Below are 101,619 nucleotides of genomic sequence, written 5' to 3' on the forward strand. Positions count from 1 at the left end.
AGCCGCTTCGCGGCGCGTTCTGGGGCGGCGCAGCCGCCAACAGCAAGAGGAGCACCCGGCGCTGAGCGTGCCCGTGCTCTTCTTGCTGTTCGGGCGGTGACGGGTCAAGGCAGTTGGAGCTGTTCGGGCGGGGGCGGCGGCGCGGGGCGGGTCATCTCCAGGTAGCGGCCCGCCTTGGTGCGGCCGGTGTCGATGAGCACCCCGCGTGCGGCGAGGGTGGGTTGGAGGCGCTTGAGGCGGTCGGAGAGGACCTTTCCGGTCGTCGGCCACCCCTTCGGCAGGGAGCGCAGTTCCTCGCCCGCGTAGAGGCGGCTCAGGCACGCCAGCCACTCCGTGGACGTCATCTGCTGCGCCTGACCGGGCGTCATGCTCTCGGCGTGCTGCAGAACGGTCTGTGCCAACAGGTCGCCTTCGATGACGTCGTCGTTGAGGTCGTCGAGGCTGGCGCGGTAGGCGGCGAGCGCGCCGAGGTGTTCGGCGGCGTCGAGCTGCGCGCAGAGGTGGGCGAAGTCCGCCATGCGCGTTTCGGTGGGGGTCTCTGCCTGGGTGGCGCGGACCTTGACGGTGAGGTCGAGCAGGGAGCCGAGGATGACGGGCAGCACGGGTTCGTACTCCGCCCACAGCTCGGCCTCGGTGCGGCGGACGGCTGGCCGCTCCAGTCGCAGGGGCAGCAGCCGCTCGGCGAGGTCGGGGCGGATGACGCCGACGTCGATGCCGGTCAGCAGCAGCGGCCGGCGGTAGCCGACGCGGAAGACGTCCCCGTCGGTGAACAGGGCCCGCTTCACGTTCTCCGCGCCGGTGACGATGCAGCACATGGCGTCCGACATGTCCGGGGTCATGTGGGAGAGGTTGTCGAGGGCGGTGACCCATCCGGCCGCGACGGCGGCGATCAGGTTCTCCTCGTCCTTCGGCGCCCGGCGCAGGTCGCCGGTCATGCCCTCGACGACCCGCAGCAGCATCCGGCCGGCCGTCGACTTGCCCGCGCCCTGAGGCCCGGTCAGGAACGGCGCAGGGACAGGCACGGACGGGCCGAGGCAGCCGACCAGCCAGGCCATGGCCAGCACCTCGGACCCGGCGCCCGCGAAGTTGCACAGGCGGAACAGGTGGTCGAAGCCCTTGCCGTCGGTGTCCTTCGCGGGGATGGGGAGTTCGCCGGTGAGCTGGGTGCGCCGCCAGCACACCTCCTGCGGGTCCGGGACGCGGACGTCCCAGCCGGTGGGGTGGATGCGCACGGAGAGGCCGTCGGCGCGGCCGAGGTCGAGCCACGTCGCGCCGTCGAAGCCGGGGGCGACGCGGATGTGGACGCGCTGCACCTCCTCGGACAGAGCGAGTGCCTCGATCAGGTCGAGGGCTTCCTTCATGGCGGTGCCGTTGAACACGCCCTTGCCGTCCCGGTACAGCCCGACCAGGAGTTCCTGGCGGTGGCTGCCGGTGGTGCCCTGGGAGCGGATCGGCCGGGCGACGGGGTGGCCGAGCTTCTGCGCGTACACGGCCCCGTCGGCGGTGCGGAAGTACCGGAAGTGTGCCTGCGCGTAGTCGGCGATGACCTCGCGTGCCGGGGTCTTCTCGTCCTCGGACACGGTCACAACCCCAACCGGTCGAGGGCGTTGGCCCACGCGTCGGCGCAGTGCCGGGGGGACTCGCCCTTCGTGCCGGCGGCGGCGAACAGCCGCTGGACGTGCGCGTCGGTCAGGCACCCGCACCGGCCGTGCGTCGAGAGCACCGCCAGGAACGCGGCGAACACGGTCGCGTGGACCGCGCTCGAAGCCGCGGTGATGCGCTGTTCGGCCATGGCGATGCCGCGCTCCAGGAACACCGGGCTCCGGTGCGGGCACCGCCCGCCCCCGGCCGGCACCGCCACGGAGACGCGCACCGGCCGAACCGGCGAGGGATCCCTGACGACCAGGGCCCGGACCGCGTCCGGCAGGGCGGCGAGCGGGCCGGTGCCGGGGCCGAGCCAACGGGCGTAGGACATGAGCGACTTGACGTCCACGCCGGGCCGGACGCCGTTGGCCGAGGCCATGGCACCCCGGTAGATCCAGTGCTCGCCCCGGGTGGTGGCCACGGTCCGGGTGGCCGGCAGCGCCGTGCGGGCCCAGGCGATGGCGTCCGCGTTGTCGAGGTCCACCACCGTCAGACCCGCGCCGCCGGGGTGGTAGGCCACGGCGGCGGCCTGCCGCCAGGCTCGGCCCCAGGCGGGCGAGTGGAGGACGTCGGGGTTGGCGGTGGCGGCGGCCCAGCCGTGGCACGGGGCGGGGCAGGTGCAGGGGCCGGGGGTCTTCATGTTCGGCCGGCCGCCGCACGCGTTGCCGGTGCAGTCGGGGCAGTTGCCGAACGGCACCTTCCCCGCGCGCAGCGGCAGCACGGGCACGCCGGCGGACGCGAGGGCCAGAGCCACGGACAGGTGCTCTCCCCGAACCAGGGTCTGTTGGGTCATGCTGGGTGTCTCCAGTTCTGTTGAGGTTCTGGATCAGCGGCAGCCCCCTCCGGCCAGGAATCGGGGCTGCCGCTGTCGTTCATCGCGGTTTCGGCGCAGACCTTGTGTGCGGGTCTGCGCTGTTCGTCGCGCAGTGGGGTGGGGTGGCCGCACCAGCGGCACGGGAGGGTGCGGGTGCGGTCGTAGTGCCGGGCGTCGTGCCAGTCGAGGGCGGCCAGAGCCCGGGGCCTACACGGCGTGGTTGGGGTGGATGTCGATGAGCATGGCGGTGGCGTTGTCGGCCCGGGTGGGGCCGGCGTGCACGGCGAGGTCGGTGATGCGCTGGGCGGTGGTGCCGAGGGGGCCGGTGAGCAGGGGCGTCAGGGCGCTGAGCCCGGGACGGGAGGAGCCGTTCGGGTGAGGCGGGGGCAGGGTTCCGGCCTCCTCATGGGGCAGGTAGGCACCGTCGGAGGCGAGCAGCAGCCGTCGCGTCCGCCGGCGGGGGCCGAAGTCCACGGTGACGGTGTCGATGACGCCGGTGCTGAAGCACAGGGACGAGGTGAGGCGGTCGTGGGCGTCCGGCTCGGGAGCTCGGCCTTCGCGGCGCTGGCGGGTGGCCTCGTTGTGGTCGCAGGTCAGCAGGCGGGAGCGGCCGTTCTCGGCGTAGTAGGCGCGGCAGTCTCCGGCCCAGGCGATGGCCAGCCTGCCGGTCGGGGTGAGGACGGCGACGACCGCGGCGGCGTCCGCCAGCCAGTCCTCGGGGTGGTCGAGGGCCGGGCGTTCGGCGTGCAGGCGGGGGCGGATCTGCCGGATCGCGGCACCGGGGTCACCGAGGCGTGCGGCGAGCTGGGCGAGGGCGGGGGCGGCCGTGTCGATCCAGGCGGCGGTGTGGTCGTGGTCGCCGATGCCGTCGAGCAGGACCCACGCCCTGTGCCCGGTGGCGGGGTTGTGGTGGTGGGCGGTGGTGTCGCACTGGTGGGTGCGGCTCCCGATGTGCTGGGAGGTGGTCTGACTGGTGGTGAACACCTTGCTCCTCACGGTGGAGGGCCGGACTGTCCGGCCCCCGCACCGCCCAACCACCGCCTGGCGGGCGGGTGTTGGGCGGCACGGCGATCGGCACAGACCGGGCCGGTCAGAACGGCGGCTCGTTGCTGTAGACGGGTTCGGTCCAGCCGAACAAAAGGCGGGCGACCCAGCGCGGCAGGGGCAGGGCGCGTTCGGGGTGGTCGGGGTTCCAGCAGGTGCACCAGTAGGAGTGGGTGCCGGCGTACTCGCCGGTGTAGTCGCCGTAGTCCTCGGCCCAGCCGCCGTCGCCGTGGCAGTCGGGGCAGTTGGGGTCGGGGGTGTCGGTCAGGACCAGCAGGGGCTGGTCGCCGGACCGGTAGCGCAGTCGCAGGCGGGGCATCGGGGGTTCTCCGTTCAGGCCGCGCGGCGGGCGGCGAGCTGGACGACGGGGGCGAGGCGTTCGACCGGGGCGAGGTGCGGGAGGGGCTCGCCGCCGTCGGGCGGGACCGGCACGCCGGTCTCCTGCTGGGTCTGGGCGCGCTCGTGGGCGGAGAGGTCGAGGACGGCGCGGGTGCGGGCGGAGTCGGCGCGGGAGGCGCGCTGGGAGGCGAGGTGGGGGATGAGGGCGAGGGTGCCGGGGCCGAAGAGGACGGCGGCGGTGACCAGGTCGCTGGTGTTCACGGGGTTCCTCCGGTGCGGGCGGCGTGGGCGAGCAGGTCGAGGACGCTGGTGCCCATCTGGGCGGTGCGGTGCTGGATGGCCTGCCAGGAGTCGGGGTCGATGTTCATGAGCGCGGCCAGCGACGCGGCGGGGTCGCGGTTGGCGGCGGCGGTGAGGGCGTCGCGCAGGTGGGCGGCGGCCAGCGGCCGGATCACGGCCGGGGCGGTGGCGGTGGGGGTCATGCGCGGACCTTGCCGATGGCGTCGACCAGCGCGTGGATGAGGTTGTTGACGGGGCCGGCCGCGCCGGTGGAGGCGAGGAGGAAGCCGAACAGGACGGCGACCAGGGCGGATCCGTAGCCGAGGGACTTGGCCTTGAGGAGGAAGGCGAGGGCGATGCCGAACAGCACGACGAGCGAGACGGTCAGGAGCATGACACGGCCTTTCGTTCGACGGCCCGGGGGCCGGAGCGGGCGGTGCGAGGGGTTCAGCGGGTGCCGTTGCGCCAGGTGCGGTGGGCGGCGTTGAAGAGGAGGCGGCCGATGCGGATGCGCTTTCCGGCGCCCTTGCAGCGGCGGCAGGTCCTGCCGCGCTTGGGGTTGCCGTGGCGGTCGGTCTTGAGGGCGAAGCCGAGGCCGGTGCACTTGCGGCAGTTCCCGAACGGGCTCGCCGCACACAGCGCGCTGTAACCGAGGGTGACGAGAAGGGCGGCGGCTATCGCGGGGAGGATCAGGGGGGTCACAGGGGCCTCCAGGGCGGTTTCCGGGGTTTTCGCAGGTGGCGCGCTAGGGGCTAGTCCGCTGGCCAGATATGGTGTGGGCCGCTAGCAGGGGTGCTAGGTCTAGCGGGGACGTCCGCTAGACCTAGCACCCGATCGGGGCTCTCAGGCGGCGCGCTTCTTGTCGCGCTCCGTGACGGACTTGGTGACGTCGTCGCGGGTGATGCCGCGTCGGTTCGCGCCCTTGCCGTCCTCGGTGGTGCCCCAGACCTGGCCGGTGGTGATGCCGTAGGGCTTGAGCGCGGCGACCAGCTGGTCGGCCTTGGCGCGGCCCTCCAACTCGGCCCACGGCCCGTAGACGTCGGGGCGGAGTTCGGCGAGGCGGGCGACGATCGTCTCCGACCAGAGCTTCGGCTCGTCGGGGCCCATGACGGCGAGGACGTCGGCGAGGAGGTCGTGCGAGACGGCCACGGCGGGGGTGGCGTCGGCGGTGCCGGCGGCGAAGCCGGTCAGCAGTCCGGCCCGCTCGCGCGCGGCCCGGCCCCGGGCGGCGATGGCCTCGGCCGCCGGCGCGTCCACAAAGACGCTGCGGACGATCTGGGCGTCGGCGCCCTCGCCGCCGACGTAGTAGGCGATGCCCCGGTCCTCGCGGGAGAACGTCGTGGCCCGCACGCCGCGCTTGTAGGAGGAGGTGCCGAGGACCATGTCGTTCTCGACCTGCCCCATGACCTTGAGGCACAACCTGAGGATCGCGTTCGCGGAGATGCCGGTCGGGAGGGACTTGGCGTCGGGGCGCTGGGTGGCCAGCAGCAGGACGATGCCGGTGGCGGGGCCGCGCTTGACCAGGTCGGTGCAGATCTCCTCGAACTCGGCCCCGTGCTTGGGGTGTTCGAACCACACCTGGCACTCGTCCACGCCGATCACGATCGGGTGCAGGCGCAGGGACTTGTTGTCGGCGAGCTGGCTGGTGACCTTCGACTCGGGGCAGACGTCGCGGGGCAGGGAGCGGATCACCTTGGTGCGGCGCCTGAGTTCCTCGCGGACCTCGCGCATGTCGGCGATGGCGTACTCGATGTCCTCGTCGTCGTCGCCGGCGCGGTGACGGTGGCTCACCTGGTTTCCGACGGGGTCGAGGTCGCCGGTGCCCTTGAGGTCGTAGGTGTGCAGCTCGGCGCGGGGGTCGAGCGCGGAGATCAGCAGCAGCAGCCGTAGGAGGAAGGTCTTGCCCATGCGGGGGACCGCGCCGATGATCCCGGCGATGAACATCAGGGTGACCGTGACCCAGTTGCCGCGCTGGTCGGTGGCGAACGCCACGGGGTCGAACAGGTCGACGGTGCCGGCCTTGGCGAGCGGCCAGGCGGGCTGCTTGGCCTTGGCCATGTCCTGATCGCCGACCCACAGGACCATGCGGCCGGGGTGTTCGCCCTTGGCCTGCTCGGGCCAGACGGTGCCGATCGGGCGGCGCAGACCGGAGGCGAGGCGGCCCCGGCGCTCCATCACGTCGGTGACCTCTACGCCGGGCGGGAGTTCGACGTCGGCGCGCCAGCCGGGGCCGTCGCGGGTGATCGGCGCGGGGAAGGTGATCCCGGAGTTCTTCGACTTGGCGGAGGTGATCGCGCCGATGCCGAGGGACTCCAGCGCGGCGACGACCATGTCGGAGGTGAGCTTGGGGGCCTTGGCCTTCACGACGGCCCGGGTGATGAGCGGCTCGTCCGCCGGCGCACCGGCAGCACCGAGGGCCAGGACCACGGCGGCGGCCAGCGCCATGAGGGTGGCGGTGGACGTCATGACCAGCAGCACGATGACGGCGGCCAGGCCGAACACCGACCCGAGCAGGGTGATGATGCCGCGCAGCCGCACCCGGTTGTCGCGCTGCCGGCACAGCTTCAGGTACAGCTCGGCGTCCTCCCGCCGGGCGGCGGCCGCACGCAGCGGCTGGCCCTCGGCGTCGGCGGCCCACCGGCCCAGGAACGACAGCGTGCGCGCCGCGCCGCGCGGCGAGCGGGCGGCGAGCTTGGCGGCGTAGAGCGGGGAGCGGACCGCGTGGTAGGCCAGCGAGTGGCCGACGTGCCCGGCCGCCCACCTGGTCTGCGCGGCCAGCTCCGACTTCGACAGCAGCCAGGCGGGGAGGATCGGGCGGCGCGCGCCCTCGGGCACCGGCAGCGCCACCGCCAGGGGCTGGTCGACGTAGACGGACTGCCCGTCCGCGCCGTCCGGGTCGGCGTCGCCGGCGGGGGCGGGGCGGCGTTCGGTGCGGGCCTTGTCGAGGTCGAGGACCTCGCCTCGGGCCTCGGCCTCGGCGTCGGCGGCCATCTCCGCCGCCAGCAGCAGGAACAGCTCGTCGTCGCTGCTGCCGCCGGGCTCGGGCTGGCGGTTCTGGTTCACTGGTCTTTCCCTTCTTCGCTGCAAGGTGGTGCGGAAAGGGGGCCCGGGGCGGCCGGTCAGCTTGCCGGCAGAGGCGGCCGCCCCGGGTGTTCGTCGGAGCTGTTCCGGTCAGCCGATGACCTTGCCGTCGGTGCTGACGCGGGAGCCGACGACCGTGCCGCCGGGCACCTCGGCCCGGGCGACGGCCTCGGCCTGGGTCCGGACCTGCGACGCGGACAGGCCGACCGGCCCGGGACCGTCGTTGTAGACGGTCAGGAATCCGCCGTCGGCGGCACGGACGTGGACCTCGGCGCGGTAGTACTGGCTGGACATGGGGGTTCTCCCTCGGGGTGATGTGGTGCGGAAAGGGGGCCCGGGGCGGCCGGTCGGCTTGCCGGCAGAGGCGGCCGCCCCGGAAGTGGTGCCTGTGCCGGTCAGGCGCTGCGGGCGGCGGTCAGGGCGAGGGCGTCGGCCAGGATGGCCCCGTGGTCGAACGCCATGGCCTCCGGCACCGCGGTGAGCGGCGTCCAGCGGGCGCTGGCCGCGTCGTCCCCGGCGACGGCTTCGGTGCTGTCCGGGACCTCGATCCGGTACGCGACGGAGACGGTCCAGCCGCGCGGGTCACGGCCCGGGGTGTCGTAGACGCCGACCATGGTCAGCGCCGTCTCGGGGACGCGGACCCCGGTCTCCTCCCGCAACTCGCGCGCGGCGGCGGCCTGGGAGGTCTCCCCCTCGTCGACGTAGCCGCCCGGCAGCGCGGGCAGCCCCTTGAAGGGGGCGTCGCCGCGCTCGATCAGCAGCACCTCCGGGACGCCGGCGCGGCGGCGCACGCACACGATGTCGACCGTGTAGCCCGGGGTCGCCCAGACGGTCTCCTCGGCGACGGCCACGGTCGGCGTGGCGACGTGCTTGCGGGCCTGCCAGGCGGCGTGACGGGCGGCGAAGTCGTCGTGGATCGGGTCGCCCGCCGCGCACGGCAGGCCGTTCCGGCACGCCTCGCAGGCAGCGGTGTGCTCGGTGGCCGCGCGGAAGGCGTCCATGTAGGCGATGAACTGGGTGTCGGACACGGGAGTCTCCAAACAGGCTCTGGTGCAAGGAAGTTGGGGAAGGGTGGTGCGGGCGCGCTCAAGCGGCGAGGGGCACGATGTCGGCGGCGGCCAGGTCGCGGGCGTTCTCCGCCTCCTGGAAGCGGGCGGCGACCCAGCCGGTGGACCAGCCGGTCAGCTCGGCCACCCGACGCTGCGTCACGCTCGGCGTGTTGATCGCGGCTTCGACGATCTCCCGGGCCTTGGCCTCGGCGAGCTTCTCGGTGGCCGGCGGGCCGGACAGGATCTGATTCCAGTAGTACCGGCGGTCGGCGATCCGCTGCTTCTCACGCTGGCGCTCGGCCTGCTCACGCTCGCGCGCCTCGCGCTCACAGCGCTCCTTGGCGGCCCGCTCCTCGGCTTCCCTGCGTGCCCGCTCGGCACGCTCGGCGGCCTCACGGCGCTCCTGCGCTTCGTGGTTCTCGCGCAGCACCTTCAGTTCGTGCTCACGCTGCTCGCGCTCGTGCTCACGCTTGCGGTCCTCGGCCTCACGGGCCAGGCGTGCGGCGGTCTCGGCCGCTGCTTTCTGCTCGGCCAGGGCCCGCTCCTGGGCCTGCTCGGCACGCTGCCGGCGCTCCTCGCGCTCGGCCCGCTCGGCGGCGTCCCGGGCGGCGACGGCGCGGGCGATCGACCGGCGGTAGGCGAGCGAAGTCTCCGCCGTGACGATCAGCAGCAGCGGCGCGACCGCGTGGACAGCAACCCCCACAGCATCCTTCGCCAGGGCGGATTCGCCCACGTTGAGCAGCACCGTCGCCAGGCCGGTCATCCAGCGCAGCACCACCGGCCACCAACCGCCGTCCCCGCCGAGGCGTGCCAGGATGCCGTCCATCCGCACCACGATCACCACCGCCGCATCCACCGCCAGCGGCAGGATCGGAGCCGTCCACTTCCAACCGTCCGGGGTGTGGCCGGCCATCAACGGCGTCACCGTGAGCATGCTGTACAGCACCGCCCCGAACGTGATCGTCCACGTCCCCAAGCTCAGGATCTTCTCCGCCGAGCGAATCTGCTGCGGCGTCACCAAGGCACTCACCGCCCGCCCCGCTTCCCGCCCGACGAACGGGCGATGAGCACGAACACCCGTTTCGTGAGCACGACCAGACGACGGCGAGCACGACGCTTCAACCCGCTCACGCCGCGACCCCCACACCCGGCACCCGGCCGACCGGCCGGCGGGCGGTGAACAGCGGCACCGGCGCCGCGTCCATCAGCCGCCGCGCGAACCCGGCCAACTCCGGGTCCTCCCGGTCCAGGTCCGCCAGCACCGCCAGCGCCACGTCCATCCGCGCCGCGTACTCCGACGGGCCCTCGCCCGGCACGCCGGCGAACAGCTCGCTGTCCACACCCAGCGCCAGTTCCGCGAACTCCTCCGAGTCCACGGCGACCTGTCCTGCAACAATCGACCTCACGGGTCTCTACCTCTCTGTCAGGTGAGTGGGCCCGTAGGGGCTGGCGCGCAACCGGCCAAGGACAGCGCGCCAGCCCACCCACGGGTCCGACGAAAGACAGCACCGACACAGACGCCGGGCCGTCAGAGGACGGGGAGGGAGTTGCACCCTCACCCCCGAAGGGGCCCACTACGGGCCGTCCGTTGATCAGCACACTTTTGAGTTCTCAAGGAACGCTCGCTTCCTTCGGGGGGCTGTCACCCCACCCCTCCAGGCGCACGTTTACGCAGGTCAAGCACGCATCAGGCATGAGCCATCAACGACATCTTGTCCCCCTTGAGCCACTGGCTCAACTGGTAGGTACAAGCTGCTGAACATGATGCTGCACTCACGCAGAGCGATCGTCAAGCCCATTGGTCCAACATGTAGGAACCAGTTGACCCAGTGGGGCATTATGGGAGGTATGAGTAGCCAGCCGCTGTACCACCGAGTCGCAGACGTGCTCCGGAACGAGATCAACACCGGGGCGTTCCCGCCTGGGGTCCGACTGCCCTCCGAGCGCGATCTGTGCGACCGGTTCGACGCCTCACGGAACACGGTGCGCGCCGGCCTGAAGGTTCTCGTGGCCGAGGGGCTGATCGCGGCCAGCCAAGGGCTCGGCTATGAAGTTCGCTCCCACGAGGTGTTCAACCTGAATGCCTCACGCTTCGAGAACCTCACGTTCCCCCAGAACGGGGACGCCTACAACACTGATGTGACTCACGCCGGCCGAAGGCCTCACCAGGAGTTCCGAGTCGAGATGCAGCCCGCTCCGGCGATCGTGGCGGAGCAACTGCGGGTGCCCGAGGGGGCGACGACCGTACTGCGGTTCTGCCACCGCTACGTCGACGACGTGCCGTGGTCCACGCAGGCCACCAGCTACCCAATGTGGTTGGTCGAGAAGGCTCCGAGGCTGGCAGAGCCGGGCGACATCGCGGAAGGGACCACCCGGTATTTGGCTGGGCTGGGGGTCGAGCAGGTCGGCTACTTCGATGACATCTCCACCCGCATGCCTACGCCGGACGAAGCGCGGCTTCTCCAGGCTGGAGCGGGTGTGCCGGTGCTGGTGTGGGTGCGGACCGGCTATTCGGAGGACAAGCCCATCCGATGCACCGTCACCACGTTCCGCGGCGACCTCAACCACATGAACTACGAGATCGGAAACATCGCGGCGCGGGAGGCGGGAGAGTGATCATCGAACCAGCAACAGCGGCGAATCTGGAGCACCTTCTTGCTTTCCGGCAGGAGGCTGCTGCGTGGCTGAGCGCGCTTGGCAGCGACCAGTGGAGCCGCCCGTACCCGGCAGACAAGCTCCTGGACGCGATTGAGGCCGACACGGTCTTCATGCTTCGGGACGCATCGGAGATCGTGGGCACTATCACGCTCACGCCCGACGCTGAAGACGGGCTCTGGACTGAGGCCGAGCTGAGCGAACCCGCCCGCTACGTCAACAAGCTGACCGTTTCGCGCGCGTACGCCGGCCGGGACATCGGGGGACGCCTGTTGAACTGGGCAGGTACCCGTGCGGCCAGCGAGGGTGCAAAGTGGCTGCGGCTGGACGCCTGGACAGCGAACGAGCGCCTGCAGCAGTACTACGTCGATCACGGGTTCACGCACGTCCGCACCGTTCGTGAGGGCGGGGCGGTGAACGGCGGACCGCGCGTCTCCGGGTGGGTCGCGCAGCGACCTGCGGTGCCCGCAGAGCACGGTTTTGAGGACGCCACCGTGATGGGGTTCACCAGCAGCAATCACTGACGTTGTGACATCACCAGCTGACATCAACGTGCTTGAGCGCCTACGGGCAGTGGATGCCGCAGGTGGATCGATTGCCTTCTGCCCGCTGACGCCGGGGCACGTTGATCGAACTGTTGGTTGAGCTTGTAAAGCGGGGTTCGTCGGTTCGAACCCGACAGGGGGCTCGGTGAACCACCCTGGATAAGCCGCAGGTTGGCCTTCTGGGGGCTTGATCACCGGCCTCGGACTTCTCGTCCGGGGCCGTTTGCGTGAGCGGATGGCCACGGCGTCCGCTTCGTCCAGCCCGCCGACCTCGACCAATACGACATTCACCCCAGCATGCGCCAGTAGATCGGCGACTACCTTGCCGGCGCCTACCCCTACCTGGGCTGAGCCGCCACTGCCGCCTCCACCCGTGCCACCGCCGCGATGATCTCTGGCGACGCTCGACGAATGAACCGACCGACCACACTGTCTGCCCCGTAGCGGCTGACGATCTCCGCCACCCGCGCCTCGGCAGTTGTCGGCTCCCTGTCGGGTGTCGTCGTCATGTCGCACCACACTCATCCGCCTCCAGCAACACGAACGAGTGGTTCGCGACCAACCGCGTCAGCCGCTGGTCGGCCGCCGAACCAGCGGCCGACCGCTTAGTACCGGCACCGCCAGCAGGGCTAGCGCAGGCCGCTACTTGCCGCGGGCGATGTCGATCTGCATCTGCACTTCCCGATCGAGCTCCCTTACGGCCTTCTCAACGAGTTCCTCGAAGGGCTCGAATTCATCCTCAATGGCGGCGTACTCGCGTACCAACTCATGCTTGTCGCCGATGGACTCCAGCCCGTCGATCCGACCTCTCCACTGTTCCATGTCTGCCTTGGAGAACCGGTACTTCTTCCCCCGGACCTGTTCGAGGGTCGGGTTCGCGGCGAGATTCGCCTGGACGAGACGCAAAGCATCGCCACGTACGAGAGGCGGGACCCCAAGGTTGTCCTCGATGAACGTTAGACCGTCGGTGATTTCGTCTAGCCGGGCAGTGAGGTACTGGGCAAGAGCGCTGCGGACCTGGGGCAGGTCGAGGCCCACTTCACGACGGAGCTGCGCAGCGATCCGCTGCGGGATGTCCATCTCCAGGAAGCCGGAGCCGCCCCCGATGAACCGCGAGAGCTCTGGCCCCAGAGGTTTGCCAGTGAAGGCCATCATGCCTGGCTTGTATGCCTCCAGCGCAGTACAGGCAGAGTCGAAGTAGATCAGGGTTGCCGGCTGGAGAACCTCGCGCCGCAGCTTGTCACGGTGATACATCTCATTGCGGTACTTGTGCAGCTTCTCCAAGACGGGGCCAAGTGCAGGGTCAAGCATGTCGCGGCTGACCAAGAACGCTACCTTGGCATCGAAGTTCCGGTCGATTTCCCTCAGCTTCGATGTGGAGATCACCCGGGCTTCGATCAACGGAATCTCTGCCGCCGCCTCCTGGTGCCCGCCAGCGGCGAGATCCTTATACGTCGCCAGCACGCCCGCCAGCATCTCCTGGTCCCACAGTGCAGGCTGCACCGTCCGGTGAAGAATCAGCTCTGTCACGCTATCGAGGAGTATGTACGCCAGCCGCAGGTGAGGCACGCGACCCTTCTCGATCAGCCCCTTCGCCTCTTCGAGTTGTACGACAATCAGTTCCAGGCGCTCCATGCCGGCCCCTCCCTTGCAGTGCCCCACATCATCCCCGCCTCATGGCAGTGGCGACACCCGATATGGGTCAGGTCTACGAGGGCATCCCAGCCGCCGTTCCAGAGCAGCTACCCCGCGGCCTCCCTTGCCCTTGACGTACGCATGTGGTCTCAGTTCTGGTCTCATTCACCATCGTTCAGCGGGGTGCGCCGTCATGCGCAGGACCCGCTCCCACCTGCGGCCGGAACGTCCGCGACCGGCACTGAACGGTGGATCTCAGACCTCGAAAGCGTGTGTGGGGGCAACTCCACCGTGGGTTCGAATCCCACCGCTACCGCTCTTCCGAAGGGCCCCGACCGTCAGGTCGGGGCCCTTCGCGTTTCCCGCCGCCGGGCGGACGGCGGGCTCCCGGACCGGACGCGGCTGCCGCCGGTTTCCCGGCAGGGCCCGCACTGGAGGTCCGTTTCCGGTTGCCGGAGCCGAAGTTGAGGGGATGATGCCCGCATGGGCAGCACGCGGTGGCGCTGGTTGGTGTGGGTCGGGGCCGGGATATCGGTGGTGGGGCTGGCGTTGTTCCTGTGGGGGGAGGGACTGGACCGGGCGAACCAGTGGGCGGGCGTGCTGGGCCTGTTCGTCGGCCTCGCCGGCCTGCTGGCCTCCGTGACGGGCGGCGTGCGCGGCCGCGGCGGCGGCCAGTCCGCGGACGGCGCGGCGGCCGGCGGCTCGGTGCGGATGGTGCGCGGGGTCAAGGGCGACGTGGTGATCGGCCGCGGCTCCGCCGCCCCCGGGCCGGTGCCGGACGCCGCGACGACTCCCGTCGCCGACGCGGCAGGTGACGGCCAGTCGGCGCGGGGCGTGCGGGCCGGCGGGGACGTGGAACTGGTCGACGGCGTGGACGGCTCGGTGCGCTTCGGCGAGCAGCAGCCGTGAGCGGGTTCTGGCGCCGGCTGTTCGGTGCGGAGGACACCGCCGGCGGCGGCCAGTCCGCGGAACGGGCCGCGGTCGGCGGCGACCTGACGATGATCCAGCACGCGCAGAGCGTGCGGATCACGATCGGCCCGGAGCCGCCCCCGCCGGGCGACCTGGACGAGGCCCGCCGCCGCCACGCGGTGCGGCTGCGCGAGCGCTACCACCGCCTCGACCTGGAGGTGCTGACGCCGCTCTCCGAGCAGGACGAGCATCCGGCGGTCCACCTGCGCGAGGTGTTCGTCCCGCAGCTGGTGCGCGCCGACCCGCCGCCCGTGGAGCTGCCCCGGGAGCTGCTGAAGCGGCTCACCGAGACCGGGGAGCTCGACCCGGGCCGGCTGCCGCCCGGCGTCGAGCGGGAGACCGTGCGCCGGGTCCGGGAGGCCTACCGCCGCCGCCCGGCCGTGCCGGTGCTGCCGCTGCTCGCCGGGCCGGACGGGCACCGGGCCGTGCTGCTCGGCGACCCCGGGTCGGGGAAGTCCACGCTGGCCCGGTTCCTCGGCCTGGCGCTGACCGAGCCGCTGGTGCACCCCGGCGCGAACCTCCCGGAGGAGGTCGCGGCGCTGGCCGGCCGGCTGCCGCTGATCGTCGAACTGCGCCGCTACGCCGACCCGGAGTGGCGGGAGCGCACCTTCGAGGACTTCCTCGCCCACCTGCACGGCACCGAGGGCCTGGGCCTGCCCGCCGCGCTGCTGGAGCGCCAGCTGACCGAGCACCCGGCGGCCACCCTGGTGCTGTTCGACGGCCTGGACGAGCTGTTCGACCCGCAGGTGCGGGAGACCGCGAGCCGGCGGATCGCCGCGTTCGCGGCCCGCTACCCGCAGGTGCGGGTGGTGGTGACGTCCCGGGTGATCGGCTACCGGCGGGAGCCGCTGGACGCCGCCGGGTTCGGGCACTACATGCTGCAGGACCTGGACGACCGGCAGATCGACACCTTCGCGGCCCGCTGGTACGCCACCGCCTGCCCGGGCGACCCGGTCGAGGCGCAGCGGCTGCACCGCCGGGTGACGGCCGCCGTGGCGTCCTCCGCGCCGGTGCGGGAACTGGCCGGCAACCCGCTGATCCTGACCATCCTGGCGATCATCGGCCGCCGCCGGGAGCTGCCCCGGGACCGCCGCACCGTGTACGAGCACGCCGTGGCGGTGCTGGTCGAGCACTGGGACCCCAGCAAGTACCTGCAGGACCGGCGGGTGGACGGCGGGATGCCGTACCTGGCGTCCGAGGACCGGCTGGAGCTGCTGCGGCTGGTCGCCCGGCGGATGCAGGAGGGCGGTGACGGCATCGCCGGGAACCACATCCCGGGCCGGGTGCTGCTGGCGTCCTTCGAGGGCTACCTGCGGGACCGCTACGAGCTGCCCGCCGACCGGGCGGCGCCGGTGGCCCGGGCGATGCTCCAGCAGTTCCGGGAGCGGAACTTCATCCTGAGCCGGTTCGGCGGCGAGGTGTACGGCTTCGTGCACCGGGCGTTCCTGGAGTACCTGGCGGCCTCCGACATCGCCTACCGGTTCAACCGGGAGCGGTCGCTGACCGAGGACCAGCTGCTGGACGGGGTGTTCGCGGCCCGCTGGCACGACCCGGCGTGGCGCGAGGTGCTGCTCCTGCTGGCCGGCGAACTGGACGAGCGGTTCGTCGGCGAGGCGGTCTCCCGGCTGCTGGCCGCCGCGCCCGCCCTGCCGGGGGCCGCCGACCCGGTGCCGGAGTGGCTGGTGCTGGCGGTGCGCTGCCTGGGCGAGGTCCGCAAGCTCGGCCTGGTGACGGCGCAGAGCGAGGCCGTCGTGGACGCCCTGGTGGCGCTGTTCGAGGCGTACGCGGCCGAGGGCTCCACCGTCCTGAAGGGCGACACCGTGGAGGCCCTGGACGGCCTGCGGGCGGTGCTGACCGGGCTGGGCCCGCACTGGGTGGGCCGGGAGCGGTTCCTGCGCTGGTACCTGGTGTACGGGCACCACGCCCAGCGGGAGTCGCCGCTGCCGGCCGAGGTGGGTGCGGTGACGGCGCGGCTGGCGTGCGCGCTGCTGCTGAACGATCCGCGCGGCCCGGCGCTGCTGCGCGCCTGGGCGGAGCACGGCTGGTCGCCGGCCCAGCGGGCGGCGGCGTTCGGGGCGCTCGCCGAGGGCTGGGCGGGCGACCGGCGGGTGGGCGCGTTCGTCCGCCGCCGGATCGAGGAGGACGCCGACCCGCTGACCCAGGAGGCGGCGGTGGCGGCGCTCGCCGACGGCTGGGCGGGCGAGGCCGCCAGCGGCGCGTTCCTGCGCGCGCGGGTGGCGGGCGCCCGGGGCGAGAACCGGCTGAACGAGATGCTCGCGCTCGGCAAGGGCTGGTCCGGCGACGGGCCGGCACAGCTGCTGCTGCGGGAGATCGCGGCCGCCGACGGGCAGCCCGAGCTGCGCGGGCTGGCGGTGTTCGCGCTGACCGTGAACGAGCGGGTCGGCGGGGCGCTCGCCGAGTTCCTGCGTGAGCGGGTGCGCCTGGACCGCGATCCGAGGGTGCGCGGCATGGCCCTGCAGGCGATCTGTCTGCAGCCGGCCGAGGATCCGCGCAACGCCCCGTTCCTGCGGCTGCTGGCCGGCTCCGACAAGGACCCGCGGGTGCGGGCGGCGGCGCTCGCCGGCCTGGCCCGGGGCTGGGCCGGCGATCCGGAGGTGGCGGAGTTCCTCAGGCAGCGGGTCGCCCAGGACCCGGACCCGATGGTCCGCCGCCGGACCCTGGCCGTGCTGGCGCACCGCTGGGCGGGCGACCGGCGGGTGGCCGCGCAGCTGCGGGGCTTCGTCGCGGGCGACGGCCTGCCGGAGGCCCGGGCGTTCGCGCTGACCCTGCTGGGCCAGGGCTGGGCGGGCGACCCGGAGGTCGCCGAGTTCCTGTTCGAACGGGCCCGGGCGGCGGACGGCCACGGCCGGGCCCAGGCGACGGGCGAGCTGGCCGCGCACTTCGCGGAGGACCCGGCGCTGGACGAGTTCGTCCGGCACGAGGCCGTGCACTCGCCCGACCCGCTGGTGCGCGGCGCGGTGCTGACCGCGCTCGCGGACCGCCGCTCGCCGAGCGCGCAGGCCCGCGCGCTGTTCCTGGAGCGGGCGGTCGCCGACCCCGACCCGCGCACCCGGGACCTGGCGCTGGAGGCGGTGGTGCGCTGCTTCGACGGCGAGGAGCGGGCCGGGGTGCTGCTGCTGGCCCGGGCGGCGCACCTGCGGGACGCGGCGGTGCGGCTGTCGGCGCTGCGGGCCCTGCTGGCGCACCGGCCGGACGATCCGGCGGTGCGGGCGCTGCTGCGCGAACGGGCGGTCGCCGACTCGTCGGCGCCGATCCGGGCGATCGCCCTGCACGCACTGGCCCGCGACCGGGCCGGTCGGCCGGTGGACCTGTTGCGCGAGCGGGCGGTGGCCGATCCCGATCCGCTGCCGCGGCGGGTGGCGCTGCGGGCCCTGGTCGCCGACCCGGGGGCGGCGGACTTCCTGCGGCTGCGGGCGGTGGCGGACGCCGACGACGAGGCCAGGATCGCGGCGCTGCGGGCCCTGGCGTTCGCCTTCCCGGGGCCGGAGACGGTGGAGCTGCTGGCCGGCCGGGCCCGCTCCGAGCGGGCGCCGGCGGTGGCGGTGGAGGCGGCCCGGCTGGGCGAGGCGCTGCGTGCGGCGGACACCCCGTGGACGGCGAACGGCCCCGCACTCCCGGGCGGTTGACCACCGTGCCTCGGGAGTGCGGAGCCGGGACGAACCTCTCGGTCCGCGGTGGGGGCAGCAGCTCCGGGGGGACGAGCTGCTGCCCCGGGCGGAGGTCCCACAACCGGTGCCGCGTCGGGGGGAAGCCGCGGCGCCCGGTCCCACAGCGGGGACCTCCGGATCGCCGTACCGGGGATTCCTGCCAGATCCTCGGTACATCAACCATCCTGCCGCGCCACCGGGGCGGGCACATCCGGAGAAAGCCCTGTCCGGACGGGACCTTCGTCCTGCCGGGTGAACAAGGCCCTCACCCCTTGCGCCGTCCGGTGGATAAGCTGCGGGTGGCAGGGCCGCGCGGGGAGAGGACGGCGGCCCGACTCAGGGAGGCAGGCCCGTTCGATGGCTCAGGCGAAGAAGGTGGCCATGTGGATCCTGGTCATCTTCGTCATCTACACGATCATCACCTCGCCGGTGCGCGCCGCCGAGCTGGTGCAGTCCGGCTTCGTCGGCATCTCGGACGCGGCGAAGGCGGTCGGCGCTTTCATGACCGGCCTGGTCCGCTAGTACCGTTTGCGGGGTTCGTCCTTCGGGGGCGCCGCCCCGCCGGGGCGTGCCCTCCCTGATCCGCGAGGAGCGGCATCGTGATCCGGCACCTGGTCCTGTTCAAGCTCAACGACGGCGTCGGCAAGGACGACCCGCGGGCCCTGGCGGGCGCGAAGGCGTTCGAGGAGCTCGGCGCGGTGATCCCGGAGCTGCGCGAGTGGGAGTGCGGCTGGAACACCACCGAGCGGGACATCGCGTACGACTTCGCGATCAACAGCCTGGTCGAGGACCGCGACGCGCTGGCCTCCTACCTCGGCCACCCGGCCCATCAGGCCGCCGCCGGGCAGTGGCGTGCGTTCGCCACCTGGGTGATCGCCGACCTGGAGGTCTGACCTCCCGTCGCACACGCACGACCACCGCGACCCCCGGCCCGCTCGGCGGACCGGGGGTCGCGGCGCGCTCCGCCGAATGCTGGACAGTCCGTCAACACGCCTCTGCCGGGTGCTTGCCCGGCCGTGGAGCGACTTGTGATGCTATGACCGGTTTTGCCGGAAATTGGCGAGGTGGTTCACAAGGGAGGGGTGACGTGTCCGTGCGGACGCAGGGCAACAGCGCGCCGGAGGACCGGATCGGCGACCTGCCGGACCCGGTCGAGCTGGCCGCGCGCCGCTCCGGCGGGCGCGGCGCGGTCGACGTCCGGACCCTCACCCGGGTGCTGTTCGAGCGGCTCGCCGAACTCCCGCCCGGCACCCCCGAACGCGCCCGGGTCCGGGCCGCCCTGATCGAGATCAACATTCCGCTGGTCCGCTACGCCGCCACCCGGTTCCGCAGCCGCAGCGAACCGATGGAGGACATCGTCCAGGTCGGCACCATCGGCCTGATCAACGCCATCGACCGCTTCGACCCCACCCGCGGCGTCCAGTTCCCCACCTACGCGCTGCCCACCATCCTCGGCGAGATCAAGCGCTACTTCCGCGACAACGTCCGCACCATGCACGTGCCGCGCCGGCTCCAGGAGCTGTGGGTGCAGGTCAGCGGCGCCATGGAGGAGTTGACGGTCACCCACGGCCGGGCCCCCAAGGTCCCCGAGATCGCCGCCAACCTGCGCATCCCCGAAGAGGACGTGCGCGCCTGCCTGGACGCCGGCCGCGCCTACAACGCCGCCTCCCTGGAGGCCGCCCAGGAGCACGAGGGCGGCCTCGCCCTGCTGGACCGCCTCGGCTACGAGGACTCCGCCCTCACCGACGTCGAACACCGCGACATGGTCCGCCACCTGCTGGTCCAACTCCCGGAACGGGAACGGCGGATCATCATGCTGCGGTTCTTCGCCAACCTCACCCAGTCGCAGATCTCCACCGAACTCGGCATGTCCCAGATGCACGTCTCCCGGCTGCTGTCCCGCATCCTCACCCGGCTGCGCACCGGCAACTCCTGGGAGGAGTGAACCGCCCGCACCGGACCCCGCACGACGACTCGCCGCGATCGGGTTTGCCGGGCCCGGTGATCCGGTATTGAGCAGAAGGACACGTCAGTCGGGAACCGCCGTACGGGTGGAACCCGTTCGACAGGCAGTCGCAAAGGGGTGGGCGCGTGTTCACAGAACAGGGCAGTGCGGTCATCGAATCCGTCGCGGTACCGATCCCGGCCCAGGCCGGACCCGCCGAGGCCCCCGACCGGGCCCTCGACACCCGCACGCTGTCCCGCTCGCTGTTCCACAGACTCGCCGCGCTGCAGCCCGGCAGTGCCGAGCACGGGTACGTCCGCGACACCCTGATCGAGCTCAACCTGCCGCTGGTCCGGTACGCGTCCGCGCGCTTCCGCAGCCGCAACGAGCCGATGGAGGACATCGTCCAGGTCGGCACCATCGGCCTGATCAAGGCCATCGACCGCTTCGACCCCGAACGCGGCGTCGAGTTCCCGACCTTCGCCATGCCCACCGTGGTCGGCGAGATCAAGCGCTTCTTCCGCGACACCAGCTGGTCGGTGCGCGTCCCGCGCCGCCTGCAGGAGCTGCGCCTCGCCCTCACCAAGGCCGGCGACGAGCTCTCCCAGCGGCTCGACCGCTCCCCCACCGTCCCGGAACTCGCCGCCTACCTCGGCGTCTCCGAGGACGACGTGGTCGAGGGCCTAGCCGTCGGCAACGCGTACACCGCGAGCTCCCTCGACTCCACCCCCGCGGAGGACGACAGCGGCGACGGACCGCTCGCCGACCGCCTCGGCTACGAGGACCTCGCCCTCGAAGGCGTCGAGTACCGCGAGTCGTTGAAGCCGCTGCTGGCCAAGCTCCCGCCGCGCGAGCGCCGCATCATCATGCTGCGGTTCTTCGGCAACCTGACGCAGTCCCAGATCGGCGACGAGATCGGCATCTCCCAGATGCACGTCTCCCGGCTGCTCACCAAGACCCTCGCCCACCTCCGCGAGGGCCTGACCGCCGAGTAGCCGTCCCGCGTCCCCCCGGGCCCCGGATCCGCCGTCCTAGACGGTGCAGGCGGCCCGGAGGGCGGCGACGTGGTCGGCCGTCAGGCCGAGGCCGTCGTGCCAGAAGTCCTCGAAGGTGGGCCAGCCGAGGGCCAGTTCCTCGAAGGCCGCGTCGAGGTAAACCGTTTCGGCACGGGCCAGCGGCCGCAGCAGCGGGTCCACCCGGGCGATCCGCGCCGCGGCGCGCTCGTTGGTCAGCAGGTAGTCGGCGACGACGGCCTCGCGGGGCACGCCGAGGGCGGTGAGGAGCAGGGCGGCCGTCCAGCCGGTGCGGTCCTTCCCGGCGGTGCAGTGGAACAGCACCGGCCCGCCGTCCGCCTCGGCGATCAGGCGCAGCACGGTGGCGAAGCGGGAACGGGCCAGCGGGTCGGTGACGAACCAGCGGTACATCGAGGTCATCATCGCGGTGCCCCGCCCCTCGCCGAGGACGGCGTGCATCGCGTCCGGCTCGCCGCTGCCGAGCGCCCGCCGCAGGTCCACGTACAGGTCGAAGTCGGCGGAGAACACCGGCAGGTGGTGCAGCGTCGGGCCGAGCCCGTCCGGGGACGGCACGCTCAGCGTCGCGGCGGCGTCCATCGGCAGCACGGCCGTCGGCAGCCCGGGCACCAGGTCGGCGCCCAGGTGGCGGACCTCGTCCAGGCTGCGCAGGTCGACGACGTGCCGCAGGCCGAGCGCGCCGAGCAGTTCGCGGTCGGCTTCGCCGAGCCGGCTGAGCGCCTCGGTGCGCAGCAGCAGGCCGGGGCGGACCCGGCGGCCGTCCGCGGTGCCGTACCCGCCCAGGTCGCGGGCGTTGACGGCGGAGGCCAGGCCGAGGCTGCGGGCGGTCTCGGTGGACGGCGCGGACACGGGGGCCTCCTGGCGGGCTGCGGCGGTTCCGGCCAGTGTAGGCAGGCCGGCCCGCGGGACCGCCCGGGGTGTCCGGCCGGTCCCGGGCGGGCCCGGTCCGTCCGCTACTTGACGGCCAGCCAGATCACGCCGACCACGACCGCCAGGGCCACGACGGCCCCGATGACGATCAGCGGGGTGCGGCTCGACGAGGAGCTGCTGCCGTAGGTGGTGACGGTGCCCGGGGCCTGCGCGGCCGGGGCCTCGTCGACGAACGCCCGGAACATCTGGGTGGAGCCGGCGGGGTCGTAGTCGTTGTCAGCCATGGAACGGGACTCTAGCCAACCCCGGCGGCCCGCCGACACCCCGGACCCCACTGCGGGCCCACTCTGCACGGAGCCCTCACCTCGGAGGACACCCCGGTGAACAACCGGTCGCAGCGGAATCAAGCAGGACCCGAACGGGTTGTCCCCCTGCATGACGACCAGTGACGCCCCGCGGGTGACCCTCGGCCCCTCCGACCTCTCCGTCTCCCCGCTGTCCCTCGGCGGCAACGTGTTCGGCTGGACGGCCGACGAGGCGCAGTCCTTCGCCGTGCTCGACGCGTACGCCGCGGGCGGCGGCAACTTCGTCGACACCGCCGACGTCTACTCCGCGTGGGCGCCGGGCAACTCCGGCGGCGAGTCCGAGACGGTGATCGGCAACTGGCTGCGCAGCCGCGGCAACCGCGAACAGATCGTGATCGCCACCAAGGCCGGCATGGCGCCCGGCCTGGACAACCTGAAGCGGGACACCGTGCGGCGCGCCGTCGACGGCTCGCTGCGCCGGCTCGGCATCGAGCGGATCGACCTGTTCTACACGCACCGGGACGACCCGGACACCCCGGTCGAGGAGATCGTCACCACGCTGGACGAGCTGGTCCGCGAGGGCAAGGTGCGGGAGGTCGCCGCGTCCAACATCGGCGCGGAACGGCTCGCCGCCTCGCTGGAGTTCGCCGCCCGCGAGGGCCTGGCCCGGTACGTGGCCGTGCAGCCGCACTACAACCTGGTCTCCCGCGACACCTACGAGGGCCCGCTGGCGGAGACGGCCGCCGCGCACGGCCTGTCCGCGGTGCCGTACTACGCGCTCGCCTCCGGCTTCCTGACCGGCAAGTACCGCCCCGGCGCGCAGGTGGACAGCGCCCGCGCCCAGGGCGCGGGACGGTACCTCGACGAGCCCCGCGGGCCGCGGGTGCTGGCCGCGCTGGACGAGGTGGCCGAAGCGCACGGCGTGGAGGTCGCCACCGTCGCGCTGGCCTGGCTGGCGTCCCGGCCCACCGTGGCGGCGCCGCTGGCCAGCGCCCGCACCGTCGAGCAGCTGCCGCCGCTGCTGGCGGCCCTGTCGCTGCGGCTGACCGAGGCCGAGCTGAAGCTGCTCGACGGCGCGTCCGCCTGACGCGGCGTCACCACGCCCCGGCGCCCCGCCCGCTGCTGCGGACGGGGCGCCGTCGCCGTTTCCGGGCCGGTCAGGGGCGGCCGAAGAAGTCCGGGTAGTACCCGCTGCTCAGCCGGGAGACCCGGACGTTCTTGCCGGGCCGCGGGGCCTCCACGTACGTCCCGTCGCCGAGGTAGATCGCGACGTGGTGGATGCCGGAGACCCGGCCGTTGCCGGACCAGAAGACCAGGTCGCCGCGCTGGAGCTGCTTCGAGGTGATCGGGGTGGTCGCCCGGTACTGGTCGTCGGCGACCCGCGGGGTGGAGACCCCGGCCCGCCGGAAGGCCTGCTGGACCAGGCCCGAGCAGTCGAAGCCGTTCGGCCCGTTGCCGCCCCACACGTAGGGCTTGCCGACCTGCGCCAGCGCGTACGACACCGCCGCCTCGACGCCGCTCGCCGCGGGGGCGGCGGGCTTCGGCTGCTGGGCGGTGGAACCGCCGCCGGTGCGCGAGACGTACACGTCGTAGTGGCTGGTGTACCGCCACTCGCCGGCCGCGTTCCTGAACCAGTAGACGCGGCCGTCCCAGCCCTGCCTGATCCCGCCGCCCCCGGCCTGCGAGGAGCCGGAACCCTGCTGCTGCGACTGGCTCCCGGCGCCGCCGGTGCGCTCCAGGTAGACGCTCTGCCACTTGGTGTAGCGCCACTCGCCGGCCGCGTTCTTGAACCAGTAGACGTGACCGTCCCAGCCGGGGCCGGAGGGCGCGGGCACGGCGTGCGCGGTGCTCGCGCCCAGGCCCAGGCCGACCGCTCCCGCGCCGGCCAGGACGGTGGTGGCCAGACAGGTCGAGCGCACGGCGCGATGAATGCGCCCCGCCCGCTCGGCCGCTCCGGACCCGGCGGTGCGGGCGGCCGGACGGGCGCACCCGGGGCACCGGCAGGTCGGCGCACCGTCGGATTCGGCGAAGCCCAGCAGCGGGCCGTCCGACCGGTCGGGCAGATCGGTGGGGTCGGTGGATATCGAGGCGAGCGCTGGCTTCACGCGGGCTTCCCTTCCTTGCGGTTCGGCCGGGCGGCCGGGCCGGGCACCGAGGCGGTGACCCCGGCCGGGGCGACGAATGCGACCAGCAGCTGCTCCATCAGGGCGCTGCGCGCGCTGTCGTCCAACTCGTGGGCGGTGGCGCGCTCCAGGCGGCGCACCGCGAGCGCGGCGGCCTCCACCGCGTCGTCCACCAGGACGGTCCGCAGGCCCGCGTCGAGGTCGGCCAGTCGGCGGCGGCGCATCGACTCGGCGACCTCCGGGGCGTAGTCCAGGGCCAGCGGCTGCACCGAGTACACCTCGATGCCCGCCGGGGCGGTCTCCGCGGCGAGCGACCGGGTCAACTCGTCGGCGAACCAGTGGCCGTCGCGCAGCGCGGGCCCGGGCGCGGAGTTGGAGTCGCACGGCAGCGTCGAGGCGGTTCGGGTGAGGACGGCCTGCACCTGCTCGCGCAGATACGTTTCGTGCTCGGCGATGCCCAGGGTGACGCGGGCGGTGTCCTTGACCCGCCACACGATCAGCACCCGCACCAGCAGCGGGGTTCCGGTCCGGTCGGTGACCTGCACCGGTTCGCTGCGCCAGTGCCGCAGCCGAACGTCCACCCGGCGGCGGCGCACCAGCGGGTTCACCCAGAGCAGGCCGGTGCGGCGGACCGTGCCCCGGTAGCGGCCCCAGCGGGTCAGCACCCGGGTCTCGCCGCCCGGGTTGGACAGCAGCCCCGCCAGCGCGACCAGCATCGCCAGCCCGATCGCGCCGACGGAGACGACGGTGCGGTCGGCGACCTGCGGCCCGTCGGCCTTCGCGGCCGCGTCGCGCAGGTCCGGCAGGCCGGACAGGTGCGGAATCACGCCGGCCCGGGCCAGCACCAGCACCACCCCGGCGGCGCCGAGCAGCAGCACCAGCAGCGGCACCCAGCCCGGCAGGGCGAACGCCGGGCGCTCGCGCAGCGACTGGTCGGCGCGCGGCGGCCGCCGGTGCGCGGAGCCGTCCGCCACCGTCGGGTGGGCCCCGGTCTCGGACCGGTCGCGGTCCCTGCCCGCGGCGCCCAGCGGCCGCAGCCCGTTGCCGGCGAAGGGTTCGGGCGTGGCCCGCGGGCCGGGCGGGATCGCGGCCGGCTCGTCCGCGCCGACCGGCACCAGCGCCGGTTCGACGGCGGGGAGCTGCGCGGTCGGCTCGCCCCGGTCGGGGTGCTCCCCGTCCGGTGCCGCGGTCCTGATCAGCGGGTTGCCGACCGCTGTGGCGACGGCCTTGGTCAGTTGGGTCGCGCCGACGGGGTCGGCAGGAGGCTCGGTGGCCGAGGGCCAGGAGTTGGGTCGCGGCGACGAGTCGCGGGTGACGTCCATGCACGTGTCCTAAGGGTCAGAGTGTCGCGCACCGGGCGGCCCGGATCTGACGGGCAGTGCCAGGCTCAGGCTAGGCTGATCAATCATCAAATGCGACATTTGCCAAGCGGTGTGTCGTTATCCCGGCAAACTCGCAGGAACCGGGCAGCACCCCGCCGCGACCTGCGCGAACGGCCGCCCGAGCGCCCAACGCACCTGCCACGGAAGGCAGTCAGCGAGGACGCGACCCGAACACCCGGCGCGCCAGCAGCCCCAGGGCAGCCGCGATCAGCAGCGCCCCGCAGGCCAGCCCGCGCCACCCGGTGGCCGCCGCCCGGTGCTCGGCCGCCACCGCGTTCGGCGGCGGCGCCGCCAACGCACGCACCGGGCCGACGCCGTGCTCCTCGCCGCCGCCGGCAGCCGGCTCGGCCGGCGCCTCGGCATCCGCTGACGGCACGTCACGCGGCACCGGCGCGGCCACGGACAGGACCGGCACCCCGACCGGCCGGCTCGCACCCGGCGCTCCGGGCGACGGCGTCCCCACCGGGGGCGTGCTTGCCGGCGGCGTGGTCGCGGGCGAACTGCCCGACGGCGGGGCGACCGTGGGCGGCGACTGCCGGGGCGGGGTGGCCGTCGCGGCGGGGAGCTGGTGCTCCGGGGCCGCGGCCGCCGGCGGGTGGGCCGCGAACAGGGACTGGCCGCCGGGCGCCGCGGGCGACGGCGACTGCGCCAGGGCGGACGGGACGGACGGGGTGACCACGACGGGCGAGGCGGCCGGGGCGGACGAGGCGACCGGGCGCGTCGCAACCGAGGCCGAGGGCGCGGGGACCGACGGCGCGGGCCGGGTCGGCGACGCGGCCGGTGCCGGGGCGGCGGTGTTCCCCGGTGCCGGGGCGGCGGACAGCCGGACCGTCACCGCGTCGCCCGGAGTGCCGTTTCCCGCCGGGTCGGTGGCGGTGGGGAGCAGCGTCACCTCGCCGGCCGGGAGGTCGCGGGCGGCGGTGCACGACCAGGCGCCGTCGGCGGCGGCCACGGCGCTGCACACCGTGGCGCGTTCGCCCTCGCCGGGGCGGGCGGTGACGGTGACGGTGCTGCCCGGTTCGGCGCGCCCGGCGAGTGCGGGCCGGACGGTGGGCAGGAGTGCGCCGGACGACGGCGAGGCCAGGTGCGGCCGGTCGGGCGCGACGGTGTCCACGGTGAGGGCGACGGGCTTGCCGTCGGCGTGGTTGCCGGCCGCGTCGAGGGCGTGCGGGGTGAGCCGGTGGCGGCCGTCGGCGAGGTTCTCCACCGGAAGGCAGGACCAACTGCCGTCCGCGCCGACGCCGATGGAGCACAGGTCGGTGCCGTCCGGGCCGGTGTCGGCGCTGACGGTGACGGTCGAGCCGGGCTCGCCGAGGCCGGTGACCAGCAGCCCCGGGTCGTTGGTGAAGGCGGGCAGGGTGAGCACCGGGGCGGTCGGCGGCGTGGTCTTGACGGTCAGTCGGAACGGGTCGCCGCGCAGCGCGGCACCGCCGTATCCGGCCGTCGTCGCCACCGTGAGGGTGTGCGCGCCCTCGGCGAGCGCGCTGTCGGGGCGGCAGCTCCACCTGCCGTCGCTGTCGGGCCGGGCGGTGCACAGTGTGCTGCCGCCCTCCTGGACGGCGATGTCCGCCCCCGGGGGCGCGTCGTCGCCGCGGAACTCTGGGCGCACCTCGGCGGTGACGGAGCCGGGGACGGGCAGCCCGATCTCCGGCGCGGCGGCGCCGAGCGCCAGTGCGATCTGCTGGTCGACGACCTGCCCGGAGTCGGCGAAGCCGTCGGGGGCGACGAGTTGGGCGCCGTTGTGGGCCAGTCGCAGCCGCACCCAGGTGTCACCGCCGACCGCGCCGGCCGGGACCTGCCACTCCAGCGTGGCGCTGCCCGCCCCGGCGGGGACGTCGGCCTGCACCCGCTCCCGCTGGTCGAAGCGCCCGTTGTGGTCGAAGTCGATCCAGCCGGCCAGCACGGCGGGTCCGGCCCCGGTGCTGACCGGGACGTCCAGCCGGTAGGCCTGGCCGGCGGCGGTCCCGGTGGGGAAGGCGAGGCTCGGGTCGGTGCCCCGGTACTCGGCCCGGGCCGGCCGGAGCCGGTCCGGCAGCGGCGTGGCCCAGGGGCTGCGGCGGCCCTCCCCGTCGTCCGCCCGCACCTCCGGCGCGAGTCGGCCGGTCTCCCGGAGCGGCGGCGGCGCACCCGCCGTCGGACCGGGCAGCAGCGGATTCGCGACCGACTGGGCCAGACCGGGCCGGACCCGGGCGGCGTCCTGCCCGAGGAACAGGTCGGAGACCAGGTGGGAGGCGGTGCCGTAGTCCGGCGGGGCACTGCCCAGGTCCTCGTCGAGGGTGACCGTCCAGGCCTGACGGGGCGTCACGGGCGCGGTGGTGGAACCGGCGCGGGCGGTGGAGCGCCGGTCGACCCGCAGTTCGACGGTGCTGACGGTGCCGGAGAGTTCGAGGGTTCCGGCGTCGTCCGCGTCGCCGTCCGGCACGGTGGGGGTGAGCGAGTCGGCGCCGACCTTCCAGCCGTTCCAGCCGGTGCGGCCGACCAGTGCGGGGGCGGCGGGAGCGCCGCCGGTGACGATCAGCCGGGTGCCGGTGCCGGTGGTGCCGCCCTTGCCGGCGGTCAGCCCGGTCAGGCCGCTGACGTGCAGGCGGGGGTTGCGCACGGGCCGGGAGAAGGACAGCCGCAGGGTGCCGAGGGTGTGCCACGAGCCGTCCGCGCGGGTCCGCCGCTCGGCGGCGCGGAACGTCTCGGCGGGATCGCCGGGGCGAATGCCGTCGGCGTAGGCGCTGCCGCCGCCGGGCCGTTCGGCGAGCTTTCCGGGCGCGGCCTCGGCGGTCACCTCGGGGGCGGCCACGAAGTCGAACCGGACGTCGAGCCCCGAGGGGAGCCGGGCGCTCCGTTCGGCGGACCAGCCGTCGGGCGCCTGCTGGGCGGTGGCCGGTGCGGCGACGCCGGTGAGCAGCCCCGTGGCGATCAGGACGGCGGTGCCCCGCCCGATCCGGGGCCCCGGACGGTCACGGTCGGCCGGGCGGGCGGCGGGGGCCGGAGCCCGGTGGAGGAACTGTCGGCACATCCGGCTCTCCTCTCGGTGTCGTCGTCCGCCAAGATCGCGGTCCGACGCCATGCCCGAATGGTCATGACGATCGGACAAAAGGGAATCACGATCTGGTTTCGGTCATACCGCGACACCTGAGGATTCCGCTGACACCACCCGATCGGCGGCCACTCGTCGGCAGCATGGGGATACCCTGCAGGCCCCCCGTCAACCCGCCCAAGCAGGCATCAATCGGACGCTAAGGTCACATAGTTGACTGATCGTCGGACAGGAGCGGGTGCGCATCGAAGCGCGCGTCGGCGGAACCGGCGGCGACGCCGGACCGCACACCCCGCTCGCGGCGCTCACGCCCGGCGCAACCGACGGCCGGGCAAGCCGACCACCCCGCACAGCCCCCACCGGCCCGCGCCCCGGGAACGGCGAAGGCCCCGGGTGGAAACCCGGGGCCTTCGGCTGGTGCGCTCAGCAGGATTCGAACCTGCAACCTCTTGATCCGTAGTCAAGTGCTCTATCCGTTGAGCTATGAGCGCTCGGACGGCCCCTTGCGGAACCGCGAGCGGAGATTTGGTGCGCTCAGCAGGATTCGAACCTGCAACCTCTTGATCCGTAGTCAAGTGCTCTATCCGTTGAGCTATGAGCGCTCGCCCCGTCGGCCTGGGCCTCTTGGGCGGTGCGGGGACAACATTACATGACCGGCGACCTGGGACGAAATCGATTGCCGGCGGCCCCGTCAAGGGCGCCGTGGCGGCCACCGGGCGACGCCGTGACGGCCGCCGGGCGAACAGTGCCCGACAACGCAGAAGCCCCGTCGGTCAGTGACCGACGGGGCTTCCGGCAGAGCGGAGGCGGAGGGATTTGAACCCTCGATGGACGATAAAGCCCAAACCGCATTAGCAGTGCGGCGCCATAGACCGGACTAGGCGACGCCTCCAACACCCGGACCGCGACCGGGACTCCGGCGCAATCCGTGCGACTGCGATGATGCCACAGCCGAAGGCTCCGGCACCAACCACCACAACGATACTGGCCGGGTCGTCCACGGCGCAAAGAAGAATGAGATACTCCAGTCTCCGAGGAGAGCCAGAGCCGCCCGTCGAAGCGGCGGCCCGAAGGCGTGAGGAGACCTGTCGACGTGAGCAGCAGGCCGACCCGAGGCGCTGCTCGCCTCGCCGCGATACTCGACGCACTGCCCGACCCACTGCTGCTGGTGAACTCCAACGGCACCGTGGTCGACGCCAACAAGGCCGCCGTGGAGAGCCTGCAGGCGCCCGGCACCTCGCTGGTCGGACGGGGAGTGCTGGACCTGCTGCCGGAGTTCGACCCCAGCCGAATCCCCGGTTCGATGCGGCCCCCGGCGAGCGAGACCGAAAGCCTGGAACTACCACCGGTCCGGATGACCGCCCGGCGCACCGACGGCACCACCTTCGCCGTCGAGGTGTCCGGGAACGACTTCAAGGACGAGGGCGGCGGGGAGGCGCACGGGTTCCTGTCCTTCGCCACCACCGACCAGGACCTGCTGCTGCTCCTGGTCCGCGACCTGTCGACGCGCCTCGGCGTGGAGTCGGAGCTGCGGCGCCAGCACAAGCAGACCGAGATGATCCTGCGGGCCGCCGCCGAGGGTGTCCTCGGCGTCGACCTGGAGGGCCGCGTGGTGCTGGTCAACCCGGCCGCCGCGCACATCCTCGACTTCCGGGCCAGCGAGCTCGGCGGCCGCGAACTGCACCCGCTGATCCAGCACTCCCAGCCCGACGGCAGCCCGCTGGCCGCCGAGAGCTCGGCGCTGATGGACACCCTGCACTCCGGCCGCAAGCACCGGATCCGCAACACCGTGCTGTGGCGCAAGGACGGCAGCCCCGTCACCGTCGACCTGACCACCGCCCCGGTCCGGGACGGCGAACAACTCGTCGGCGCGGTCATGACGTTCACCGACCGCACCCACGAACTCGCGCTCACCGCCCGCAACGAGCACCTCACCGCCGTCCTGGAGTCCGAACTCGGCGGCGCGCTCGGCGCCCTGCACCGGCGGATCGACCAGCTCGCCGCCGACCCCGCCGGCCAGCTCTGGCCCGAGGCCAACTGGACGCTGCGCCGGCTCGCCGACGAGTGCCGCCGCTTCGGCCGGCTCATCGAGGGCGTGCTCGAACACCAGCGCTTCGAGGCCGCCGCCGACCGCGGCAAGGCCGCACTGGACCGCGAACGGATCGGCCTGGACGAGGTCGTGCAGCTGGCCGTCGACCGGGCCGGCGACCTGGTCGGCCCGGGCCGGGTCCGCTACTCGGTGCACGCCGCCGCCGTGAAGGTGCTCGCCGACCGCGAGCGCCTCGCCCAGGCGCTCGGCCACCTGGTCGCCGACGTCAGCGGCGTCACCCCGGTGCCCGAGCCCGCCCACGCCGAGGGCGAGTCCGCCCCCGTCGGCGGGGCGTTCGCCGAACCCGCGCCCGACGGCGCGCAGCCGCCGATGGTGGTGCTGGCCGCCGCCCAGCGCGGCCAGGTCGCCCGGATCGAGGTGCGCGGCCCCGCCCGCACCGCCAGCGCCGTCCACCTGCCGATCGCCCGCGCCGCCGTCCAGCGGCACGGCGGCGTCCTGCAGCGGCACGACCTGCCCGGCGGCGCCGGGGCCACCTACGTGGTCGAACTGCCGATCGACCCCGACGGCGGCGACGGCGGCACGCCCGACAAGCAGCAACACGTCCCCAAGGACTCCGACACCGCGATGCTGCCCGACCTCCCCGGGCAGCCCGCCGCGGCCGGGCCGCGGCCGGACGCCGACGCGGCGTCAGAACCCGAGCCGGGCAAGGAGTCCGCCCCCGCCGCCCGGGCCGACGACACCCAGGGCTCCGGCCGTCGCCGGGCCCGCCCGGCCCGCGAGGACGACACCGCGGGCGGCCGCCCGGCCCCCGGCGCGCCGATCGCACTCGGGCCCGGGCCGTCCGCCGGCGCAGAGCCCGCCGGCGGCGAGCAGGACCGCCGGGGCGCCGAGCCGCCCGCCCCCACCGGCCGCCGGGCCCGCCGGGCGGCCGCGCAGAACGACAGCTCGCCGGCCCTGCACCTGCCGGGCGTGCCGGACGCGGGGACGCCCGTCTACCCGGGCCTGGAGAACGCGCTGCCCGCGACCCCGCCGGAACCCGTCGCCCCCGCCGCGCAGCCCACCGGGCGGCGCCGCCGGCTGGCCCTGCCCGCCGACACCGCGCAGAGCGCGGAAGAGGTGACGACGGTGCTCCCGCCCGTCCCCGCCGCCGACCCCGAGCCGTCCACCGCGCTGGCCGTCGCCCGGCCCGCCGCTCCGGCCGTCCCTCCGATGCCGCCCGCGCCGCCGACCGCCCCCGACGGGGGCCAGCCGCAGCCGGTCGGCAGCGGGCTGGGCGAACTCGTCCCGCCGCGCCCGATGGGCGGCTTCCAGGCCGGGTTCCCCGGCGCGTTCCCGCCCCCCGGCACGCCGCAGCAGGCCGAACTGCCCGGCGCCCGGGCCGCCGTCAACGGGCAGGCGGAGACCGCCGGTTCGGGCGAGAACGGCGGCGCGCCGGCGCTGCCCGCCGGGCCCGGCGCCGTCGAGGGCCGGACGCCGCCCCGGCCGGTCGCCGCGCTCGCCCCGGCCAAGGAGTTCGACGGACCCCGGCCCCTGCTGGTGTGGCCCGAACCCGACCCGTCCACCCGCGGCGCGCTGGAGAACCGGGGCTTCCGCCCCGTCGTGGTGGCCTCCCGCGAGGAGGTCGACGCGCAGGTGCCGCAGTCGCCCGCCGCGCTGTTCGTCGACCCGCTGACCGGCCCGATCACCCGCACCGCCCTGCAGTCCCTGCGCACCGCCGCCCTGGCCGGGCGGATCCCCGTCCTGCTGGCCGCCGGACTCGGCCAGGCCACCCGGGACGCCGCCTACGGGGCCGACCCGGCCGTCCTGCTGCGCGCGCTGGCCCCCCGGGACGGCGAGAACCACGCCGCCCGGGTGCTGCTGGTGGAGTCCGACCCGGACGTGGCCGCCGCACTGGTCGCCAGCCTGGAGCGGCGCGGCATGCAGGTCGAGCACGCCGCCGACGAGAACGAGGCGGTCGCCCGCGCCAGCAGCATCCAGCCGAACCTGGTGGTGCTGGACCTCCAGCGGATCGAACAGCGCACCCACGGTCTGCTCGACTGGCTGCGCGCCAACGACCGCCTGCACCGCACCCCGCTGGTGGTGTACACCTCCGCCGACCTCGACCCGCAGGCCCGCGCCGGACTCCGCACCGGCGCGAACGTGCTGTTCCTCGCCGAGCGCTCCACCACCGACGACGTCCAGGGGCGGATCGTCGAACTGCTCGCCAGGGTCGGCGCGTTGGGGCAGGTCGCCACCGCCGGGTCGTTCTGACGCTCCGTCAGCCGACGGCGCCCTCCGCCTGATCGGCCCGCGGCAGGCGGGCCACCAGGCGGGCGCCGACCGGGGCCGGCTCGACGGTCAGGGTGCCGCCGTGGTGTCCGGCGAGATCCCGGGCTATCGCCAACCCGAGCCCGGCGCCGCCGAGTTCCCGGCTGCGCGCGTCGTCGAGCCGGGTGAACCGCTCGAACACCCGCTCCCGGTCGTCCGCCGGGATGCCAGGCCCGTCGTCGCGCACCTCCAGCACCACCAGGCCGTCGCGGACGGCCAGTTCGACCTCCACCCGGCCCGCCGCGAAGCGCTGGGCGTTGTCGACCAGGTTGGTGAGCAGCCGGGTCAGCCAGGTGCGGTTGCCCAGCACCACGGCCCCGTGGGCGAGTTGTGCCGCGATCGGGACCCGGTCGGCGGCCCGGGCGGCCAGTGCGGCGGCGAACACCGCGTCCAGGTCGAGGAGTTCGACCGCGACCGGATCCGCCGCGTCCAGCCGGGCGAGCAGCAGCAGATCCGCCGCGAGGTCCTGCAGTCGGACGGTGTCCTCCAGCGCGTCGGCCAGCAGTTCGGGCCACAGCTCCGGATCGGGATGGGCCAGCGCGACCTCCAGCTGGGTGCGCAACACCGCGATGGGGCTGCGCAGTTCGTGCGAGGCGTCGGCGATGAAGCGGCGCTGGCGCAGTCCCGCGTCCTCCAGCCGGTCCAGGGTGGCGTTGACGGTGACGGCCAGCCGCGCCACCTCGTCACCCGTGCGCGGGACGGGCACCCGGCGGTGCAGGTCGTGCCCGGTGATCTCGGCGACCTCGGCGCGGATCGCCTCCACCGGTCGCAGCGCCCGGCCGGTGACCCGCCAGGTGACGGCCGCGACCAGCACCGCCAGCCCGGGAACGCCGACGGCCAGCGCGGTGCCGGTGGTGTCCCCGGCCGCGTCCACCTCGCGCAGCGAGGCGTTGGCGTGGACGGTGAGCGGCCCGTCCGGACCGGTGACGCTCATGGTGACCATCCGCTCCTCGTGGCCCTGGAGCCGGGCGCCGACCGCCCACGGCCGTTCGCCGGCGGGACGCGGGAACGGATGCTGCGCGACACCCGGAGCGATCGGTCCGGGGACGTCCGGAGCGGGAACGGCCGGGGCGGGGACGGCCGGGGCGGGGACGGCCGGGCGCGCCAGCAGGTCCGGGGTGGCGGCGACCAGCTTCCCCTGGGCGTCCACCACCCAGACGGACGTCCCGCCGTGCAGGGCGAGGATCGACGGCAGGTGCTCGACGGCCGCCGTCTCGACGACCTTGGTGGCCTGCTCGACCGCGGCCTGCTGCGCGGTGCGGAGCAGGTTGGCGTGCAGGACGGCGAGCAGCGCGACCGAACTGCCGCCCAGCGCCAGCGTCACCACGGCGGTGGCGGCGAAGGTCGCGCGGGCGCGGACCGAACGCGGCAGCAGGCGGCGGAGCTCGACCGGCAGTCGGCGGGGCAGCCCGCGCAGGCGGCGGAGCAGGTCAACCACCGTCCACCGCCAGCCGGTAGCCCGCGCCGCGGACGGTGCCGACGGCGGCGCGGCCGAACGGTGCGTCGATCTTGCGGCGCAGCGCGCTGATGTGGACCTCGACGATGTTCGGGTCGCCGTCGTACGCCGAGTCCCAGACCCGCTCCAGGATCTCCCGCTTGGAGACCACCCCTCCGGACGCCCGGGCCAGACACTCCAGCACCGCGAACTCCCGGGTGGTGAGCCGGACTTCGGCGCCGGCGCGGGTGCAGGTGCGGCGGGCCGGGTCGATCGCCAGGTCCCCGAACTCCAGGGTCTGCGGCAGCCGGCGGCCGGTGCGGCGGACCAGGGCGCGCAGCCTGGCCACCAGCACCACGTACGAGAACGGCTTGGACAGGAAGTCGTCGGCGCCGGTGTCCAGTGCCTCGGCCTCGTCGAGTTCGCCGTCCTTCGCGGTGAGCATCAGGATCGGGGTGTCGTCGCCGGCCGCCCGCAGCCGGGCGCAGACCCGGTAGCCGTTCAGGCGGGGCAGCATGATGTCGAGCACGATCACGTCGTAGTCGTGCTCGGTGGCCAGCCAGAGGCCGTCCTCGCCGTCGTGGGCCAGGTCGACCGCGAACCCCTCGGCCCGCAGCCCGCGTTGCAGGGCGGCGGCGAGCCGCCGTTCGTCCTCGACCACCAGTACGCGCATGGGGACCAGCGTGGCAGGCGTCGATCCCGGCGGCGGGGGCGGCTTCAGCTTGGCTTCAGGCGGGGCGGGGCAAGCTGGGCGACCGGCCGGCGGGAGGCTCCCGGCCGGGCCGTCGAGGGGAGTGTGTGCAGATGTCCGAACCGCAGTCGCCGGAGTCGTTCGAGCCCGAGGTCGAGAAGGTGACCGCTCCGACGTTCCGTCAGCGCTACGTCCGGCTGCCGAAGCGGCCGGGCCGCCGGTGGTTGCTGGGCACGGCGGCCGTCGCGGTGGTGGGAGCCGCCGTCGTCGGTGCCGCAGTGGCCGCGCACCACCCGGGCCGGGAGCGGCCGCCGTTCGCCCGGTCGTTCGCCGAGCGGGCCCCGGGCGGGCCCTGGGCCCCCGGCGTGCCCGGTGCGCCCGACGGTCGGAAGGACCGCCACGGGGACGGCGAGCGGAAGAGCGGCGGGAAGGCCGTGCACCGCGGCGCGGAGGGCGGCGCGAGCGGGCTGTCCGGCAGCGGGGCCGGGAGGCTGGCGCCGGCGCCGGTGCCGTCCGTGCCCGCCGATCAGGCACTGGCCAAGGCGGCGGGCGCGGTGCCCGGCGGCAAGGTCGACGCGCTCTCGGTGGTCGGCCGGCAGGGCGGCGGCAGCTCCTGGGCCGTCGAGGTGCTGGGCGCCGACGGGGTGCGCCACCTGGTGACGGTGGACGGCACCGACGGCTCGATCACCGGCAACACCACGCACGACCGCTGACCGTCCGGAACCGGAAGGGCCCCGCCGCGGCTGCGCGGCGGGGCCCCACCCGTCGACGGCCGCTCGCGGGCCGGTCGCGGGCCGGGGTCAGTGGTAGGCGTGCACGACGGCGTGGCCGAGGCCGCGGCCGATCAGCCAGCGGTTGACCGGCACGGTGACGACGAACGCCAGCACCAGCGAGCCGGCCAGCGACACCCAGAACAGCAACTGGCCGAGCCCGGCGTTCATCGCGCCCGGGACGGCGACCATCACGCCGTTGTCGATCAGCTCCATCACCAGGATCGACACGGTGTCGGCGGCCAGCGCGACCTTCAGCGCGGCGCCGACGCTCAGGCCCGCCTTCAGCACGCCGCGCGCGGTCAGCGCGTAGCCGAAGACGAAGGCCAGGGCGATCGACAGCGCCACGGTCGCGCCGTTGTGCAGACCGAAGCCGACGCCGATCACCTGGCCGAGCACCTCGCCGATGGCGCAGCCGGTGAGGCAGTGCAGGGTCGCCTGGGCGGCGGTGCGCCAGCTGCTGCCGCCGCCGTGGCCGTGGTGGCCGTGGTGTGCGCCGTGGTCGTGTCCGGTGTGCTGTTCGTGGTCCCCGTGCGGCGCGTGCCCGTCGTGCGAGCCGTGCTGCGCGTGCTCGTCGTGCGGGCCGTGCTGCGCGTGCTCGTCGTGCGGGCCGTGCTGCGCGTGCTCGTCGTGCGGGCCGTGCGGCGCGGGGACGGTGTGGTCGTGGTGTCCGTGGTGCTGGTGGCCCTGATGACCCTGGTGTCCCTCGTGGCCGGAGTGCGCGGTGTGCTCCATGGTGGCCCCTCCCTGGTCCGGTGCGTTCCGACAAGCCTGAACGCTATACCCCCCAGGGGTATTCCGCCAGGCTTTTCGAATCTGCGCTCCGGCCGGGAGGGGCCGCCGAGGTCACCCCTTGCCGATCACCGTGACGTCCAGCCGCTCGGCGGCGTAGTCGGCCCGGATCACCTTCTTGTCGAACTTGCCGACCGAGGTCTTCGGCACCGAGTCGATCAGCGCCCAGCGCTCCGGCAGCTGCCAGGAGGCGACCCGCTCGGCCAGGAAGGCCCGCAGCTCGGGCAGGCCGGCGGTGGCGCCGGGCCGCAGCACCACGGTGGCCAGCGGGCGCTCGCCCCACTTCTCGTCCGGCACGGCCACCACGGCGGCCTCGGCCACCTCGGGGTGGGCCATCAGGAGGTTCTCCAGGGCCACCGAACTGATCCACTCCCCACCGGACTTGATGACGTCCTTGGCGCGGTCGGTGAGGGTCAGGTAGCCGTCCGCGGTGATGGTGCCGACGTCGCCGGTGCGCAGCCAGCCGTCCGGGCTGAACTTGTCCTCGGGGCGCTCCGCCTCGGCGTTCGCGCCGCCGAAGTACGCTGCGGCGATCCACGGGCCGCGCACCTCCAGCTCGCCCTCGGCCACGCCGTCGTGCGGCATCGCCTCGCCGCCGGGGCCGATCAGGCGGGCCTGCACGGAGGCGGGGAAGACGCCCTGGGTGACCCGGTAGGCCCACTCGTCCTCGCCGGTGACGCCGGCCGGCGGGTGGGCGACGGTGCCGAGCGGGGAGGTCTCGGTCATGCCCCAGGCGTGGATGACCCGGATGCCGTGCCGCTCCTGGAAGGCCCTCATCAGCGCGGGCGGACAGGCCGAGCCGCCGATCACCACGGTCTCCAGGGTGGAGGTGTCGTAGTCGCCGGCGTCCAGCTCGTCCAGCAGGCCGGTCCAGATGGTCGGGACGGCGGCGCCGAAGGTCGGCTTGATCCGGTCGATCATCGTGGCCAGCGGCTTGGGCTGCAGGAAGCGGTCCGGCATCAGCAGGCTCGCTCCGGTCATGAACGCCGCGTGCGGGATGCCCCAGGCGTTCACGTGGAACATCGGGACGACCGGCAGCACGGTGTCGCGGGCGGTCAGGCCGAAGCTGGAGGCGGCGATGATCTGCATCGAGTGCAGGTAGATCGACCGGTGGCTGTACACCACGCCCTTGGGGTCGCCGGTCGTCCCCGAGGTGTAGCAGAGCGCGGCGGCCTGCTTCTCGTCGATGTCGGTCTGCCACGGGTAGTCGGTCGGGCGGCCCGCGATCAGCGTCTCGTAGTCGTGCACCGTCCCGCCGAAGCCGGCCAGCGCGGCCGGGTCGTACGGGCCGGCCACCACGATGTGCCGGACGGTGTCGGCCAGCTGCGGCAGGACGGCGGCGAGCAGCGGCAGCACCGAGCCGTTGACGATCACCACGCGGTCGGCGGCGTGCTCGACGATGTAGGCCAGCTGGTGGGCGGGCAGCCGCAGGTTCAGGGTGTGCAGCACGGCGCCCATGGACGGTATCGCCAGGTACGCCTCCTGGTGCTCCGTGTTGTTCCACATCAGGGTGCCGACGGCCTCGCCCCGGGCGACTCCGAACTCCTCGCGCAACGCGTGCGCGAGCTGCGCGGCGCGGGCGCCGATCTCGGCGAAGGTCCGGACGACCGGGCCGTCCTCGGTCCAGGTGGTGACGGTCGACCGCCCGTGAATGGTGGACCCGTGCTGCAGAATCCGGGCGACGGTGAGCGGAACGTCCTGCATCGTGCTGTACACCAGGGTCCTCCTTGACCGACCGGCGGATTGTTACCCGCAGGTAGTAGGCGATGTCCTCGATTGTTTCTCCGGTGCCCCCGCGCTGTCAGTAGCCGCAACCGAGATGAGACCCAGGTGCTCCGCCACGTGTCCGTCCGTGTTCGGCGGGTGGCCGAAAACCGCGAGCCCGGGCCGCCGGCGCGGGTGAACGGAAGGCGCGTGCCGTTCGCCGCCGCACCGCCAGTGTTCCCCCTTCCCTCCCCTCACCGCTCCGCCTGCGCCCGCTGCCCGCCGCCCGCTCGGTAACCGTCTTTGACCAACCACACTCCTTACGACACACTCGATCTCATGCCAGGCACCTCCCTCACCGTCGAAAGCACCACTGAACTCCCCGCCATCGCCTCGGTTTCCAAGGTCCAGAGGGGCTCCGGTCGGGCGCGGGCCAGCGGACTGCGACGACGGCTCGGCGGCGTGCCGGCACCGGTGCTGTGTGTGGTCTCGATGCTGGCGGTGCAGCTCGGCGTGGCGGCGTCCAAGCCGCTGTTCGGGGTGCTGGGGGTGGCCGGCGCGACCTTCCTGCGGATCTCCTTCGCCGCCGTCGTCCTGCTCGCCTTCACCCGCCCCCGGCTGCGCGGCCGCAGCCGGCGCGACCTGGCGATGGCCGGACTGCTCGGCGTCGCCTCGGCCGGCATGACGCTGCTGTTCGCGGCCGCCGTCGACCGGCTGCCGATGGGCACCGCCGCCACCATCGAGTTCCTCGGCCCGCTCGCCGTCGCCCTGGTCTTCGCCCGGCGCGCCGGGCACGTGCTGTGGGCGATGCTGGCCGCCGCCGGCGTCGTCCTGCTGACCCTGTTCGGCCACGGCGAGTCCGGTGCCGGCCTGGACCCGGTCGGCCTGGCCTGCGCGTTCGGCGCGGCCGCCTGCTACTCCGGCTACATCCTGTTCACCGACAAGGTCGGCGCGGCCTTCCGCGGCTTCGAGGGCCTGGCGGTGTCCTTCACCGTCGGCACCGTGGTGCTCGCCCCGTTCGGTGCCGCCGAGGCCCTTCACGGCCTGTCCGGCTCGTCCTCGCCCGCCCTGCTGCTGCTCGCCGTCGCCGGTGTCGCCCTGCTCTTCCCGGTGCTCCCGTACGCGCTGGAGATGGTCGCGCTGCGCCGGATGTCGCAGCGGGTGTTCAGCGTGATCGTCAGCCTGGACCCGGCGGTCAGCGCGCTGGTCGGACTGGTGGTGCTCGGCCAGGTGCTGGGCCTGCCGCAGCTCTTCGGCATCTGCTGCGTGGTGGCCGCCAGCGTCGGGGCGACCCTCACCGCACGGCGCTAGGCCCTCTCTTCCGCCTGGACACGCCCCGGGGGCGCGGTGCCGTCTGCGGCCGCCGCGCCCCCGGGGCGTGCTGTCCGTCCGTGCGCCCCGAGGTGGGTGACCCTTTCCACGCCCGGTGGCCCCGGCGGTCCCTGCCCGGACGGTCCGGCGCCCCCGCCGGATCGTCCGCCTGTCCCGCCGGGAGGTGTCAGTGGCGGTGGACCGACACGAGGACGACGTCGACGGTGCTGTCGGTCCGGTCGGCGCGGACGGTACCGGCGCTGTCCGCCGTGCCGAGCGGGTGGTTCCGGTTCCGCGCACCGGCCCCGACAGCCGCACCGCTGTCCGCGGCCGGGCGGGTGGTGCGCAAGCGCGCCATAGTCTCCTCCGTGCTGCTGATCGTCACCGATGTGAATGTCCTACTTCCGGTATTCTCCGGTTTTCACGGCCGGAGGAGAACCGGGGCTGCGCTGCCGAGGAACAGAATTCCGCAACAAATCGACAAAGCACCAGCACCGCCGAGCCATTTCGCCCGTTCGCGTGACACCCCGCCCTGGGGACGCAACCCCGGCCGGCGGCCCGCAAACCACCCATGACCTGGCCTTTTGTGCGACTGTTGGCACCCCCTCGGACGGGCGCGCGGATCCGGGAATTCCGGCGGGTCGAGCCTCCCTTCGACAGGCCGGCGTTCGAATGTCGATTTTCGGCCACCGCCGGAAAGGTGGACATCCGATCGGAATCCGGAAGGATCGTCAGATCATCTTTCCCGGATTGAGCAGGCCCAGCGGGTCGAAGACCGCCTTGATCTGCCGCTGCAACTCCAGCCCGACCGGGCCCAGCTCCCGGGCCAGCCACTCGCGCTTCAGCAGTCCGATGCCGTGCTCGCCCGTCACCGTGCCGCCCAGCTCCAGGCCGAGCGCCATGATCTCGTCGAAGGAGATCCGGGCCCGCTCCACCTGCTCCGGATCCCGGGAGTCGAAGATCACCACCGGGTGGGTGTTGCCGTCGCCCGCGTGCGCGACCACGCCGATGGTCAGCCCCTGCCGGTCGGCGATCTCCGCGACGCCGTTCAGCATCGCCGCCAGCGCGCTGCGCGGCACCGCCACGTCGTCGATCATCGTGGTGCCCAGCCGCTCCAGCGCGGGCAGCGCCAACCTGCGTGCCTGGAGCAGCAGTTCGGACTCCGCCCGGTCCTCGGCCGGCACCACCCCGGTCGCCCCGGCGGCCGTGCACAGCTCGCCGACCGCGGCCAGCCGATCGTGCTGGTCCGGCCCGTCGAAGGCGACCAGCAGCAGCGCCCGGGTCGAGTCCGGCAGGCCCATCTGCGTCATCTCGTTGACCGCGCGGACGGTGGTGGCGTCCATCAGCTCCATCAACGACGGCGTGAGCCCGGCGGCCATCACGTCGCACACCGCCTGCCCGGCGGCGTCCACCGAGTCGAACTCGGCCGCCAGCACCAGCTGCGGACCCGGCGCGGGGCGCAGCGCGAGCACCGCCTCGACCACCACGCCCAGCGTGCCCTCCGAACCGACCAGCAGCCGGGTCAGGTCGTAGCCGGCCACGCCCTTCGCGGTGCGGCGGCCGGTGCGCAGCAGTCGGCCGTCGGCCAGCACCACGTCCAGGCCCAGCACGTACTCGCTCGTCACCCCGTACTTCACGCAGCACAGGCCGCCGGCGCCGGTGCCGATGTTGCCGCCGATGGTGCAGGACTCCCAGCTGGACGGGTCCGGCGGGTAGGCCAACTGCTGGGCCTCGGCGGCGCGGGACAGTTCGGCGTTGACCACGCCCGGCTGGACGATCGCGATCCGGTCGACCGGGTCGAGGTGCAGGATCCGGTTCATCCGGGTCATCGAGAGCAGGATGCAGCCGTCGACGGCGTTCGCACCGCCGGACAGCCCGGTGCGCGCGCCCTGCGGCACCACCGGGATCCGCAGCTCGGTCGCGGTGCGCATCACGAGCTGCACCTGCTCGACCGTCTCCGGGAACACCAGCACCGCGGGCTCGCCCGCGTCGCAGAACCCGGCCATGTCGCGCGCGTACGCGCCCGTGACGTCCGGATCCACGGCGACCGCGCCGTCCGGCAGTCCCGCCCGCAGCCGCTCGACCAACTCACCCACGACAACCTCCACTCGTCCCGCCCGCACTCTCCTCCACCGCCCCGTTCCGGGCAACCGCCGCCGCACTGTCGGCCCGGTCCGGCACCCTGGTGGGCATGCGCGCACCCCGCATCCCATGCCCCGCCTGCGACCGCCCGGTGGCCCTCATGCCCACCCGCCGGACCGGCTACGGCGTCATCCACGACCACAAGCGCGACCGCCGCTCCCTCGTCCTCTGCGAGGGCAGCATGCGCCAACTCCCCCTCTCCGACGCGGCCCTCTGGCAGGACGCCCTCCCGGGCCTCCCGGCCCCGGACGGGCCGCCGACGCTGTTCTGACGCCCCGCCAGGTCGGGGCTGTTCAGCACCGGGACGCCACCGGTAGCGTCCCGGGGCGACGGTTCGTCCTGGGGGGCACGACATGGCGTACGACGACACGCGGTTCCAGTACCTGGAGTCGATCGACTCGACCCGAACGGCTTGGGGCGGGCCGGAGCGTCGCGACGAGGGCCTGAGTGAGGAACTGCAGATCTTCACCGAGGTGCTGATGACCTTGGCGCTCGGCCGCGACGTGGTCGTCCCCCAGTCGTACGCCTTCGACTCGTTCGGGTTCCAGCGGGTCGCGGCCACCGTCCTGCGCGCCCGGGACAGCACCACCGCGGGCGAACACCCGTTCCGACCGCACCTGTTCGGGGCGCGGTCCTACGAGGAGGCGGTGGCCGGCATCCTCGCCCGGACCGTCGATCCGGCGAACCCGTTCCTGAGTTGCCTGCTGCCCGAACTCAACGACCCCGCCGCGTACGGTCTCGACCCCGGCGAGGTGCGGGAGCAGGCCGCCGGCTTCGACCGGCTGCTGAACGCCGAATGGCTCGGAGCGGAGCGGGCCGACGGACTGGCCGTGGTCCGCGACGAGTTCCGGCACCTCCCCCGGGTCGCGGCCCGGCCGCCGGCCCGGTTGTACACCCTCGGCGAGCTGGTGGTCTCCGCCGTCGACGAGACCTCCCCGATGGGACGCGCGGTGGCGGACCTGTCCGAGCCGTACCGCGAGGTGCACGCCACCCTGGCGGCCGCGATCCGCCGCCTCGGCACCGACCGGCCCCAGGCCTTCCACCACCGCAGCCGGCTGCGGCTGTCCCGGCCCTGGCCCGGCGACCCCGCCGGACGCACGCCCGAGGAGATCGTCGGCGGGCCGGAGGTCCTCGGCATGGTGGTGGAGTTCGTCGACACCCTCTACAACCTGATCGTGGTGGACTCCATCGGAGTCGCCGACACCACCCTCAGCACCGGTCTCGGCCGCGACAGCAGCCGCCTCGCCGTCCGCGCCATCGCCCAGGAACTCGCCCTCGCCCAGTACCGCACCCGTTCCCACCCGGGCGACCGGGCCGTCCCCGCCGCGGACGACACCGGCACCGGCCCGCTGTTCGAGGTGAAGGTCGACGCGGCAGCCGGTCTCACCGACGAGCGGGTGCACGCCCGGATGGCCGCCCTGCGCACCGCCGCCGCCGATGCGATCGGCGCGCTGCTGCAGGCCCGCGCCGAACGCGGCCGCTCCGCCAAGTCGCCGTTCTGGCAGGGGCTGGAGCGGCTGCGCGCCGCCGAGGACCCGCTCTCCGCGCGCAAGGCGCTGGACGCCCACCTGGCCAGGGTCGCCGCCGTCCTCGGCGACCGCACCGGGCTGGCCCCCATCGGCGGGCTGGCGATCGAACTGGTGCTGACCGCGGCCGGCGCGGTCGGGCCCGCCCTGGCCACCGAGGTGTGGAAACTGCCCGGCCTGGTCGGCTATCCCGCGATGGCTGCCGGTGCGGTCGGCAACGTCCTGTACCGCAAGGGGAAGGACAGTGTGGCGCGCCGGCTCTCCACCAGACGGCTGGCCTGCGCGCTGGGACGAATCGTCGACGTGAGGAGCTGACCATGACCGACCCCGAGCACCCGGACGCCATCCGCCGCACCCGGGAGGTCCTCGCGTACCGCAACCGGTACATCGACGTCTACGACGACGAGGTCGCCTTCCCGAGCGGGACGGCAGGGCACTACCTGAGGATCCACGCCCGCGACGAGGGGTCCGGCGTGGTGATCCTCCCCGTGCACGGCCACCTCGTCGGCCTGGTCCGCACCTACCGCTATCCGCTCGGCCGCCCGCAGTGGGGTCTGCCCCGCGGCTTCTCCCAGAGCCCCGACCCGCTGGTCACCGCACGGGCCGAACTGCACGAAGAACTCGGCTGCCCCGAAGCCGAGTTCCGCCTCCTCGGCACCATGACCCCCGACTCCGGCCTGCTCGGCACCACCGTCGCCGTCGTTCACGCCGCCGTCCCCGCTGTCCCGGACTCGGCTCCCCTCGACTCCGACGAAGTCACCGGGACCCGCTGGCTCTCCCCCCCCGACCTCCGCCGCTGGATCACTGCCGGCGACCTCGACGACGGCATGACCCTCGCCGCCCTCACCCTCGCCCGGGCCCACGGGCTCCTCCCCTGACGACGTGCCTCCACCGACGGCGGACAGCGCTCTCTGACGCGCCGTCACAGTCGCCGGACATGCCGACGGCCCCTGACCAGGAGCTCTGGTCAGGGGCCGTCGTCAGGCGCGGAGGGTGTGGGATTTGAACCCACGGTGGCGCGAAGCCACGACAGTTTTCAAGACTGGTCCCTTAGGCCGCTCGGGCAACCCTCCTGGGCGGAGGCCAGCCTAACGGGTCGGGGCGGGTTCGGTGCACACCGTTTCGGTGGGGTGGGTCAGTTGTCGCCCTTGCGTTCGCCGAGGGTGACGGTGGTCTTGGCGGCCTTGCCGTCGCGGGTGTACTCGACCTCGACCTTCTCGCCGGGCTTGTGGGTCCAGATCTCGCTGACCAGGGTGGGGCCGCTGTCGATGGCGATGCCGCCGAGCTTGGTGATGACGTCGCCGGGCTTCAGGCCGGCCTGGTCGGCGGGGCCGCCGGGGGTGACGGCGGGGGTGTCGCGGACCGGGGCGGTGGCGATCTGGGCGCCGTCGCCGCGGTAGTCGTCGTTGCGCAGGACGCCGAGGATCGCGTAGACGGGGGTGCCGTCCTTGATCAGGGTCTGGGCGACCCACTTGGCCTGGTTGATCGGGATGGCGAAGCCGAGGCCGATGGAGCCGGCCCGGCCGGAGCCGCTGGTGTTGGACTGGATCGCCGAGTTGATGCCGATGACCGAGCCGGAGCCGTCGAGCAGCGGGCCGCCGGAGTTGCCGGGGTTGATGGAGGCGTCGGTCTGCAGGGCGTTCATGTACGAGGACTGGGCGCCGGTCTCGTCGCCGGAGGCGACCGGGCGGTCCTTGGCGGAGATGATGCCGGTGGTGACGGTGCCTTCGAGGCCGTAGGGGGCGCCGATGGCGATGGTGGCGTCGCCGATGGCGACCTTGTCGGAGTCGCCGAGCGGCAGCGGGTTGAGCTTGTCCTTGGGCGGGTTGTCGAGGCGGATCACCGCGACGTCGTAGCCCTCGGCGCGGCCGACCACGGAGGCGTCGTAGCTGGAGCCGTCGGAGAACTTGACGGTGAGCTTGCCGCCCTTGGCGGCGGGTGCGACCACGTGGTTGTTGGTCAGGATGTGGCCCTCGGTGTCGAAGACGAACCCGGTGCCGGTGCCGGACTCACTGGAGCCGGAGGCCTTGATGGTGACGGTGGACGGCAGCGCCTTGGCGGCGATCCCGGCGACGGACTCGGGGGCCCGGTCCAGGTTCTGGTGGGTGTTGCCGACGGCGACGGTGGTGCTGCTGTGGCTGTTGCCGCTGGTGCTGCTGTTGCTGCCCCTGTCGGAGACGGACGCGCCGATGGCGCCGCCGGCCAGGCCGGCGACCAGCGCGACCGCGGCCACCAGCGCGACCAGGCCGCCGCGCTTGCTCCTGCCGCCCGGTGCGGGCTGCGGGCCGGCCCACGGCGAGCCGGGTTCACCCGGTCCGCCGACCCCGGCCGCGCCGCCGGACGGGTGGGCCCACCCGCCGACCGGGTGGCCGGCGCCGAACGGGTGCTGCCCCTCGCCGGGAACGCCGGCCCCGGGCGCCCCGTCCTGCGCGAACGGCGCCGGCGGGACAACGGTGGTGTCGCCGGCGGCGGGCGCGTCGGCGGCGGGCCGCGCGTACGGGCTGTTCGGATCGCTCACGCTGCCGTACGGGTTCTGGAACGGCGGCGGCGCGTCCGCCGCGGGGGCCGGGGCGGCGGCGGGCGCGGCGGGCACCTTCCCGAGCTGCATGGTGTGGTCCGCCGACGGGGCGGCGGGCGCGGCCGGCAGCACCGGCGGCGGCGCATCGAGGTACGCGGGAGCGGAGGAGGCGGGGGCCGCCTCGGTGCCGGCGGCCCCGGGGGCCTTCTCCGGCGGGGTGGTACCACTCGCGTGCTCGGTGCTCACGGACGACCTCCATCGCTGACAGAACCTTGGGCTGCGGTCCGGGACGCGCGGGCGGCGCGGCCGCAGCCTCGGGGCACAGTTTTTCCTATGCCGGATTCGGACACCGTAAGCGGGCCCCTGAAGAAATCATGAGAAGCCTTAAGCCTCTCCGACATGCCTGTCAGTGGTTCCGCGATGCGGACGCCGTTCCCCCCGGCCTTGGCGTTCCCCAGCTCGGCGGCTAACCTGTCGCTCCTGTCAACGAAGAACGTCGCGGGAGCTTGGACCAGCCAGGCTGAGAGTGCGCCGGATCGACCGTAGGGCATGGCGGTGACGCCGTCGCGGGCGAGGGGGCGCTGACCGCCGGAACCTGTCCGGGTAATGCCGGCGTAGGGAGTATCGGCCATGACGGCTGTTCCGTCTGCCCAAATTTCCGATCTTGAGACCGGTGCGCGGGCCGAGGCCCCGCTGACCCTCGACACGGCGCCGCCGCGCACCCTGGACTTCCGGGCGCTGTTCGCGCTCTGGGCCAACCTCGGGGTGAGCCTGATCGGGTTCACCAGCGCCGCGACGGTGCTGGGCAAGCAGGGCCACGAGCTGGGCTTCGCCGCGGCGGTGACGGCGGTCGTCGCGGGCACCGCGATCGGCACCGCGATGCTCGCGGTGGCCGCCCTGGTGGGCGCCCGCACCGGCGCGCCGGCGATGGCGGTGCTGCGCGGCCTGTTCGGCACCAGGCTGTCGTACGTGCCGACGGTGCTGAACATCCTGCAGTGCGTCGGCTGGGGCGTGTACGAGCTGACGGTGATCGCCTGGGGCGCGCAGACGGTGGCCGGCACCGAGGACTGGCGCTGGCTGTTCGTGCTGCTGGCGGGCGTGCTGACGACGGTGCTGACGATCTGGCCGCTGGGCGCGATCGCGGTGCTGCGCAAGTACGTGGCGGTCGCGGTCGGGCTGGCGATGGTGTACTTCACCGTCCAGTTCGCCCGGCAGGGCTTCCCGGACCCGGGCGCGGGCAACTGGGACGGCTTCCTGTCGGCGACGGACGCGGTGATCGCGGTGTCGATCTCGTTCGTGCCGCTGGCCGCGGACTACACCCGGCACGCGCGCAGCTCGGCGAAGGCGTTCTGGGGCACGTTCTCCGGCTACACGGTGGCCCAGGTGTGGTGCTACATGCTGGGCGTGGTGGCGCTGCTGCAGTCCGGCGGCGACCCGGACCGGATCCTGGGCTCGTTCACCGGTGTCGCCGCGGGCTGGGCGTTCCTGCTGGTGCTGGTGCTCCGCGAGTCCGACCAGTCGTTCGCGAACGTGTACTCGACCGCGATGTCGATCCACAACCTGTGGCCGAAGGTCGACCGGCGGGTGCTGACCGGCGGCATCGGCGTGCTGGTGACGGTGCTGGCGCTGCGGATCAAGGAGTTCACCGACTCGTACTACGCGTTCCTCGGCCTGATCGGGTCGGTGTTCGTGCCGCTGTTCGCGGTCCTGGCGGTGGACTACTTCCTGGGCGCCGGCCGGCGCGGCTGGAACCTGGCGCAGGACGCCCCGGCGCGCCCGCTGATGCTGCTGCCGTGGGCGCTGGGCTTCGCGGTGTACCAGTTCCTGGCGCCGACGGCGGTGGCCGGCTGGTGGACCGACCTGTGGGCGAAGGCCCAGGAGGCGGTCCACTTCGCCCCGCAGGCGTGGAGCTCGGCCTCGCTGTTCTCGTTCCTGGTGGCGGCGCTGGCGACCGGCGCGGTGGCGGCGCTGGAGCGCCCGCGGGCCTGACGCGGCGTCATGCCGCGGTGCGGCGTCCCGGTGAGCTGTTCACCGGGACGTTGCCGTGCCGGAAGCAGGCCGTCATCCGGTGCCGCGTAGGGTGGTTGACGTGAACACCCAGCACAGCGCCTCGGCTTCGTCCTCCGCCCCGATCGACCGCTCGGCGGTCAAGGTGATCGCCCACCGCGGGTCCTCGGCGGCCCTGCCGGAGCACACCGAGGAGGCGTACCGGCGGGCGCTGGAGGAGGGCGCGGACGGGCTGGAGTGCGACGTCCGGGTCACCGCCGACGGGCAGTTGGTGTGCGTGCACGACCGCACGGTGCGCCGCACCTCCGACGGGCAGGGCGTGGTGTCGACCATGACGCTGGCTCAGCTGTCGGAGCTGGACTTCGGTTCGTGGAAGCACCCCGAGCGGCCGCAGCGCAGTTCGGTGCTGACGCTGGAGCGGCTGCTGGAGCTGGTCGCGGACGCCGGGCGGCGGGTCGAGCTGGCCATCGAGACCAAGCACCCGGTGCGGTACGCGGGCCGGGTGGAGTCCGAACTGCTGCGGGTGCTGGGGCGGTTCGGCCTGCTGCCGGCCGTGCCGGAGGAGTCCGCGGTGCGGATCATGAGCTTCTCGGAGCTGGCCCTGCACCGGGTGCGGCGGGCCGCCCCGGCGGTGCCCCGGGTGTACCTGTGGGAGCGTCCGGTGCCGCTGCTGGGCCGGACCAGGGCGCTGCCCGGCGGGGCGTCGATCGCCGGGCCGGGCATCTCGCTGGTGCGCCGCGACCCGGGCGTGGTGAAGGCGCTGCGCCGGGCCGGGCACCGGGTGCACGTGTGGACGGTGGACCGTCCGGAGGACGTCGAGCTCTGCCTGGAGCTGGGCGTGGAGGCGCTGATCACCAACCGCCCGGCCGACGTGCTGGCGCAGTTGGGCCGCTGACGGCCGGTCCGGGCGGGGTGGCACGCGCACCCCAATCGCGTGACGTAAATACCGAACGGGGTATTTCCCGTTGCCCATTCGGACAAGTCCGCAGTCCCGGCAGATGGTGAGACCCTGCTCACCTTTTGGCCGTGGGCCGTGCAGATGTCGTTAATCCCGCGATCGGATCCTCGAACGCCCGTTTCCGGCGCATTAACCGCGGGCATCCATCCCTCGGCAGAAGCTGAAGGAGGTCCGGGGGTGGCGTTGATGGTGGCGCGAGCTGTGCCAGTTCAGGCCGGGTCGACCTCATCGGCCATGGCCGTTCCGCACGGTCCGGCCAGTGTCTCGACAGCACGGCGCAGGCTGCGCAGCGATCTCGGTGATCGCTCGATACCGGATGCGGTGATTGACGACGCGGTGTTGATCCTCTCCGAACTGCTCAGCAATTCCTGTCGTCATGCCAGACCGCTGCCGGCCGATGATCCGGACGCGGCGGACAGATCCGGCGACGACGCGGAGGCCGGTACGGTGCTGGTGAGTTGGCGGATGCGCGGGGACGGCCTGCTGACCCTGGAGGTGACGGACGGCGGGGCGACCACCCGGCCGGTGCCGGCCAGTCCGTCGGTGACGGCGCACGGCGGCCGGGGTCTGAGCATCGTCGGCAAGCTGGCCAGGGACTGGGGGGTGCGGCACGCACCCGGTCAGGTGACGGTGTGGGCGGAGCTGCCGGCGTTCGAGCAGGTGGCGGGCGGGCGGGAGCGGCGCAGCGCCTGAACGGGGCGGCGCGGGCGAAGTAGGCTGCGCGGTGCAAAGTCCGCCGTCCCCGGGAGAGCCGCACCATGGCCAAGAAGGCCGCGAAGAAGCAGCCCAGCCAGTCCACCGTCGTCGAGGGCGAGATCCCGGTCGTCGGAGCGCGCGAGGCGTGCCCGTGCGGTTCGGGCCGCCGGTACAAGGCCTGTCACGGCCGCGAGGCGGCGCACGCGGTGCAGGAGTTGGTGCACCGTCCGTTCGAGGGCCTGCCGGGCGAGGCGGACTGGGTGGCGCTGCGCGAGCTGGTGCCGGCCGCCACGGTGCCGCTGAAGCTGGCGGCCGGGGTGGCCGAGGAGGCCGTCGGCGAGGTTCCGTCGGTGACGCTGGCGACGGTGCTGCCGCTGGCCTGGCCGGCGCTGCGCCGGGCGGACGGGTCGATCCTGCTGGGCCTGCAGACCCAGTCGTCCTCGGGCGACCTGAGCCGTGACCTGGCGGACGCGCTGGAGCTGGCGCTGGCCACCGAGCCGGGCACCCCGGTGCCGGCCCGCCGGACCAACCCGGGCGGCCGCCGCCTGCAGGAACTGCTGGACGTGACGGCCGAGTTCGTGCCCGCCGTGCACACCGGCTTCGAGTTCTGGCTGGAGGACGCCGAGTCGGCGACCGGCGAGGTCGCGGCCTCGCTGGAGCGGGCGAACGCGTCGGCGATCCCGACCGAGAAGCTGGCCGGCGTGGACTCCGCCTACTGGTGCGGCACCCCGGACAAGAACCACCTGCGCTGGGTGATGACCGTCCCCGAGGAGCAGCTGCTGGACGCGCTGGCCCGGCTGACCGCGGCCGGCGAGAGCTCGCTCGGCGAGGGCACCAAGCTGGTCGGCTCGTTCCGGGCGCACGGCCTGACCGTCCCGGTGTGGGACCTGCCGCTGGAGATGACCGCCGCCGACGTGGAGAAGCCGGCCGCGGAGTTCGCCGCGAAGCTGGCCGAGGTGCTGGCCGCGCCCGCGCCGCTGACCGCCGAGGAGCGCCGCTCCCGGGCCAACCTGGTGAACCGTCAGATCACCCTCAACTAGTCGGATGTGACCCGCGCCACATCGCCGCCGGGCCGCCGAAAATCCCAAGGGCCTTTCGGCGTGGACAAATTGGCGCGGAGCCGGATCTTTGTTACTGTTTGAACAGTCCGACCGCTGGTGCATCCCCCGTCGCCAGCGGTCGGGCCTTTTCTGTCTCCGGCCCTACCCGGCGGTCGGGGTGACGAACCGTCAGCCACGCGGCCGGGCGACGGCCGTGGCGGTGATCAGCCCGCCCAGCAGCGTGCCGACCTCCGGCAGCCAGGGCCGGCCCGGGCCGGGGCGGCACACCCAGTGCACCGGTCCGGCGCCCGTCCGCGACGGCGGCAGCACCAGGTAGCCGCCCGGCCCGTGGTAGCGCAACGCGCCCGGCACCCACGGCCGCTCCGACAGCAGCCCGCCGAGTTCCGGCAGCGTGTACGGCGCCGTCAGCAGCACGAACCGGCCCGGCGTGCCGAGCACCGGGCCGTACGGTACGCCGATCCCGTCCAGGTGCCGCAGCAGCCACGGGCCGGCCGGGCGGGGCAGGCTCACCGCGCACAGCGCCCGCCCGGTGGCCGCCAGCACCGGCGCGCCGGGCGCGCGCCGCTCCCACCAGTGGCGGACCATCCGCGGATCGGTGGTGGCCGCCTCCAGCGGCGGGTCGCACGGGTGCGCGCCGGGCATCGGGCAGAGCCGGTCCGGGCACGAGCAGGGGCCGGCCGGGCCGCGCAGCACCCGCGCGCCGGGCACCACCGGCCAGCCGCACCCGACGGCCGCGTGCAGCGCGGCGGCCAGCGCCAGCGTCCGGCCGCGGCGGCCCGGCCACCACTGGCCGACCCGCTCGGACATCGGCGCTCGGCGGTGTGGGCGCATGGCGACTCGTTCCTCTCCGCGTCGGTCGGCGTGGTCGGGGACTGGCGGGCGGTACGCGTGCGCTTCGGCTACCCGCCGCTGGAACGAGAATCCCCCATACGTCCGGATGGACGCGGGTCGGCCGACAGCGGTTCCACCGTACGAGTGAGTGCCCGGCGGCCCGGGTGGCATGCGGGAGGCCCCGCCGTACGATCCCTGGCACGTTCCGGCCGCCGCACTCCTGGACATGCCCCGATCGGCCTGTGTACAAGTGGGGGAATCGTGCCGAGTAGTGAGTAAAGACATCGTTTTCGGTCGGTCTCGGGGGTCCTGCGTGACACGTTCCGGATTGTGGGGAGTTGCGACATGACCGACGTCCAGCCGCTGACGTCCGAGGCCCTGACGTCCGAGCCGGTGCTGCTGCCGGAACTCGGCGAGCCCGCCTCGGCCGATCTGCAGGACCGTTTGGCCGGATGGCTGTCCGATTTCACCAGCCTCCAGGAGCACCTGGAGCTGCTGGCCAGGGCGGACGGGCTGTCCGGCACCCTCGACGCGCTGCTGGACTCCGGCGCGGCGCTGCTCGGCGCCCGCCGCGGCCTGGTGGTCACCCGGGGGCCGGGCCCGGCCCGCACCCTGGCCCGGCCGGTCGGCCTCGGCCTGGACCGGTCGGTGCTCGGCGCGCTGGAGACCCTGCCGGCCGAGCACGGACCGTTCGCGGACCTGCTCGGCCGGCCCGCCGCCACCGGCCGGCTGCTGATCTCCGACCTGGCCGCCGACCCCTCGGTCGGCCCGCGGTTCCGCGAACTCGCCGCCCAGCTCGGCCTCGGCGCCTGCTACGCGCTGCCGCTGGCCACCCCGCGCGAGGGCGCGCTCGGCGCCGCCGTCTGGTTCTACGACGAGCCCGGCAGCCCCGACGAGCGCCGCGAGCACCTGGTGCGCCGCTACTGCGAGTTCGCCGCCCCGCTGCTCGCCCGCCAGCTGGAGTCCGACCGCGCGGTGCGCGCCACCGCCGCGCTGCGCCGCTCGCTGCTCCCCGACCACCTGCCGGCCCGGCCCGGCCTGCGGACCGCCGCCCGCTGCGTTCCCGCCGCGCTGGAGCGCTCCGCGGGCAGCGACTGGTACGACGCGCTCGCGCTGCCGGACGACACCGTGGCGCTGACCGTCGGCAGCGTGCTCGGCGGCGGCCCCGGCGCCGGGCCGGGCGCGGGCGCCGGCGCGGCCGCCGCGATGGGCCGGGTGCGGGCGGCGCTGCGCGCCTACGCGGTCCTGGAGGGCGAGGACCCGGTGTCGGTGCTCGGCGACCTGGAGCTGCTGCTGAAGACCACCGAGCCGACCCGCTCGGCGACCGCCGTGTACGCCAACGTCGACCCGGCCGAGCGCCGGATCGCGCTGGCCGGGGCGGCGAACTGCCCGCCGGTGCTGCTCACCCAGCACGGCGCGAACTTCGTGGAGACCTCGCTGTCCGCGCCGCTCGGCATGCTGAGCTGCTGGGAGGCCCCCGGGGTGGAGCTCACCGCGGAGCGCGGCGACGTGCTGGTGCTGTACACCGAGGGCCTGGCCCGCCGCTTCGGCGCCAGCCTGCACGCCGGACAGAGCGCGCTGCGCCGGGTCGCCGCCGACGCCCCCCGGGACGTCCGCCTGGACCCGGACCGGCTCTGCGACCACCTGTTGGCCGAGGCCGGCGGCGAGGACCCGGGCGAGGACGACCTGGTGCTGCTGGCCGCCCGGTTCGAGTAAGGCCCGTCGCAGCTCGAAGGGGCTTTCTTCACTCGAACGGCCCTACGTACCATGGGGGCGACGTCCGCCCTCGCGCCCCGCGACCCGGGGAGTGCGGGGCGGTACCACGCGCAAGGAGGCGACGCAGTGACCGAGGACCGCAGCCCGGCGGTGTCCGAGAACCCCGAAGGGACCGCCGACGGCGAGGAGGAGGACAAGCCGATCAAGAGCCGCAAGAACGGCCTGTACGGCGAGATCTCCGAGGAGCTCACCGCCTCGATGCGCTCCGGCTGGGCCGACACCGAGCTGCACGGCCTGCAGCCGGTCGCCCAGGCCCCGTACGCGGCCGAGCGCCGCGCCAAGCTGTCCGCCGCCTTCCCCGGCGAGCGGCTGGTCGTCCCGGCGGGCAACCTGCGCACCCGCGCCAACGACACCGAGTACGCGTTCCGCGCCGCCAGCGAGTACGTGCACCTGACCGGCAACCAGACCGAGGACGCGGTGCTGGTCGGCGAGCCGGTCGACGGCGGCCACGAGTTCGCGCTCTACCTGCTGCCGCGCTCCGACCGGGAGAACGGCGAGTTCTGGCTCAGCGGCCAGGGCGAGCTGTGGGTCGGCCGCCGCAACTCCCTCACCGAGGCGTCCCAGCTGTACGGCCTGCCCGTCCGCGACGTCCGCAAGGCCGCCGAGGAGCTGGCCGCCGTCACCGTGCCGACCCGCCTGGTGCGCGGCTACGACGCCGGCCTGGAGGCCGCCCTCGCCGAGCAGCTCGACGAGGAGAAGGACGACGAGCTGAAGGTGTTCCTGTCCGGGCTGCGCCTGGTCAAGGACGAGTGGGAGATCGGCGAGCTGCGCGCCGCCTGCACCTCGACCGTCAACGGCTTCACCGACGTGGTGCGCGAGCTCGGCCAGGCGGTCGCCACCTCCGAGCGCTGGATCGAGGGCACCTTCTGGCGCCGCGCCCGGGTCGAGGGCAACGACGTCGGCTACGGCACCATCGCCGCCGCCGGCCCGCACGCCACCACCCTGCACTGGGTCCGCAACGACGGCGACGTCCGCCCCGGCGAGCTGCTGCTGCTCGACGCCGGCGTGGAGACCCACACCCTCTACACCGCCGACGTCACCCGCACGCTGCCGATCAACGGCTCCTTCACGCCGCTGCAGCGCAAGATCTACGACGCGGTGTACGACGCCCAGGAGGCGGGCATCGCCGCGGTGAAGCCGGGCGGCAACTTCCGCGACTTCCACGACGCCGCGCAGCGGGTGCTCGCCGAGCGCCTGCTGGAGTGGGGCCTGATCGACGCCTCGGTGTACGACGTGGAGAAGGTCCTGGAGCTCGGCCTGCAGCGCCGCTGGACCCTGCACGGCACCGGCCACATGCTCGGCCTGGACGTCCACGACTGCGCGCACGCCCGCCGCGAGAACTACGTGGACGCGGTGCTGGAGCCCGGCATGGTGCTGACCGTCGAGCCCGGCCTGTACTTCCAGGCCGACGACCTGACGGTCCCCGAGGAGTACCGCGGCATCGGCGTCCGGATCGAGGACGACATCCTGGTCACCGCCGACGGCAACGAGAACCTGTCGATCGGCCTTCCCCGGCAGGCCGACGAGGTGGAGGCCTGGATGGCCTCGCTGACGGGCTGACCCCGCCGCAGCGTCGCCCCGAAGCCCCCGTCCGGTCCGCCGGCGGGGGCTTCGGCGCGCTCAGTGTCGCCGGCCCCAGCCGGAGCGGGCGGCGACGGTCACGACATTCTTCTCGAAACGGGCACGGGTGGGCGTGAACATGGCTGCTCTCCGGCAAGAGGGTGTGGTGGACTGCCGCGGGCGGCGCTCCCGCTGCCCCCGCTGACGCCTCCATCCTCCCGGGCGGTTGCGGGTCAGTTCCAAAGGTTTTCCGTCCCCGCCCGATCAGCCTCCGGCACGGCCCGTGCGCACCCGGTCCGGCCCGGGGCCGCACCCGGCACGGCGGCGGCGCGGGCCGCTACACTCGCCGCGAACCCCCCACCGGCCGCACCAGGAGCACCACATGGCCGAGCCCGTACCCGTCGTCATCGGAAAGCGCCCGGCCCCCGTGCACACCGTCGCGGTGTACGCCTTCGCGGGCATGGCCCCCTTCGAACTGGGCGTCGTGGTCGAGGTGTTCGCCCTCGCCCGGCCCGAACTCGCCGGCCTGCTGGCCGCCCCCTGGTACGACGTGCGGGTGTGCGCCGAGCGCCCCGGGCACCCGCTGGAGGCGGTCGGCGGTTTCACCCTGACGCCCCGTCACGGCCTGGAGGAGCTCGCCGCCGCCGACACCGCCGTGGTGGTCGGCGTCCCCGACCCGTACGGCCAGGTGCCGCCCGCCGTGGTCACCGCACTGCGCACCGCGCACGCCCGCGGCGCCCGGGTGGTGTCGATCTGCTCCGGCGCCTTCGCCCTGGCCGCCGCCGGCCTGCTCGACGGCCTGCCCGCCACCACGCACTGGCGGTGGGCCGACGAACTGCGCCGCCGCCACCCGCAGGTCCGGGTCGACCCGGACGTGCTGTACGTCGACAACGGCCAGGTGCTGACCAGCGCCGGCAGCGCCGCCGGCATCGACCTGTGCCTGCACCTGGTCCGGCAGGACCACGGCGCGAAGGTCGCCAACACGGTCGCCCGCCGCTTCGTCGCCCCGCCGCACCGGGACGGCGGGCAGGCGCAGTTCGTCGAGGCGGCGGTGCGGCCGGTGGAGGAGCCCGAGGACGGGGTGGCCCGCTCCATGCGCTGGGCGCTGGACCACCTCGCCCGGCCGCTGACCGTGCCGCTGCTGGCCCGGGCGGCCGCCATGTCGGACCGCTCGTACCTGCGGCACTTCACCGCCCGCAACGGGGTGAGCCCGATGCGGTGGGTGGCGATCCAGCGGATCGCGGCCAGCCTGCCGCTGCTGGAGTCGCCGGAAGGCAGCGTCGAGGAGATCGCCGCGGCGGTGGGCTTCGAGTCGGCGGCGACGTTCCGCCACCACTTCGGCCGCACCATGCGCACCTCGCCGTCCGCCTACCGGCGCACCTTCGGCCGGGCGGCCTGAGGGCGCGGAGCCCGACACCGCGTCGGGACCGCCCGTGCCTCAGTGCTGCTCCGGCGTCAGGACTGCTCCTGCCGGTCCGCGTTGGCGTGGATGGCGTCCCGCAGCCAGCCGGCGAGGCCCGGGGCGAGCTGCTCGTAGGTCGCGGTGAACCGCTCGTCGGCGACGTACATGTCGCCGAGGCAGCGGTGCATCTGCGGGGCGCACTCGTAGAAGTTCAGGCCGATGTGCGCGCGGTGCTGCTCGGCGGCGTCCATCGCCTCCGGGCTGTCCGGCGCCGCGCCGGCCGTGAACGCCGCCACCAGCGCGTCGTTGACGGCGTCGGTCTCCTCCTTGATCCGCTCCCAGTCCGCCTTCGTGTACTTCGAGGTCCTCGCCCGGGACTGCTTCCACGCGTCGGTGTCGCCCCAGCGCTGCTCGGCCTCGTCCTCCCAGCTCTCCTGGTAGTCCTTGCCGAACACCTCGAACTTCTCCTCGGGGGTCAGCTGAATTCCCAACGTCCTTGCCTCCATCGCTCGTTCGACCGCCGCGGCGAGGTCTTCCAGCTTCCTGATCCGATCGCCGATCAGCTCGCGCTGCCGGCGCAGGTGCTCGGTCGGGCTGACCGAGCGGTCGTCCAGGATCGCCGCGATCTCCTCCAGCGGGAAGCCGAGTTCGCGGTAGAACAGGATCTGCTGCAGCCGGTCCAGCTCGGCGTCGTCGTAACGCCGGTAGCCGGCCCGGGTGCGGCCGCCGGGGGACAGCAGCCCGACCTCGTCGTAGTGGTGCAGGGTGCGCACCGTCACTCCGGCGAGCCGGGCGAGCTGCCCGACCGTGTACCCGCTCATCGCGTCCTCCTTCCCTCCCGCTGCGAACCAGCCTCCGGCCTCACGTCGCGTGAGGGTCAAGCCGGTTCGCCGGGGCGGTCATTCGGACTCGCCGTAGCGGACCAGGTAGCCGGCGAACCGCTCCAGGTCCTCGTCGTCCCAGGAGGTGAAGCGGTCGGTGAAGGCCCGCCGCCGCTGCTCGTACGCCTCCGCCAGCAGCTGCTCGCCCGCGGCGGTCAGGTGCAGCAGCTGGCCGCGCTGGTCGTCCGGGTCGGCCTGGCGGGCGAGCAGGCCGAGCCGCTCCAGCGCCCCGACCTGGCGGCTCACGGTGGACTTGTCGAGCATGAAGTGCGCCGCCAGGTCCGCGCCCCGGCAGGAGCCGCGTTCCTTGACCAGGTCGAGCATGCTGTACGTGACCAGCGAGAGCTCGGGGTGCAGCTTGGCTGCCTTGTGGCGGGCCCGGCGGGCGAACGCGGTGAGCTCGCGCTGAATGGTCTCCAGCGCGGCGTCGCGGTCGGGCATGGCGGTGGCTCCTTCGTCGTGCGGTGTTGCGACCCACGGTAGGGGCAGCCGCACTCAGACGCCGACCGCCTCCTCCATCTCCTCCTCGGCGGGCTCCCCGGCGGTCGGCGCCGGGGCTGTGGCGGCGGCGGCCCGACGGCGCTCGGTGCGGGCGGCCAGGAGGAGCAGCGCCGCGCCGGCCGCGAGCCAGCCGAACAGGGTGGCGACGTGGCCGCCGAGCCCGGCCCGGCCTTCGAAGTGGACGTGGTCGCGGACGCCCTCCAGGAAGCCCGCGCCGTTCCAGAAGGAGTGCAGCGCGGCGTAGAAGCCGTTCTGCAGCTCGGGCTGGAAGATGCCGCCGGAGCTGGTGAAGTTGAGCATCACGAACAGCGCCATCATGGTCAGCGTGGTCCACCGGCCGAGGAAGGTGTGCAGGGCGGTGCCGATCGCGATGATGCCCGCCGAGTACAGCCAGCTCATCGCCCAGACGCCGAACAGGCCGTGGTCGACCAGGTGGAACACCGGCCCGGCCAGCGCCGCGCCGAACAGGCTGACCACCAGCGCCACGCCGAGGCCGAGCAGGGCGCGCACCCGCATCGTCAGGGCCGCGCCGGCCGCGCCGAGCACCGCGACCGAGCCGTAGGAGCCGATGCTCAGCGCCACCAGCAGGAAGAACAGGCCCTGCCCGGTCGGGTCGCCGGCCGACAGCGGGGTCAGTTCCTGGACGGCCAGCGGCTTGTCCTGCTGGGCGGCGACCCGGGTGAAGACCTTCTCGGCGGCGCTCGCCGAGGTCTCCGAGTTCGCGGTGGCCACCAGGAGGGTCGGCGTGCCGGCGTCGGGGACGTAGGCGGCGACCAGCTCCCGGTCGAGCAGCCGGCTCCGGGCCGCGTCGGAGTCGGCCAGGGTGGTGACGTCCAGCGCGTCGCCGGCCTTGTCCTGGAGGGTGTGCGCGAGCGCCTGGGCCTGCGGGCCCTGGCCGACCACGGCGACCGGCAGCCGGTGCGGGGCGGGGGCGTGGAAGGCGGACAGGTACGCGATCCCCATGCCGAGGCACATCAGCAGCGGGGTGAGCAGGTGGGTGAGGACGTGCCGCAGGGCGGGGCGGGACACCGCTGAGAGCGAGGACATCGCGACTCCAGGGTTGGCAAATGCAACTAACTGGTTGCACTTTACAACGCTGAAATGCTTCGCATCCACCCTTCCGCCGCCCCTGTGACCCGCCCCACCCCGCTACAGCAGGTCGTCCAGCTCCCGCAGCAGCCGCGCCTTGGCCCGCGCCCCGACGATCGAGCGGACCGGCTCACCCCCCTGGAACACCATCAGCGTCGGCATCGACAGCACCCCGTACGCGGCCCGGGTCTCCGGATTCCGGTCCACGTCCAGCTCGACGATCTTCAACCGGCCCGCCTGCTCCTCGGCCATCTCGGCCAGCACCGGCGCGATCATCCGGCACGGCGGGCACCAGTCGGCGGTGAACTTCACCAGCACCGGGCCCTGCTCCGCCAGCACCTCGTCCGCGAAGTCCTGGTCGGTCACCACCTGCACGCCACTCATCGGATCCCCTCTCGTGTCGCTCACTCGTCCTTGCGCACCAGCTCGCAGCTCGGCTCCGGGTCCGCCGCGGCCAGCGCGTCGCGCGCCGCCTCGGCCTGGCCCAGCTGCGCCGCCACCCGGTCCCGGATCTCGCTCAGCCGGGCCACCATGGCGTCCAGTTCGGCGAGCTTCGCCCGGTACACCTCCAACGAGGCCGGGCAGGAATCGCCCGCCGGATGCCCGGCCCGCAGGCACTCCACGAACGGCCGGGTCTCCTCCAGCTCGAACCCGAAGTCCTGCAGCACCCGGATCTGCCGCAGCAGCCGCAGATCCTCCTCGTCGTACGCCCGGTACCCGTTGCCACCGCGCCGCGCGGGCAGCAGCCCCCGCGACTCGTAGTACCGCAGCGCCCTGGTGGTGGTCCCCGCCCGCTGCGCCAGCTCGCCGATCCGCATGCCACGACGCTAGACCTTCACCCCGGCGTCAACGCCAGCCTCCGCGCGCAGGACGAGGTTCGACGAATACCCGGGAAGCGCTCGCCAAGATCCTTTACCCTCACCGGGTGACCGACCTGACGACGGCCCTGCTCGCGGCCTACGACGAGCACATGCGCGGCCTCGGCGCCGCCCGCGACGGCGAGACCCGGCAGAGCGACGGACCGCTGCTGCGCACGTACGGCGGCTTCCGCGGCTTCATCACCTCCCCCACCGCCGACATCGGCCTGCGCGGCGCCGAACTCGACGAGCTGATCACCCGTCAGCGCGACTTCTTCGCCGCCCGCGGCGAGGCCGTCGAATGGAAGACCCGCGGCCACGACCTCCCCGCCGACCTGCCCGAGCGGCTCACCGCCGCCGGCTTCGCCGCCGAGGCCCCGGAGACCGTCCTGATCGGACTGGCCGCCGAACTCGCCACCGCCACCCCGGCGCCCGAGGGCATCGTGCTGCGCCGGGTCAGCGCGCTCGCCGACACGCGGCGGATCGCCGCGATGGAGAGCGAGGTCTGGGGCGAGGACTGGAGCTGGCTGGCCGCCGACCTCGCCGACCGCGCCGCCGCCGACCCCGACGGCTTCCTGGTCGTCGTCGCCGAGACCGACACCCGCACCCCCGAAGTGGTCTCCGCCGCCTGGCTGGTGCGCAACCCCGGCACCGAGTTCGCCGGCCTGTGGGGCGGCTCCACCCTCGCCGCCTGGCGCGGCCGCGGCATCTACCGCTCGCTGGTCGCCCACCGCGCCCGCTGGGCCCTCGACCGCGGCATCCGCTACCTCCAGGTCGACGCCTCCCCCGACAGCGCCCCCATCCTGCGCCGCCTCGGCATGCACGCCGTCACCACCACCACCCCGTACGTCTGGACCCCGCCCGCCTCCTGACACCCCCCGACCCGCGAGGACGCTCCGGCCCGGAGAATGCCGGAGAATCTCCGCCAGCATGTAGAGAAGCCCCTCGCCCGCTCCGACCACTGGACGCACACACCCGCCGAGCACAGAGGACGTGGTCCCCGTGAAGTACCTGCTGATGACCTACGGCAACCAGGAGAAGTGGGCGTCGATCTCCGCCGAGGAGTGGCCGGAGGCGATCGCGAAGCAGGACGCGTTCAACGAGCGCTACCGCGCCAGCGGCGAACTGATCGGCGCCTACGGCCTCGGCGACGCCGCCGCCGCCCGCCTGGTGCGCCGGCAGGACGGGCTGCCCGCAGTCAGCGACGGCCCCTACCTGGAGACCAAGGAGTACATGGCGAGCTTCTACCTGCTCGACTGCGAGAACGAGCAGCGGGCGCTGGAGATCGCCGCCGACATGCCGTGGGCCGACCAGGAGCCGGTGGAGCTGTGGCCGATCCTGCACGAGACCCCGATGGCGGACCCTGCCGCGTGACCGACCCCACGGCCGCCGACCAGGACCTGCTGCGCACCCTCGCGCCGCAGGTCCTGGCGGCGCTGCTGCGCCGGCACCCCGGAGCGTTCGACAGCTGCGAGGACGCGGTGCAGGAGGCCCTGCTCGCCGCCGCGACGCAGTGGCCCCGGCAGGGCCGCCCGGACAACCCGCGCGGCTGGCTGGTGACGGTGGCGTCCCGGCGCCTGGTCGACCTGGTGCGCGCCGACCGGGCCCGGCGCGAGCGCGAGGAGCGGCTGTTCCTCGCCACCCCGCAGTCCGAACTGCTGGGCCGCCCGGCGGACACCGGCCCCGAGGCGGACCGGGACGACTCGCTGGCGCTGCTGTTCCTGTGCTGCCACCCCGCGCTGACCGCGCCGAGCCGGATCGCGCTGACCCTGCGCGCCGTGGGCGGCCTGACCACGGCGCAGATCGCGGCGGCGTTCCTGGTGCCGGAGGCGACGATGGCGCAGCGGATCAGCCGCGCCAAGCAGACCATCCGCTCCTCCGGCCTGCGGTTCGCGCTGCCCGGCCCGGGCGAGACGGTGGAGCGGCTGCGCGAGGTGCTGCAGGTGCTCTACCTGGTGTTCAACGAGGGCTACACGGCCACGTCCGGCGACGACCTGACGGCCCCTCACCTGTCGGACGAGGCGATCCGGCTGACCCGGCTGCTGCTCCGGCTGCTGCCCGACGACGCCGAGGTGATGGGCCTGCTGGCGCTGATGCTGCTCACCGACGCCCGGCGGCCGTCCCGGACCGGCCCGGGCGGCGAGCTGGTGCCGCTGGCCGAACAGGACCGGTCGCGGTGGGACGGCGCCGCGATCGCCGAGGGCGTCGCGCTGGTGGAGCGGGCGCTGCCGCACGGCCGGGTCGGCCCCTACCAGCTGCAGGCGGCGATCGCGGCGCTGCACGACGAGGCGCCGAGCGTGGCGGACACCGACTGGCCGCAGATCCTGGCCCTGTACGACCTGCTGGTGCGGGTCGCACCCGGCCCGATGCCGGAGCTCGGCCGGGCGGTGGCGCTGGCGGAGGTGCACGGGCCGGAGCTCGCGCTGAAGGAACTCGGCGCGCTGGAGCCCGCGCTGGGCCGCCACCACCGCTTCCTCGCGGTGCGCGCCGAACTGCTGGCCCGCAGCGGCGACCCGGCCGGCGCGGCGGAGGCGTTCCGCCGGGCGTCCGCGCTGGCGCCCAGCCTGCCGGAGCGCCGCTTCCTCGCCGAGCGCGCCCGCGGGGCGGTGTAGCCCCGCTCGTCCGGGGATCGCGCCGGTGCGCGGCTCAGCTGCCGACGGCGGCGGCCACCGCGGCGTCGACGGCGCCGTACAGCTCGGAGCGCAGGCCGAGGCGGCTGGCCCGGATCTCGACCGCCTCGGCGACGGCCGGCTGGGCGTAGCGGTCGACGGACTCCCGGATGCCGTGGATCAACGGCGCGCCGGCCAGGCCGAGTTCGCCGCCGATGACGATGGCGGCGGGGTTGAGGCAGTTGACCAGGTCGGCGAGGACGCGGCCGATGGTGCGGCCGGCCTCGCCGATGACCCGGGCGGCGGCGGGGACGGCCGCGAGTTCGCCGAGCGGGGGCAGTTCGACGGGTTCGCCGGGGCGGGCGCCGGGGCTGAGGACGTGGGCCAGGCGGCGGCGGACCTCGACGATGGAGGCGACCGACTCCAGGCAGCCGCGGTTGCCGCAGCGGCACCAGGTGCCGGTGTCGGGGAGCTGGATGTGGCCGATCTCCCCGGAGATGCCGCTCGCGCCGCGGTAGATCCGGCCGTCGAGCAGCAGTCCGGCGCCGATGCCGGTGGACGCCTTCACGTAGATCAGGTCGTTGACGGCCTGCCCGTCGTTGTGGGCGCGTTCGCCGCGGGCGCCCATCTCGGCGTCGTTGCCGACCGTGACGGGGCGGCCGAAGAGCCGGCCGAGTTCGGCGGCGGGGTCCATGCCGATCCACTGGGAGAGGGTGGAGGGGGCGCGGACCACGTTGGTGCGGGTGTCGAGGGCGCCGGGGATGCCGGCGGCGACGGCGGTGATCGCGTCGATCGGGTGTCCGGCGGCGGCCAGCGCGCGGTCGGCGAGGGTGCGGGCGGCGTCGAGGACCTCGCGGGGGTGGTTGTCGACGTCGAGGTGGGCGGTGGCTTCGCCGAGCAGGGCCCCGGTGGTGTCGGCGACGGCGGCGGTGACGTGGGTGTGCCCGAAGTCGAAGGCGAGCACGAGGGCGTGGGCGCGGCGCAGGGTGACGGCGGCGGCGCGGCGGCCGCGTCCGCCGGTGGTGGCGGCGGTGGTTTCGCCGGCGAGTCCTTCGTCGAGGAGGTCGGTGACGGCGCTGCTGACGGCGGAGCGGGAGAGCCCGGTGAGCCGGCTGATCTCGGCGCGGCTGAGCGTGCCGTGCTCGCCGAGGACGGCGAGCAGGGTGGCGCGGGTGCGCAGGCGGCGGGCCGAGGGGGCCGGGTTGGCGGGGGCGGTCATGGCGGGAACGGTAGCGGACGGCGACCGGATATACACCGTTGAACGGATTATTTGACAGATGTCTTGTCCTCTTGACGGACGAATTGGCCTATACCTATCGTCGAGGTCAGCTACCTGCCGTTCAGGGAGCAGCAGCACCTCATGCGCCGGCTCGGGAACGCGCCGGGAGAGGAAAGGCCGATGAACGCCACCCAGAGCCGTCATCGCTGGTGCGTCGAGATCCCGCACGCCAACGAGGTCCGCTCCGGCCGCCACCTGTTCATCGTGGACGCCGCCGCCGAGGAGGACGCCCGCCTCGCCGCCATCGAACGCGCCGAGTCGGCCGAGGCCCGCCGCCACCGCCGCGATGCCGCCCTGGACCTGGCCCAGGTCACCGTGGTCCACCTCGGGCTGCTGCGCGCGCACTGACCCCGCCGCCGCACCGCCCGCACCACCCCGATCCCCCGACGGCCACCGGCCGCCGGGGGATCGCGCATTCCGCCGCGCCGACGACCGCGCCGCGCGCCGGCACCCGCGCCCGGAACAGGGGTGTGACTTCACCCGACCGAATTTGTATGCTTCGCTGACCCTCTACAGCACTGTAGAAGTTCGACTCGGCGCCACAGCCGACCGCAACCGGGAAGGGTGCGTCATGTCTGCACGCAGGGCGGGGGCCCACAGCACCGGAGCCGGGCGCGGCCGCCGGATCCGGCGGATCGCCCTGTGGACCACCGCCGGCGTCGCCGCCCTCTCCCTCACCACCGGCGGCCTGGTCTACTACCGCCTCAACGGCAACCTGAGCACCTTCGACAGCTCCGGCGTCAGCAAGGACCGCCCGGACGCCGCCACCGCCGACGCCCAGGGCCGGACCCCGGTCAACCTGCTGCTGATCGGCTCCGACTCGCGGGCCGGCGCCAACAAGGACCTCGGCGGCGGCCAGGACGGCGGCGCCCGCTCGGACACCGCGATCCTGCTGCACGTCTACGCCGACCACAAGCACGCCGTCGGCGTCTCCGTCCCGCGCGACTCGCTGGTCGCGATCCCGCCCTGCATGCTGCCGAACAAGACCTGGACCAAGCCGCAGGCGTCCGCCATGTTCAACAGCGCCTTCTCGGTCGGCGACACCGACCAGGGCAACCCGGCCTGCACCCAGAACACCGTGGAGAAGCTCACCGGGCTGCGCGTCGACCACACCATGGTGATCAACTTCCAGGGCTTCGCCGACATGACCAAGGCCGTCGGCGGCGTCGACGTCTGCCTGCCCAAGCCGGTGTACGAGGGCGACCTCGACCCCAACCTCGGGCACCGCGGCAAGGTCCTCTTCAACCAGGGCCACCAGAAGATCTCCGGCCAGGCCGCCCTGGACTACGTCCGAATCCGGCACGGCCTCGGCGACGGCTCCGACATCGGCCGCACCAAGCGCCAGCAGGCCTTCCTCTCCTCGCTGATCAAGGAGGTCAAGGGGCAGGGCATGAACCCGGTGACGCTGCTGCCGCTGGCCGACGCGCTCACCAAGTCGCTCACCGTCGACGAGGGCCTCGGCTCCGCGCAGAAGCTCGTCGACTTCGCCATGTCCCTCAAGGACATCGACCTGCACGACATCAAGTTCCTCACCGTGCCGTGGCGCTACCAGGGCGAACGGGTCGCCCTGGTGCACCCCGACACCGACCAGCTGTGGGCCGCCCTCAAGGCCGACCGCACCCTCGACGGCCAGGACGCCACCGGCGGCACGGCCCCCTCGCCCTCCGCCACCACCGCGCCGGCGGCCGGCCGGGCCCCCGCCAAGGTCGACGGGACCGGCATCCGGGTCGCCGTCTACAACGGCACCGACGCCGGCGGACTGACCGGCCGGGCCGCCGAGGCGCTGGAGGCCTCCGGGTTCACCGTCACCGGCCGCGCCAACGCCGCCTCCCGCACCCACGCCACCACCCTCGTCGAGTACGGGCCCGGCGAGAAGGCCAAGGCCGAGAAGGTCGCCGCACTGTTCCCCGGCGCCGCCCTGCAGGCCGGCAGCCGCACCGGCATCAGCCTCACCCTCGGCGCGGACTACGCGGCCGGCAACGGCACCACGGCCGCCCCGCCGCTGCCCACCGGCCCGCTCCCCACCAGCGTCAGCCAGGCCCGCTCCGCCGACGACGACGCCTGCGCCGACCTCACCTACGGCTGACCGGCACTCGACCACCACGGGGGACAGCAGCGATGCACCCGCTCTCCGGCCACGGCCCCACCCAGCAGGACCGCGCCGACTTCGAGTACGCCCTCGGCCGGGCCCTCGCCGACCCCGCGGTGCGCGCCGCCCTGGCCGGCGACACCCCGCAGGCCGCCCGGCTGCGGACGCTGGCCCGGCAGCGCACCGCGGAGATCCTGGCCGCCGCCGAACCCGAGTACCTGACGTACCGTCGGCTCCGCGAGGCCGCGCCCGACCGGCCGCTGCCCGCCGCCGGCACCGACGACCGGCTGTCCGGCTGGTTCGGGGCACTGGCCCTGGTGGTGCCGATCGTCACCGGCAGCGCCGCCGCGGTGTTCTTCCTGCTCGGCGCCGTCATCGGCCTGTCCCGCCCGCACCAGGCCCTCGCCGACGCGCTGCGCACCGCCGCCTGGTCCACCGTCGCCGCCGCCGTCGCCAGCGCGCTGATCGGCCTGCTCGGCCTGCTGTTCAGCGCCGCCCGCCAGCGCGCCACGCCGCCCGGCGACCCGCAGCACGCCCAGGACCTGTCCGCCGCCCGCACCGCCTGGCGCACCGCCCTGCTGCACCGCGGCCTGATCCCGTTCCTGCTCGCCGGACTCCACGCCGCCGGCACCGGACGGGACGCCTGACGCTTCGTCAACTCCTCCGACGAACCGGCGAGTTCCGCTTCGATCGGCCGCCGGGTGCGCCGGTAGCATGCCCGGTCGGCCGCACCCGGCCGACCGCCCGCGAGGAGAAAGCCGAGCCGATGGACGTACCACTCCCCACCCCCGCGCCGCCCGCGGGCTGCCCCGCCCACGGCACCCGGGTGCCGCTGTACGGGCCCGGGTTCGCCGCCGACCCGCAGGCGTACTACGCCCACCTGCGGAGCTTCGGGCCGGCCGCGCCGGTGGAGCTCGCACCCGGCGTGGAGGCCACCCTGGTCACCGACTACGCGACCGCACTGGGCCTGCTCCAGGACCCGGCGACGTTCCGCAAGGACCCGCGCCGCTGGCGGGCCCTCTACGAGGGCCGGATCCCCGCCGACAGCCCGGTGCTGCCGCTGCTCGGCCCGCGCCCCAACTGCATGTTCACCGACGGCGCCGAGCACCTGCGGCTGCGCCGCGCGGTCACCGACTGCATGGCCCGGGTGGACCCGCGCCGCCTCGCCCGCACCACCCGGCAGGTCTCCGACTTCCTGGTCTCCCGGTTCGCCGGGCAGGGCTCCGCGGACCTGCTGGGCGCCTACGCCAAGCAGCTGCCGCTGCTCGTCTTCAACGACCTGTTCGGCTGCACCGCCGAGATCGGCGACCGGGTGCTGTTCGGCATCTCCGGCATGTTCGACGGGGTGAACGCCGAGCAGGCCGCCCAGGTGCTGTTCGGCGCCGTCGGCGAACTCGTCGCCCTCAAGCGGGCCCGGCCCGGCGACGACGTCACCTCCTGGCTGATGGCCCACCAGCAGCGCCTGAACGACGAGGAGATGGTCCACCAGCTGGCCCTGCTGCTGGGAGCCGGCGCCGAACCGCTCGGCAACCTGATCGGCAACACCCTGCACCGCCGCCTCACCGACGACGCCTACCTCAGGGCCGGCGGCCTCACCGACGAGGCGATCGACGACACCCTGTGGGACAACCCGCCGATCACCAACCTCGCCCCGCACTACCCGGTCACCGACCTGGACCTCGGCGGACAGCGGGTCCGGGCCGGCGACCTGGTGCTGGTCGGCTTCGCCGCCGCCAACACCGGCCCCGAGCTGGTCGCCCGCCGCCAGGCCGGCAGCCGCGCCTACCTGTCGTGGAGCGCCGGACCGCACGCCTGCCCGTCCAAGGACCCGGCGCTGCACATCACCATGACCGCGCTGGACAACCTCTTCCAGCAGCTGCCCGACCTCGAACTGGCCGTCCCCGAAGCCTCGTTGACCTGGCGTCCCGGCCCGTTCAACCGCGCCCTGACCGCCCTCCCGGCCCGCTTCACCCCGACCGGCCCCGCCCCCGCCGCCCCCACGGCGGCGGAAGCACCCACCGCACCCGCGGCACCGGAAACACCCGCCACGCCCGCCGGAAAGCCCGGCCGGTGGAGCCAGTTCCTCGCCTGGCTGACCGGCTGACGGCCCTCCCCCGCCCGGCGCCGACCCTCCCCCGCCCGGCGCCGACCCCCCGCCGGCCCGCGCGGCGAATACCCCCGTGCACATGTTCGTACGCCTCCACTAGCATTCCCCGCGCCCACCGGGCGGCGTTCGTCCGGAACGCCGCCGGGGGCTCCAAGGGGAGATCACCACGTTGAACAGAACTCCGGCTGCACGCCTCCGTGCAGCCCTCGCCTCGGCCGTCACGGCCGGCCTCGCCCTGCTCACCGTCGCCGCGCCCGCGCACGCGGCCGGCGGCGCCCCGACGACGCCGACCGACCTGTACAACGACTACCAGGCGTGCTCCACCGACCAGGCCCGGCCGCACTACGGCACCGGGCGTGCGGGGATCACCGTCGAAGGCATCCCCGGCCACACCGACCCCGGTGTCCAGTGGGTCACCGCGCAGTACCGCGCCTGGCCGCTCTCCGACCCGTCCCAGGTCGTCACCGCCGAGCGCCCGTACTCGTTCACCGGCAACGAGGCGGTGGCCACCCTCGGCGGCTACGGCAACCCGCTGCGCGACGGCGAGACCTACGCCTGGCAGGCGCGGACCCTCGACCCGGGCAGCGGCGCCGCCTCCGACTGGACGGCCCCCTGCTACGTCACCACCGACGACACCTTCCCGAACGCCGAGCCGACCGTCAGCTCGCCCAACTACCCGACCGGGCAGGCGAACCAGGGTGGCGCCCCGATCACGCTGAACTTCGGCGCCAACGGCGTGAGCGACCTCGCCGGCTACGCGTTCACCTGGTCCGGCTCGTTCCCGATCGCCGGCGGCGCGACCATCGGCGAACACGGCATCCCGGTCTACCACGACCCGTTCGAGACCAGCCCGAACTACTTCGTCCGGGCGAGCTCGCTCGGCGGCCCGGCCACCGTGAGCGTGATCCCGCCGGTCAACAGCGGCTTCCTGATGCTGCGCGTGGCCGGCCTGGACCGGTCGCTCAACATGGGCCCCGCCACCACCTACTACATCTCGGTCAAGCCGGACGCCCCCACCGTCACCCAGGTCTCCAACTCGCCGCAGTACGGCAAGCCCGCGACCTTCAAGCTCACCCCCGACCCCGGCGTGCAGGCCGTGAGCCCGGTCGTCAGCTACACCGTCCACCACTTCGGGCAGACCCGGACGGAGAGCACCGTCCCGGCGTCCGCGGCCGGCATCGCGGAGCTGAAGGTCACCCTGGACAGCCCGTACGGCGAGTCCCTGCTCGTCACCTCCACCAGCGCCAACGGCTGGGTCAGCCAGCAGCAGTGGTGGCGGACCGACGGCGACGCCGCCGCCCCGACCGTCAGCTCGGACGTCTACCCCGAGGACGCCGCCGGCGGTGGCGTGGGCGTGCCCGGCACCTTCACCTTCACCCCGAAGGTCAAGGGCGCCGTCAGCTACACCTACTCCGTCAACTGGGGCGCGGAGACCACCGTCCCGGCCGGCGGCCGCGGCGAGGCGCAGATCTCCTGGACCCCGACCGAGAGCGGCTGGTACGCCCTCGAAGTCCACGGCACCACCAAGGACGGCCTCCAGACACCCCCGGCGTACTACTACTTCACCGTCAACTGACCCACCCCGGTCCGACGCCGCGAACACGAGAAAGCCCCAGGTCGGTGACCTGGGGCTTTCTGCTGGAGCGGGCGACGAGAATCGAACTCGCGCTCTAAGCTTGGGAATCTCGCTCACTGCCACGGCCCACACACCCACCACCTGCGGTTACGGGGGCAGCAGCCCTGGCGTGACCTCGCCGTCAAGGGGCACTGTTGACCGCCATTGACCGCGTGTCCCCACTACTTAGGGCACGGCTGGGGCACGCCGCCAACCGTCACGCTCTATCAGGTCACCGCCGGGCCTGCCAGGTACTCGTCTGGACGACGGTGCCACGCGGACTCCCAGGCACCCAGCATGAAGTTCCATCCTCCTCGGGCCGCACCCTGTTGACCTGGGCATGAAGCCCTGGGCGAGATTGACGAATCTCCGGAGCGCCAGGCACCCGACGTCATAGCATGCGCACATGACTGCAGCTGACGCGACGCCGCTAACAGTGTTCTCTGCTTTTGCAGGTCGTGACGATCTACAGGCCTACGGGGATAACGGGCTCATCCTGTTTGCTCTCCAGTTGAGCCTTGGGATTGACGACATCCACTCGGTAGCCGCGACAGCGCTCACAGACGGCAATAATGACAAGAAGTGCGACCTCGTCTACGTCGATCTGGACCGAGAACGAGTCATTGTCGGGCAAGCCTACTTCACCCAGAAGAACAGCAAGGAGGCCCCCGCCAATAAGGCGAGCGACCTGAACACAGCCGTAACATGGCTGCTGAAGGGTCCACTAGAAGGATTGCCGGAGAATCTGCGATACGCCGCCGAGGAAGTCCGAGAGGCATTTCGGGCGGACAAGGTCCGCGAATTCGACATCTGGTACTGTCACAATCTCCCCGAGTCCACCAATGTGCGCACCGAGCTGGACCAAGTGGCCCACACGGCCAAGGCCCTAATTTCTAGCGAATTCCCCAATGCTCGAACCACATCCATTTCCGCATCGGAAATCGGCCAGGCGCGCCTCGAAGAGTATTATTTGCGGACTCGGAATCCAATCTCAGTCACCGAGACCTTCCGGATCCCGATCCAAGGCGGATTCGAGGCAAGCGGCGAGAAGTGGCACTCATTCTGCACTTCAGTACAGGGGGCATGGCTTCGCGACCTGTGGAAAAAGCATGAATCCGATTTGATGTCCCCCAACGTCCGCGACTATCTCGGAATCGTTCGATCCGAGCGCAACATCAACTATGGCATCAAGAATACTGCCCGCGATATGCCTGAGAATTTCTGGGTCTACAACAACGGCCTGACGATTCTCGTGAACTCTTTCTCTCACCAGGAGCCGGCCTCTCCCGGGGACACGGCCCACCTGGAGATTTCTGGAATGGGCATCATTAACGGCGCCCAGACCACGGGATCCATCGGCACGCTCGGCGAGGCGGAGGCGGAGCGGCTCGGAGACACCTGGATCATGGCCAGGTTCGTCAAGTGTGACGACCCCGACGTGCTGGCTGACATCGTCAAGTACAACAACACCCAGAACAAGGTGGAAGCCTCCGACTTCCGCAGCAAGGACGCCGTACAGGACCGCCTTCGAAAGGAGTTTGAAACGATCCCGGATTCGGACTACCGGGGTGGGCGTCGCGGCGGCACAAAGGATGCAATCGAGAGGTCGCGAAACCTCCTTCCGGATTCGACAGTCGCACAGGCGCTTGCAGCTTTCCACGGGAAGCCCAACATCGCCTATAACGACACGCGACGCATCTGGGACGAAGATGGCGTCTATGCCCAGTTCTACAACGAGAAGACAACTGCAAGGCATGTCGTATTCACTTACTCGCTGCTGAGGGCAGTTGAGAGCGCGAAGCTTGAGATTTCCCAGATTCCTGACGACCAGCGAACGGCCGCGCAAGCGCGACACATGTCCTACTTTCGCCAGCGCGGGGCAATCCATCTGATGGTTTCAGCGGTAGCTGAGTGCCTTGAGACCATCATCGGATCCGCCATTCCCGATCGCTTCTCGCTGCATTTCTCGGATAATGTCGGCCCAAAGGCGGCAGAAGAGATCTGGAAGCCAATTGTAGCGAGCTGCCTTCCCTTCGCACATCAGCTCACCGATGCCGTATCTGGCGGCCTCAAGAGTGCAGACCGCGTCGCTTCCGCTATTACCAACTTCCAGGCAATGGTTGAAGCTACAGCAGCATCAAACGAGGACAGCTATGCGGAGTTTGCTCGCAAAGTGAAGTATTCGTAGCGGTTGATCGGCGCGGCGGCGGACGCTCGCGGGTGGTGGAGCGGTTTTGGCCGGTGTCCTGTCTGGTCTGGGTCCGAGCATGATCGGGGGGCCGTAAGCTGCTGCGACTCGGTCAGGGCTGTTGGGCCTGACCGCAATTTGGCCGAGTGGCCCCCCGGTCTTGCTCGGTGCGGGTCCCGGTCCTGGCAGGTGGGTAAAACCGTGGAGCCGCCCGCCCCCAGCCCCGGCGGGGTTCTGGGCTCCGCCCTCTCTGCCGTCCGTCCGCCGGCGCGGCCGGGGCGCCGCCGGAGCGGGGCGAAGACAGGAGCGTCGGCGAGCGGCCAGGGCCGCGCGCTGGCGCGCTGTGCGCGCCTTGATGAAGTAGCGAAACTCGTAACAGCTCTACTACCTCTGCCTTTTGATCTACTCCCCGCCGGGCTCGGGCTGGCCGTAGACGGCTGTCACGTCGTCATGACGCTTACCTCGGAAGGTCCCGGGCTCGGTTGCCAACTCGGCTTCACGGATGGCCTGGACAGCTTGTTCAGGGCCCTGCTTGGCGAGCGTGTCGAGCAGTCGCTCCCAGGTCCAGCCGTAGCGCTCAACGAGCCGCGAGACGCCGTCGGTGACCATGCCGAAGCTCTCGACGTCCGCCAGGGAGAAGCTCGCCGTGACGGCGCGGTCTGCTGCTTCCGGCTTGGTGCTGGCGACCCAGAAGCCTTCGTCCGTGTTGCGCAGGACGCTCAGGGAGACTCGGTCGTAGGCCGGTAGGTGCGAGGTCCGGTCGTCGAACACGGCCGTCACCTCGCCGCCGTGGGTGCGGACCACGATCGGGGAGTCCGCGAGGGTGAGGCAGTCCAACTGCCCGTTGTGCTCGCGCACGATGGCGACCGTGCTGGAGGGGCTGTTCGGGTTGGTGAGGTCGCACTGCGCGTGCAGGCCCCGGGTCCGGACGATCCCTTCGCGCAGCACTTCAGTGAGAACGAGTCCCGGGTTCTCGATCAGCACGCAGGCGAGTTGGCCTCCAAGGCGGCTCGCCAGCCAGGACACGTTGTGCTCGCATCCGGAGGGCAGGCCGCTGGCGGTGGCTCCGTCCAGGACGATGACGAAGTGCTCGGCGGCAAGGATGAAGTCCTCGTTGGCCTGCACGTCCGGACTCGGCTGGCAGGTGTAGCTGATCTGCACGGTGCTCCTACTCGGGGGCGGGGAACTCGTAGGCGAAGACGTGGCGGTCCGCTGCCATCACGGACTTGAAGACCTCGATGGGGGTGTCCCCGGCGAAAGCGATCCGGTGGAGCTCGGCGACAGGGGTACCGGGGACGAGGCGCAGGGCGGCGCTCTCCTCCGGCGTCGGCATCCGGGCCTCTATCTCCTCACGGAACTTGGTGAGCCGGTGGCCCTTCTCCTCCAGCCGCTTGTAGCTGCCGCCGGGGCCGGTGTTCTCCTCGCGGACAGCCGTCCCCTCGACGTCCTCCAGGCGGAAGTAGCTGTCGGCGAGCTGGGTGGGGTAGTTCTCGATCCAGGTGCGTCGGCGCCGGACGAAGACCAGCGCTCCGGGCTCGATCCCGAACCACTCGGCGACCCACGCCGGTGCCGGCACCTCGGCGAGTTCCAGCATCTCCTGTCGCCACTGGAGGCCGGCGGACTCCACCTCGGCCTGGAACGCCGCCTTGCCCAAGTCCCGGTGGTGCCGCGCGAAGCGGTCCGAGCCCACCCGGATGATCGGGGGCTTCTCACGGACGAAGACACCCTTGCCTCGGACTCCGACGACGAGTCCTTCCGCCTTGAGCAGGGACACGGCCTGGCGGGCGGTCTGGGGAGCGATCCCGAACTCGGCCACGATCTCGCGCTCGGACGGCAGCGCTGCCCCCGGGGCCAGTTCACCGCTGATGATCCGGTCGCGCAGGGAGTCTGCGATCTGCCGCGAGGGCGAGCGGGGGTCGGTGGGATTGATGCTCATGACGCCAGAGTAGCGCAGTTCCCTAGTGAGGTATTGACCCTGAACGGGTGCAGGTCTAACTTCTAATCACTACCTCACTAGTGAGGCAGTGATCCCGACGGCAAGCTCTTGCCGTTACTAGCCATGCCCGGGAGCGGCGCACCTACCGCCAAGCAGAACCGCCGCTCCCGGCTTCCCTCGAAAGGGAGACACCATCATGCCCGCTTCGTTGCGCGCCGTGCCCGCCCTCGCCACCGACCCGCTGGTCGGACTGAACATCTCCGAACTGGGGGTGGCGCTGTACGTGTCCTCGCTCGTGATCGACCGCTCGGCCAAGTCCGCCCCCTCCGTGCTCGCCGACCACGCGGCCGAGGGCCTGGAACTGCTGGGCATGGAGCGGCTGGTGGAGTGGGGGCAGCGCCTGTACGGGTTCTGGTGGCTGTACGGCAAGGACCTGGAGACCCCGGCGGTGCTGGCCGACCACCGCTCACGGTTCCCCTCGATGCGCCGCATCCGCAAGTGCCAGAGCCTGGGCTGGCTGCTGAGCGAGTACCTGAACGACCGTCACCCCGAGCGCCTGGAGCCTGGCTACATCCACTACCGGCGACCGCTGATCAACGCCTGCCCCTGCGAGGGCTCCGGCACCCTGACCCTGGTCAACGGGATGCCCACCTCCTGCCCCGCCCACGACCACCCCACCACCGCCACGCCGCTGCTGGCGGTCGCCGCATGATCCGCACACCCATGCCCCCCGACACGGCGGACCACCTCGCGTTAGCCGACCTCGCCCGCCTCGCCGCCCGGGGCGACCTGCCCAAGCTCACCGAACAGCTCCGCCGCACCGGCGGCTGCGCCAACCCCATCCACCTCAAGGGCTTCCGCACCCTCACCCACGCCCCCACCGGCACGGTGTGGCACCGCTACTCCACCGACCACGAACCCGGCCACCGGCTCAAGCTGGCCTGCGGCAACCGCCGTGCCTCCCGCTGCCAGGCCTGCGCCCGCACCTACTCTGCCGACACCTACCACCTGATCCGCGCCGGACTCGCGGGCGACGAGACCAAGGGCGTCCCGGCCACCGTGCGCCAGCACCCCCGCGTCTTCGCCACCCTCACCGCCCCGTCCTTCGGCCCGGTCCACAACCGCCCCGACAAAGGCGTCTGCCGCTGCGGCACCGCCCACCCCGCCGGCGCACCCGTCCTCGGCACCCCGCTCGATCCCGACGCCTACGACTACGCGCACGCCGTGCTCTGGAACAACCACGCCCCCGACCTGTGGCGGCGCTTCACCGTCTACCTCTTCCGCACCCTGGCCAAGATGGCCGGACTCACCCAACGCGACTTCAAGGAACAGGCCAAGGTCTCCTTCGGGAAGGTCGCCGAGTACCAGCGCCGGGGCGCGGTCCACTTCCACGCCGTCATCCGCCTCGACGGACCCGACGGCCCCGACACACCCCCGCCCTCCTGGGCCACCGTCGCGCTCCTGGACGCCGCGATCCGCGCTGCCGCCCACCGCGCCGGCGTCCCCGTCACCGCCGCAGGCGACCAGCCCGCCCGCGTCCTGAAGTGGGGCACGCAGGTGGACGTCCGCCCCATCGGGGCCTTCGCCACCGGGGAGATCTCGGAGCGGGCCGTCGCCTCCTACGTCGCCAAGTACGCCACCAAATCAGCGGAGACCACCGAGACCGTGGACCGCCGCATCCTGGAGCGCCACGAACTCGACCGCCACCAACTACCTGACCACACAAGGCGGTTGATCGAAGCCTGCTGGGACCTCGACCCGCTCTACCCGGATCGGCTGCTGGCGCACTGGTCGCACATGCTCGGCTTCCGCGGCCACTTCTCGTCCAAGTCGCCCAGCTACTCGACCACCCTGGGTGCCCTGCGCCAAGTCCGGGCCGACTTCCGCGCCGAACAGGCCCGCGCCGATCTCCGCGAACGCCTCCTCGCCCAGGGGCTCCCGGACCTGGACGACCTGCCCGACGCCGAAACCCTGATCGTCGCCCACTGGACCTTCGCCGGAGCAGGCAACTCCCCTGGCGAATCCATGCTCGCCGCCTCGATCGCCCGGGACCTGAACGAACGCCGCACCACCGACCGACAGGAGCTGCACGCGCAACTCGCGCGAGAGGGGGAGGAACTGGCATGGACCGACTGCTGACGGTCAAGGAGGCCGCCGAGGTCCTGGGCACCTGGGAGACCAGCGGGGAGCGCTTCCCCCGTCGCCTCGTCGCCGAACGGCGGATCGCCTTCGTGAAGGTCGGCCGCCACGTCCGCATCCCTGCGGCTGCCCTCGCCGAGTACATCGCCGCCAACACCGTCCAGGCCGTCCCCCGGCGGACCCGGCGCATGCGGGTGGTGGCCTGATGGCGGGCAAGCGCCGGCAGTTCGGCCGGATTCGGAAGCTGCCGTCCGGTCGGTTCCAGGCTCGGTATCTCGACCCGAACGGCGTGCTCCGCCCGGCGCCCGAGACGTTCGAGACCAAGGCGGACGCGGATGACTGGTTGGCCGAGGTGCAGACCTCGATCCGCAAGCAGGACTGGCGCGATCCGGATGCCGGGGCGGTCAACTTCGCCGAGTACGCCGAAGCGTGGATCACCGAGCGCGGGTTGATGCCAACCACGGAGGAGCTCTACCGGCGGTTGCTCCGGCTGCACCTGGTCCCCGTCCTCGGCGCGTGGGACCTGGACGAGATCACGCCCCCGCGCGTCCGTACCTGGCGGGCCGAGCTGCTGGCCAGCGGCAAGGCGACCACCACGGCGAAGGCGTACCGGCTGCTCAAGGCCATCATGGCAACGGCGGCTGACGACGAACTGATCCGCCGCAACCCGTGCCGGATCAAAGGTGCGGGAAAGGAGAGCGCGCCCGAACGCGGCACCGCGTCCATCGAGAAGGTCTACGAGCTGGCCGAACTGGTCGGGCCGCGCTGGCGGTTGATGGTGCTGCTCGGGGCCTTCACCACGCTCCGTCCGGAAGAGCTGGCCGAGCTGCGGCGGTCGGACCTCGATCTGGTCGCAGGCACGGTGCGCGTCCGGATGGCGGCGCCCGAGCTGAATACCGGCCGTCGCGCCCCGGGTGACACCAAGACGGAGGCGGGCAAGCGGACCATCACGATGCCGGCCGCGATGCTCCCGGACGCCCGGCTGCATCTGGAGTTGTTCGCGGAGAAGGAGCCGGACGGCCTCCTCTTTGTGGGTGAACGCAGGGCCCCCTTCCGCCGCACCAGCTTCGGGCGCATCTGGCGTGCGGCCCGGGTGAAGGCGGGCCTGCCGGGCTTCCGCTTCTACGACCTGCGGCACACCGGCAACACTCTGGCGGCCTCGACCGGTGCCAGCCTCAAGGAGCTGATGGCCAGGATGGGACACGCCTCGGTCCGGGCCGCGCTGATCTACCAGCACGCGACCAGCGAGCGGGATCGGAAGATCGCCGACGGCATGGACGCCGAGATCGCTCGGCAGCTCGGCGGGGGCACGGACCCCTCGGAGTGGGCATAGGGCACGCCGGGGACACGCGGTCCCGGAATTGGTCCAGACAACGAAGAAGCCCCAGGTCGGTGACCTGGGGCTTTCTGCTGGAGCGGGCGACGAGAATCGAACTCGCGCTCTAAGCTTGGGAAGCTCATGTTCTACCATTAAACTACGCCCGCAGCTGACGGGCCGTCAGGGACGGCTCGATCAAGGACCACTGTACCCCATCGGGTGGGGCGCGAGGTGCAGGGTGCGGGGTGGCGGCGAGCCTCGTGGGGTGGTGTCCGGTAGATCCCCTAATGTGACGCTGTCGGCGGAACTGTGGGAAGGGGACCGATGGAACAGCGCACCGTGGTTCGTTGTGCCGAGGGGCATGTGTTCAGTACGGCGGCGTTTCCGATGCAGCAGTTGCAGGCGGGGCGGCTGGGGCCGGGTCGGTTGTTGAGGTGCCCGGGGTGCGGGCGGTTGCGGAGTTCGGTGCCGGCGGACCTGTCGGAGCTCTCGGCGTCCCAACTGGCCCGCGGGTCGCGGCGGTAGGAGGCGCGGCCGCCCGCCCGGGCGGGTGATCGGGCTGGTCCGAGGGGCGGGCGCTTTTGGGCGCCCGCCCCTCGGCACGTACCCTCGGGGGCGTGCTGCTCTCTGACAATGACATCCGTGCCGAGATCGACAAGGGGCGGGTCGTCATCGACCCGTTCGAGCCGTCGATGGTTCAGCCGTCGAGCATCGACGTGCGACTGGACCGGTTCTTCCGGGTCTTCGAGAACCACCGCTACCCGCACATCGACCCCTCCGAGGAGCAGCCGGACCTGACCCGGCTGGTCGAGCCGGAGGGCGACGACGCGTTCATCCTGCACCCGGGCGAGTTCGTGCTGGCGTCCACCTACGAGGTGATCACGCTCCCGGACGACGTGGCCTCGCGCCTGGAGGGCAAGTCCAGCCTGGGCCGGCTGGGTCTGCTGACGCACTCGACGGCCGGCTTCATCGACCCGGGCTTCAGCGGCCACGTGACGCTGGAGCTGTCGAACGTGGCGACGCTGCCGATCAAGCTCTACCCGGGCATGAAGATCGGCCAGCTGTGCCTGTTCCGGCTCTCCTCGCCGTCCGAGCACCCGTACGGCTCGGAGCGCTACGGCTCCCGCTACCAGGGTCAGCGCGGCCCGACGCCGTCCCGCTCGTACCTGAACTTCCACCGCACCCGGGTCTGATCCGCCTCGGCAGAGCGCACGGACACCACGAGGGCCGGCCCCGCAGGACGGGACCGGCCCTCGCTCCTGCCCGGATCGCCCGGGCGTCCGGGCTCAGGCGCGCTTGGGGCTGGTCCGGGCGACCAGCACGGTGCCGTCCTCGGACAGCGTCAACTCGGTGCGGAGTTCCGCGAGTTCGCCCAGCCGGTGGAGGTGGGTGCCGCCGCAGGGGATCTCCGCGGCACCGTCCGGCAGCTCGGCGTGCCAGCGGCGGCGGGCGGTCAGCTCGGGGCCGGGGACGTCGATCCGGACGGACGCGTCGGCGGCGACCCAGGCGGCGAGGCGGGCGTTGACGTCCTCGGTGAGGGCGGGCAGCGCCTCGGCGAGGGCCGGGAACTCCTCGGTGGCGTCGACCGTGAAGCCCTTCTTCTTCAGCGACTTGCCGATCCGGTAGGTGTCGGTGCTGGCCTCGGTGTCCATCACCGAGGTGTCCATGGCGAGGCTGTCGAAGTCGGGGTGGCCGAAGGCGTCGGCACGGCCCGGGTCCTTGCGCCAGCGCGGGGCGAGCGCCGCGTTCAGGGCGAGCGCCAGCAGGTGGCAGCCGGTGTGCGCGGCGGACAGCAGTGCGCGGCGGTCGGCGTCGACGGCCAGCTCGGCGGTGCGTCCGACGGCCTCGGGGCCCAGCGCGCCGGCGGGCAGCACGTGCAGCACCAGCCAGGACCACTCCTCGTCGCCGCGCCGCACCGGAATGTCCGCACCGGCCGCGAGCTCGCCGTCCGGGCCCTGCGCGCCGGTGAGGCAGTCGACGACGGGGTGCGCGACCCCGTCGACGGTCAGGGTGCCGAGGTCGGCGGGCTGGTCGGGCCAGGTGTGGTCGACGGGGTGGAACGGGGTGGCTTCGGTGACCACGGCGGTGCGCCCGTCCGGCAGGGCGTGCACGGCGAGGATCGGCGACGCGCCGGTCACCGCCCCGGCCGGGAAGCTGACGTGGGTGGTGGGCAGGCTCATGCGCGGACTCCGGACGGGATCTGAGGGTGGGCCGAACACCCCACCCTACAAAAATCCCACCATCCGGACGGCCGCGGCCCGGTCGGGTGCCCGGGTCAGCCGAGCGTGGGCAGCTTGATCAGCACCAGCAGCGCGAGCAGCTGCACCGCCGCGGCACCGGCCGCCTTGCCCCACGGCAGGTCGTGGACGCGCCGCACCAGGGTGGTCAGCAGGACCGCGCAGCCCACCCAGGTCGCCCAGCCGACGGCCTGCACCACCAGGTTGTCGGCGGGCAGGAACAGCGCGAGCAGCAGCCGCGGGGCGTCGGTGGTCCAGCTGACCAGCACGGCCAGGCCGACCGTCGACCGCCACGGGCCGTCGCCGCCGAACTGCCTGGCCAGCACGTGGGTGACGGCGCTGAGGATGCCGCCGGCCACCGTGAAGCCGATCGCCGCGCCCGCGATCGCCCACAGCGCGACCGCGAAGGTGGAGTGCACCACCTGGTCGTAGGTGCTGTCGAGGGCGAACACCGCGAGCACGCCGTACAGCAGCGACACGCACAGCGCGGGCAGCCACACCTGGTGGTCGCGCATCCGGTCGAAGGTGGCGCTGGGGCGGCGGTAGATCCCGGTGAGCAGCTCCCGCCAGGGCAGCCGGGGCCCGCCGAGGTGCGGCGCGGCCTGTCCGCCGGCCCGGTAGACGGCGACGTTGTCCTCGGCCGGGTAGCCGGGGCCGTCCTGGTCGTACGGGGGCGGGTAGTAGCCGTCGCCGCCGTACGGCTCCTCGTACGCCCCGCCCTGGTACGGCGCCCCGGGGTACGGCGCCGCCGGGTAGGGCTCCTCCCCGTACGGCTGCTCGCCGACCGCGAAGGCCCTGGTGTGGCCGGGCTGGTCGCCGTAGCGGTCGCCGGGCGCCGCGGGGTAGCCGGGCGTCGGGGCGGTGAAGTACTCGGGGGCGCCGGTGGGCGTGCCGGGGTACGGGTCGCCCTGCGGGGTGCCCGGTCGGGGTGCCGTCCAGCCGTGCCGGGGGTCGGCACCCCGTCCGTCGTCGTGTCGATTGCCAGCCACGCCTCGACGGTACCCGCAAGGGCTGACCCGTCGTCGGGTGATCATGGTGGCGCGACCGGATTGCAGCCGTCCTGTGACGCGGCTGCGCGGCCGGTCGGTCAGCCGGCGACGCGGGTGCCGGGCGCGTGCACCGCGGCGGCGTTGGTCAGGCCGGCCTCGCAGCCGCCGGGGCCGGCGGACAGGCGCACCGCGCCGACCGGCAGGCGGGTGCCGCAGGCGATCCGCAGGCCGTTGGAGAGCTCGTTCTCGGCCTCCAGGACGGCGCCGTCGCCGATCACCACGCCGTCCAGCGAGCAGCGCTCACCGATCTCGGCGTAGGCGCCGACGATGGAGTCCTTGACGTACGCGCCGGCCTTGATCCGGGCGCCCTGGAGCACCACGCTGCCCTCGACGATGGCGCCGGCAGCGATCTCGGCGTCCGCGGCGACCACGGTGCCGGAGCTCAGCACGGCGGCCTGGTCGACGTGCGAGCCGGCCAGCAGCAGGGCCTCGCCGGTGGGGCCGGGGACGGCCGGGGAGTCGACCTTGCCGAGCACCAGGTCGGCGGAGCCGCGGACGAAGGCGGCGGGGGTGCCGAGGTCCAGCCAGTACGAGGTGTCGACGACGCCGCGCAGCAGGGCGCCGGTGGCGAGCAGCTCGGGGAAGGTCTCGCGCTCGACGGAGACCTCGCGGCCGGTCGGGATGCGGTCGATCACCGAACGGGTGAAGACGTAGCAGCCGGCGTTGATCTGGTCGGTGACGATCTGCTCGGGGGTCTCGGGCTTCTCCAGGAACGCCAGCACCCGGCCGTTCTCGTCGGTCGGGACGAGGCCGAAGGCGCGCGGGTCGGCCACCCGGGTGAGGTGCAGGGTGACGTCGGCGCCGGAGGCGGTGTGCTCGTCGCGCAGCGCGGCGATGTCCAGGCCGGACAGGATGTCGCCGTTGAAGATCAGCACCGGCTCGTCCGGGCCGCAGGTCAGGCCGGCGGCGGCGTTGCGGATGGCGCCGCCGGTGCCCAGCGGCTCGTCCTCGGTGAGGTAGACCAGTTCGAGGCCGTAGGGGCTGCCGTCCTTGAAGTGGTCGACGAACACGTCGGCCAGGTACGAGGTGGCGAGGACCACGCGGGTGACGCCGGCGGCGGCGGCCCGGGCCAGCTGGTGGGCGATGAACGGAACACCGGCCACGGGCAGCATGGGCTTCGGCGTGTGCGTGGTCAACGGGCGCAGCCGGGTGCCCTTGCCGCCGACCAACATGATCGCCTCGGTCATGTCCTATCTCCCCTGGTCAGATTCCGGCGGCCCGGCTCGACAGGGTCCGGTGCGCTCGCTCGGTGACTGTGTCGGGCCAGCATCAGGTGGCCGTCGACGGAACCGGTTCTTTACCCGGCCCCGCCGCATACTCTATTTGCTCGAACAGCGTGTCAAACCCACTGCCCCTGGTCGGGCAGGTGTGCGGCCGCGGACGCCCGGACCCCGGAGCCGCAGCGGGCGTCCGGGGTCCGGGGAGCTGGGGGCGTCAGGCCTGGACCGGCTCCGCGTCCTCGGCGGGCACGGCCTTGACGGACTCCAGCAGCAGCTGGGCGACGTCGACGACCTTCAGGTGCTCCTTGGCGGCGCCCTCGTTCTTCCGGCCGTTGACCGAGTCGGAGAGCATCACCAGGCAGAACGGGCACGCGGTGGAGACGATGTCCGGGTTGAGGGACAGCGCCTCGTCGACGCGCTCGTTGTTGATCCGCTTGCCGATCCGCTCCTCCATCCACATCCGCGCGCCGCCGGCGCCGCAGCAGAAGCCGCGCTCCTTGTGGCGGTGCATCTCCTCGTTGCGCAGGCCGGGCACCTTGCCGATGATCTCGCGCGGCGGGGTGTAGACCTTGTTGTGGCGGCCGAGGTAGCACGGGTCGTGGTAGGTGATCAGGCCTTCCACCGGGTTGACCGGCAGCAGCTTGCCCTCGTCGATCAGGTGCTGCAGCAGCTGGGTGTGGTGGATGACCTCGAAGTGCCCGCCGAGCTGCGGGTACTCGTTGGCGATGGTGTTGAAGCAGTGCGGGCAGGTGGCGACGATCCGCTTGGTCGGCGCGTCCTCCAGCGCGGCGTTCAGGGTCTCGACGTTCTGCGCGCCGAGCATCTGGAACAGGAACTCGTTGCCGAGGCGGCGCGGGGAGTCACCGGTGCAGGTCTCCTCCTTGCCGAGGATCGCGAACTTGACGCCCGCGGTGTGCAGCAGCTCGGCGAAGGCCTTGGTGGTCTTCTTGGCCCGGTCCTCCAGGGCGCCGGCGCAGCCGACCCAGTACAGGTACTCGACCTCGGCGGGGTCGATGTCCTCGCCGATCACCGGCACCTCGATGCCGGTCTCCTTCTTCAGCTCCTTGACCCAGTCCAGGCGCGCCTTGGTGGCCAGGCCCCACGGGTTGCCCTTGTTCTCCAGGTTCTTGAGCATCGTCCCGGCCTCGGTCGGGAAGTTGCTCTCGATCATGACCTGGTAGCGGCGCATGTCGACGATGTGGTCGATGTGCTCGATGTCGACCGGGCACTGCTCGACGCAGGCGCCGCAGGTGGTGCAGGACCACAGCACGTCCGGGTCGATGACGCCGCCCTCTTCGGCGGTGCCGATCAGCGGGCGCTCGGCCTCGGCGAGGGCCGCCGCGGGCACCCCGGCGAGCTGCTCGCTCGACGCCTTCTCCTCGCCCTCCATGTCCTTGCCGCCGCCGGCCAGCAGGTACGGGGCCTTGGCGAAGGCGTGCTCGCGCAGGCTCATGATCAGCAGCTTGGGCGACAGCGGCTTGCCGGTGTTCCAGGCGGGGCACTGGGACTGGCAGCGGCCGCACTCGGTGCAGGTGGAGAAGTCGAGGATGCCCTTCCAGGAGAAGTGCTCGACCTGGGAGACGCCGAACACCGCGTCGTCGGCCGGGTCCTCGAAGTCGATCGGGGCGCCGTTGCTGGTCATCGGGCGCAGGGCGCCCAGCGCGGTGCCGCCGTCCTCCTCGCGCTTGAAGTAGATGTTGAAGAAGCCCAGGAAGCGGTGCCAGGCGACGCCCATCGACGGGTTGATGCCGATGGTGATGGCCCACGCGAACGAGATGCAGATCTTCAGCATCGCGAACAGGTAGATCAGGTTGACCAGGGTGCCGTGGGCGGTGCCCTCGAACGCGGCGACGATCGGGTACGAGATCAGGTACGTCGGGTCGTAGGAGGTGACGCCTTCGAGGGCGCCCTCCAGGCCGCGCAGCATCATGATGCAGATGCCGATGCCGAGGATCGTGTACTCGACGTAGAACGCCTGCCAGGCGATCGAGCCGGCGAACCGGGACTTGCGGCCGGCCCGGGAGGGCAGGCTCAGCAGGCGGATCACGATCAGGGTGGCGATGCCGAGCGTGGTCAGGGTGCCGATCAGCTCGACGAAGACGTTCCACACCAGCCAGTGGCCGATGACCGGCAGCGCGAACTCGGCGTCGAAGAGCTGGCCGAACGCGTTGACCAGGGTGAGCACCAGCGAGAAGAAGCCGACCGCGACGAACCAGTGCGCGACGCCGACCACGCCCCACCGGTTCATCCGGGTGTGACCGAGGAACTCCTTGGCCACGGTGGCCACGCGCTGCGCGGGCTGCCCGAATCGGGTGCTGTCGGCGGAGCCGGTGCGCACCACCTTGTAGATGTACAGCGCCGCCCGGGCGGCGAGCGCGGTGCCGATCACGAAGGTGACCAGCGAGATGACGATCGCTGCTAGCTGCATCGGCTCTCCGTCTCCAGCGGCTTTGGTCCGAAGTCTTCCCCAGAGTGTACTGGTCGGTAACTTTCAGGGTCGACGCGCCGGACATTACCGCGCGTTAACACCCACCCAGAAGATGTTCAAGGTATGGCGGCAGTCACTAAGCCCAGACTCACCCGCCCGGAGCACCCCGGAACGCCCCTCCAAGCAGCCGGCGACATAAGCGCTCAGTAAAGTTGAGCGCGCCAGACTCAAAGGTGTTGACGCTTCCGATCCGGTCATGCATCCTTGAGCCTGTACTGCTCAACTTCTCCCCGGAGGTATTCACGATGGCACGCGCGGTCGGCATCGACCTCGGTACGACGAACTCCGTCGTCAGTGTTCTTGAGGGCGGTGAGCCCACGGTCATCACCAACGCCGAGGGCGCTCGGACCACGCCGTCCGTCGTCGCCTTCGCCAAGAACGGCGAGGTGCTCGTCGGCGAGGTCGCCAAGCGCCAGGCGGTCACCAACGTCGACCGGACCATCCGTTCGGTCAAGCGCCACATGGGCACCGACTGGAAGATCGGCATCGACGGCAAGGACTTCACGCCGCAGCAGATCTCCGCCTTCGTCCTGCAGAAGCTCAAGCGGGACGCCGAGGCCTACCTGGGCGAGACGGTCACCGACGCCGTCATCACCGTCCCGGCCTACTTCAACGACTCCGAGCGCCAGGCCACCAAGGAGGCCGGCGAGATCGCGGGCCTGAACGTCCTGCGCATCGTCAACGAGCCGACCGCCGCCGCCCTGGCCTACGGCCTGGACAAGGACGACCAGACCATCCTGGTCTTCGACCTCGGTGGCGGCACCTTCGACGTCTCCCTGCTGGAGATCGGCGACGGCGTGGTCGAGGTCAAGGCCACCAACGGCGACAACCACCTCGGCGGCGACGACTGGGACCAGCGCGTCGTCGACCACCTGGTGAAGGTCTTCCAGGCCGGCCACGGCGTCGACCTGTCCAAGGACAAGATGGCCCTGCAGCGTCTGCGCGAGGCCGCCGAGAAGGCCAAGATCGAGCTGTCCTCCTCCTCGGAGACCTCGATCAACCTGCCCTACATCACGGCCTCCGCCGAGGGCCCGCTGCACCTGGACGAGAAGCTCACCCGGGCCCAGTTCCAGCAGCTCACCTCGGACCTGCTGGACCGCTGCAAGGTCCCGTTCCACAACGTCATCAAGGACGCCGGCATCCAGCTGTCCGAGATCGACCACGTGGTCCTGGTCGGCGGCTCGACCCGCATGCCGGCCGTCGCCGAGCTCGTCAAGGAGCTGACCGGCGGCAAGGACGCCAACAAGGGCGTCAACCCGGACGAGGTCGTCGCCATCGGCGCCTCCCTGCAGGCCGGTGTGCTGAAGGGCGAGGTCAAGGACGTCCTGCTGCTCGACGTCACCCCGCTGTCCCTGGGCATCGAGACCAAGGGCGGCATCATGACGAAGCTCATCGAGCGCAACACCACGATCCCGACCAAGCGCTCCGAGATCTTCACCACCGCCGAGGACAACCAGCCCTCCGTGCAGATCCAGGTCTACCAGGGCGAGCGCGAGATCGCGGCGTACAACAAGAAGCTCGGCATGTTCGAGCTGACCGGCCTGCCGCCGGCCCCCCGCGGCCTGCCGCAGATCGAGGTCACCTTCGACATCGACGCCAACGGCATCATGCACGTGGCCGCGAAGGACCTCGGCACCGGCAAGGAGCAGAAGATGACCGTCACCGGCGGCTCCTCGCTGCCGAAGGACGAGGTCAACCGCATGCGCGAGGAGGCCGAGCGCTACGCGGAGGAGGACCACAAGCGCCGCGAGGCCGTGGAGACCCGCAACCAGGGCGAGCAGCTCGTCTACTCGACCGAGAAGTTCATCGCCGACAACGCCGACAAGCTCCCGGCCGACGTCAAGACCGAGGTCGAGACCGCCATCGGCGAGCTCAAGGAAGCCCTCAAGGGCGAGGACATCGCGGCCATCCGCACCGCCACCGAGAAGGTCTCCACCACCGCGCAGAAGCTCGGCGCGGCGCTCTACGCCCAGGCCGACGGCGCGGGTGCGGCCACCGGTGCGGCCGGTGCCGGCGAGGCCGGCGCCAAGGACGACGACGTGGTCGACGCCGAGATCGTCGACGACGAGAAGCCCAAGGGCGGTGCGGCATGACGGAGAAGCCGCAGGGCGAGCAGCCCGGCGACGACTCCGCCGCCGAGGAAGCCGTGCTGAAGGCCGCCGAAGAGGCCGTCTCGGGCGCGGGTGCCGACGAGCTGGCCGCCGCCAAGCGCGAGGCCGGCGAGCGCACCGCCGACCTGCAGCGCCTCCAGGCGGAGTACCAGAACTACCGCAAGCGGGTCGAGCGCGACCGGGCCACCGTCCGCGAGATCGCGGTCTCCAACATCGTGGAGTCGCTGATCCCGGTGCTGGACGACATCGGCCGCGCCCGCGAGCACGGCGAGGTGACGGGCGGCTTCAAGTCCGTCGCCGAGTCGCTGGAGACGGTCGTCGCCAAGCTCGGGCTGCAGCAGTTCGGCAAGGAGGGCGAGCCCTTCGACCCGACCATCCACGAGGCGCTGATGCACAGCTACTCGTCGGACGTCACGGAGGACACCTGCGTGCAGATCCTCCAGCCCGGGTACCGGATCGGCGAGCGGATCATCCGCCCGGCGATGGTCGCGGTCGCGGAGCCCCAGCCGGGCACCCAGACCACCGGCGAGCCGGACGGCGACAAGGCTGACGGCTCGTCCGACAGCTGAGTAGAGTCCCCGTGCGCTGCGGAGTCGTACGTCGTCCAGTACGGCGGCCGGCTCCGCAGCGCCGTATCCCGGGCTCTTCACAACAACACGCTTCACCAACAGACTTCAGGATTACGGGAGGTGGCGGTCAAAGGCCATGAGCGCTAAGGACTACGTGGAGAAGGACTACTACAAGGTCCTCGGCGTGCCCAAGGACGCCACCGCCGCCGAGATCAAGAAGACGTACCGGAAGCTGGCACGCGAGTTCCACCCGGACGCCAACAAGGGCGACGCCAAGGCCGAGGAGCGGTTCAAGGACATCTCCGAGGCGTACGACGTCCTCTCCGACGAGAAGCGCCGCAAGGAGTACGACGAGGCGCGCTCGCTGTTCGCCGGCGGCGGCTTCCGGCCCGGCGGAGCGGGCGGCGCCGGCGGCTTCGACTTCGGCGACCTGTTCAGCGGCGGCGGGGCGACCGGCGGCGGCGGCCTCGGCGACGTGTTCGGCGGCCTGTTCAACCGCGGCGGCCGGCAGACCGCGCAGCCGCGCCGCGGCGCGGACGTCGAGACCGAGGTCACGCTGAACTTCGAGGAGGCCGTGGACGGCGCGACCGTGCCGCTGCGGATGACCTCCCAGGCCGCCTGCCGCGCCTGCGCCGGCACCGGCGCGAAGGCCGGCACCACCCCCCGGGTCTGCCCGACCTGCGTCGGCGCCGGCACCGTCAGCCGCGGCCAGGGCGCGTTCGCGCTGTCCGAGCCGTGCCGTGACTGCAAGGGCCGCGGCATGATCGTCGACGACCCGTGCACCGTCTGCCACGGCAGCGGCCGGGCCGCCTCGGCCCGCACCATGCAGGTCCGGATCCCGGCCGGCGTGCAGGACGGCCAGCGAATCCGGCTCAAGGGCAAGGGCGCCCAGGGCGAGCGCGGCGGCCAGCCCGGCGACCTGTACGTCACCGTGCACGTCGACCCGCACCCGGTGTTCGGGCGCAAGGGCGACAACCTCACCGTGACGGTGCCGGTCAGCTTCCCCGAGGCCGCGCTCGGCGGCACCATCGAGGTGCCGACGCTGAACGGCCCGGCCGTGAAGCTCAAGCTGCCCCCGGGCAGCGCCAACGGCCTGACCATGCGGGCCCGCGGCAAGGGCGCCACCCGCAAGGACGGCACCCGTGGCGACCTGCTGGTCACCGTCGAGGTCGCCGTTCCCAAGATCGTCAGCGGCGACGCACTGAGCGCACTGGAGCAGTACCGCGAGGCCACCGCCTCGGACGACCCGCGAGCCGCCCTCTTCAAGGCGGCGGAGGGAGCGTGAGATCCCGATGAGTCCCCACCCCGACAGCCCGCACGGCACCGACGGCCGGATCGGCGCCGGCATCGGCGAGGGCCTGCCCGGCGCCGGGCGCGCCCGCCCCGCCGGCCCGCCGACGTACGTGCTGACCGAGGACACCCCGGTCTACGTGATCTCGGTCGCCGCCGAACTGTCCGGGCTGCACCCGCAGACCCTGCGCCAGTACGACCGGCTCGGCCTGGTCAGCCCGGACCGGACCGCCGGCCGCGGCCGCCGCTACTCCGCCCGGGACATCCAGCAGCTGCGCGAGGTCCAGCGGCTCTCCCAGGACGAGGGCATCAACCTGGCCGGCATCAAGCGGATCATCGAACTGGAGAACCAGGTCGCCGCGCTGCAGTCCCGGGTGTCCGAGCTGGTCGACGCCCTGGAGGGCGCCGCCGCCACCCTCCAGCAGCGCGAGGCCGCCGTGCACGCCTCCTACCGCCGGGACCTGGTGCCGTACCAGCAGGTCCAGCAGTCCAGCGCCCTGGTGGTGTGGCGCCCGAAGCGCTGAGGCCCGCGAGCCGCCGACATCCCTGCCCACCGGGGGGTATCGGCGGCTTTGCCATGATGAGAGAGTGCGTCTGGCGATCCGTCGGTGGTTCCCGGGTGGCACGGCGGACCGTCCCGGGTGATCGCCGCCTAGGATCACCCCCACAAGAGGATCGTGGCGCCGTTCGAGCTAGGGCAGGGGCAACAGATGGACAGGGCTGAAGTGCCAGGTCTCACCACCGCCGGCCTCGGTGTCGTGTCTGCCGAGGCCCGCGAACTCTACAAATCGATCCTCGGGACCGCCGGCCGCTCGTGCCCCGCCCGACCGGAGGACCAGCGTCCGGCGGCGCTCCAGGAACTGCTGGACATCGGCCTGCTGGTCCCGGACGTCAACGACCCCAAGCTGCTGATGGCGGTCGACCCGCAGCAGCTGGCCGCCGGCCTGAGCGCCTCCTGGCAGCGCAGTGCCCTGGAGCTGCTGACCAGGGCCGCGAACCTGCCCGCGGACCTCCAGGAGCTGAGCCAGGCGTACGGCGGCGGGCTGGCGTCCGACCAGACCGGCGGGATCGTCGAACACATCTCCGGAAAGGCCGAGATCAACCGGCGGTTGGCCGAATTCGGCCAGTCGGCCAACCACGAGGTGCTCAGCGCGCAGCCCGGCGGCGGTGCCCGGTCGTTCCCGCCGGCCACGGCGATAGCCCTGGACACCGGAATGCTCCGCCGGGGCGTCGCACGCCGGACGATCTACCAGCCGAGCACCCGCTATTCGGCGCCGGTCCGCGAGTACGTCGCGGCGGTGACCAGGGCGGGCGGCGAGGTGCGGACGCTGGGCGAGCCGTTCACCAGGCTGATCGTCATCGACCGCAGAATCGCCATCATTCCGTTCGCCGACGACAACGAACGGGCGGCGGTCGTCCGCGACGAACCGGTGATCGCCTATCTGGTCAACACGTTCGAGCTCTGCTGGGAGCGCGCGATTCCGTTCCTCGACGGAAACGACGTGCCGGTCGAGGTCGTCTCACTGCTCCGGCAGAACATCATCAGAATGCTGCTGCAGGGCGTGGGCCACCGGGTGATAGCCAGGAACCTGGGCCTCAGCGAACGGACGCTGGCCCGGCACATCGCCGAACTGCGCGAGGAATACAACGCGGAGACGCTGTTTCAGCTGGGCTGGAAGCTGGCCGAGGGCCACCGCAGCAATCCGATGATGGATGCGATGGATGCCGAGGGAGCCCTCGACTAGCGACGTCCGGCGTTCATCACGTCCAGATGATGTCGGACGTGAGGGACTGGACCTTCGGCAGCGGCAGCGGCGCCGAGGCGGCCTCCGCCGTGACGGGGTCCGACTTCGAACCGGTCCAGATGATGTCGGTGGCGTGGGCCGGGGCAGCCCCGAACACCACCGCTGTCAGCACGAGTGCGGCCGATGCCACGAAGTGGCGCGTCCTGCGCATTGGGACTCTCCTTCCCCCAAGCCGGTCCGACGAGTCGGGCCTGCTCCGGCGACCAGTCATATCAGCGTCCAGAGTACGACGGTCAGTCAAGCACACCCCGACTCCTACCAATTCACCGTCGACAACTTTCGCAGACCGACAGGCCGCAGCCCAAGGGGTGCCCAGTGTCATCTCGCTGCCAGGCAGGGAGATGACACTGGGCACCAGTGGACGGCCGGGCCCCCCTACCGAGACGATCAGTCCACCATCGATCGGCAACGGCAAGTCCCGTGCACGGGGGAACCGCAGATGGCATGGGCGCGCCAATTTTGTCGAGACGATAGCGGATGCTCAGCAGCATTCCCAAACAACGAATGCCTGACCGGACCACACCCGGGCCAGGCCTTTCCCCCGGAGTCGAAATGAGTGAGCCAGATCTGCGTCACCAGACGGTCAGCAGCAGTGAAGGCCGACGGGCACGGGTGTTCCTGGCCGCGCCCCTGATGCGGCTGACCGGGCCGGCCGACAGCGTCGTGACGCTGGCCAGCCGGACCAGGCTGACCACCCTGCGGAGCACCCTGCTGCGCAGCGGGGCCGCGGTGTACAGCGCCCACCACAGCGACGCGTGGACGGTGGCCGGCCGGGCCCCCGAGCCGCGGGTCCCCTCGGACTTCCGGGCGATGCAGAGCGCCGACCTGGTCTTCGCCTACATCGGCGCCCCGCTGTCGGCCGGCGTGAGCCTGGAGCTCGGCTGGGCCTCGGCGCTGCGCAAGCCGATCGTGCTGCTGGTCGACGAGGCGATCACCCACAACCCGCTGATCGCCACCATCGAGCAGGTCTCCCCCGTGCTGCCGCTGGTGTTCGACGACACCTGGTCGCAGGAGGCCCTGCACCACACCGTGGAGACCGCACTGGACTGGGCCGGCATGGCGCTGTCGCTGCGCAGCGGCTTCTGGACCGCGCCCGGCGAGCAGTTCCCGCGGCCGCGCCGCGAGCACACCGGCCCGTACGGCTTCTGGTCCCCCGAGATCGCCACCGGCTGACGCCCGGTCAGTCCGACGCCGCGGCCCGGGGCGGGTCCTCGGCCCCCCGCATCTGCCAGCCCAGCTGGAACAGGGTCTCCGCGTCGTGCAGTTCGCGCAGCCGGGAGATGTGGCCCGCCACGGTCCGTTCGGACAGGCCGAGGCGGGTGGCGATCGAACGCTGCGTCAGGCCCTGGGCGAGCAGGCGGCCGACCTGCTCGTGGACGGGGACGGCGCTCTCCTCGCCGTAGTCGGCCGTGCGCCACTGGACCCGATCGGCCCGCGCCCAGTCCCGCTCGAACGCCGCGACCAGGAACTCCACCACCGCCGGATCCTCCACCACCGCGGCGCTGGAGTTGTCCGCCGACGCCGGGACGACGGCGATCCGCCGGTCGAAGACCAGCATCCGGCCGAACGGTTCGCTCAGCGTCCGGAACCGGCCGCCCCACGCGGTGACGGACTCCGCCCAACGCACCGTCGGCTCGTCCAGCAGCGCGGCCGGCTCGTAGACGGTGTGCAGCGAGGCGCCGCTCGCCAGGAAGTCGCGGGTGCGCTCCAGGGAGTCGGCCTGGAAGTCGCTCCGGCACACCCGCCCGGGCCGCATGGCGAGGATCTCCTCGGTCGCCGCGGTCTCCAACTGCCGTACCCGCTCCCGGATCCGGTCGGTCCGCTCGACGTGCTGCACCACGCTGGAGCGGTCGGCGCGGCGCGGGGTGGCGTCGTAGGCGTGGGTGAGGTCCTCCAGCAGCGCGGGCATCTCCTCGGCGCGCAGCAGCATCCGGGTGCCCTCGGCGCGGAGCTCGGCGCTGATCCGGTCGCCGACCGTGCGCGGGTTGACCGCCGTCAGCGACTGGTCGGCGCCGTCGTGCACCAGCAGTCCGAGGTCCAGCAGGCGCAGCACGCCCGCCGGGTCCTGTTCGACCGCTTCGCGGAACGCCACCCGTCCGCCCTGGTCCAGGATCCGCTGGTAGAGCCGCCGTTCCGAGGCGCTCGGCAGGGCGGCTCCGTTCGGCTCGCTCACAGCTCCCACTCCTTCCGGGCCGCCCCGGGCGGGCCCCGGCGGTCGGCTCCGATCGTCACTCCGGCGTCCCGCGCAGCTGCCAGCCGAGCTGGAACAGGGTCTCCGCATCGTAGAGCTCCCGCAGGCGGGCGATGTGGGCGGCCACGGTCCGCTCCGACAGGCCCAGCCGGGAGGCGATGGCGCGCTGGGTGAGGCCCTGCGCGAGCAGGGCGCCGACCTCCTTCGGGACGCCGGTGTCGCGCGGGCGGCCGGCCAGCGCGTGCCAGTCGATCCGGGCGGCGCGCGCCCAGTCGCGTTCGAACAGGTCGATCAGGGTGGCCAGGACGGCGGGGTCCTCGACGAAGGCGGCGTGGTTGTCGTCCGGCGAGGCGGAGATGATCGCGATCCGCCGGTCGAAGATCAGCATCCGCCGGAACGGCTCGTCCAGGACCCGGATCCGTTCGCCGCCGGCCGAGACCGTCGCGGCGTAGTCGACGGTGGGCGGGTCGGCGAGGGCGCCCGGCTGGTAGAGGGTGCGCAGGCCGATGCCGCGGGCGAGGAAGTCCAGCGAGCGCTGGAGGGCCTGCCGCATCTGGCCGACCGGGCGGGCGCCGCCGGGCTGCGCGGCGAGCGTCTCCTCGTGCATCTCGGACTCGATCTGCATGATGCGGTGCCGGATCTGCCGGCGGTCGTTCACCCGCTCCACCGCGTGCGCCCGGTCGGGGCGGCGCAGCGCCAGGTCGTAGGCGTGCACCAGGTCCTCCAGCTGGGCCGAGGTCCGCTGGGAGTTCGCCAGCTTGCGGATCGCGGCCTCGCGGAGGTCGGCGCTCAGCCGGTCGGCCACCGCGCGGGGGTTGACGGCGCTCAGCGACTCGTCGACGGCGTGGTGGATCAGCAGGCCGATCTCGATCAGCCGCAGGGTGGCGGCGGCGTCCTGCTGCATCGCCTCACGGAACATCACCCGGCCGCCCTGCTCCAGCACTTGGCGGTACAGCGCCCGCTCGGCGTCGCTCGGCAGCCGGTCCGTCACCGCGCACCGTCCCGCATCAGCCAGCCGAGTTGGAAGAGCGTCTCGGCGTCGTAGCGTTCGCGCAGGCGGGCGATGTGGGCGGCGACGGTGCGCTCCGACAGGCCCAGCCGGGTGGCGACGGCGCGCTGGGTGAGGCCGGTGGCGAGCAGTTCGCCGATCCGGCGAGGGGTCTCGGGGACCCGGCGGCCCGTCAGGTCGTGCCAGGGGACGCGGACGGCGCGGGCGAAGTCGCGCTGGAAGACGGTGACCAGGTGGTCGACGACGACGGGGTCCTCGACGAAGGCGGCGACGGCGTTGTCGGCGGCCGCCGGGATGACCGCGACCCTGCGGTCGAAGATCAGCATGCGGGCGAACGGCTCGTCCAGGACCCGCACCCGCATGCCCCACTCGGTGGCCGCAGCGGCGTAGCAGGCGGTGTGCTCGGTGTGCCGGGAGACCGGCTGGTAGAGGATGTCGGCGGTGACGCCGCGGGCCAGCGCCTTGCGGATCCGGGAGTCGTCGTCGAGGAACTCCGGCGGGCGCGGCCCGGGTTGGGCGGCCAGGCCCTCCTCCCGGTACTCGTCCTCGATCACCAGCAGGCGGTGCTGGATCTGTTCGAGGCCGGTCACGTGGGTGATTCCGGGGCCGGGTTCGGCGCGGCGCTGCGCGGAGTCGTAGGACTCGGCCAGCTCGTCGAGGTCGTCCGCCACCCGGTCGGCCCGGGCGAGCAGGCCGGTGGCGTGTTCGCGCAGGGCGGCGCCGAGCCGCGTGCCGACGGTGCGCGGGTTGGCGGCCGCCACCCAGCCGTCGACCTGGTAGTGCGCCAGCAGGCCCAGTTCCAGCAGCCTGGCGGCCGCGGCGGCGTCCTGTTCCATCACCTCGCGCAGCGAGACCCGGCCGGCCTGCAGGACGGCGTGGAAGAGGGCCTTCTCGGCCTCGGTCGGCGGGGCGACGTCCGGTTCGGTCACGGGGCCTCGCCCCCGCGCATCAGCCAGCCGAGCTGGAACAGCGTCTCGGCGCCGTGCTGGTCGCGCAGCCGGGAGATGTGGGCGGCGACGGTGCGCTCGGACAGGCCGAGGCGGGCGGCGACGGCGCGCTGGGTGAGGCCCTGGGCGAGCAGGCGGCCGATCTGGTCGGCGGCGGCCCGGGTGGGGGCGGTGTCGATCAGCAGGTCCCAGCGGACGCGTTCGGCCCGCGCCCAGTCGCGTTCGAAGCCGGCCACGATCATCGCGACGGTGGCGGGGTCGAGGATCAGCGCGGCCCGGCCGGGGTCCTCGGCGGCGGGGACCACGGCGGTGGTGCGGTCGAAGACCAGGGCGCGCTGGAACGGCTCGTCGAGCAGCCGGACCTCGCCGCCGGCCTCGGTGAGCGCGGCGGCGTAGCGGACCGCGGCGGGCTCGGCGAGCACGCAGGGCCGGTAGAGGGTGCGGATCCGGCAGCCGCGCCGGAGCACCGGCAGTTCCTGGTGCAGCGAGGTCTCCAGGGCGGCGGGGGCGAGTGCCCCGGGGTGCGCGGTGAGGGCCTCCTCGCGGCAGTCGGCGCCGAGCTGGGCGATCCGCTGGCGGATGTGTTCGAGGCCGACCATCTGGACGTCGCAGCTGACCGGCTCGATCGGCCGGGGGACGCTCTCGTACGCGGTGATCAGCGGTTCGAGGCGGGCGGGCAGGCGCTCGGCGCGGTTGAGCAGGCGGGCGGCCTGGGCGTTCATCTCGGCGCCGAGGGTCTCGGCCACGAAGCGCGGGTCGACGGCCAGGTAGGCGCCGTCGAGGCCGTCGGAGACCAGCAGGCCGGTGCGGAGCAGTTCGGCGAGGGCGGTCTGCCGGTCGGCGACCAGGTCGGCGGCGATCCGGCCGCCGGCCTCCAGGACGTCCAGGTAGAGGCGCTGCGCCGGGTCGTCGACCGGCGCGGCCCCGGGGGCGGGGTCAGCCACGTCCGCCGCCTCTCATCAGCCAGCCGAGCTGGAACAGGGTCTGGGCGTTGTGCAGTTCGCGCAGCCGGGAGATGTGGCCGGCGACGGTGCGCTCGGACAGGCCGAGCCGGGTGGCGACGGCGCGCTGGGTGAGGCCCTGGGCGAGCATCCGGCCGACCCGGTGGGTGACGGTGCGGGTGAGGGTGCGGCCGTCCAGGCTGTGCCAGTGGACCTGGTCGGCGCGTGCCCAGTCGCGTTCGAAGCCGGCCACCAGGTAGGCGATGGCCGCGGGGTCCTCGACGAACGCGGCGCGGCTGTGGTCGTCGGCGGCGGGGATCACGGCGATCCGCCGGTCGATGACGATCAGGCGCAGGAACGGCTCGTCCAGGACGCGGAGTTGGGCGCCCTGTTCGGCCATCGCGGTGGCGTGCCGGACGGCGCTGTCCTCGGTGAGGGCGACCGGCTGGTAGAGGGTGCGCATGGTGCCGCCCCGGCGGAGCATCAACTGGTCCTGGGTGTGGGCGAGTTCGAGCACTCCGGGCGGGCGCAGGCCGGGCTGGGCGCTGAGCAGTTCGAGCCGGCAGTCGGAGACCAGCTGCGCGATCCGGAGCCGGATGCTCTCCTGGCCGTCCACGTACACCGCCCGGCGGGCCCGGTCGGCGGGCCGCGGGACGGCGTCGTAGGCGCGGGCCAGCGGGTCGAGGGCGGCGGGCAGCCGGTCGGCGTCCAGCAGCAGGCGGGTGGCCTGGGCGCGCATGTCGGCGCCGAGGCGTTCGGCGACGGCGCGCGGGCTGACCGCGACGTAGCAGCCGTCGATGCGGTTGGGCAGTACCAGGCCGACGGCCACCAGCTGTTCCAGCAGGGCCTGTTGGCGCTCGAGGTCGAGGTCGGTCCCGGGCAGCGCCGGGTTCTCGAGCGGGATCCGGCCGCCGGCGGTCAGGATGGCCAGGTACAGCCTGGCGGCGTCGTCCTCCGGCAGCGTGTCGTCCGGGTCGGACTTCGGGTGGTCCGCAGCCACGTCGAGCTCTCCCTGCCGTGTTCCTCCGTTGCGGACGATGATCTCAGCAGGGCCGTCCGGCTCGACGGCGGGAGTCCCCGCGGACGGGCGCGTCCCCCGGGGCGGACGCCGTAGCGTCCGGCTCCCGGAGGACCCGCTCGTGTCACGCCAAGCGTCAAGGCGCTTTCGGCGAGGCGGAGCAGCAACGCCTCACCGATACCTGGTCCGTCCGCCATCACCACACATGGCGTCCGGGCCGGTGCTCTTCCCCCCGTTGCGCAGATACGAACGCACCTGTCGCCCCCACGCGAAGAGCAAGTCGCCGACTCGGGCTGCGGCGGCCCGGGACGACTTGACGTGTCTACACCTTCACAGCGCGGGCAACGCCGAACAAGTGCTCTCCGACTGCAGGTTCCCGCAAGTGCAGGAACCTGCAGCAAACTGCTCGGCCGAGTGGCCGGAATCCCGGTATTCGAAGCATTTCCCCCCTCCCCGAACAGGCATTCGGCACCTGGGGCGGTAGCGTCGCGGCCTGCCGAAATGTCACTGCCGTCACCGGGAATTCCGCAATCTTCGCCGAATCCACCGATCCGGAACGGCCTGCGCCGAATCGACCGCCCCGATTCCCGGCCGAGAATGCGGCCGCCGCGCCCGCTACAGCAGCCGGCCCGCCCGCAGCCCGGCCACGGTGTGCACGCCGGCCACCGCCCAGGCGGTGGCCAGCAGCAGCCACAGCGCGCCCGCCAGCACCGTGAACCCGCCGAACCCGGTGTGCCGGGCCAGCGCGGCCGTGCCGGTGACGAGGGTGCCGACCGGGAAGGTGAACGCCCACCAGGTCATCGCGAACGGCATCCCGGCGCGCAGCGCCCGCCCGTTCGCCACCAGCGCCACGGCCAGCCACAGCAGCGCGAAGCCCATCACGGCCACCCCGTAGACCTCGGCCAGCCCGCGGGCCGTCTCGGCCGCCGCCCGCCCGGCGCCCGGCAGCGCGGACGGCAGCGCGTCGGCGAACTGGTGGACGGCGGTGGTGGACTGGCCGAGCGGGCCGAGCACCAGGAACAGCGACGGCGTCAGCACCACCGCGGGCAGCTTGCTGTGCACCAGCCCGCCGAACACCACCGGCAGCAGCACCAGGGTCGCCAGCAGGCTGGCCCCGAACATCGCCACGCACCCGTACAGCAGGGCCTGCCGGGCCGCCCCCTCCGGCAGGTGCGGCACCAGCGCCGGGCCGAGCGCGGCGGCCACCATCGGGGCCACCACCGGCAGCAGCCAGGTCGGGTTGGCCTCCAGCGCGGACAGCCGGTGCCGGGTGATCATCAGGTACGGCAGCCCGGCGGCCACCGCGAGCGCGTACAGCGTTCCGGCGCTCCACAGCACCGCGTCCAGCGCCAGGCCGGCCCGCTCGCCGACCACCGGGCCGCCGACCGCCAGCGCGCCGTAGCCGACGGCCAGCAGCGCCATCGGCGGGCAGCCGTAGAACACCGCGGCGGACGGGTCGTCCAGCAGGGTGCGGCGGGCCTGCTCGCGGTGGCGCACCAGGTGCACGGCGCGGGCCGTGAGCAGCGCGGCGAGCAGCAGCAGCGACAGCGTCCACACCGCCTCGGCGAGGACCAGCCGGCCCGGCAGGTCGATCGGCAGCGCGGCGGCGCCGTTGCCGGTGATCGCGGTGCCCATCACGGCGGCGTACCAGTTGGGGCCGAGCCGGGACAGGTCGAGGGTGCGCAGGCGGGTGGTGCGCGGCGCGAGGAGGGTTGCCATGGTTCCCACCCTCGGCGGGCGGGCGGGACGGCGGTAGCGAGGCGTCCGCTATGAGGACATAGCCTGGGCCTATGGCTCTCTCCCCGCACGTCCCGGAAATCGGCGCCCTGGAGCTGCTGCTCGCGGTGGCCCGGCTGGGCAGCGTCGGCCGGGCGGCGGCCGAGCTGGGGGTCAGCCAGCCCGCCGCCAGCGCCCGGATCAAGGGCATGGAGCGGCAGATCGGGGTGGCGCTGCTGGAGCGCTCGCCGCGGGGCTCGCGCCCCACCGAGGCGGGCCGGCTGGTGGTCGAGTGGGCCCGGCAGGTGGTGGAGGCCGCGCAGGCGCTGGACGCCGGGATCGACGCGCTGCGCGAACGCCGGGACGCCCGGCTGCGGGTGGTGGCCAGCCTGACCGTCGCCGAGTACCTGATGCCCGGCTGGCTGCTGGCCCTGAACGAGGCCAGCCCGGGCACGGCCGTCACGCTGCGCACCGCGAACTCCGCCGACGTCGCCGCCCGGGTGCTGGCCGGCGAGGCCGACCTCGGCTTCGTCGAGGGCACCTCGACCCCGGCCGGACTGTCCGGCGCGGTGGTCGCCGCGGACCGGCTGGTGGTGGTGGTCTCCCCCGACCACCGCTGGGCGCGCCGGCGCGCCCCGGTCACCGGCGCCGAACTGGCCGCCACCCCGCTGGTGCTGCGCGAGGTCGGCTCCGGCACCCGGGAGGTGCTGGAGGAGGCGCTCGCCCCGTACGGCGGGCCGGCCGCGCCCCGGCTGGAGCTGGCCTCCTCGACGGCGCTGAAGGCCGCCGCGATGACCGGCGCCGGCCCGGTCTGCCTGAGCGAGCTGGCGGTCACCGAGGAGCTGGCCACCCGCCGACTGGTGGCCGTGCCGCTGGCCGGCCTGGACCTGGAGCGCCCGCTGCGGGCGGTCTGGCCGGCCGGGCAGCGCCCCGCGGGCCCGGCCCGGCAGCTGCTCGGGCTGACCCGGGGCGCCTCCACCGATCCGGTTCGAAAAAGTTGAGCGGAATAGACTCAACTTAGTGCATGCTGTACTCAGCAGAGTTGAGATGTCCCGAAGACGAGAGGGGTATGCCCGCAGTGGACGCCAGTAAGTTCACCAGCAAGACGCAGGAGGCCCTGTCCTCCGCCATCCGGCAGGCAGGCGCCGCGGGGAACCCGGACGTCAAGCCGGTGCACATCCTGCTGGCCCTGCTCGACCAGCCCGAGGGCCTGGCCCGCCCGTTGCTGAAGGCCGTCGGGGCGGATGCCGCGCCGATCGCCCTCGCCGCCCGCCAGCAGGCCGCCGCGCTGCCCGCCGCGCAGGGTTCCACGGTCGCCGCCCCCCAGCTCGCGCGGGACACCCTCGCGGTGCTGGAGGAGGCCGGCAAGCGCGCCGCCGACCTGGACGACCAGTACGTCTCCACCGAGCACCTGCTGGTCGGCCTGGCCGCCGAGGGCGGCCCGGTCGCCGACCTGCTGAAGCAGCACGGCGCCACCCCGAAGGCCCTGCTCGCCGCGTTCAAGGACGTCCGGGGCAGCGCCCGGGTGACCTCCCCCGACCCGGAGGGCACCTACAAGGCGCTGGAGAAGTACGGCTCCGACCTCACCCAGGCCGCGCGGGACGGCAAGCTCGACCCGGTGATCGGCCGCGACCAGGAGATCCGCCGGGTCGTCCAGGTGCTCTCCCGCCGCACCAAGAACAACCCGGTGCTGATCGGCGAGCCCGGCGTCGGCAAGACCGCCGTCGTCGAGGGCCTGGCCCAGCGCATCGTCGCCGGCGACGTGCCGGAGTCGCTGCGCGGCAAGCGCCTGGTGGCGCTCGACCTCGCGGCGATGGTCGCGGGCGCCAAGTTCCGCGGCGAGTTCGAGGAGCGCCTGAAGGCCGTCCTGAACGACATCAAGGACTCCGACGGCCAGGTCATCACCTTCATCGACGAGCTGCACACCATGGTCGGCGCGGGCGCCGGCGGCGACTCCTCGATGGACGCGGGCAACATGCTCAAGCCGATGCTGGCCCGCGGCGAGCTGCGCATGGTCGGCGCCACCACGCTGGACGAGTACCGCGAGCGGATCGAGAAGGACCCGGCCCTGGAGCGCCGCTTCCAGCAGGTGCTGGTCGGCGAGCCCACCGTCGAGGACACCATCGCCATCCTGCGCGGCCTGAAGGGCCGCTACGAGGCGCACCACAAGGTGGAGATCACCGACGCCGCGCTGGTCGCCGCCGCCACCCTGTCCAACCGGTACATCACCTCCCGCTTCCTGCCCGACAAGGCGATCGACCTGGTCGACGAGTCGGCGTCCCGGCTGCGGATGGAGATCGACTCCTCCCCGGTGGAGATCGACGAGCTCCAGCGCGCCGTGGACCGGCTGCGGATGGAGGAGCTCGCGCTGGACAAGGAGTCCGACCCGGCCTCCGTCGAGCGCCTCGGCCGGCTCCGCCGAGACCTCGCCGACAAGCAGGAGCAGCTGAGCACCCTCAACGCCCGCTGGGAGCAGGAGAAGAAGTCCCTGAACCGGGTCGGCGAGCTCAAGGAGCGCCTGGACGACCTGCGCGGCGCGCTGGACCGCGCCCAGCGCGACGGCGACTTCGAGCGCGCCTCCAAGCTGATGTACGCCGAGATCCCGGCCGCCGAACGCGAGTTGACGGAGGCCCAGGACCGCGCGGCGGACGAGCCGAACACCACCATGGTCAAGGAGCAGGTCGGCCCGGACGACGTGGCCGACGTGGTCTCCTCCTGGACGGGCATCCCGGCCGGCCGCCTGCTGGAGGGCGAGAGCGCCAAGCTCCTGCGCATGGAGGAGGAGCTGGGCAAGCGCCTGATCGGCCAGCGGGAGGCCGTCCAGGCGGTGTCCGACGCGGTGCGCCGCACCCGCTCCGGCATCGCCGACCCGGACCGCCCGACCGGCTCGTTCCTGTTCCTCGGCCCGACCGGCGTCGGCAAGACCGAACTGGCCAAGGCGCTCGCCGACTTCCTGTTCGACGACGAGCGGGCGATGGTCCGGATCGACATGAGCGAGTACGGCGAGAAGCACTCGGTCTCCCGCCTGGTCGGCGCCCCGCCCGGGTACGTCGGCTACGAGGAGGGCGGCCAGCTCACCGAGGCGGTCCGCCGCCGCCCGTACAGCGTGGTGCTGCTGGACGAGGTGGAGAAGGCCCACCCCGAAGTGTTCGACGTCCTGCTCCAGGTGCTGGACGACGGCCGCCTCACCGACGGCCAGGGCCGCACGGTCGACTTCCGCAACACCATCCTGATCCTCACCTCCAACCTGGGATCGGTGCACCTGATCGACCCGACCACCCCGGAGGAGCGCAAGAAGGAGCTGGTGCTGGAGACCGTCCGGCAGGCGTTCAAGCCGGAGTTCCTGAACCGGCTCGACGACATCGTGGTCTTCGACCCGCTGGGCACCGCCGAGCTCAGCCGGATCGTCGACCTCCAGGTCGCCGCGCTGGCCCGCCGCCTGCACGAGCGCCGGCTCACGCTGGACGTCACCCCGGCCGCCCGGGACTGGCTCTCGCTGACCGGCTACGACCCGGCGTACGGCGCCCGCCCGCTGCGCCGCCTGGTGCAGTCCGCGATCGGCGACCAGCTGGCCAAGGAGATCCTCTCCGGCCGGGTCCACGACGGGGACACCGTCCTGGTCGACCGGGACGAGACGGGGGACCGGCTCAGCGTCGGCCCGAAGCCCTCGCTGGTGAAGTGACGTCCGTCCGGCGGGCGGAGCCCCTCGCGGCTCCGCCCGCCGGCGCGCGTGCGCACCCGCCGGGAGCAGGCGATCACGCCGCGGCGCCGCTCTGTGCCGCGGGCCCCGAATGCGGCAGGATGGGGGCAGGAGAAGGCGGCCCCCATCGGCAGCCGAACTTGTGCACCGTGAAAGGGACACCCCCGTGAGCATCGACCCGTCGTCCATCCCGTCCTTCGGCCTGCCGCAGCCGCCGCAGGGCGGACAGCCCGGTGGCGCTCCGGCCGGGCCGCCGCCGGTGATCGTCCCGGACCAGAACCTGGTCGCCCAGCTGCTCGACCAGATGCAGCTCAAGCACGTGGTGGACGAGGAGGGCGACCTCACCGCCCCCTGGGAGAACTTCCGCGTCTACTACATGTTCCGCGGCGACCACAAGGAGCTGTTCGCGGTCCGCGCCTTCTACGACCGGGCGTTCCCGCTCGAGAAGAAGGGCGAGATCCTCGACCTGATCGACGAGTGGAACCGCGAGACCCTGTGGCCCAAGGTCTACACCCACACCCACGAGGACGGCGTGGTCCGCCTGATCGGCGAGTCCCAGATGATCGTCGGCAACGGCGTCAGCCTGGAGTACTTCGTCGGCACCACCGCCAACTGGACCCAGGCCGCGGTCGGCTTCGAGCAGTGGATGGTCGAGCGCCTGGGCCTGCAGGAGCAGGTCGAGGACGACAAGGACGCCACCGACGGCGAGGACGGCCCGGCCGAGGCCTGACCCTCCGGAACACGTCGCGGGAGGGCCCGTCCGCCGATCGGCGG

Annotated in this window: 91 protein-coding genes, 6 tRNA genes, 3 pseudogenes and 1 riboswitch; of the genes and pseudogenes, 49 read left to right on the plus strand and 51 right to left on the minus strand. The window is 73.0% G+C overall.

Going from position 1 to position 101,619, the window contains the following annotated elements; all coding sequences use genetic code 11:
* Positions 1-104: 104 nt before the first annotated feature.
* From ACFV1L_RS14055 to ACFV1L_RS14110, 12 genes are all read right to left on the minus strand, one after another.
* Positions 105-1,580, minus strand: coding sequence for an ATP-binding protein (locus tag ACFV1L_RS14055; RefSeq protein WP_380365658.1), 1,476 nt, complete (start codon positions 1,578-1,580; stop codon positions 105-107).
* A 2-nt stretch (positions 1,581-1,582) separates the two neighbouring features.
* Positions 1,583-2,437, minus strand: coding sequence for a bifunctional DNA primase/polymerase (locus tag ACFV1L_RS14060; RefSeq protein WP_380365660.1), 855 nt, complete (start codon positions 2,435-2,437; stop codon positions 1,583-1,585).
* A gap of 228 nt (positions 2,438-2,665) precedes the next feature.
* The gene (locus tag ACFV1L_RS14065; protein ID WP_380365662.1) at positions 2,666-3,442 is read right to left on the minus strand and encodes a hypothetical protein; all 777 of its coding nucleotides are present in this window, start codon (positions 3,440-3,442) and stop codon (positions 2,666-2,668) included.
* A gap of 106 nt (positions 3,443-3,548) precedes the next feature.
* Positions 3,549-3,821 (minus strand): hypothetical protein, encoded by a 273-nt coding sequence (locus ACFV1L_RS14070; RefSeq protein WP_380365663.1) that lies wholly within the window; start codon positions 3,819-3,821, stop codon positions 3,549-3,551.
* 14 nt (positions 3,822-3,835) lie between these two features.
* A complete protein-coding gene (locus tag ACFV1L_RS14075) occupies positions 3,836-4,102 on the minus strand; it encodes a hypothetical protein (RefSeq protein WP_380365665.1) in 267 nt (88 codons plus the stop codon).
* Entirely contained in the window at positions 4,099-4,323 is a 225-nt protein-coding gene (locus ACFV1L_RS14080) for a hypothetical protein (RefSeq protein ID WP_380365667.1), read from the minus strand. The genes ACFV1L_RS14075 and ACFV1L_RS14080 overlap by 4 nt, the downstream gene beginning before the upstream one ends.
* On the minus strand, positions 4,320-4,514 hold the full coding sequence (locus ACFV1L_RS14085; RefSeq protein ID WP_380365668.1) for a hypothetical protein: 195 nt from the start codon (positions 4,512-4,514) through the stop codon (positions 4,320-4,322). Before ACFV1L_RS14085 ends, ACFV1L_RS14080 begins: the two co-directional genes overlap by 4 nt.
* A 53-nt stretch (positions 4,515-4,567) precedes the next feature.
* Positions 4,568-4,822, minus strand: a complete 255-nt coding sequence (locus tag ACFV1L_RS14090) for a hypothetical protein (RefSeq protein WP_380365670.1) — start codon at positions 4,820-4,822, stop codon at positions 4,568-4,570.
* 141 nt (positions 4,823-4,963) lie between these two features.
* Positions 4,964-7,111 (minus strand): cell division protein FtsK, encoded by a 2,148-nt coding sequence (locus ACFV1L_RS14095; protein ID WP_380365813.1) that lies wholly within the window; start codon positions 7,109-7,111, stop codon positions 4,964-4,966.
* 180 nt (positions 7,112-7,291) lie between these two features.
* Positions 7,292-7,495 (minus strand): hypothetical protein, encoded by a 204-nt coding sequence (locus tag ACFV1L_RS14100; RefSeq protein ID WP_380365672.1) that lies wholly within the window; start codon positions 7,493-7,495, stop codon positions 7,292-7,294.
* A 101-nt stretch (positions 7,496-7,596) separates the two neighbouring features.
* Positions 7,597-8,229: an NUDIX domain-containing protein gene (locus ACFV1L_RS14105; RefSeq protein ID WP_380365674.1), complete on the minus strand. Its 633-nt coding sequence runs from the start codon at positions 8,227-8,229 to the stop codon at positions 7,597-7,599.
* A 58-nt stretch (positions 8,230-8,287) separates the two neighbouring features.
* Positions 8,288-9,196 (minus strand): DUF2637 domain-containing protein, encoded by a 909-nt coding sequence (locus ACFV1L_RS14110; protein WP_380365676.1) that lies wholly within the window; start codon positions 9,194-9,196, stop codon positions 8,288-8,290.
* On the opposite strand from ACFV1L_RS14110, the gene ACFV1L_RS14115 reads away from it, so the two are divergent.
* A complete protein-coding gene (locus tag ACFV1L_RS14115) occupies positions 9,183-9,317 on the plus strand; it encodes a hypothetical protein (protein WP_380365678.1) in 135 nt (44 codons plus the stop codon). The genes ACFV1L_RS14110 and ACFV1L_RS14115 overlap by 14 nt on opposite strands.
* A 60-nt stretch (positions 9,318-9,377) precedes the next feature.
* Here ACFV1L_RS14115 and ACFV1L_RS14120 read toward each other — a convergent pair whose 3' ends face one another.
* Positions 9,378-9,656 (minus strand): hypothetical protein, encoded by a 279-nt coding sequence (locus ACFV1L_RS14120; RefSeq protein ID WP_380365680.1) that lies wholly within the window; start codon positions 9,654-9,656, stop codon positions 9,378-9,380.
* A 442-nt stretch (positions 9,657-10,098) separates the two neighbouring features.
* On the opposite strand from ACFV1L_RS14120, the gene ACFV1L_RS14125 reads away from it, so the two are divergent.
* The 3 genes and pseudogenes from ACFV1L_RS14125 to ACFV1L_RS14135 all read left to right on the plus strand — a co-directional run.
* Positions 10,099-10,866 (plus strand): GntR family transcriptional regulator, encoded by a 768-nt coding sequence (locus ACFV1L_RS14125; protein WP_380365682.1) that lies wholly within the window; start codon positions 10,099-10,101, stop codon positions 10,864-10,866.
* Positions 10,863-11,429 carry a GNAT family N-acetyltransferase gene (locus ACFV1L_RS14130; RefSeq protein WP_380365683.1) on the plus strand — a complete coding sequence of 189 codons (567 nt, stop codon included), beginning with the start codon at positions 10,863-10,865 and terminating at the stop codon, positions 11,427-11,429. The genes ACFV1L_RS14125 and ACFV1L_RS14130 overlap by 4 nt, the downstream gene beginning before the upstream one ends.
* A 255-nt stretch (positions 11,430-11,684) precedes the next feature.
* Positions 11,685-11,759, plus strand: a pseudogene (locus ACFV1L_RS14135) (NUDIX hydrolase); the annotation flags it as partial.
* A gap of 333 nt (positions 11,760-12,092) precedes the next feature.
* On the opposite strand, the gene ACFV1L_RS14140 reads toward ACFV1L_RS14135, so the two are convergent.
* Positions 12,093-13,085, minus strand: a complete 993-nt coding sequence (locus ACFV1L_RS14140) for a hypothetical protein (RefSeq protein WP_380365685.1) — start codon at positions 13,083-13,085, stop codon at positions 12,093-12,095.
* Between the two features lie 237 nt (positions 13,086-13,322).
* Here ACFV1L_RS14140 and ACFV1L_RS14145 point away from each other — a divergent pair.
* The 7 genes from ACFV1L_RS14145 (at position 13,323) to ACFV1L_RS14175 (ending at position 20,662) form a co-directional block, all read left to right on the plus strand.
* A tRNA-OTHER gene (locus tag ACFV1L_RS14145) sits at positions 13,323-13,398 on the plus strand.
* Between the two features lie 170 nt (positions 13,399-13,568).
* Positions 13,569-13,994 carry a hypothetical protein gene (locus tag ACFV1L_RS14150; RefSeq protein WP_380365687.1) on the plus strand — a complete coding sequence of 142 codons (426 nt, stop codon included), beginning with the start codon at positions 13,569-13,571 and terminating at the stop codon, positions 13,992-13,994.
* Complete coding sequence (locus tag ACFV1L_RS14155) at positions 13,991-17,701, plus strand: HEAT repeat domain-containing protein (RefSeq protein WP_380365689.1); 3,711 nt, start codon at positions 13,991-13,993, stop codon at positions 17,699-17,701. Before ACFV1L_RS14150 ends, ACFV1L_RS14155 begins: the two co-directional genes overlap by 4 nt.
* Positions 17,702-18,079: 378 nt before the next feature.
* Positions 18,080-18,244, plus strand: a complete 165-nt coding sequence (locus tag ACFV1L_RS14160; RefSeq protein WP_380365691.1) for a hypothetical protein — start codon at positions 18,080-18,082, stop codon at positions 18,242-18,244.
* Positions 18,245-18,321: 77 nt separating this feature from the next.
* Positions 18,322-18,615: a Dabb family protein gene (locus ACFV1L_RS14165; protein WP_380365693.1), complete on the plus strand. Its 294-nt coding sequence runs from the start codon at positions 18,322-18,324 to the stop codon at positions 18,613-18,615.
* Positions 18,616-18,809: 194 nt separating this feature from the next.
* Entirely contained in the window at positions 18,810-19,667 is an 858-nt protein-coding gene (locus tag ACFV1L_RS14170) for an RNA polymerase sigma factor SigF (protein WP_380365695.1), read from the plus strand.
* A 173-nt stretch (positions 19,668-19,840) separates the two neighbouring features.
* The gene (locus ACFV1L_RS14175) at positions 19,841-20,662 is read left to right on the plus strand and encodes an RNA polymerase sigma factor SigF (protein ID WP_380365815.1); all 822 of its coding nucleotides are present in this window, start codon (positions 19,841-19,843) and stop codon (positions 20,660-20,662) included.
* A 36-nt stretch (positions 20,663-20,698) separates the two neighbouring features.
* Here the strand turns inward: ACFV1L_RS14175 and ACFV1L_RS14180 are convergent, their stop codons facing one another.
* Both ACFV1L_RS14180 and ACFV1L_RS14185 read right to left on the minus strand, forming a co-directional pair.
* Positions 20,699-21,547 carry a tyrosine-protein phosphatase gene (locus ACFV1L_RS14180; protein WP_380365696.1) on the minus strand — a complete coding sequence of 283 codons (849 nt, stop codon included), beginning with the start codon at positions 21,545-21,547 and terminating at the stop codon, positions 20,699-20,701.
* A gap of 104 nt (positions 21,548-21,651) precedes the next feature.
* Positions 21,652-21,852, minus strand: coding sequence for a hypothetical protein (locus ACFV1L_RS14185; protein ID WP_380365698.1), 201 nt, complete (start codon positions 21,850-21,852; stop codon positions 21,652-21,654).
* 151 nt (positions 21,853-22,003) lie between these two features.
* Here ACFV1L_RS14185 and ACFV1L_RS14190 point away from each other — a divergent pair, with 151 nt between their 5' ends.
* Positions 22,004-22,960, plus strand: coding sequence for an aldo/keto reductase (locus tag ACFV1L_RS14190; protein ID WP_380365700.1), 957 nt, complete (start codon positions 22,004-22,006; stop codon positions 22,958-22,960).
* A gap of 70 nt (positions 22,961-23,030) precedes the next feature.
* On the opposite strand, the gene ACFV1L_RS14195 is transcribed toward ACFV1L_RS14190, so the two are convergent.
* The 6 genes from ACFV1L_RS14195 to ACFV1L_RS14220 all read right to left on the minus strand — a co-directional run bounded on the left by ACFV1L_RS14195 (position 23,031) and on the right by ACFV1L_RS14220 (position 29,301).
* Complete coding sequence (locus tag ACFV1L_RS14195; protein WP_380365702.1) at positions 23,031-23,978, minus strand: C40 family peptidase; 948 nt, start codon at positions 23,976-23,978, stop codon at positions 23,031-23,033.
* On the minus strand, positions 23,975-25,318 hold the full coding sequence (locus ACFV1L_RS14200; RefSeq protein ID WP_380365704.1) for an SPFH domain-containing protein: 1,344 nt from the start codon (positions 25,316-25,318) through the stop codon (positions 23,975-23,977). Before ACFV1L_RS14200 ends, ACFV1L_RS14195 begins: the two co-directional genes overlap by 4 nt.
* A gap of 211 nt (positions 25,319-25,529) precedes the next feature.
* Positions 25,530-28,388 carry an Ig-like domain-containing protein gene (locus ACFV1L_RS14205; RefSeq protein ID WP_380365706.1) on the minus strand — a complete coding sequence of 953 codons (2,859 nt, stop codon included), beginning with the start codon at positions 28,386-28,388 and terminating at the stop codon, positions 25,530-25,532.
* Between the two features lie 436 nt (positions 28,389-28,824).
* Positions 28,825-28,900, minus strand: a tRNA-Arg gene (locus ACFV1L_RS14210).
* Positions 28,901-28,935: 35 nt separating this feature from the next.
* Positions 28,936-29,011 (minus strand) — tRNA-Arg (locus ACFV1L_RS14215).
* Between the two features lie 199 nt (positions 29,012-29,210).
* Positions 29,211-29,301, minus strand: a tRNA-Ser gene (locus ACFV1L_RS14220).
* A gap of 201 nt (positions 29,302-29,502) precedes the next feature.
* Here ACFV1L_RS14220 and ACFV1L_RS14225 point away from each other — a divergent pair.
* Positions 29,503-32,709, plus strand: coding sequence for a PAS domain-containing protein (locus ACFV1L_RS14225; protein WP_380365707.1), 3,207 nt, complete (start codon positions 29,503-29,505; stop codon positions 32,707-32,709).
* Positions 32,710-32,716: 7 nt separating this feature from the next.
* On the opposite strand, the gene ACFV1L_RS14230 is transcribed toward ACFV1L_RS14225, so the two are convergent.
* Together ACFV1L_RS14230 and ACFV1L_RS14235 are read right to left on the minus strand one after the other, a co-directional pair.
* The gene (locus ACFV1L_RS14230) at positions 32,717-34,204 is read right to left on the minus strand and encodes an ATP-binding protein (protein WP_380365709.1); all 1,488 of its coding nucleotides are present in this window, start codon (positions 34,202-34,204) and stop codon (positions 32,717-32,719) included.
* Positions 34,197-34,874, minus strand: coding sequence for a response regulator transcription factor (locus tag ACFV1L_RS14235; RefSeq protein ID WP_380365711.1), 678 nt, complete (start codon positions 34,872-34,874; stop codon positions 34,197-34,199). Before ACFV1L_RS14235 ends, ACFV1L_RS14230 begins: the two co-directional genes overlap by 8 nt.
* A gap of 131 nt (positions 34,875-35,005) precedes the next feature.
* Between ACFV1L_RS14235 and ACFV1L_RS14240 the strand changes: the two genes are divergently transcribed.
* A complete protein-coding gene (locus ACFV1L_RS14240; protein WP_380365713.1) occupies positions 35,006-35,605 on the plus strand; it encodes a PepSY domain-containing protein in 600 nt (199 codons plus the stop codon).
* Between the two features lie 87 nt (positions 35,606-35,692).
* Here the strand turns inward: ACFV1L_RS14240 and ACFV1L_RS14245 are convergent.
* Positions 35,693-36,181 (minus strand): annotated as a pseudogene (locus tag ACFV1L_RS14245) (DUF4396 domain-containing protein); the annotation flags it as partial.
* Between the two features lie 327 nt (positions 36,182-36,508).
* Positions 36,509-38,170 carry a long-chain fatty acid--CoA ligase gene (locus ACFV1L_RS14250; RefSeq protein WP_380365715.1) on the minus strand — a complete coding sequence of 554 codons (1,662 nt, stop codon included), beginning with the start codon at positions 38,168-38,170 and terminating at the stop codon, positions 36,509-36,511.
* 327 nt (positions 38,171-38,497) lie between these two features.
* On the opposite strand from ACFV1L_RS14250, the gene ACFV1L_RS14255 reads away from it, so the two are divergent.
* Entirely contained in the window at positions 38,498-39,469 is a 972-nt protein-coding gene (locus ACFV1L_RS14255) for a DMT family transporter (protein WP_380365717.1), read from the plus strand.
* A 187-nt stretch (positions 39,470-39,656) separates the two neighbouring features.
* On the opposite strand, the gene ACFV1L_RS14260 is transcribed toward ACFV1L_RS14255, so the two are convergent.
* Entirely contained in the window at positions 39,657-39,827 is a 171-nt protein-coding gene (locus ACFV1L_RS14260) for a hypothetical protein (protein WP_380365719.1), read from the minus strand.
* Positions 39,828-40,200: 373 nt separating this feature from the next.
* On the minus strand, positions 40,201-41,565 hold the full coding sequence (locus ACFV1L_RS14265; protein ID WP_380365720.1) for an FAD-binding oxidoreductase: 1,365 nt from the start codon (positions 41,563-41,565) through the stop codon (positions 40,201-40,203).
* Between the two features lie 146 nt (positions 41,566-41,711).
* Between ACFV1L_RS14265 and ACFV1L_RS14270 the strand changes: the two genes are divergently transcribed.
* The 3 genes from ACFV1L_RS14270 to ACFV1L_RS14280 all read left to right on the plus strand — a co-directional run bounded on the left by ACFV1L_RS14270 (position 41,712) and on the right by ACFV1L_RS14280 (position 44,015).
* The gene (locus ACFV1L_RS14270; RefSeq protein ID WP_380365722.1) at positions 41,712-41,882 is read left to right on the plus strand and encodes a hypothetical protein; all 171 of its coding nucleotides are present in this window, start codon (positions 41,712-41,714) and stop codon (positions 41,880-41,882) included.
* A gap of 82 nt (positions 41,883-41,964) precedes the next feature.
* Positions 41,965-43,452, plus strand: coding sequence for a hypothetical protein (locus ACFV1L_RS14275; RefSeq protein ID WP_380365724.1), 1,488 nt, complete (start codon positions 41,965-41,967; stop codon positions 43,450-43,452).
* A 2-nt stretch (positions 43,453-43,454) separates the two neighbouring features.
* Positions 43,455-44,015, plus strand: a complete 561-nt coding sequence (locus ACFV1L_RS14280) for an NUDIX hydrolase (protein WP_380365726.1) — start codon at positions 43,455-43,457, stop codon at positions 44,013-44,015.
* A gap of 109 nt (positions 44,016-44,124) precedes the next feature.
* Here ACFV1L_RS14280 and ACFV1L_RS14285 read toward each other — a convergent pair.
* Both ACFV1L_RS14285 and ACFV1L_RS14290 read right to left on the minus strand, forming a co-directional pair.
* Positions 44,125-44,210 (minus strand) — tRNA-Ser (locus tag ACFV1L_RS14285).
* A 62-nt stretch (positions 44,211-44,272) separates the two neighbouring features.
* Entirely contained in the window at positions 44,273-45,901 is a 1,629-nt protein-coding gene (locus tag ACFV1L_RS14290; protein WP_380365728.1) for a S1C family serine protease, read from the minus strand.
* 242 nt (positions 45,902-46,143) lie between these two features.
* Positions 46,144-46,295, plus strand: a riboswitch (TPP riboswitch).
* Between ACFV1L_RS14290 and ACFV1L_RS14295 the strand changes: the two genes are divergently transcribed.
* The 4 genes from ACFV1L_RS14295 (at position 46,286) to ACFV1L_RS14310 (ending at position 50,356) form a co-directional block, all read left to right on the plus strand.
* Complete coding sequence (locus ACFV1L_RS14295; protein ID WP_380365729.1) at positions 46,286-47,644, plus strand: purine-cytosine permease family protein; 1,359 nt, start codon at positions 46,286-46,288, stop codon at positions 47,642-47,644. (Overlaps the previous riboswitch by 10 nt.)
* 100 nt (positions 47,645-47,744) lie before the next feature.
* Positions 47,745-48,557, plus strand: coding sequence for a glycerophosphodiester phosphodiesterase (locus tag ACFV1L_RS14300; protein ID WP_380365731.1), 813 nt, complete (start codon positions 47,745-47,747; stop codon positions 48,555-48,557).
* A 249-nt stretch (positions 48,558-48,806) separates the two neighbouring features.
* Positions 48,807-49,313: an ATP-binding protein gene (locus tag ACFV1L_RS14305; protein WP_380365817.1), complete on the plus strand. Its 507-nt coding sequence runs from the start codon at positions 48,807-48,809 to the stop codon at positions 49,311-49,313.
* Between the two features lie 65 nt (positions 49,314-49,378).
* Complete coding sequence (locus ACFV1L_RS14310) at positions 49,379-50,356, plus strand: DUF5926 family protein (protein ID WP_380365733.1); 978 nt, start codon at positions 49,379-49,381, stop codon at positions 50,354-50,356.
* Positions 50,357-50,545: 189 nt separating this feature from the next.
* Here the strand turns inward: ACFV1L_RS14310 and ACFV1L_RS14315 are convergent, their stop codons facing one another.
* Positions 50,546-51,208 (minus strand): bifunctional DNA primase/polymerase, encoded by a 663-nt coding sequence (locus ACFV1L_RS14315; RefSeq protein ID WP_380365735.1) that lies wholly within the window; start codon positions 51,206-51,208, stop codon positions 50,546-50,548.
* Between the two features lie 345 nt (positions 51,209-51,553).
* Here ACFV1L_RS14315 and ACFV1L_RS14320 point away from each other — a divergent pair, with 345 nt between their 5' ends.
* The 3 genes from ACFV1L_RS14320 (at position 51,554) to ACFV1L_RS14330 (ending at position 55,943) form a co-directional block, all read left to right on the plus strand.
* Complete coding sequence (locus tag ACFV1L_RS14320) at positions 51,554-52,924, plus strand: PP2C family protein-serine/threonine phosphatase (protein WP_380365737.1); 1,371 nt, start codon at positions 51,554-51,556, stop codon at positions 52,922-52,924.
* A gap of 126 nt (positions 52,925-53,050) precedes the next feature.
* On the plus strand, positions 53,051-54,544 hold the full coding sequence (locus ACFV1L_RS14325) for an aminopeptidase P family protein (RefSeq protein WP_380365739.1): 1,494 nt from the start codon (positions 53,051-53,053) through the stop codon (positions 54,542-54,544).
* 382 nt (positions 54,545-54,926) lie between these two features.
* Positions 54,927-55,943, plus strand: coding sequence for a helix-turn-helix domain-containing protein (locus tag ACFV1L_RS14330; protein ID WP_380365741.1), 1,017 nt, complete (start codon positions 54,927-54,929; stop codon positions 55,941-55,943).
* 56 nt (positions 55,944-55,999) lie between these two features.
* Here ACFV1L_RS14330 and ACFV1L_RS14335 read toward each other — a convergent pair whose 3' ends face one another.
* From ACFV1L_RS14335 to ACFV1L_RS14355, 5 genes are all read right to left on the minus strand, one after another.
* A complete protein-coding gene (locus tag ACFV1L_RS14335) occupies positions 56,000-56,767 on the minus strand; it encodes a MerR family transcriptional regulator (RefSeq protein ID WP_380365742.1) in 768 nt (255 codons plus the stop codon).
* A gap of 78 nt (positions 56,768-56,845) precedes the next feature.
* Positions 56,846-57,268 carry a MarR family winged helix-turn-helix transcriptional regulator gene (locus tag ACFV1L_RS14340; RefSeq protein ID WP_380365744.1) on the minus strand — a complete coding sequence of 141 codons (423 nt, stop codon included), beginning with the start codon at positions 57,266-57,268 and terminating at the stop codon, positions 56,846-56,848.
* A 54-nt stretch (positions 57,269-57,322) separates the two neighbouring features.
* Complete coding sequence (locus tag ACFV1L_RS14345; protein ID WP_380365746.1) at positions 57,323-58,375, minus strand: hypothetical protein; 1,053 nt, start codon at positions 58,373-58,375, stop codon at positions 57,323-57,325.
* 102 nt (positions 58,376-58,477) lie between these two features.
* The gene (gene trxA, locus ACFV1L_RS14350; RefSeq protein ID WP_380365748.1) at positions 58,478-58,801 is read right to left on the minus strand and encodes a thioredoxin; all 324 of its coding nucleotides are present in this window, start codon (positions 58,799-58,801) and stop codon (positions 58,478-58,480) included.
* A 20-nt stretch (positions 58,802-58,821) separates the two neighbouring features.
* Positions 58,822-59,235, minus strand: a complete 414-nt coding sequence (locus ACFV1L_RS14355) for a MerR family transcriptional regulator (protein WP_380365750.1) — start codon at positions 59,233-59,235, stop codon at positions 58,822-58,824.
* Between the two features lie 107 nt (positions 59,236-59,342).
* Here ACFV1L_RS14355 and ACFV1L_RS14360 point away from each other — a divergent pair, with 107 nt between their 5' ends.
* The 3 genes from ACFV1L_RS14360 (at position 59,343) to ACFV1L_RS14370 (ending at position 61,886) form a co-directional block, all read left to right on the plus strand.
* Positions 59,343-60,146, plus strand: coding sequence for a GNAT family N-acetyltransferase (locus tag ACFV1L_RS14360; RefSeq protein WP_380365752.1), 804 nt, complete (start codon positions 59,343-59,345; stop codon positions 60,144-60,146).
* A gap of 130 nt (positions 60,147-60,276) precedes the next feature.
* A complete protein-coding gene (locus ACFV1L_RS14365) occupies positions 60,277-60,648 on the plus strand; it encodes a YciI family protein (protein ID WP_380365754.1) in 372 nt (123 codons plus the stop codon).
* Entirely contained in the window at positions 60,645-61,886 is a 1,242-nt protein-coding gene (locus tag ACFV1L_RS14370) for an RNA polymerase sigma factor (protein ID WP_380365756.1), read from the plus strand. The genes ACFV1L_RS14365 and ACFV1L_RS14370 overlap by 4 nt, the downstream gene beginning before the upstream one ends.
* 34 nt (positions 61,887-61,920) lie before the next feature.
* On the opposite strand, the gene ACFV1L_RS14375 is transcribed toward ACFV1L_RS14370, so the two are convergent.
* On the minus strand, positions 61,921-63,102 hold the full coding sequence (locus ACFV1L_RS14375; RefSeq protein WP_380365758.1) for an ROK family transcriptional regulator: 1,182 nt from the start codon (positions 63,100-63,102) through the stop codon (positions 61,921-61,923).
* 180 nt (positions 63,103-63,282) lie between these two features.
* Between ACFV1L_RS14375 and ACFV1L_RS14380 the strand changes: the two genes are divergently transcribed.
* The 6 genes from ACFV1L_RS14380 to ACFV1L_RS14405 all read left to right on the plus strand — a co-directional run bounded on the left by ACFV1L_RS14380 (position 63,283) and on the right by ACFV1L_RS14405 (position 71,161).
* Complete coding sequence (locus ACFV1L_RS14380; RefSeq protein ID WP_380365759.1) at positions 63,283-63,510, plus strand: hypothetical protein; 228 nt, start codon at positions 63,283-63,285, stop codon at positions 63,508-63,510.
* A 223-nt stretch (positions 63,511-63,733) separates the two neighbouring features.
* Entirely contained in the window at positions 63,734-65,248 is a 1,515-nt protein-coding gene (locus tag ACFV1L_RS14385; protein WP_380365761.1) for an LCP family protein, read from the plus strand.
* A 32-nt stretch (positions 65,249-65,280) separates the two neighbouring features.
* Positions 65,281-65,898 (plus strand): hypothetical protein, encoded by a 618-nt coding sequence (locus tag ACFV1L_RS14390; RefSeq protein ID WP_380365763.1) that lies wholly within the window; start codon positions 65,281-65,283, stop codon positions 65,896-65,898.
* Positions 65,899-66,017: 119 nt separating this feature from the next.
* Positions 66,018-67,355 carry a cytochrome P450 gene (locus ACFV1L_RS14395; protein ID WP_380365765.1) on the plus strand — a complete coding sequence of 446 codons (1,338 nt, stop codon included), beginning with the start codon at positions 66,018-66,020 and terminating at the stop codon, positions 67,353-67,355.
* Positions 67,356-67,527: 172 nt separating this feature from the next.
* Entirely contained in the window at positions 67,528-68,934 is a 1,407-nt protein-coding gene (locus ACFV1L_RS14400; RefSeq protein WP_380365766.1) for a hypothetical protein, read from the plus strand.
* Between the two features lie 445 nt (positions 68,935-69,379).
* A complete protein-coding gene (locus tag ACFV1L_RS14405; protein WP_380365768.1) occupies positions 69,380-71,161 on the plus strand; it encodes an AIPR family protein in 1,782 nt (593 codons plus the stop codon).
* Positions 71,162-71,563: 402 nt separating this feature from the next.
* Here ACFV1L_RS14405 and ACFV1L_RS14410 read toward each other — a convergent pair whose 3' ends face one another.
* Both ACFV1L_RS14410 and ACFV1L_RS14415 read right to left on the minus strand, forming a co-directional pair.
* Positions 71,564-72,322: a protein phosphatase 2C domain-containing protein gene (locus ACFV1L_RS14410; protein ID WP_380365769.1), complete on the minus strand. Its 759-nt coding sequence runs from the start codon at positions 72,320-72,322 to the stop codon at positions 71,564-71,566.
* Positions 72,323-72,329: 7 nt separating this feature from the next.
* The gene (locus tag ACFV1L_RS14415) at positions 72,330-73,097 is read right to left on the minus strand and encodes a GntR family transcriptional regulator (RefSeq protein ID WP_380365771.1); all 768 of its coding nucleotides are present in this window, start codon (positions 73,095-73,097) and stop codon (positions 72,330-72,332) included.
* Between the two features lie 196 nt (positions 73,098-73,293).
* On the opposite strand from ACFV1L_RS14415, the gene ACFV1L_RS14420 reads away from it, so the two are divergent.
* From ACFV1L_RS14420 to ACFV1L_RS14435, 4 genes are read left to right on the plus strand one after another with little or no spacing between them, the layout of a single operon-like run.
* Positions 73,294-73,809 (plus strand): hypothetical protein, encoded by a 516-nt coding sequence (locus ACFV1L_RS14420; RefSeq protein WP_380365773.1) that lies wholly within the window; start codon positions 73,294-73,296, stop codon positions 73,807-73,809.
* An 11-nt stretch (positions 73,810-73,820) separates the two neighbouring features.
* Positions 73,821-75,236, plus strand: a complete 1,416-nt coding sequence (gene repSA / locus ACFV1L_RS14425) for a replication initiator protein RepSA (protein ID WP_380365774.1) — start codon at positions 73,821-73,823, stop codon at positions 75,234-75,236.
* The gene (locus ACFV1L_RS14430) at positions 75,221-75,442 is read left to right on the plus strand and encodes an excisionase family DNA-binding protein (RefSeq protein ID WP_380365776.1); all 222 of its coding nucleotides are present in this window, start codon (positions 75,221-75,223) and stop codon (positions 75,440-75,442) included. Before repSA ends, ACFV1L_RS14430 begins: the two co-directional genes overlap by 16 nt.
* Positions 75,442-76,569: a tyrosine-type recombinase/integrase gene (locus ACFV1L_RS14435; protein WP_380365777.1), complete on the plus strand. Its 1,128-nt coding sequence runs from the start codon at positions 75,442-75,444 to the stop codon at positions 76,567-76,569. Before ACFV1L_RS14430 ends, ACFV1L_RS14435 begins: the two co-directional genes overlap by 1 nt.
* A 78-nt stretch (positions 76,570-76,647) precedes the next feature.
* Here ACFV1L_RS14435 and ACFV1L_RS14440 read toward each other — a convergent pair.
* Positions 76,648-76,721 (minus strand) — tRNA-Gly (locus ACFV1L_RS14440).
* Between the two features lie 157 nt (positions 76,722-76,878).
* Between ACFV1L_RS14440 and ACFV1L_RS14445 the strand changes: the two genes are divergently transcribed.
* Positions 76,879-77,079, plus strand: coding sequence for a hypothetical protein (locus tag ACFV1L_RS14445; protein ID WP_380365779.1), 201 nt, complete (start codon positions 76,879-76,881; stop codon positions 77,077-77,079).
* Positions 77,080-77,171: 92 nt separating this feature from the next.
* Entirely contained in the window at positions 77,172-77,747 is a 576-nt protein-coding gene (gene dcd, locus ACFV1L_RS14450; RefSeq protein ID WP_380365781.1) for a dCTP deaminase, read from the plus strand.
* A 93-nt stretch (positions 77,748-77,840) separates the two neighbouring features.
* On the opposite strand, the gene ACFV1L_RS14455 is transcribed toward dcd, so the two are convergent.
* The 4 genes and pseudogenes from ACFV1L_RS14455 to ACFV1L_RS14470 all read right to left on the minus strand — a co-directional run bounded on the left by ACFV1L_RS14455 (position 77,841) and on the right by ACFV1L_RS14470 (position 83,488).
* Positions 77,841-78,734 carry a metal-dependent hydrolase gene (locus ACFV1L_RS14455; protein ID WP_380365782.1) on the minus strand — a complete coding sequence of 298 codons (894 nt, stop codon included), beginning with the start codon at positions 78,732-78,734 and terminating at the stop codon, positions 77,841-77,843.
* A 95-nt stretch (positions 78,735-78,829) separates the two neighbouring features.
* Positions 78,830-79,780, minus strand: coding sequence for a YIP1 family protein (locus tag ACFV1L_RS14460; protein WP_380365784.1), 951 nt, complete (start codon positions 79,778-79,780; stop codon positions 78,830-78,832).
* 173 nt (positions 79,781-79,953) lie between these two features.
* Positions 79,954-81,027, minus strand: a pseudogene (locus ACFV1L_RS14465) (sugar phosphate nucleotidyltransferase); the annotation flags it as partial.
* Between the two features lie 247 nt (positions 81,028-81,274).
* A complete protein-coding gene (locus ACFV1L_RS14470; RefSeq protein ID WP_380365786.1) occupies positions 81,275-83,488 on the minus strand; it encodes a (Fe-S)-binding protein in 2,214 nt (737 codons plus the stop codon).
* A gap of 305 nt (positions 83,489-83,793) precedes the next feature.
* On the opposite strand from ACFV1L_RS14470, the gene dnaK reads away from it, so the two are divergent.
* From dnaK to ACFV1L_RS14495, 5 genes are all read left to right on the plus strand, one after another.
* On the plus strand, positions 83,794-85,641 hold the full coding sequence (gene dnaK / locus ACFV1L_RS14475; protein WP_380365788.1) for a molecular chaperone DnaK: 1,848 nt from the start codon (positions 83,794-83,796) through the stop codon (positions 85,639-85,641).
* Positions 85,638-86,228: a nucleotide exchange factor GrpE gene (gene grpE, locus ACFV1L_RS14480; RefSeq protein WP_035864274.1), complete on the plus strand. Its 591-nt coding sequence runs from the start codon at positions 85,638-85,640 to the stop codon at positions 86,226-86,228. The genes dnaK and grpE overlap by 4 nt, the downstream gene beginning before the upstream one ends.
* Before the next feature lie 136 nt (positions 86,229-86,364).
* The gene (gene dnaJ / locus ACFV1L_RS14485) at positions 86,365-87,513 is read left to right on the plus strand and encodes a molecular chaperone DnaJ (protein WP_380365790.1); all 1,149 of its coding nucleotides are present in this window, start codon (positions 86,365-86,367) and stop codon (positions 87,511-87,513) included.
* A gap of 7 nt (positions 87,514-87,520) precedes the next feature.
* Positions 87,521-88,042: a heat shock protein transcriptional repressor HspR gene (locus ACFV1L_RS14490; protein ID WP_380365792.1), complete on the plus strand. Its 522-nt coding sequence runs from the start codon at positions 87,521-87,523 to the stop codon at positions 88,040-88,042.
* A 153-nt stretch (positions 88,043-88,195) separates the two neighbouring features.
* On the plus strand, positions 88,196-89,263 hold the full coding sequence (locus ACFV1L_RS14495; protein WP_380365794.1) for a hypothetical protein: 1,068 nt from the start codon (positions 88,196-88,198) through the stop codon (positions 89,261-89,263).
* A 16-nt stretch (positions 89,264-89,279) separates the two neighbouring features.
* Here the strand turns inward: ACFV1L_RS14495 and ACFV1L_RS14500 are convergent, their stop codons facing one another.
* On the minus strand, positions 89,280-89,474 hold the full coding sequence (locus ACFV1L_RS14500; RefSeq protein ID WP_380365796.1) for a hypothetical protein: 195 nt from the start codon (positions 89,472-89,474) through the stop codon (positions 89,280-89,282).
* 401 nt (positions 89,475-89,875) lie between these two features.
* On the opposite strand from ACFV1L_RS14500, the gene ACFV1L_RS14505 reads away from it, so the two are divergent.
* A complete protein-coding gene (locus ACFV1L_RS14505; RefSeq protein ID WP_157032096.1) occupies positions 89,876-90,496 on the plus strand; it encodes a hypothetical protein in 621 nt (206 codons plus the stop codon).
* Between the two features lie 7 nt (positions 90,497-90,503).
* On the opposite strand, the gene ACFV1L_RS14510 is transcribed toward ACFV1L_RS14505, so the two are convergent.
* From ACFV1L_RS14510 to ACFV1L_RS14535, 6 genes are all read right to left on the minus strand, one after another.
* Positions 90,504-91,496, minus strand: coding sequence for a LuxR C-terminal-related transcriptional regulator (locus ACFV1L_RS14510; protein ID WP_380365798.1), 993 nt, complete (start codon positions 91,494-91,496; stop codon positions 90,504-90,506).
* Between the two features lie 55 nt (positions 91,497-91,551).
* On the minus strand, positions 91,552-92,505 hold the full coding sequence (locus ACFV1L_RS14515; protein ID WP_380365800.1) for a LuxR C-terminal-related transcriptional regulator: 954 nt from the start codon (positions 92,503-92,505) through the stop codon (positions 91,552-91,554).
* Positions 92,502-93,452 carry a LuxR C-terminal-related transcriptional regulator gene (locus tag ACFV1L_RS14520; RefSeq protein WP_380365802.1) on the minus strand — a complete coding sequence of 317 codons (951 nt, stop codon included), beginning with the start codon at positions 93,450-93,452 and terminating at the stop codon, positions 92,502-92,504. Before ACFV1L_RS14520 ends, ACFV1L_RS14515 begins: the two co-directional genes overlap by 4 nt.
* Complete coding sequence (locus ACFV1L_RS14525; protein WP_380365804.1) at positions 93,449-94,414, minus strand: helix-turn-helix domain-containing protein; 966 nt, start codon at positions 94,412-94,414, stop codon at positions 93,449-93,451. Before ACFV1L_RS14525 ends, ACFV1L_RS14520 begins: the two co-directional genes overlap by 4 nt.
* A complete protein-coding gene (locus ACFV1L_RS14530) occupies positions 94,407-95,411 on the minus strand; it encodes a LuxR C-terminal-related transcriptional regulator (RefSeq protein WP_380365805.1) in 1,005 nt (334 codons plus the stop codon). The genes ACFV1L_RS14525 and ACFV1L_RS14530 overlap by 8 nt, the downstream gene beginning before the upstream one ends.
* Before the next feature lie 633 nt (positions 95,412-96,044).
* Positions 96,045-97,148: a TDT family transporter gene (locus tag ACFV1L_RS14535; protein WP_380365806.1), complete on the minus strand. Its 1,104-nt coding sequence runs from the start codon at positions 97,146-97,148 to the stop codon at positions 96,045-96,047.
* A 71-nt stretch (positions 97,149-97,219) separates the two neighbouring features.
* On the opposite strand from ACFV1L_RS14535, the gene ACFV1L_RS14540 reads away from it, so the two are divergent.
* From ACFV1L_RS14540 to ACFV1L_RS14550, 3 genes are all read left to right on the plus strand, one after another.
* Positions 97,220-98,146, plus strand: coding sequence for a LysR family transcriptional regulator (locus tag ACFV1L_RS14540; protein ID WP_380365808.1), 927 nt, complete (start codon positions 97,220-97,222; stop codon positions 98,144-98,146).
* Between the two features lie 77 nt (positions 98,147-98,223).
* Complete coding sequence (gene clpB / locus ACFV1L_RS14545) at positions 98,224-100,827, plus strand: ATP-dependent chaperone ClpB (RefSeq protein WP_380365810.1); 2,604 nt, start codon at positions 98,224-98,226, stop codon at positions 100,825-100,827.
* A 184-nt stretch (positions 100,828-101,011) separates the two neighbouring features.
* Complete coding sequence (locus ACFV1L_RS14550; RefSeq protein WP_380365811.1) at positions 101,012-101,575, plus strand: YbjN domain-containing protein; 564 nt, start codon at positions 101,012-101,014, stop codon at positions 101,573-101,575.
* The last annotated feature ends 44 nt before the right edge of the window (positions 101,576-101,619 follow it).

This window comes from Kitasatospora sp. NPDC059646, assembly GCF_042734615.1.
GTDB lineage: Bacteria > Actinomycetota > Actinomycetes > Streptomycetales > Streptomycetaceae > Kitasatospora.

Bases quoted from the DNA above. Each gene is read 5' to 3' on its own strand.
- ACFV1L_RS14100 (WP_380365672.1), bottom strand. From the start codon at position 7,495: ATGTCCAGCCAGTACTACCGCGCCGAGGTCCACGTCCGTGCCGCCGAC.
- ACFV1L_RS14115 (WP_380365678.1), top strand. From the start codon at position 9,183: ATGCTGTACAGCACCGCCCCGAACGTGATCGTCCACGTCCCCAAGCTC.
- dnaK (WP_380365788.1), top strand. From the start codon at position 83,794: ATGGCACGCGCGGTCGGCATCGACCTCGGTACGACGAACTCCGTCGTC.
- ACFV1L_RS14085 (WP_380365668.1), bottom strand. From the start codon at position 4,514: ATGCTCCTGACCGTCTCGCTCGTCGTGCTGTTCGGCATCGCCCTCGCC.
- ACFV1L_RS14430 (WP_380365776.1), top strand. From the start codon at position 75,221: ATGGACCGACTGCTGACGGTCAAGGAGGCCGCCGAGGTCCTGGGCACC.
- ACFV1L_RS14190 (WP_380365700.1), top strand. From the start codon at position 22,004: ATGACGACCAGTGACGCCCCGCGGGTGACCCTCGGCCCCTCCGACCTC.
- ACFV1L_RS14320 (WP_380365737.1), top strand. From the start codon at position 51,554: ATGACCGACGTCCAGCCGCTGACGTCCGAGGCCCTGACGTCCGAGCCG.
- ACFV1L_RS14500 (WP_380365796.1), bottom strand. From the start codon at position 89,474: ATGCGCAGGACGCGCCACTTCGTGGCATCGGCCGCACTCGTGCTGACA.
- ACFV1L_RS14355 (WP_380365750.1), bottom strand. From the start codon at position 59,235: ATGCGGATCGGCGAGCTGGCGCAGCGGGCGGGGACCACCACCAGGGCG.
- ACFV1L_RS14470 (WP_380365786.1), bottom strand. From the start codon at position 83,488: ATGCAGCTAGCAGCGATCGTCATCTCGCTGGTCACCTTCGTGATCGGC.
- ACFV1L_RS14330 (WP_380365741.1), top strand. From the start codon at position 54,927: ATGGCCGAGCCCGTACCCGTCGTCATCGGAAAGCGCCCGGCCCCCGTG.
- dnaJ (WP_380365790.1), top strand. From the start codon at position 86,365: ATGAGCGCTAAGGACTACGTGGAGAAGGACTACTACAAGGTCCTCGGC.
- ACFV1L_RS14140 (WP_380365685.1), bottom strand. From the start codon at position 13,085: ATGGAGCGCCTGGAACTGATTGTCGTACAACTCGAAGAGGCGAAGGGG.
- ACFV1L_RS14380 (WP_380365759.1), top strand. From the start codon at position 63,283: ATGAACGCCACCCAGAGCCGTCATCGCTGGTGCGTCGAGATCCCGCAC.
- ACFV1L_RS14295 (WP_380365729.1), top strand. From the start codon at position 46,286: ATGACGGCTGTTCCGTCTGCCCAAATTTCCGATCTTGAGACCGGTGCG.
- ACFV1L_RS14385 (WP_380365761.1), top strand. From the start codon at position 63,734: ATGTCTGCACGCAGGGCGGGGGCCCACAGCACCGGAGCCGGGCGCGGC.
- ACFV1L_RS14060 (WP_380365660.1), bottom strand. From the start codon at position 2,437: ATGACCCAACAGACCCTGGTTCGGGGAGAGCACCTGTCCGTGGCTCTG.
- ACFV1L_RS14080 (WP_380365667.1), bottom strand. From the start codon at position 4,323: ATGACCCCCACCGCCACCGCCCCGGCCGTGATCCGGCCGCTGGCCGCC.
- ACFV1L_RS14305 (WP_380365817.1), top strand. From the start codon at position 48,807: ATGGTGGCGCGAGCTGTGCCAGTTCAGGCCGGGTCGACCTCATCGGCC.
- ACFV1L_RS14390 (WP_380365763.1), top strand. From the start codon at position 65,281: ATGCACCCGCTCTCCGGCCACGGCCCCACCCAGCAGGACCGCGCCGAC.
- ACFV1L_RS14445 (WP_380365779.1), top strand. From the start codon at position 76,879: ATGGAACAGCGCACCGTGGTTCGTTGTGCCGAGGGGCATGTGTTCAGT.
- ACFV1L_RS14095 (WP_380365813.1), bottom strand. From the start codon at position 7,111: ATGGCCGCCGACGCCGAGGCCGAGGCCCGAGGCGAGGTCCTCGACCTC.
- trxA (WP_380365748.1), bottom strand. From the start codon at position 58,801: ATGAGTGGCGTGCAGGTGGTGACCGACCAGGACTTCGCGGACGAGGTG.
- ACFV1L_RS14125 (WP_380365682.1), top strand. From the start codon at position 10,099: ATGAGTAGCCAGCCGCTGTACCACCGAGTCGCAGACGTGCTCCGGAAC.
- ACFV1L_RS14260 (WP_380365719.1), bottom strand. From the start codon at position 39,827: ATGGCGCGCTTGCGCACCACCCGCCCGGCCGCGGACAGCGGTGCGGCT.
- ACFV1L_RS14535 (WP_380365806.1), bottom strand. From the start codon at position 97,148: ATGGCAACCCTCCTCGCGCCGCGCACCACCCGCCTGCGCACCCTCGAC.
- ACFV1L_RS14395 (WP_380365765.1), top strand. From the start codon at position 66,018: ATGGACGTACCACTCCCCACCCCCGCGCCGCCCGCGGGCTGCCCCGCC.
- ACFV1L_RS14435 (WP_380365777.1), top strand. From the start codon at position 75,442: ATGGCGGGCAAGCGCCGGCAGTTCGGCCGGATTCGGAAGCTGCCGTCC.
- ACFV1L_RS14150 (WP_380365687.1), top strand. From the start codon at position 13,569: ATGGGCAGCACGCGGTGGCGCTGGTTGGTGTGGGTCGGGGCCGGGATA.
- grpE (WP_035864274.1), top strand. From the start codon at position 85,638: ATGACGGAGAAGCCGCAGGGCGAGCAGCCCGGCGACGACTCCGCCGCC.
- ACFV1L_RS14280 (WP_380365726.1), top strand. From the start codon at position 43,455: ATGACCGACCCCGAGCACCCGGACGCCATCCGCCGCACCCGGGAGGTC.
- ACFV1L_RS14455 (WP_380365782.1), bottom strand. From the start codon at position 78,734: ATGAGCCTGCCCACCACCCACGTCAGCTTCCCGGCCGGGGCGGTGACC.
- ACFV1L_RS14255 (WP_380365717.1), top strand. From the start codon at position 38,498: ATGCCAGGCACCTCCCTCACCGTCGAAAGCACCACTGAACTCCCCGCC.
- ACFV1L_RS14270 (WP_380365722.1), top strand. From the start codon at position 41,712: ATGCCCACCCGCCGGACCGGCTACGGCGTCATCCACGACCACAAGCGC.
- ACFV1L_RS14070 (WP_380365663.1), bottom strand. From the start codon at position 3,821: ATGCCCCGCCTGCGACTGCGCTACCGGTCCGGCGACCAGCCCCTGCTG.
- ACFV1L_RS14335 (WP_380365742.1), bottom strand. From the start codon at position 56,767: ATGAGCGGGTACACGGTCGGGCAGCTCGCCCGGCTCGCCGGAGTGACG.
- ACFV1L_RS14200 (WP_380365704.1), bottom strand. From the start codon at position 25,318: ATGGACGTCACCCGCGACTCGTCGCCGCGACCCAACTCCTGGCCCTCG.
- ACFV1L_RS14235 (WP_380365711.1), bottom strand. From the start codon at position 34,874: ATGCGCGTACTGGTGGTCGAGGACGAACGGCGGCTCGCCGCCGCCCTG.
- ACFV1L_RS14345 (WP_380365746.1), bottom strand. From the start codon at position 58,375: ATGTCCTCGCTCTCAGCGGTGTCCCGCCCCGCCCTGCGGCACGTCCTC.
- ACFV1L_RS14240 (WP_380365713.1), top strand. From the start codon at position 35,006: ATGTCCGAACCGCAGTCGCCGGAGTCGTTCGAGCCCGAGGTCGAGAAG.
- ACFV1L_RS14205 (WP_380365706.1), bottom strand. From the start codon at position 28,388: ATGTGCCGACAGTTCCTCCACCGGGCTCCGGCCCCCGCCGCCCGCCCG.
- ACFV1L_RS14375 (WP_380365758.1), bottom strand. From the start codon at position 63,102: ATGACCGCCCCCGCCAACCCGGCCCCCTCGGCCCGCCGCCTGCGCACC.
- ACFV1L_RS14405 (WP_380365768.1), top strand. From the start codon at position 69,380: ATGACTGCAGCTGACGCGACGCCGCTAACAGTGTTCTCTGCTTTTGCA.
- ACFV1L_RS14540 (WP_380365808.1), top strand. From the start codon at position 97,220: ATGGCTCTCTCCCCGCACGTCCCGGAAATCGGCGCCCTGGAGCTGCTG.
- ACFV1L_RS14340 (WP_380365744.1), bottom strand. From the start codon at position 57,268: ATGCCCGACCGCGACGCCGCGCTGGAGACCATTCAGCGCGAGCTCACC.
- repSA (WP_380365774.1), top strand. From the start codon at position 73,821: ATGCCCCCCGACACGGCGGACCACCTCGCGTTAGCCGACCTCGCCCGC.
- ACFV1L_RS14185 (WP_380365698.1), bottom strand. From the start codon at position 21,852: ATGGCTGACAACGACTACGACCCCGCCGGCTCCACCCAGATGTTCCGG.
- ACFV1L_RS14415 (WP_380365771.1), bottom strand. From the start codon at position 73,097: ATGAGCATCAATCCCACCGACCCCCGCTCGCCCTCGCGGCAGATCGCA.
- ACFV1L_RS14490 (WP_380365792.1), top strand. From the start codon at position 87,521: ATGAGTCCCCACCCCGACAGCCCGCACGGCACCGACGGCCGGATCGGC.
- ACFV1L_RS14420 (WP_380365773.1), top strand. From the start codon at position 73,294: ATGCCCGCTTCGTTGCGCGCCGTGCCCGCCCTCGCCACCGACCCGCTG.
- ACFV1L_RS14275 (WP_380365724.1), top strand. From the start codon at position 41,965: ATGGCGTACGACGACACGCGGTTCCAGTACCTGGAGTCGATCGACTCG.
- ACFV1L_RS14310 (WP_380365733.1), top strand. From the start codon at position 49,379: ATGGCCAAGAAGGCCGCGAAGAAGCAGCCCAGCCAGTCCACCGTCGTC.
- ACFV1L_RS14315 (WP_380365735.1), bottom strand. From the start codon at position 51,208: ATGCGCCCACACCGCCGAGCGCCGATGTCCGAGCGGGTCGGCCAGTGG.
- ACFV1L_RS14505 (WP_157032096.1), top strand. From the start codon at position 89,876: ATGAGTGAGCCAGATCTGCGTCACCAGACGGTCAGCAGCAGTGAAGGC.
- ACFV1L_RS14160 (WP_380365691.1), top strand. From the start codon at position 18,080: ATGGCTCAGGCGAAGAAGGTGGCCATGTGGATCCTGGTCATCTTCGTC.